Genomic DNA, 115,343 nt, shown 5'->3' with positions numbered 1-115,343 from the left:
TCCAGGTTGCGCCCGCGCAGGAACTCCGCGCGCACCACGTCCACCAGTGCCAGCCATGAAAACAGCGCCATGATTCCCAGCAGCCACCAGAAGCCGGGTTCCACAAAACCACTGAGAATGATCAGCAGGTACAGCACCGGCAGCCCCGACCACACTTCCAGCAGGCGCTGGCCGATCAGGTCCACCCAGCCGCCGTGGTAGCCCTGCAGGGCGCCGGCGGCCACGCCGATCACGGTGCTGATGGCGGTCAGCAGCAGGGCGAACAGTATCGACACACGGGTGCCGTACAGCACCCGCGCCAGCACGTCGCGCGCCTGGTCGTCGGTGCCCAGCCAGTTGGTGGCGGTGGGTGGGCTGGGGGTGGGTACCTGCAGGTCGTAGTTGGGGGTGTCGGCGCTGAAGGGGATCGGGGCAAACAGCATCCAGCCACCCTGGCCCTCGATCAGCTGGCGCACGTACTGGCTGCGGTAGTCGGGCTGGAACGGCAACTGGCCGCCGAACTGCTGTTCGGTGTAACGCTTGAAGACGGGGAAGTACAGGCTGCCCTGGTAGCCCAGCAGCAGCGGCTTGTCGTTGGCCACCAGCTCCGCCCCCAGGCTGAGCAGCAACAGCAGCCCGAACGCCCACAGCGAGAACCAGCCGCGGCGATTGCGCCGAAAATTCGCCAGCCGGCGCCTGGACAACGGCGACAGGCGCCGCATCAGTGCTGCCTCGTGGCAAAGTCGATACGCGGGTCGACCAGGGTGTAGCACAGGTCGCCCAGCAGGCGGATCAACAGGCCGAACAGGGTGAAGATGAACAGCGAACCGAACACCACCGGGTAATCCCGCGACACCGCCGCCTCGTAGCTCATGCGGCCCAGGCCGTCGAGCGAGAAGATCACTTCGATCAGCAGCGAGCCTGCGAAGAACACCGTGATCAGCGCCTGGGGAATGCCCGCCACCACCAGCAGCATCGCGTTGCGAAACACATGCCCGTACAGCACCCGACGCTCGCTCAGGCCCTTGGCCCGCGCGGTGACCACGTACTGGCGGGTGATCTCGTTGAGGAAGGCGTTCTTGGTCAGCAGGGTGAGGGTGGCGAAACCGCCGATCACCAGCGAGCCCACCGGCAGCACCAGGTGCCAGAAATAGTCGGCCAGCTTGCCGGCCAGGCTCAGCTCGGCAAAGTTCTCCGACACCAGCCCGCGCACCGGAAACCAGTTGAGCGAGGTGCCACCGGCAAACAGCACGATCAGCAACAGTGCGAACAGAAACGCTGGCAGCGCATAGCCGATCACGATCAGCGCACTGCTCCAGGCATCGAAAGCGCTGCCGTGGCGGATGGCCTTGCGGATGCCCAGCGGGATCGACACCAGGTAGGTGATCAGGGTGGCCCATAGGCCCAGTGAGAGGGTGACCGGCAACTTGTCCAGGATCAGGTCGGTGACCTTGGCACCGCGAAAGAAGCTGCTGCCGAAATCCAGCTGGGCGTAGCGAGTGAGCATCAGCCACAGCCGCTCGTGGGCCGGCTTGTCGAAGCCGTACTGGCGTCTGATGGTCTCCAGCAGTTTGGGGTCCAGCCCGCGGCTGGCCCGCGAGTCGCTGTGCAGCGTGTCGCTGCCGGCCCCCGGCGCACCGCCGCCGATACCCTGCAGGCGCGCCACGGCCTGTTCTACCGGGCCGCCCGGTGCCGCCTGGATGATCACGAAGTTCACCAGCAGAATGATCAGCAGGGTGGGCAGTATCAGCAGCAGCCGGCGCAGGATGTACGCGGTCATGGCGCAGCCTCCAGGCGCTCGGCCATCTGCGCCGTGGTCAGCGGGGTGGGGCTGACCTCCCACCAGGTGTCCAGCGCCGGGTCATTGCTGGCTTGCACCTTGGGGATGCCGAAGCGGTTCCACCACACCGTGGAGGCGCCGGGTGGGTAGTAATTGGGGATCCAGTAGTAGTTCCATTGCAGCACCCGGTCCAGCGCATGGGCATGGCGCAGCATGTCGGCCGGGCTCGCGGCCTTGACCAGGCCGTCGATCAGGCTGTCCACCGCCGGGTCCTGCAGGGCCATGTAGTTGTTCGAGCCAGGGTCGGTAGCCGCCGCCGAGCCGAAGTAGCTGTAAAGCTCCAGCCCCGGCGAGGGCGACACCGGGTAGCCAGTGACGATCATGTCGTAGTCACGGGCCATCAGCCGGTTGACGTACTGGGCCGCGTCGATGCGGCGTATGTCCAGGGTGATGCCGATCTGCGCCAGGTTGCGTTTCCACGGCAGCAGCAGGCGCTCCAGGCCCGACTGGCCATTGAGGAAGGTAAAGCTCAGCGGCTCGCCCCGGGCATTGACCAGCTGATCGCCCTGCGGGCGCCAGCCGGCCTGCTGCAGCAGAGCGAGGGCTTGCAGCTGCTTGTCACGGATCAGCCCCGAGCCGTCGGTGCGCGGCGCCTCGAACACCCGGTCGAATACCTCGGCCGGCACCTGGGCACGCAGGGGTTCGAGCAGGGCGAGCTCTGCGCGGTCGGGCAGGGCGCGGGCGGCCAGCGCACTGTTGGCGAAAAAGCTCTGCTGGCGGATGTACAGGTTGCGCATCATCTGCCGGTTGCTCCATTCGAAATCCCACAGCAGGCCCAGCGCCTGGCGCACGCGCCGGTCCTGGAACATCGGGCGCTGCAGGTTGAACACATAGCCCTGGGCGTTCTGCGGCGCCCCTCGGGCCAGGTGCGCACGTTGCAGGCGCCCGTCGTCCAGGGCCGGGCCGTTGTAGCCGGTCGAATACCCGGTGGCGGAGAACTCGCGGTTGTAATCGTAACCGCCACCGCGCAGCACCTGGCGCGCCACGTCGGTGTCGCCGAAATACTCGATCTTCAGCTGGTCGAAGTTGTAGCGCCCACGATTGACCGGCAGGTCCCGTGCCCACCAGTCGCGGTTGCGCTCGAAGGTGATGCTGCGCCCGTTGTCGACCCGTGCGATGCGGTACGGGCCGCTACCCACCAGCGCCTGGAAGCCGCCGCCGTTGGTGAATGCATCCTGGTCGAGCGCGTGCTCGGGCAATACCGGCAGCGACGCCAGGTCCAGGGCCAGGGTACGGTTCTGATTGTTCTTGAAGTCGAAGCGTACCTGCAGGGGCGTCTCGACCACCACAGCAGCCACGTCGGCAAACTGCGTGCGGTACTTGAGATTGCCTTCACGCAGCAGCAGTTGGTAGGTGAAGCGCACATCCTCGGCACGCACTGGCCGGCCATCGGCAAAACGCGCACGCGGATCGATGTAGAAGCGCAGCCACAGCCCATCGGCACTGCGCTCGAGCTTTTGCGCGATCAGGCCGTACACGGTATAGGGCTCGTCCAGTGACCGAATGGCCAGCGGTGCATACAGCCAGCCGTCCACCTCGCTGACCCCGGTGCCCTTGTCGATGTAGGGCAGCACATGGTCGAAGCCGCCGATTTCCAGCGCCGAGCGACGCAGGCTTCCACCTTTCGGGGCTTGCGGGTTGACGTAGTCGAAATGGCTGAACGAGGCGCGGTAGCGGGGGGCTTCACCATAGACGGTGAGGGCGTGGCTGGGGGCGGCGATCAGGGTTTGCCAGGGAGGCAGCAGAAACAGCAGCGGGGCAAGGGCGAACAGCACAATGCGGGTCAAGCCCGCTCTCACAGGAGCGGGCCGACCCTCGACACGGCCGGCAGATGCGGCCAAGGCCGATCAGTCCTGGCGGCTGGTCACTTCCAGCAGGTGATAGCCGAACTGGGTCTTCACCGGGCCTTGAACAGTGTTCACCGGTGCGCTGAACACCACGGTGTCGAACTCCTTGACCATCTGGCCGGGGCCGAACGAGCCCAGGTCACCGCCCTGGCGGCTGGAGGGGCAGGTGGAGTTGGCCTTGGCGATTTCGGCGAAGTCGGCGCCGGCTTCGATCTGTGCCTTGAGTTCGTTGCACTTGTCTTCGCTGGCGACAAGGATGTGACGGGCGGTGGCTTTTGCCATGGAGAATGCTCCTGGTGAGTAAAGGTGCAGCCTAGCGCAATCGGCGCGCGATTTCCTCCCCCTGTGCGCACGTGCCTTGGCCGGGCACCTGGTATTTGTGTCAGTTGTGCGCCTCGTACATTTTGCCTTTGAATCATTTCCAGCCCATTCCCCCGTTCATACCTTTCGGGCTTCCTGGATTGGAGAAAACTTCATGACGAACAACTTGATTGTCCCCGGGACCCAATCGGGCTTGCAAACGATGATCGACCTGTTCAATGCCATAGTGGGAGGGCCGCCGGCATTCGGAGGATTTGCAGCCGGCACCCTGGCCCTGCGACGCATCTACATTCCAGGTTACATCACCCCGGTATACACCGAAGGCGCCCAGGTTGGCGTGAACAAGGGGATGGTCAATTCGGTGCGCGGAATGCAGGTATTCGTGCAGCCGTATCCGAACATGCTGGCGGGGGATCTGATCGAGGTGTTCTATGGCACCAGCAACATCGCGGCGGTGAAGGTCAGTGTCCGCGAGGAGCAGCTCGGCCAGAACATCGAAACCTACATCCCGGCCAAAAAGGTGCTGGAGGGCGTGCACGACCTCTACTACGTGATCACGCGTGCAGGCTCCACCAACAAGGAGTCTTCGCTGGTGCTCAAGGTACTGGCACGCCTCAAGTACCCCGGCGGAAACGACCCTGAACCCGATCGCGCCGGGCACTACAAGTTGCTGCCACCGTTTCTGACCAGCCCTCCAATCGGTGGCGTGGTGGGTGAAGAAGACATCAAGGACTTCCTTGATGGCGAGCTGTATGGCGTGGAAGTCACCGTACCGGCGTACCCGAACATGCGCGAGTACGACACAATTCGCCTGAGTTGGGGCGGCTCGATCGTCGAGTACATCGTGCAACCTGACGAGGTGGGCAACGACCTCGTCATCGAGGTGGATGCCGAGCTCATCTACGAGGCCGGCGACAGCGAAAAGCTGGTGCTTGTGTACTGGATCTGGGACGAAGTGTTCAATCCCGCAAGCGACTGGTCATTGCGCGGTTACATCGAGGTATCGATCGACCCCAACAAACTGTTGCCGCCCATCATCGTCAACCCAGACTCGCAAGCCGTGGAGGGCGACCCGATCGATGTGGCGCTGGTGGCGCAAGATGGCCTGGAAGTACAAGTGGCGGCGCTGTCGGTGTTCGGCTTCAAGGCAAGGGATGAGATTACCCTGTACTGGGTAGGCACCACGGCGCAAGGCCAGATCATTGCCCTGAATTACTCGCAAAAGTTGAGCAGCCCCCGGATATTGGTATTCAAGATTCCCTATGCCCACGTGCAGATGCTGGCGCGGGGTTTTGGCAGAACCTGGTTCACCAGAAAGCCTGATAAAAGCAACGTAGTACAGACCTCCCGGCGTGTGGGCGCAAACTTTATCGGCGCTGCCGTCAAGCTGCCAAGCCCGCAAGTGACCGAAGCGGTCGACGGCGTGCTGGAGGCCACACTGGCAACGGCGACCGTGGTGGTACCGGCAGCGGCCCAGCTGGAGAAGGACGACTTCATCGAGATCACCTGGCGAGGCACCGGTTCCGATGGCAGCACGTTGCTCTACAAGGACGCCAAAACGGTCACCAGCGCCAGCGCAGGAAAAGACATCTCGTTTGCCGTGAACGGGCCGCAGAACATTCAGCCGCTCAGCGGCGGTTCGCTCGAAGTCAGCTACACCGTAAGCCGGCAGGGCCTGGGGCGCCCTCTGGAATCACAGGCTCTCACGCTGCAAGTGGGCGTGGCGCAGTTGGAACTGCCGGCACCCCGTTGCCCGCAGGCACAAGACGGTGAACTGGATCCTGATGTCCTCGCCAGCGTCGATGTGATCATCGAGCCGTACACCGGAATGAAACTCGACCAGACCATCAGGGTGGTGTGGTCCGACGCGGGCGGTACCTTCTTCGACGATCTGATGAAGGTGACCAAGAACAATCTCGACAAGCAAGTGACGTTCACCTTCGAGCACGCCGAGTGGAGCAACTACCTGACAGTGGCAGCCGATGTGTACTACCAGGTCATCGAAGACCGCCAGCCGACTCGCGTGTCTGCCATGCTTTCGTTGCGTCGCAAAGAGCGCCAGTTACTGCTACCCGACCCGGTGGTGGAGGGCGCGGTCAATGGCACGCTGCGCCCTGTGGGCGATGCAGTGGTCACGATCCCAGCCGAGGCCCAGCTCAAACTTGGCGATGAAGTGGAACTGCTCTGGGATGGCGATGCCCCCCAAGGCTCGACGAGCGTCACCCTGTACATACTGGAAGATCAGACACGTGAGCTTAAGCAGTCTATCGATGCACGGTTCGTACTGGCCAACATCGATGCCAATGTACGGGTCAAGTATGTGGTGTACCGCTTCGATGGCCGCGAGCAGACGTCCGGCACCGTCACGCTGCGGGTACAGCGTGCGGCGCTGCCGCTGCCGATATTCGTGCAGGCGACCGCCAACAACCAGCTGAACCCGGACGATGTACGCAATGGTGCAACGTATCGGATCGACACCGTGGCCAGATTGCTGCGCGGTGACAGGGTGACCGTACGGGTGTACAGCGAGCTGCCGGCAGGCAACTTCAACCGCACGATCGTGGTAACGGCGGGCGACGAGGGCAAGGCCCTCGACGTGTCGGTACCCTATGCCACGATCAACGCCAGCAATCGCACCACGATCAAGCTCGAATACACGCTGCAGCGTAGCAGCGGCGGCCCGGAGGAACGCTCGCCGTCCAACAGCTATTTCGTAAACCGTGTGATAGGCAGCGGCAACCTGCGTATTTTCGGCGCCCGCTACGGCGCGAGCACCTACCGCGCCTCCAGTACCTCGCGAATTCTGAGCGCATTCAATGCGCAAAGCCTGCAGCCGATCCTCGCCGAATGGCGTTACCTGGACGAGCCCACCTGGACCGCAGGCACTACCTGGATGGACAAGCAGCCCTGGAAGGCGCTGCGCGTGCGCACGCAAACCGATGAGGTGCAGCTCAACCCGGCCAACATCATCGGCAACGGAATCGACGCCGCGGTCAATGGCAGTGCAGCGTTTGTCGCCCTGCGCAACGAACGCTCAGGGGGGGAGCGCGATATCGTCGGCTGGGGCAGTATTGCCTACGGGGCAGCTATTCCGCCGACATTGCAGACCCGCGACGACATCGCTGAAGTCAGTTGCACGCGCAGCGCGTATGCCGCACGCATGACCAATGGCACTGTGCAGTGCTGGGGCCAGGCGGGCGAGGGCGGTTCCATGCCTAAAGGTGAAACCGGAAATTTCGTCGAAGTGCGCAGCAATGCCAGGGCGTTTGTCGGACGCAAAGCCGACGGCCGCCTCATTGCCTGGGGTGTGGGGCCCGAGGGCGCGACCATTCCGCCGGGGATCCTCAACCTGACGGATTTCACCGCTGTCTACGGTGCCGGCAGCGCTTTTGCAGCGCAGCGTGCCGACGGTTCGCTGGTAGCCTGGGGCAGTGCCGCCAACGGCGGCAGCTTGCCCAACGATATCGCCGACCTCAAGGACATCTACTACGTCAAGGGCAACTTTGCCGCCTTTGCCGCACGGCGCACCAACAATCGTGTCGTTGCCTGGGGCAATGCCGGATATGGCGGCACGGTACCGGATGCAATCGCCCAGTTGACCGATATCGTCACCCTTGAGGGGGCTACGGCCCAGGCATTCAGCGCCTTGCGTGCCACCGGCCAGGTAGTGGCCTGGGGGGCTGGCAGCCATGGCGGCTCGGTGCCGCAAGAAATTGCAGGTCTGACTGACATCGTGGAGGTCACCAGCACCTGGCATGCCTTCTGTGCCCGGCGCAGGAACGGTTCGGTGGTGGCCTGGGGCAACGCGAACAACGGCGGCAACGTGCCACAGCCTGTGGCCAACCTGCGCAATGTCATTCAAGTCACCGGCAGCGCATGGGCGTTCGCCGCCCTGTGCAGCGACGGCACCGTGGCGGTCTGGGGGCGTTCTGAAGCCGGCGGCGATATCAGCCGGGTGTCCGACCAACTGAAACATGTGCGTGCGGTGTACGCCAACTCCAACGGCTTCGCCGCATTGACGTCAGACGGGCGCGTGGTGACGTGGGGCCAACCGCAGGGCGGTGGCGACAGTGCGGCGGTGCAGGCGGCGCTGCGCAACAAGGTGACCACCGGCCACCGGGTAGATGTCAATGCCGAGGCCGACGGCGAATGGGCTGGCGCGCCAGGCGCCTGAGGCCTTTGAGCGATATGACCCTGCAATCGGCGCTGCCTGGCGCCGGTTGCCTACCTGCGGGAGTTTGACGACATGACCGACTACACCGTGCCAAATATGAACGACGTCAGCGAAGGGGCACTCGACCTCGGTACAGTGGGTGAATTCACCCGTGCAGAGGTACAAAGAAGTGCCAGCTGGCACAACAAAGTGCTGAAGCTGTTTGTGCTCGACGAGCAGAACAAGGTGCTCTACGACGAGGTAAGGCCCACCCCGAACAACGACCGACTGGCGGTGTGGGAAAATATTGCGAAAAGCATATTGCTTGGCCGTGAGGGCCAACAACTGCGCGTGTATTACGAGGTCGACGGGGTGAAGTCGCAGGTACTGACACTCACCATCAAGGCGAACTTCGCTGCGCCCCTGACAGTCGACCTCAGCGGCCGCAACTACATCGTGTTCCGCACCGCCGCCGAGGAGCCCAGCCCGCCGCCAGAAGTGCCTGACTACGCACAGTTCACCCGCACCACCGCACAGGCCGTCAACTACGAAAGCAGCGACACCAAGGTTGCCCGTGTCGACAGCAGCGGCAAGGTCAGCCTGCTGGGCAATGCAGAGGATCCGCCGGTCACCATTACCGCACTGGACGCTGCCGGTGCCTCGGTCGGCAGCTACACACTGACGGTCCGAGGGGTCAGGGGGTTGTACCTGTTGAGCTACGACCACGAGCTGCAGGCCCCAGGCGCCGCACTAGCCGCCACCAGCTATGGCCTGGACGTGCCGACAGCCGACGACTTCAGTCGCTTCAGCGCTGTGTACGCGGCGGCAAAAGACGACCTCGCGGGCTATCTGAACGCGCAGAACCTGGGCCTGCCGGACATGACGGAAAAAGGCTTTCTGGGTGTTGTTACTGATACGAGCGGCTCGCCCACCTACCTGGACCTGGCAACGCTGCAGGTAAGCAGCGCCAGCCCAAGCCAGAAAGGCTACGCAATAGGCATCAGCCAGCCCCACTGACTCCATGGCAGGAGCAACCGTTGATGGACGCAATCAGACGTACCTATGCGGCACTGGTGTTATGCGTTTGCGCGAGCATGTTCAATGCGCATGCAGACACTACCCAACCTTCGGACCCAACCCTTCGCCTGCCCGAAGTGGCAGCCTTGCAGGGCGCCGAGCTGGACCCTGAAAAGGTACCGGCCACGGGGCTGAACATCACCGTCCAGGGGGTTGATAACGATAACGCGGTAGTACTGGCGTTCCAGACCACCTTGACGATCTACCTTGCCGATGCGCAAGGCCAGGCGATCACCACGATCAGTTGGCCGATCTCGGCGCGCAATGCCGGCAAACCCGTCACCTTGCCGATCGAAAAGCGCTATGTCGAGGCCAATGTCGGCAAGACCCTGCAGGTCTACTACACCGCGCAGGCGCCGCGCTCGGCGCCGCGCAGATCGGGCGTGGTCACCCTGCTGATCAAGGAAGGCTTCACTGCTGCACAGGCACTCAACCTGGCCAGCCGACGCTATGTCGTGTTCTTCGATGAGCACAACCTGGCCAGGACGCCACCGACCATCCCCGACTATGCCCGCTACACCCGTGCACAGCCAGGGGCCACCGCCTATCGCGTGGACAACACGGGCATTGCCAGGGTCGATCCCGATGGACAGGTCTCGGTATGGGGCAATGGCGACATCACCGTCACTGCGCAGAACGCGGCAGGGGCCAGTTCCAGCTACGTGCTCAGTGTGCGCGGCGTGCGTGAGCTGCGCCTGCTCAGCTCGGCGTATCGATCCACCTGGGCACAGGCGCAGGCCAAGGCCCGCGACGAGGGCTACACCTTGCCGAGCGACGAGGATTTCGAGGCGCTGGCACGGCTCTACCCATCGCCGGCCAACAGCCTCGCCGAGGCACTGAACCTGGCTCCGTACCGGGTGTGGGGCAAAGGGTTGGGCGCACAGACGGCCGTGTACCTGGACCTCTACGACAACCTGGTCAGTTCCGAAGTCACGACAGAGTATGAGCTGGGCTACCCGGCCGGCATTCGTTGAACAGCGGCGCGCCATGGGAGGCGACCTGTATGAACGTTGCGAGCAAACTGATTTGTGGCATCGCATTGTGCGTTTTGCTGGGCAGCGCCCATGCCGTCGGGAGCCCGCAGGTAGCGATGCAGTTGAATGCGCGCTACAGCAGCACACCGGCACAGTGCGTAGGACGCGCACCGGCCTTTGCCTGCAGCGGCGTGTTGCTGCGCGCAGTGCCAGCCAGCGACGTCGAAACGTTCTGGAAGAAAGACGATGCCGCGCAATTGGTTTTTCTGCGCAAGGACCGCGCCCTTGACGGGCTGGCAGCACCTTCGGGGTTCGTGCTGTTCGACCGGCTGACGGCCGTGGGCCTGGGCAAGCCGTATCAGGCCGGCAGCAGTGCCGGTGGCGTGGTGGTCAGTACCTGGAATGCCCAGGTGCCCGCGCAATTGCCCATCCAGGCCATCTTCTACGACGTCACCCGGGCCGGTGCCCTGGCGACAGCCCAACGCAGCCAGCGCGCCTACTTCGACGCCACGGCCCAGTGGTTGCCGGTGGTGCGCCTGCACCTGGGCGATGGCAATGGTCTGGTGTTCGGTTTCAGCCAGCAGGACCAACTGGACAATGGCTACAGGGTCACCCGGCGCCTCAACCAGCGTTACGCCGACACCCGGCCTGCCTGTATCAGCGGCCGCTCCGGGTTCGATTGCAACGGGGTGCTGTTGCGCTCGACAGGCACGGGCAACTTCAAGGCCTGGAATCCGGCCCCCCGTGCGCTGAAGAACGGCGGCGTGTCCTTCAGCTACCTGCGCAGTGACATGGCCATCAAGGTGGTGGTGTGGCCGCAAGGCTATCTGATTCGCGAAACCGCCGCCCCTGTAATACACACCCTGCCTGCCGCATGCCTGTACGTCGCCGACGGCGCCACGCACGATGCGGTGTCAACCAACACCTGCACCTTTCGTGGCTGGTGCGACGAAAAACAACCGCCCGTGAACAGCGTCGCCACCTGGACCGCCTCCACTGCTGGGAATCGGTTCAGAAGCTGTGCGTTCCGCGCCGACGCCACGGCCTTGCAACTGATGGTCGAGATTCGCCAGAAAGTCCCGGGGCTAACCGGTTGGAATGAAATCATGGTCCCTACCTGGCCGCAGGACATTGCAGCGCAATTGCCGATCGAAGCGTTCTTCTTCAGCGCCACTGCGCATTACCTGGGGCAGGTGGGGGGTACCAACGGCCTGGCCGGGGGGCAGTCGTTCCAGCAGGACTACTTCAAGGAGACCAGCCGCTGGCTACCGCTGGTCAAACTGGACGTGCAGGCCGCCAATCGGCAGCCCTTCACCTATGACCCCGCTATGCAGCAGCTCAAGTGAGGCGCGCACACATGGGCATCTTGAGACTGTGCGGTGTGCTGGCGCTGTGCGCCTGCCTTGCGCCGGTGCACGCGCAGGAAGGCACCCGCACGGCGCAGTGGCTCAATGCACGCTTCACCAACACGCCGGAACAGTGCGTGGGCAGAAGTCCTGCCTTCGCCTGCAGCGGCGTACTGGTGCGCAGCGTACCGCAGAGTGCGAACGCAGATTTCTGGACGCTCAAGGACGTTGCCGGCAGCGACCTGCGCTTTGTCTTCCTGCGCAACGACCGTAGCATGGCGGGCCTGGCGCTCGGGTGCGGCTACCTGTTGTTCGATGGTCTGAGCGCAGCAGCGCTTGGCAAGGCTTTTCAGGCTGTGCAAGACCCGGTATCGCCCGGGGCAGTCCTGGTGTCTGGCTGGCAGGCACAGGCGCCGGCGCAGCTTGCCATCCAGGCACTGTTCCATGACAGCGCGCAGCGCAATCAGTTGGCTTATTACCAGGCCACCGGCCTCTGGCTGCCGATCCTGCGGATTGCGCCTGGCGATCCGCAGGCACAGGTGTTCGGCTTCGCGCAGCAAGAGCAGCTCTACAATGGCAGGCGCGTGGCCGAGCGCCTTGAGCGCCGCTATCGGGATGCATTGGGTGGATGCCGCGACGGGCAGGCAGCCGCCTACTGTCGCGGGGTGCTGATCCGCGCAGTGAATGGCGCCTCCGGTTTTCACGCATGGAACCCCAGCAGCAACTCCGTGACACGCAACGGCGTGTCGTTCTCCTACATACGTGCCGATGTCGGCACGCAGCGCCTGGCCGGTACCGAAGGGCTCATCTACCGCGAGCTTGCAGCACCCGCACGCCAGACACTGGTAATGCGCTGTGCCTACCCAGCCAATGCCAGTAGCAGCGCCATCCCCAACAGCTGCCAGGCCAGCTGCGCCTCGCAGAACATCAACAGTGTCAGCGCCTGGCGCAGCCGCTATGGCGCCAGCCCCGTCAGCAGTTGCGCCTTCGACCCCAGTGCTGCGGCCTTCGAGTTGAACATCGAAGTGCGTGCCCATGGCGGCGCCTGGAACGAAATCATCATCGCGCCCTGGCCGCAGAACATCGGCCCGCAGCTCACACTCGAGGCTGCATTCCTTATCCGTGGCAGTGGCGGGCTGAACGGTGCCCGGTACATCCAGCGCGATTACTACCAACAGGCCGGCAAGGTCATTCCTGTGCTACGGGTCGATCTGACGGCGGCCAACGGCCAGGTGTTCGCCTTCGACCCCCTGGACCAGAACCTGTGACAACGCAAGGCATAGGGCATGGAGGTAACCAGGGGGCTTCACTGCGACCGACAAGCGTGGCAGCACGGCGAGCTACGGAGTGAGGTGAGCAATCGTACCTGAAACCCTCTGCTGGCACTGCCTTCTCGGGGCGGGCGGGCGAGTACGAACCAGGCTATCCAAGCTGATATCCACTGATCGCAGCCACGCTGCCAAGGAGTCGACGATGAGGAACCTGATGCGTTCACTGTGCCTGGGCTGCACCTTGTGCCTTGTACAGAGTGCAGCGTATGCCCTTGGGGGTGCACAAACCGCCGCGCTGCTGAATGCGCGCTACGCCAGTACCGCGTCCCAGTGCGTGGGGCGCGCACCTGCCTTTGCCTGCAGCGGCATCGTGCTGCGCACGCTGATGCCCAACCAGGCCGAGAAGTTCTGGGTGCCTGACGCCGCCGAAGGCACCGACATGCGCTTCATCTTTGTGCGCAAAGACCATGTGCCGACGACATTGGGCTCGGGCGCGGGGTTCTTGCTGTTTGATCGCTTTACGGCGCTGGCCCACGGCAAGCCGTACCAGGCCACCCAGCCAGTGGCCAACCTGGGCGAGGTGGTGGTGAACGGCTGGAATGCGCAGGCGCCGGGGCAACTCGCGATCCAGGGCGTGTTCTATGACCCCGGGCAAGCCGGCAGTCTGTTGCGCGCCCAGAGCAGCCAACGCGATTACTTCCAGGCCACCGGTACATGGCTGCCGCTACTGCGCTTGCAGCTTGGCGAACCGCAGGGGCAGGTCTTCGGCTTCAGTCAGCAAGACCAACTGGACAATGGCTACCGGGTGGCGGCACGGCTCAACACACGCTACCTCGACACCGGCAATGGCGACGACACCTGCCGGGGCAATCGGGGCGCCTTCTACTGCCGTGGTGTACTGCTGCGCACGACCGATGTCGGCAGCTTCCGTGCGTGGGATCCGAGCCCCGGTTCGGTACGCGGCAATGGCGTGTCCTTCAGTTATTTTCGCGCCGACAGCAAGGTGCTGCGTACCTACAAGCCGCAGGGGCTGGTGATACGCGAAGAAGCGGCGCCAGCGACCATACCCTTGTCTCTACGGTGCGTGTTCCCCTTCGATGGTGGCACTAGCGGGCGGGCCGATATGTGCAACTTCCGGCCTTCCTGCGCCTCAGTGGGGGTCGATTCGGCAGCGGCATGGTTGGCGCGCTACCGTGGCAGCCCGTACACAAGTTGTTGGTTCTCCCCGACGGCGCAAGAATTTCGGGTTGCCAACGAGATCCGCCAACAGCTCACCGAATTTCATGGCTGGAATGAATTGATGGTCGCGGCCTGGCCCGCCGGTGCGCCGCTTGGATTGCCGCTTGAGGCGCTGCTCTACAGCACGGTCTCTTACGTGACGGGCAATGGCCTGGCAGGTGGCAAGCGGTTCCAGACCGACTACTTCGCCGATACGGGCCGTACCTTGCCGTTGCTTCAGTTGCGCCCGATGCCCACAGATGGACGCCTGTTCATCTACGACCCGAACGATCAGGCCCTTCGGTAATCGACGCGACAGCGGCCAACCCACTGCCCCTGGGCAAGCTGGGCCGGCAGGACCAGAACGTCTGACCTGCCTGCCCCTTAACATTCTGCCTATGTGAGGGGGGCCGAAGCGCCCTCGTCGGGGCGGCAGGTGTCTACCCGCGTTGGCTAATGGCCGCTTCGCTCAACAAGGCTTCTGTGGCCCCCCAGCCCAGGCAGCCATCGGTGATCGATACACCGTAGCGCAGGGGGGCCTTGCCCAGTGCCTGGCAACCCTCGAACAAATGGCTTTCGAGCATCATGCCGATGATCGAGCGGTCACCCTGCAAGCGTTGCTGCAGCACCTGATTGAACACTTGAGGTTGGCGCAGTGGGTCCTTGCCGCTGTTGGCATGGCTGCAGTCCACCATCAGACGTGGGCGGATGCCGGCCTTGTGCAGGCCCTGGCGTGCCTGCTCCAGGCTGGCGGCATCGTAGTTGGGGCCCTGGTGGCCGCCGCGCAGCACCAGGTGGGTATCAGGATTGCCGAGGGTCTCGACGATCGCTGGATGCCCCTGGGCATCCAGCCCGAAGTGGCGGTGGGCATGCGCGGCACTGCGGATGGCGTCGCAGGCGATACCCACGCCGCCGTCGGTGCCATTCTTGAATCCGACCGGCAGCCCCAGGCCGCTGACCATCTCGCGGTGAATCTGCGATTCGGTGGTGCGTGCACCGATGGCCGCCCAGCTCAGCAGGTCATCGAAGTAGCCTGCTGCCATCGGCTGCAGCAGTTCGGTGGCCACCGGCAGGCCCCGTTCGAGCATGCCCAGCATCAGCTGGCGAGACAGCGCAAGGCCACCCTGCATGTCATCGCTGCCATCCAGGTGCGGGTCGTATGCCAGGCCTTTCCAGCCCACCGTGGTGCGAGGCTTTTCGACATAGGCACGCATCACCAGCAACAACTGGTCATCAACCTGGCGGGAGAGGGCAGCCAGGCGTTCGGCGTATTCGAGGGAAGCGTGGGGGTCGTGCAGCGAGCAGGGGCCGACAATCACCAGCAGGCGATCATCCTCGCCGTCGAGAATCGCCTTCACCGCCTGGCGGTGGCGCTCGACCTGGCCGCCAAGGGCGCTGGACAAGGGCAGTTGCTGCTTGAGCTGAAACGGGCTGGGCAGGCGCAGGTTGAGGCTACTGTTGGCTGCGACAGCCTGGGGTTGGGACAGGTTCAGGGCTTGGGTGGACGCTTGCATGGTCGGGTTTCCTTGGGCGGAAGGCGGGTTCGGTCCCGCGCCTTCGGCCCTAGCGAGATGTTCGATTTCGTGTCGGTGTTTGCGTGCCACCTGTACTGGACCGGTCGGAGGCGGCTGGCTGGCCCGAACGGCAGTGGCTAAATCGCCAGGCAAGGCTTTGGTAACGGTAATAGGTGCTGTGGTTCATGCTGCAATCCTCATCGATGTCGGTGGTGTACGGCGCCCAAAACAAAACCCCCGGTGGGCAGGGCCGACCGGGGGTTGAGTATTCTCGTGTTCGGCGGCCCTGGGAGTGGGCGCCGGTGTGGGTATCAGCGGCGCCTGTGGCTAAACCAATACCCAAAATAAAAGCCGCTGGCAGACAGTGCCGCGCACGCAGGCACAGCCGCCAGGTGCGATACGCGACCTGTGTGCAGTGCTTGAGTGAGGGAAATAGACGACATGCTGTGCTCCAGTTGATTGCCCGAGCTTACTTCAGGCGCGCAACTGGATGCAACCGGCAAATGGCGTTAGGCTTGCGCCCGATTGCTGGCACCGGAGCGTTGTCAGCGCACGCCGCACAGACGTGCATACCACCACATGGAGTCTCCCGATGCATGTGAACGACTACACATCGGCCATTACCACTCGCACCACCGGTGCAAGCCCCCTCCCTACCAGCCTTGGCATCAACCATGGCAACAACAGCAGCGCCAGGGCCCTGAATGCCTACGCCGGCCAGGACACCAGCAGTGTCTCCAACCTGGCCCGTCAACTGGCCGCAAGTGCCACCCGTGCCAGCGAGCGCGATACCGGCCTGAGCCATTCGGCACTCGGTGCGTTGGCCAGGTCGCTGCTCGACAAGATTACCGGCGCTGCGTATTCGGCCAACAAGGCCGCCCACGACAAGGAAGTACCGGCCACCGATGACCCCGAGCTGCTGGCCCGGGCCGAACAGGCCACTGCGTTCGTGAACGCGACGCTGACCGTGGGCAGCAAGACCGTTGAAAACCCGTTCGCCGGCCTGTCGCGCGAGCAGCTGGCGCTGATCACCTACGATGACAGCGGCACCTTCACGGTCAACGAACGGCGCGCCGCGTTCGAGGAGTCCACCCGCCAGGAGCAGGCATGGCGTCGCGAGGTCAGCGACAAGGCGCAACAGGAATACAACACCACCGGCCGCATGACGGACTTCTTCAAGCAAGTGCAGGCTCACTACAACAGCCTGCCGGCAATCGAGAAGGCTCAGTATCCGGCTGACTATGCGGCGCAGGTGCAACAGCACATCGATGCCGACATCAACTACAAGGCGCAGAACGCCAAGGACATGATCGTTCCCATGACCCTGGCCGAAACCCTGTTGTCGATGGGGCCTGTGGGCAGCGGCAAGACCCTCGCGCTGCCCGGCGCCGGCTGATCAGCGCCGCAGATAGGCGGTAAAGTCGATATCGCCGGCACTGAGAATCGCCTGCACCCGGTTGTGCACGTTGAGCTTGCGCAGAATCGCCGAGACATGGGCCTTGACCGTGGTCTCGGCGATATCCAGGTTGTAGGCGATCTGCTTGTTCGACTCCCCCTTGGTCATGCGCTCGAGCACCAGCAACTGCTTGCGGGTGAGCGCCTGCAGCAGCTCCGGGGCAAAGCCTGCATGCTCGCTCTGGTTGCGCCGGCCGGTGCTTTTTTGCGTGCGGATGATGTCGGGCGGCAGGTACACGTTGCCGTTGAGGATCTGCTCGATGGCATCGGTCATCTGCGAGCGCGGCGACGACTTGGTGATGAACCCCACCGCGCCATAGGTGATTGCCTGCAGCACCACCTGCTTGTCCTGCTCGGCCGAGACGATCACCACCGGGATCGTCGGCGCCTCGTTGCGCAGGTTGATCAGCCCGCCAAGGCCATGCATGCCGGGCATGTTCAGGTCCAGCAGGATCAGGTCCAGGTCGTCATGCTGGCCGGTCAGGCTCAGGGCGCTGTCCAGGTCGGCGGTTTCCATGACCTCGCTGCCAGGGAAGCCGTCAGTGATGACGTTGTGGATCGCTTCGCGAAACAGCGGGTGGTCGTCGGCGATCAGAATCTTGTACATGGCTTTGCACCTTATTGTTGTGGTTGACCGCTAGGCAGACAGTAGTCAGGGGAACGCTTCGGGTGTCGCGGGGTGTACCGGCAGCCCGGCATTCTCCCAGGCATCCAGGCCATCACGGTACCAGTACAGCCGCGTGTAGCCCAGTGCATCGGCGCGCTTGACCGCATTCCAGCTCAGCCAGCAATCGGAGCGACAGTAGAAGACGATGGCGCGCTGCTTGTCGCCATGGCTCAGGCGTTGCAGGTGGCGGCTGAAATAGCGGGCCCAGGCGTCGTCCAGCTGGCCATCGCCGGTGTTGGCCAGCCAGTGGCTGTGGGGGAGGTTGGCATGCGGCTCGCTGTCGATGAACCGGCCATGCAGCCAGGGGCGCTTGTACACGTCGATCAGCAACGGCGGGGGCTGCTGTTGCAGCAGAGCCTGCAGCTGCGCGGTATCGAGGGTCTGCGCCGGCGGCGCCTTATCGGGGGTAGGGCTGCGGTACAGGGTGGCGCGGTAGCCGTCGGCAGTGAACAGCGCCGTGTCGGCGCTGGCGGGCAGCGCCAGGGTCAGGCAGGCAGAAGCGAACAAGGCACGCAGCAGCATGGTCGGCAGTCTCGTTTTTGTTATGCCTGGTATTACAGGCCAGTACTGGCGCTTTGTGAATGCGACCATCGACAGCGCGGGCAGTACCAAAGTAGTAGCGGCCGTGCTCGCCAGCGGCTCTAGCATGGGGTATAGCCACTACAGGAGTACTGCGCGATGGGCATCTTGCTGGTCGACGACCACCCGATGATCCGCCTGGGCCTGGCCCACTTTCTGGGCGAAGGGCTCAATGGCCTGCCAGTTCGCGAGGCCGGCAGCGGCGAAGAGGCCCTGCAGCAGGTGCAGGAGGAACTGCCCGGCCTGGTGATCATGGACTTCGACCTGCCCGGCATCAGCGGCCTGGAAACCACCCGGCGCCTGCGTCAGCGCCTGCCGCAACTGCGCGTGCTGTTTTTCAGCGAACACACCGAGCTGGGCCTGGTTCGCCAGGCACTGGACGCGGGGGCCTGCGGGTTTCTGTCCAAGGCGGCAGCGCCGGCGGTGGTGCTTGAAGCCGTGCGCCGGGTACTGGCGGGGCATGCCTACATCGAGCAACCGCTGGCCACCCAGCTGGCCTGCCAGCCGCACCCGGGGCAGGGTGGCGGCAATGCTCGGCTGCAGGGGCTGACCCAGCGCGAGATCGAAATCTTCCTGATGCTGGCCAAGGGCACCCCAACCCGGTTGATAGCCCAGCAGCTGTGCATCAGCGCCAAGACCGTCTCCAACTACCTGACCTTGCTCAAGAGCAAGCTGCAGGTCAGCTCCCATGCCGAACTGGTGCACCTGGCAATCGAAGCCGGCCTGCTGCGTATAGCGGCGTAGGCTGTGTACGCAGGCACCTAGTCCCAGGTGCTCGGGCAACCCTGGCAGCCTTCCATGTTGCTGTCCTGGAAGTTGGCGTAGTGCTGGCGAGTGCCGCGCAGGTCGGCTTTCTCCAGGTTGCTTTCACCGAACTTGGCTTCCTGCAGGTTGGCATCGGCCAGGTTCGCACCCACAAGGTCGGCCCTGCTCAGCCAGGTCATTTCCAGGTCGGCGGCTTGCAGGTTGGTATTGTGCAGCTTGGCGCCGGACAGGCGGGCAAACTCCAGGTAGGCGGCGCTGAGGTTGGCACCATTGAAGTTGGCGCCCTGGGCGTACATGCCCCAGGCCTGGACCGCGATCAGCGTGGCATCGGTGAAGTTGGCCACGCGCAGGTTGGTTTGCTGCAGGCTGGCACGGGTGAGGTTGGCGCCTTGCAGGTTGGCTTTCTCCAGGTTGGCCAGGTCGAGCTTGGCGTGACGCAGGTTGGCGCCACGCAGGTCGGCACCGGCCAGGTTCATCTTGCGCATGTCCTGGTTGTTCAGGTCGGCGTTCTGCAGGTTGGCGCCGGGGCACTGGCTTTCAGGCTGGATGATGCAGCCGTTGATCTTCAGCGGCTGTGGTTCCAGTTCGTCGTCGGCAGCAAAAGCCGGGGACAGGGCGACGGCGAGCACTAGGGGCAGATACTTCATGGGAATCTCCTTGGCAGTTTGAAAGCAGACGCGGGTCAAGCCCGCTCCCACAGGTTTGGTGATCCCTTGTGGTGGCGAACTTGACCCGCGAAAACGCTCAGATCAACGCTTGGCGGTCTTGGTATCCCAGGCCGGGATCTTGAACACCCAGAACGATCCACCCTGTGCCACCGGCTTGGTCAGCTCGGCCATGTCGCCACCCCACAGCGGTACTGCACCGCCGTAGCCGACGGTCACGCCGATGTACTGCTCGCCATCCTGTTCCCAGGTGATCGGTGGCGAAACGATGCCGCTGCCGGTCTGGAATTTCCACAGCTCTTCGCCGGTCTTGGCGTTGAAGGCCTTGAAGTAGCCGTCGCCGGTGCCGGTGAACACCAGGTTGCCCTTGGTGGCCAGCACGCCGGCCCACAGCGGCAGGCGCTCGTTGTGCTCCCACACCACCTTGCCGGTGGTCGGGTCCATCGCACGCAGCGAACCTACGTGGTCCTCGTACATGCGCTTGATGCGGAAGCCCATGCCCAGGTAGGCCGACCCTTTCTTGTAGTTGACCTCTTCGGTCCAGTATTCCTCTTTCCAGTGGTTGGCCGGTACGTAGAACAGGCCGGTGTCCTGGCTGTAGGCCATCGGGTTCCAGTTCTTGCCGCCCAGGAACGGTGGCGAGACTTCCACCGGCTTGCCCTTGGTTTCGCCTGGCAATGGCTTGGCCGGGCGCTGGCCTTCGTTTTCGACCGGGCGACCGGTCTTGAGATCGATGTGGCTGGCCCAGGTGATGTTGTCCACGAACGGGAAGGCGTTTTTCAGCTTGCCGTTGGTGCGGTCCACCACATAGAAGAAGCCGTTGCGGTCAGCGTGCGCGGTGGCCTTGTACTGCTTGCCGTCCTTGTCCTTGTAGTCGAACAGCACCAGTTCGTTGTTGCCCGAGAAGTCCCAGGCATCGTTCGGGGTGTGCTGGTAGAACCACTTGACCTCACCGGTGGTCGGGTCGACGCCGACCTGGCCCGAGGTGTACAGGCTGTCGAAGTCGTGCGGGTTGCCGTCCTTGGAGGTACGTGCCCAGGTGTTCCACGGGCCAGGGTTGCCGGCGCCGACGATGATGGTGTTGGTTTCGGGGTCGAAGCTTGCGCTTTGCCATGGGGCGCCGCCACCGTGGCTCCAGGATTCGACCTTGCCGGTCTCGGTGGTCGGATCGTCCGGCCAGGACGGGGCCTTGACGTCGCCGGTAGGGGTGCTGTCCTTGCCGTTCAGGCGGCCCATGTGGCCTTCGACGAACGGACGCATCCACACTTCTTCACCGGTTTCCGGGTCGCGGGCATACAGCTGGCCGACCACGCCGAATTCGTCACCGGAGCTGCCGTGAATCAGCAGCACCTTGCCGCTCTTCTGATCCTTGATCAGGGTCGGGGCGCCGGTCATGGTGTAGCCGGCGCTGTGATCGCCGAATTTCTTGTTCCATACCACCTTGCCGGTGTCTTTGTTCAGCGCGATCACGCGGGCATCGAGGGTCCCGAAGTAGATCTTGTCGCCGAAGATGGCAGCGCCACGGTTGACCACGTCACAGCACGGACGAATGTTGTCCGGCAGGCGATGGTTGTAGGTCCACAGACGCTTGCCGGTCTTGGCATCCAGGGCGAACACCCGCGAGTAGGAGCCGGTGACGTAGATCACGCCGTCGTTGATGATCGCCTGGGATTCCTGGCCGCGTTGCTTTTCGTCACCGAAGGAGTACGACCAGGCCGGGGTCAGCTTGAACACGTTCTTGTCGTTGACCATGGCCAGCGGGCTCCAGCGCTGGGCATTGGTGCCCATGCCGTACTGCAGCACGTTCTGGGTGTTGAGGTGGTCGTTGGCGATGTCTTCCCAGGTCACCGGCTTGGCGTTGGCCGCCGGTGCCAGGGCCAGGCTCGAGACCAGCAGGACGGCCTGCACAGCCATGGACAGTGGGGAAAGCGCGGCGGGTAACGATCTTATTGTCATAGTGGGTGTTCCCAATGGAGGTTTTGTGCCTGCCTAGACTGGATCGTCGCCGCCTGCGCAGATACGGAAAAACTCCCGCCCTGAGCGGGAAAATGTCCCAGTCGGCGCATGATTTGGCACTGCCCCACAAGCCCTACTACCAAGGGAGTAGCACGCGACCACCAAAGCAGCATGGGGGCGCTGGAGTGCGCTTTCTAAGATGCCCGGCAGCACCCCGGCATCGCGAGGTGCCTGCGTGCAAACCGTACAGACAAAGCAGTCGAGGGCAGAACAATGACAACAGTGAAAAACGCCTGGATGAGCGCCGTGCTGATGGCCGGCCTGATGAGTACCGGGGCGGTGTTCGCCCATGGCAACGTGACCCCGTCGGCGGTCAACACCGGCACCCTGGAAAAACTCGGTGACGAGTGGCGTGAAACCAACCCCTACCGCAACGGCCCCAACCATGACGAGGCAGTGTCCATCGGCGCCTCGGCCTACAACCAGAACTGCGCGGCCTGCCACGGCCTGGAAGCCAAGTCCGGTGGCATCGCCCCCGACCTGCGCCTGCTGGACGAGGGCGAGGCGGGCGATGAATGGTTCGTGGAGCGGGTACGCAACGGCGCGGTGCGTGACGGGCGCGTGTACATGCCCAAGATGGCCGACTACCTGAGCCAGGAAGCGTTGTGGGCGGTGCGTACCTACCTTGACAGCGTGCACATCGAGGAATAGGCCATGCGCCGGGTACCGTTGCTGTTGGCCGCGTTGCTGCTGGCCGGCCCGGCCTGTGCAATACAGCCGGGTGCCGATCCGGTGCCGTCGGTGATGTGGGAGTTCTATCGCAAACAGTGGCTCCAGGATGAGCCCTACGTCTTTGATGAGCGCGTGCGGGTGATTGCCCCGCCATTCGCCGAGGACGCCCGACAGGTGCCGTTGCAGGTCGATGCCCGGGCGTTGCCGGGCAAGGTGCAGCGCATACTCGTGTGGGCCGAACTCAACCCGATACCGCGGGTCGTCGATTTCCATCCCGGCCCGCAGGTTCTGCCGTGGCTGGCTGTGCGCATACGCATCGAGCAGGCCACCCCGCTGCGGGCGGCCGTGCTGACCGATGACGGTACCTGGCACATCGGTTCGAGCCTGATCGATGCCGCCGGCGGTGGCTGCACGGCGCCCAGCGTGGTACGCAGCCAGCCCGGCTGGGAAGAGCGTCTGGGCCAGGTACTGGGTGCACGCTACCCGCGCGAAGCCTTCAGCCGCGTGCGCCTGGACGTGTCGCATCCGATGGATAACGGCCTGACTGGCGGCATCCCCGAATTCTTCATCGAACACGCCGAGCTGTTCGATGCCCAGGGCCAGTCGCTGGCCACCCTCGAACTGTTTCCTGCCGTGAGCGAGAACCCCAGCCTGGGCTTCGACCTGCTCAACCAGGGGGCTACCCGCCTGGTGCTGCGTGACAACAACGGCAACCAGTTCGACGCTGCCATCGAGTGAGGACCGTGATGCGAGCACTGTTGCTGTTGCTGGCGTGTGTCAGCCTGCCGAGCCTGGCCGACCTAGACTATCACCTGGCGCCGCGCCAGATCGCGGCCGACACCTATGTGCTGGAGGGCAGCACCGAGCACTTCTCCCGAACCAACGGCGGCAACATCGTCAACACCGGTTTCATCGTCACCGAGGCTGGCGTGGTGGTGATCGACAGCGGTCCGTCGCTGCGCTATGGGCAGGCCTTGCGCAAAGCCATCGAAAGCGTCACCGACCAGCCGGTGGTGCAGGTGCTGCTGACCCATCACCACCCCGATCACGCACTGGGCAGCCAGGCCTTTGCCGGTGTGCCTGTCGGTGCACTGCCTGGTACCACGCAGTTGCTGGAGGAGCAGGGGGATGGCCTGGCCGAGAACATGTACCGCATGGTGGGTGACTGGATGCGTGGCACCCAGGTGCGCCTGCCCGACCAACCGGTGGCGGCGGGTGAGCGTGCGTTCGGTTCGCACCGGTTGCGGCTGCTGGCCTTGACCGGTCACAGCGGTGCCGACCTGGCGGTGTTCGATGAAAAGACCGGAGTGTTGTTTGCCGGCGATCTGTTGTTCTACCAGCGTGCGCTGACCACGCCCAACACCCCTGGCCTGGCGGTGTGGCTACAGGATCTGCAGCGGCTCGAGGCGCTGCCGTGGAAGGTGCTGGTGCCGGGGCACGGCCCGCTGGCCACGGACCGTGCGCCGTTTGCGCAGATGGTTGATTACCTGGGGTGGCTGGACAAGGTGATGCGTGAGAGTGCGGCGCAGGGGCTGGACATGACCGAGGTGATTGCCACGCCGATACCCCAGCGGTTTGCGGGCATAGCGTTGAGTCAGTACGAGCTCATTCGCAGCGTGAGCCATCTGTACCCGCAGTATGAGCGGCAGGTGCTCAAACGGGTGGATCGCTAGAAGGTCTGGGGCCGGGCCAACAAGGCTGACAGGCCATGGTGGCCCGGCTCACATCAAACCGCGCCTTTACAACGGATAGTGCTTCAACTCCCGCGCAATCAGCATGCGCTGAATCTCGCTCGAGCCCTCATAGATCTGCGTGATCCGCGCATCGCGGTAGTATCGCTCCACGGGGTAGTCTTCCAGGTAACCATACCCACCATGCACCTGGATGGCCTTGGAACACACCCGTTCGGCCATCTCCGAAGCAAACAGCTTGGCCTGCGAAGCCTCGCTCAAACACGGCTTGCCCGCACTGCGCAAACGCGCCGCATGCAGTATCAACAACCGCGCCGCATTGAGTTGCACCTGCATGTCGGCCAGCAGGTTGGCCACACTCTGGTGCTCGTTGATCGGCTTGCCGAACTGGATGCGGTCACGCGAATACACCAGCGCCGCCTCGAACGCCGCACGCGCAATGCCCAGCGCCTGAGCCGCAATCCCGATACGCCCACCCTCAAGGTTGGACAGCGCGATCGCCAGGCCCTTGCCACGCTCGCCCAGCAGGTTGGCTGCCGGCACACGGCAGTTGTTCAAGGTCACCGCACAGGTGTCGGAGGCGCGAATGCCCATCTTGTGTTCGCTGCGATCGACCACGAAACCTTCGTTGTCGGTCGGCACCAGAAACGCCGACAGCCCTTTCTTGCCCAGCTCCGGGTCGGTCACCGCAAACACGATCGCCAGGCCCGCGCGCCGCGCATTGCTGACGAACTGCTTGGACCCGTTGATCACCCACTCATCACCCACGCGCTCGGCACGGGTGCGCAGGTTGTGCGCCTCGGAGCCGGCCTGGGGTTCGGTAAGGCAGAAGCAGCCGATCACCTGGCCGGTGGCCAGACGCTCCAGCCAGGTCTGCTGCTGCAGCTCGCTACCATAGGCGAGCAGGGGGCCGCAGCCCACCGAGTTGTGGATGCTCATCAACGCCCCGGTGGCGCCATCGCCGGCGGCAATCTCTTCCACCGCCAGTGCATAGGCCACGTAGTCGGTGTAGCTGCCGCCCCATTGCTCGGGCACCACCATGCCCAGCAAGCCCAGCTCACCCATCCTGGCCACCACGCCATCGTCGATCCAGCCGGCCTTTTCCCAGGCCTGAGCATGCGGGGCGATCTCGTTACGGGCGAAGTCGCGCGCCATGTCGCGGATCATGATCTGTTCTTCAGTCAGTTCCAGGTCTTGCATGTGCGTACTCCGGCCCTCACAGGCCTTCGAAGAATTGATCCACCCGCGAGCGTGAAAGCTCGGCGACGGTGGCGGGGTTCCAGCGAGGCTGCTTGTCCTTGTCGATGATCAGCGCGCGTACACCTTCGATCAGGTCGCCGTGCTCGAACCATTGCCGGTCCAGGTGCAGCTCCATCGCAAAGCAGTCCTCCAGGCTCAGGTGGCGCCCGCGACGCAGCATCTCCAGGGTCACCGCCATCGCCAGGGGCGAGCGCGTGGCCAGCAGGTCGGCGGTCTTGAGTGCCCATTCGTGGCTGTCGCCGACGGTCACGGCACGCAGTTGCTCGATGATGCTGGCCACATCGGGCAACGCGAAGAAGTGGTCGATGGCCGGGCGCAGCGCAGCCAGGGGAGGGTTGTCCAGGGCCTGGGTGCCCAGCCTGGCCAGCACGCCCTGCAGGTCCTTGAGCGGGTGTTCGCTCCACTTGAGCGTGTTCAGGCGTTCATCCAGGGTGCTCAGGCTGGCGCTGTCGACGTGCCAGTCGGCCAGCCCGCAGTACAGCGCGTCGGCCGCCTGGATCTGCACGCCGCTCACCCCCAGGTAGGTGCCCAGTTCACCGGGGATGCGCGACAGGAAATAGCTGCCGCCCACGTCCGGAAAGTAGCCGATGCCGGTTTCGGGCATGGCCAGGCGGCTGCGCTCGGTGACCACACGCAGCTCCGCGCCCTGGGCCAGGCCCATGCCGCCGCCCAGGGTAAAGCCGTCCATCAGGGCAACGATGGGCTTGCGGTAGTGATGAATGCACAGGTCCAGCGCGTACTCCTCCACGAAGAAGTCGCGGTGCAGGCTGTCGCCTGCCTTGAAGCTGTCATGCAGCGAACGGATGTCGCCGCCGGCGCAGAAACCCTTGGGGCCTTCGCCACGCAGTACCACTGCGTGAACCTGCGGGTCGACGGCCCAGGCGTCGAGCTGCTGCTGCAGCTGACGCACCATCGGCAAGGTCAGGGCGTTGAGGCCGGCGGGGCGGTTGAGGGTCAGATGGCCTACATGGTTGCGTACAGTAGCCAGTACGTTGGTATCGACCGGGGAATGCGCTTGCGCGGTCATCGCTGTCTCCCTGCTTTGTTATTGATTTTCCACATGATTTGTCGCGCCGTGGAGATGAATTCAAGGATCGTCGGATCGTAACAGTGCAATTTTGCCCATTACAATCGACAAAACTGCAGTGCCTGTCTGCATTTTTGCATGGTGGCCTCGGCCATCCGGAGCGGGTGCTGGCACTTTAGCCTTGTGACACTGGCGGACACAGGATTAGTTCCCCGGTGCCTGGCACCTCGCGCCTCGCCAAAGCAGCAGCGCCTTGCCCCCAAGGCAGCGTAGGGCGCGCGGCGCCGCTTTTCGATAATCGCCTCCGACAACCGTCCACCCGTTTGCGGAGAGCGTCATGCACAACAATAAGAATGCCCATACACGTTTCCTGCCCTTGGTGGCGAGCCTTGCCGCGCTGGGCCTGACCCCGCTGGCCCAGGCCGAGATCATGCTGTACGACAAGGACGACACGACCTTTTCCACCGACGGCTACATCAACGCCTTCTACGTCAACAGCAAGGTCGACCGTGACGGCGAGCAGTTCGACCGTCGCCAGTCCCGGGTCAAGATGGGCTTTCTGCCCAACTACCTGGGTTTCAACATGACCCGTCAGATCGACGACCTCAAGCTGGGCGGGCGCGCTTCGTTCTGGGTCACCATCAACGACAGTGAAACCAACGGCACCGACACGGCCATCGACGTGCGTCAGTTCTACGGCACCGTGACCAATTCGGAGTGGGGCGAAGTACTGATCGGCAAGGACTTCGGCCTGTTCGCCCGTTCCAACATCCTGCTCGACGAGTTGCTGGCCGGCTATGGCCAGGTCAGTGACACCCTCGGACTGGTGGACGGTGGCGGCGTATCGTTCGGCAACATCGGCACCGGCTACCCGTACCCGTTCCCCACTGCGCAGATCACCTACCGCACCCCGGTGATGGATGGCCTGCGCATCGCCGTGGGCATCATGGACCCGGTCGATACCAACGATGACAGCGCGGTGGGCAAGGCCTACCAGAAGAATCCGCGCACCGAGAGCGAGATCACCTACCAGTTCGACCTGGGGGGCGCCAAGATCTACAGCTGGATCAACGGTGGCTACCAGACCTCGGACAACACCGACCACAACGTCGACTCGGTGACCTCCAAGGGCCTGGGCTATGGCGTACAGGCCAAGATGGGCGCCTTCTCGCTGACCGGTTCCGGCTTCACCGCCAAGGGCATCAACCCGTTCTTCACCAACAACGCCGGGGAAGCCACCTTGCGCGAGGTCGACAGCAAGGGCTACCTGATGCAGGGCTCGTACAAGTTCGGCAAGAACCGCCTGGCGTTGTCGTACGGCAAGACCAAGGACGACGGCAACGGCGCGGTCAACACCGGCGCCGACTACGAGACCCGCGGCATCGCGCTGTTCCGCGACATCAATGCCAACCTCACCCTGGTAGCCGAATACAACCAGTTCGAAATCCGCGGGCATGAGGGCAGCAGCCAGAACGAAGACACCGATACGCTGGCCCTGGGTGCCGTGCTGACCTGGTAAACCGCGTCGCCCCCTTCGCTGGCAAGCCGGCGCCCACAGCGATGCCTCTGTCCTTCACGTCAGTGGCAAACCTGTGGGCGCCGGCGTTCCAGCGAAAGGGCACCCCCCTTGCAAACCTACAACCAATGCCACCCCCACCCACTACCCAAGTAGCATTCGACCCCCTCCAGCCCCTTCGTACACTGGGCCCATCCGTTAAAGCCCCCGCCGGAGGCCGTCATGCACCAACCCCCCGCCGAGGGCATTGTCAGTGCCGTCTCGCGCGCCAGTGTCGCCGAAGAGGCCGCACAGGACCTGGCCCGTCAGCTGCTGCACCCGCACCTGGGCTTCGTGCTGTTCTTCTGCTCCGCCGAATACGACCTGCCAGCCCTGGCCCACTCGCTGCAACAGAGCCTGGGCGGCATCCGCCTGGCAGGCTGCACCAGCGCCGGCGAAATCACCCCCGAAGGCTACGGCCGCGGCTGCATCACCGCGCTGGGCTTCGATTACCGGATGTTCTCGATTGCCGCCGAACTCATCGCCCCCATGCAGTACTTCAGCCTGATCGACGCGCAGCAGATGGTCGAGCGCCTGGTGGGCGACTGTCGCAGCAACACCCTGGCCCCGATCAAGGGCCACAGCTTCGCCCTGACCCTGCTCGACGGGCTGTCCAGCCGTGAGGAAACCGTGCTTGCCGCCCTCAGTGCCGCCCTGGGCGACATCCCGCATTTCGGCGGCTCGGCCGGCGACGACAACTACCTGCACCACACCCATGTGTACTTCGACGGCGCCTTCCACAGCAGCGCTGCCGTGGTGCTGCTGGTCAATACCTGCCTGGATTTCGAGGTGTTCACCACCCACCACATCCAGCCGCGCCAGGAAAAGCTCGTGGTCACCCGCGCCGACAGTACCCTGCGCCGGGTCTACGAGCTCAATGCCGAACCCGCCGCGCAGGAATACGCCGCGCTGATCGGCGTGCCCCCCGAACAGCTCGACCATCGCACCTTCGCCGCCCACCCGCTGGCGGTGCGCATCAACGAGCGCTACTACGTGCGGGCCATCCAGCAGGTGCACGACGACGGCAGCCTGAGTTTCTACTGCGCGGTGGAGAACGGCATCGTGCTCACCGCCATGCGCCCCGGGCCCCTGCTGCCCAACCTGAGCGCGTTGTTCGACGGCTTGCGCGAACGCCTCGGGCCGTTGCTGCTGACCATCGGCTGCGACTGCTTCCTGCGCCGCCTGGAGCTGGAAGGCAGCGCAGAGTTCGAAGCCGTCGGCGCCTTTTTGCAGCAGCAGCCTGTGGTGGGGTTCAACTCCTATGGAGAACAGTTCAATGGCATGCACATCAACCAGACGTTCACCGGCGTCGCCATTGGCCAGCCCCGTGCACGCCGTGGACATTGACCAGGCCGCGCTGATCGCCCGCTTGCAGCATGAAAACCGCAAGCTCAGCCGTATCAACGCCGCCCTGATCGAACGCCAGGAATCGGGTGCCGCGCGCCCGGACGACTCCTATGCGGCGTTCCAGCACTCGGTGGTGCTGGCCGAGCAGGTGCGCGAGCGCACCGATGCGCTGAACCAGGCCATGGCCGAACTCAAGGCCAGCAACCACCTGCTCAGCGATGCGCGGCTGCGCGCCGAAACCGCGCACCAGTACCTGGTGGACGCCATCGAAAGCATTTCCGACGCCTTCGTGCTGTTCGACCCGCAGCAGCGCATCGTGCTGTTCAACCAGCGCTTCAAGGCGTTCTGGGCCAACAGCCGCATCCGCATCATCGGCGGCATGCGTCTGGCCGAGATCAAGCGGCTGATGCAGAGCACCGGGCTGTTCTGCGAAGAACAACGCGGCCCCAGCGCCGAGCACATGGTGTACCGCCTGCAGGGCGGGCGCTGGCTGCAGGTCAGCGAGCGGCCGACCCAGGGCGGCGGCTGCGTGATGCTGTTCACCGACATCACCCAGATCAAGCTCAGCGAAACCCAGCGCCGCGAACAGGCCGTGGCGCAGAAGTCGCACCTGCTGCAGCGTGCGGTCGACAACCTGTCCCAGGGCGTGGCCATGGTCAATGCCGACGGCGTGCTGGAGTTGTGGAACCGGCGCTTTCTGGAACTCAGCGGGCTGGCCCCGATTGCCGCCCATCGCGACTTTGCCGAGGTGATCGCCGACAGCGAGCTGGCCTTGCTCACCCCGGCCAGCACCGATGCCAACGGGCGCAGCATCCATGAACTGGAGCAGCGCCTGTTCGACGGGCGCATGCTCGAAATCCGTACCCATCCGCTGCCGGCCGGCGGTTTCGTCAACACCTTCACCGACATCACCGAGCGCTATCAGCATGCCGAGGCGCTGAGCGAGAGCGAGCGCTGGATCCGCCTGATCACCGACCACGTGCCGGCGCTGATCGCCTACCTCAACGCCGACCTGGTCTACGAGTTCACCAACAAGGTGTACGAGCAGTGGTACTGCTGGCCGCGCGGGGTAATGCTCGGCCAGAGCCTGCGCGAGGTGCACAGCGCCGAGCATTACCAGCGCCTGGAGAGCTACGTGGAGCGGGCACTGTCGGGCGAGAGCGTGACGTTCGAGTTCGCCGAAACCAACGCCCACGGCCAGGAGCGCTACATGCTGCGCTCCTATGTGCCCAACCAGCTGGCCAGCGGCGAGGTGGTGGGGATCTTCGTGCTGATCCGCGACATCACCGAACGCCGGCGTACCGCCGAAGCCCTGCACCAGGCCTACCAGAACCTGGAGTTGCGGGTGCGCGAGCGCACCGCCGAACTCACCCAGCTCAACCAGCAACTGCTGCGCGAAATCGAAGAGCGGCGCCGCGCCGAAGCGCGCCTGCGCGAGGCCAAGCAGGAGGCCGACCAGGCCAACCTGTCCAAGACCAAGTTCCTTGCCGCGGTCAGCCACGACCTGCTGCAACCGCTCAACGCCGCGCGCCTGTTCACCAGCGCGCTGCAGGAGCAGAACTGTGCAAGCCCGGCGCTGGTGCGCAACGTCAGCAATTCGCTGGATGACGTCGAAAGCCTGCTGGGCACCCTGGTCGACATCTCCAAGCTCGATGCCGGGGTGATCAAGGCCGATGTCGCGACCTTCGCCGTCAGCGACCTGCTCGACAACCTGGCCGCCGAGTACGCCCATGCCGCCGCCAGCGAAGGCTTGCGCATGAGCTACGTGCGCAGCAGCCTGCGGGTGCGCAGCGACATCCAGCTGCTGGCACGCATCCTGCGCAACCTGCTCAGCAATGCCATCCGCTACACCCCGCAGGGGCGCCTGATGCTCGGGTGCCGGCGGCGTGGGCAGCGGGTGTTCATCGAGGTATGGGACACCGGCATCGGCATCGCCCCCGACAAGTGCGCCGAGGTGTTCCAGGAGTTCAAGCGCGGCGACCTGCAGCGTCCCGACCAGGATCGCGGCCTGGGCCTGGGCCTGGCCATCGTCGACAAGATCGCCGGCATTCTCGGCCACCGCGTGCACCTGCGCTCCACGCCGGGCAAGGGCTCGGTGTTCTCCATCGAGGTGCCGCGCAGCAAGCGTGCGCCCCGGCGCGAGCCGCAACCGTCACAGGTCGAGCCGCTGACCGAACGCCTGGACGGCGCACGTATCTGGGTGGTGGACAACGATGCGGCGATCTGCGCGGGCATGCGCAGCCTGCTGGAGCAGTGGGGCTGCTCGGTGGTCACCGCCCTGAGCGAGCAGGACCTGGCCCGCCAGGTGGCGCTGGACAGCGAGTGGGCCGACCTGCTGATCGTCGACTATCACCTGGACAACGACCGCAACGGCCTGGAGGCGGTCGGGTCGATCAATACGCAGCGGCACACGCCGTTGCCGGCCCTGATGATCACTGCCAACTACAGCGTGGAGCTCAAGCAGCAGGTGCGCGACCTGGGCCACAGCCTGCTGCACAAACCGGTGCGGCCGATGAAGCTCAAGGCCGCCATCAGCCACCTGATCGGTTGCGAACTCAGCGTGGCTGGCGCCCGCTGACGAAGTGTGCCGCGTCGTTGTAGCCGTGGGTGGAGGCATGCCCGGGGGTAACCAGCGAATCGATGAAGGCTTCGTCTTCGGCGGTGATCTTCACCTGCAGCGCACCGCCATAGGTGTCCCACTGCGCTTCGGTGCGCGGGCCGACGATGGCGGAGCTGACGTGCTGGTTGTTGAGCACCCAGGCAATGGCGAACTCGACCATGCCCACGCCCTTGGCCTGGGTATAGGCGTGGATCTTCTGCGCGATGGCCAGTGACTCGCTGCGCCATTCGGTCTCGAGGATGCGCTTGTCCTGGCGCCCGGCGCGGCTGTTGGGGTCCGGGGTGGCGTCGGGGGCGTACTTGCCGCTGAGCACCCCACGCGCCAGCGGGCTGTAGGGCACCACGCCCAGGCCGTGAAAGGCTGCAGCGGTGAACTGCTCGGTTTCGGCCTGGCGGTTGACGATGTTGTACAGCGGCTGGCTGATCACAGGCTTGGGGATACCCAGGCGTTCGGCCAGGTTGCACACCTCGGCGATGCGCCAGCCGCGAAAGTTCGACACGCCCCAGTGACGGATCTTGCCCTGGCGCAGCAGGTCGCCGATGGCTGCCACGCTGACCTCCAGCGGGGTGGCGTGGTCTTCGCGGTGCAGGTAGTAGATGTCCAGGTAATCGGTGCCCAGGCGCGTGAGGCTGGTGTCGATGGCATTGAAGATATGCTTGCGGCTCAGGCCGCTGCGGTTGGGCAGGCCGTCGACCGGGCCGAAGCCGACCTTGGAGGCCAGCACCCAGTCGTGACGGTGGCGGGCGATGGCTTCGCCGACGATTTCTTCGGAGCGGCCGGCGTTGTACACGTCGGCGGTATCGATGAAATTGATGCCCTGGTCCCAGGCCTTGTCGATGATACGCAGCGAGTCTTCGGTGCTGGTCTGCTCGCCGAACATCATGCTGCCCAGGGTGAGGGCGGAAACCTGCAGGCCACTGCGGCCCAGGGGACGGTAGATCATGCTCGAGCATCCTTTTGCGGGAGGGGGTCGAGCTGTTTTACAGGGTTGAAAGCTTCGTCGGCAAGGCCGGCTCCCGCACAATCGTGTGAACGGCCCTCAGGCCCGTAGGAGCCGGCCTTGCCGGCGAAGCGGTCGTCAGCTGGAGCGCGACACCCGCAGCGCCACCAGGCTGCCCACCACGATCAACCCCGCCAGCGAATACAATGCCACGTCGGTCGAGCCGGTCTGGTCCTTGATCCAGCCCACCAGGTACGGGCTGAGGAACCCGGCCATCTGGCCCACCGAGTTGATGATCGCCAGGCCCGCCACCGCAGTGCCCGCGGTGAGCAGGGCAGTGGGCATCGGCCAGAACATCGGCAGGCCGGTGAGCGCGCCCATGGTCGCGATGCTCAGGCCCAGTATCGCGATCACCGGGCTGTGGGCGAAGTTGACCGCCATCAGCAGCCCCACCGCGCCCATCAGCATCGGCACCACAAGGTGCCAGCGCCGCTCGTTGCGCAGGTCTGCCGAACGCCCCACCAGCAGCATGAACAGCCCGGCCAGCAGGTACGGGATGGCGCTCAGCCAGCCGATCAGCAGGGCATCGTCGAAACCCATGTTCTTGATGATCGATGGCAGCCAGAAGTTGATCGCATACACGCCGCTCTGGATGCAGAAGTAGATGAAGCCGAAGGTCCAGATCAACGGGTTGGCCAGCACCGACAGCAGGCTGTCGCTGGCGGTTTTCGGCTTGGCCGCCGCGTCAGCGTTCAGGTCGGCCTCAACCGCCTGGCGCTGCGCCGGGGTCAGCCAGCCGGCCTTGGCGTAGCCATCGCTGAGCAGCACGATCGCCAGACAGCCGAGCACCACGGTAGGCACGCCCTGGATCAGGAACATCCATTGCCAGCCGGCCAGGCCGCCCTGGCCGGCGGCGAAGTGGTTGAGAATCCACCCCGAGAACGGCCCGCCCAGCAGCCCCGACACCGGGATCGCCGACATGAACAGCGCCATGATGCGCCCGCGCCGCTGCGCCGGGAACCAACGCGAGAGGTACAGCACGATACCCGGGAAGAACCCCGCTTCGGCGGCGCCGGTGAACAGGCGCAGCACGTAGAACTCCATGGGGGTGGTGACGAACAGCAGGCAGGTCGACAGCGTGCCCCAGGCGATCATCATCAGCGCGATCCAGCGCCGTGGCCCGAAGCGGTTGAGCGCCAGGTTGCTGGGCAGGCCGCACAGCACGTAGCCGATGAAGAAGATGCCGGCACCCAGGCCGTAGATGGTTTCGCTGAACTTCAGCGCGTCGAGCATCTGCAACTTGGCGAAGCCGACGTTGACGCGGTCCAGGTAGTTGAACAGGTAGCAGATGAAGATGAACGGGATCAGCCGCAGGGTGATGCGCCGGTACAGCGCGTTGCGGTCGATGTCGTGGCCTTGGTCAGGGGCAGGGCGGTATGACATGATTCTCTCTCTGTTTTTATGTTTATCGCCGCAACTGCGTCGAGGCAGTTGTCATGACGAGTCTGTTTGAGCCAGAGGACGCTGTCTTTGTGCTTTTGCACAGCCTTTGCGCTGCACCGCTGTGCCCTCGACCAACCATTGCGACCACAAGGATCCGCCCATGTTCGAGCTCGACCACGACCTGGCACAGGATATCGTCGACCGTGCGATGGCCATTCTGCCCTACAACGTCAATGTCATGGACAGCCAGGGGTTGATCCTGGGCAGTGGCGAGGCGCAGCGTATCAACACCCGCCACGAAGGCGCGCAACTGGTGCTGGCCAACGCGCGCATCGTCGAGCTCGACGAAGAGGCCGCCAGATGCCTCAAGGGCGTGCAGCCGGGTGTGAACCTGCCGCTGCTGCTGGACGGGCGCCTGATCGGCGTGCTCGGCATCACCGGCGACCCGCAGCAGGTGCGCACCTACGCCGAACTGGTGCGCATGACCGCCGAGATGCTGCTGGCCCAACGGCACCTGCAAGTGCAGCAGCAGTGGCGCAAGCAGCGCTGCGATGACCTGCTGGCCTTGCTGCTGGGCGGCAACGGCGACGCCACCCGGCTGGTGGACGAGGCTCGGCAACTGGGTCTCAAACCCCAGCTCACGCGTATCCCGTGCCTGTTCGAGCTGGAGGAGGGCCCGGCCGCCGAGCCGCTGGCGGCCTGGCTGATGCTGCGCTACCCCGACAGCTGGTGCGTGAGCCCGGCACGTCAGTCGTTGCTGTGGTGCCGCCCGGCGACGGTGGCGCTGGACGAACAGCGCCTGCTGGACAAGATGCAGGCCCAGGGCTGGACCGTGCAGCGCCTGGCAGTGGCTGGCCCGGCCGAAGGGCTGGACAACCTGCGCCGCGGTTATCGTCGGGTGCGCGACCTGCTTGCCTACGGGCGCGAGGTACTGCCCCGCCAGCGCCTGCTGACCCTGGCGCGCTATCGGCTGCCGGCGCTGTTGTGGCGTCATCGCAACGACGATGCGCTGGACGAACTGCTGCAACCGCTGCAACGGCTGCGTGCCAAGGACAGCAACGGGCAACTGTTGGCCACCCTGCGGGCCTGGTGCGCCCACGACGGGCAGAGCCAGGCGTGCGCCGAGGCGCTGGGCATTCACCGCAACAGCTTGCGTTACCGACTGGAACGGGTGGCCGAGTTGAGCGGGGTGGACCCGATGCGGCTGGCAGGGATGCTGAGCCTGTACCTGGGGTTGCAGTTGTTGCCCGTGAACAGTTGATTGCCTGTGCGGGCCGCTTGGTCGGTTCATTGTCCAACTGAACAAATAACCTTGCGCCCGCCTGTGCATCCGACCGACGCCCGCCGCCGGCGCAACTGTCAGCATGCAGCTCATCTGGATAAGGAGCACACCGCATGAAAATCGTCATCGCCCCCGACTCGTTCAAGGACAGCCTGAGCGCCGAAGACGTGGCCGCTGCCATCGCCCGGGGGCTGGCCGATGCCTTGCCACAGGCCGAGCTGGTCAGTTGCCCGATGGCCGATGGCGGCGAGGGCACCCTGCAGGCCCTGGTGGCGACCTGCAGCGGCGAACAGCGCAGCCTGCAGGTGCAGGGCCCGCTCGGCACACCGGTACTGGCCCACTGGGGCTGGCTGGCCGACAGCCACACCGCCATCATCGAAATGGCCCAGGCCAGCGGCCTGCAACTGCTCGGCCTCGCCCAGCGCGATGCTTGCCGCAGCAGCACCTATGGCACCGGGCAACTGATCGGCGCGGCGCTGGATGCCGGGGCACAGCGCATCATCCTGGCCATCGGCGGCAGTGCCACCAACGATGCCGGCAGTGGGATGCTGCGAGCGCTGGGGCTGCGGCTGTTCGATGCCCAGGGCGCTGAACTGGCACCGGGCGGCCTGGCCCTGGCGCACCTGGCCCGGCTGGACAGCAGCGGGCTGGACCCGCGCCTGCTCGACGTGCAGGTGGAAGTGGCCGCAGACGTCGACAACCCACTGTGCGGGGCCAATGGTGCCTCGGCGATCTTCGGCCCGCAAAAGGGGGCGAGCCCCGCCCAGGTCGCCTTGCTCGACCATGCACTGGGGCACTTTGCCGACCATTGCGCCGGCCTGCTGGAGGAAGACGTTCGGGCGTTTCCGGGCTGTGGCGCAGCGGGCGGCATGGGCTTTGCGGCCAAGGCCTTCATGGGCGCGCAGTTTCGTGCAGGGGTCGAAGTGGTGGCCGAGCTGGCCGGGCTGGAGGCGGCGGTACGCGGTGCCGACCTGGTGATCACCGGGGAGGGGCGCTTCGATGCGCAGACCCTGCGCGGCAAGACCCCGTTCGGTGTGGCGCGCATAGCCAGGCGTCACGGCGTGCCGGTGGTGGTGATTGCCGGCACCCTGGGCGAGGGCTACCAGGCGCTGTATGAGCATGGCATCGATGCGGCATTTGCGTTGACCAGCGGGCCGATGAGCCTGCAGCAGGCGTGCGAGCAGGCAGCGCCGCTGTTGCGCGACAGGGCGCGGGACATCGCTCGGCTGTGGGCCTTGCACCAGGGTCTGTAACAAGCCCACTACTGCTTCGCCGGCAAGGCCGGCGCCTACAGACAGCGGCCAACCTGTAGGCGCCGGCCTTGCCGGTTATATACATAGATCAGCAACTGGCAACTGTTCGCCTGGCAACACCCTCCCGACACTAGCCCTCGAATACAACACCCGATTACTTGCCGCTTTATAACTAAACCCCTTTAAACAAGGCACTTCGCCAGTTGGCACGCTCGCTGCAATAGTCCCTGTGAGATTGACTATACCAATAGAAACTCGCCTAATTTTAATCAGGTGGGGAGCAAGACCTTGAAACGCGTGCATTGGGCAACTTCGGCAGTACTGCGACATTCATCCCTGTTCGCTGTAAGCAGCGCACTATTAACCTTCATCCCGCTGGCCTCGGCCGCCGACACCGACACCAGCGGCGACAAGCGCCTGGGTACGGTCACCGTGCAGGCCGCCAAACAGAGCCCTGTGCAGGCGGCGCAGAGCAAACTCGACGAGGTCGCCGGCGGTACCAGCCTGGTCACCCAGGCTGAAGTCGAAAAGGGCCGCTCGGCCACCCTGGAAGACACCCTGGCGTACCAGCCCGGCGTCTACGCCCAAGCTGCCGGTGGCAACGATGCCATCAAGATTTCCATTCGCGGTTCCGGCGCCAATACCTCGCCCGGCTATTTCCGCGAAGGCACCAAGTTTCTCTTCGACGGCCTTGCACTGACCGGCGCCGGTGGCACGCCCTATGAACTACTGGATACCCAGGGCCTGAACTACACCGAAGTACTGCGCGGTGCCAACGCCTTCGAATACGGCGCACTTTCACTGGGGGGCGCGATCAACTTCGTGACCAACTCCGGGCTGACCGCACCGGGCAACCGCATCAAGCTCGAAGGCGGCAGTTTCGGCTGGCAGAAGCAGACCCTGAGCACCGGCGGCGTGGCCGGCAATGCCGACTACTACGTCAGCGTCGACAACGCTCGCCGCGACGGCTACCAGGACTTCACCTTCACCAAGGCCAAGGGGGTGGTCAGCAACTTCGGCTACCGCTTCAACCCCAAGCTCGAAACCCGTCTGTACATCCGCTACCGCGAGGAATACCACGAGAACTCGGGCACCCTGACCCTGGCGCAGCTCAAAAAGAACTCCAAACAGACCAACGCCGCCACCTACGCCACCCGTGGCGACTCCACCAAGCGCGGCTCGACCTGGGTCGGCAGCAAGACCACCTACACCTTCGATGACGATGCCACCCTCGAAGCCGGGCTGGTGTACCACAACTACCCGCAGATCCTCAGCCGCAAGAGCACCGTCAACCCCAACTACTGGGACTGGCGCGACATCAACTACTCGCTCAAGTACAGCCGCACCGACCAGCTGTTCGGCCTGCCCAGCACCACCACCGCGGGCTGGAGCAGCACCCAGCACATCCGTTCCGGCGCACGCACCTACAAGGGCGACAAGGACCTGGGCATTCTGCAGAAGCAGGTCGAGTACGACGGCTCGTTCGACCATGTGTTCACCCTGGGCAACGACCTGGGCCTGACCGACAACCTGTACCTGGCCACCGGCGTGTCGGCGATCGAGATCAAGCGTGACATCAACGTCACCTACAGCGACCGCCCCAACACCAGCGGCCTGCCCAGCCACTACAAGTACGACGAGTGGAAGCTGGCCCCGCGTATCGGCCTGCGCTACTACATCGCCCCGGACGTGCAGCTGTTCGCCAACGCCAGCCGCACTATCGACCCGCCAAGCTCCTGGTCCAGCTCCGGCTCCGGGGTCACCAGCAACTACGCCAAGCCACTGGTGCCGCAAGCGGCCAACACCGTGGAGTTCGGCATCAAGGGCAAGTCGGGGATCTTCGACGGCAGCCTGGCGTTCTACAAATCCTGGGTCAAGAACGAGCTGCTCAACGTCGAAGTGCTGCCGGCCACCGCCACCTCTGCTGCGGTGGTGTCCACCTCCAATGCCACGCCCACCATCCACCAGGGCATCGAGGCCGGCCTGAGCACCCGCCTGTGGGAAGGCGCCAACGGTGACAGCCTGACCTGGCGCCAGGCCTACACCCTCAACGACTTCCACTACGAGAACGACCCGCTGTTCAAGAAGAACGAACTGCCGGGCCTGCCCAAGCACGTGTATCAGGGCGAGCTGCAGTACCAGTGGGCCAGTGGTTTCTACGCCGGGGTCAACGTGCGCACCGCCTCCAAGACTTCGGTGGACTACGCCAACAGCTTCTACGCGCCGTCCTACACGCTGTGGGGCGCGCGCCTGGGTTACGACGACCCGGGCAAGACCTGGCAGGTGTACCTGGACCTGAAGAACATCACCGACCAGGACTACGTGACCGCCGTGCTGCCGACCTACAACTCCCAGGGCAGGGACGTCGCGTCGCTGTACCCGGGCGACGGCTTCGGCGCCTTCACCGGCGTGACCTACAACTTCTAAGCCAGCGCGGCCAGCGCCGACGTGCACCTGCACGCGGTGCTGGCGGAGGAAGCACATGACCCTGATCACAAGGCTCGCACGCCTGGCCGTACTCGCCAGCGTGGTGGCGCTGGGCGCCTGCAAGCCGGCCAGCGAAGCGTCGCGCAACAGCGTATCGAGCGCCGACGGCGTGCTGCGCGACGGCAGCCTGAGCTACGCCGCCGAGGACTACCGCGAAGCCGCGCCGGGCAAGCCGGGCGGCACGCTGCGCATTTCCACGGCGTCCGACACCACCACCCTGGACGTGCATTCGATTTCCCACGGCAACGTGCAGTGGCTGGGGCGCATCCTGTTCGACTGCCTGCTGTACCAGGACGAGCAGGGCAACATCTCGCCGTGGCTGGCCAAGTCGTGGGACATCTCGCCGGACGGCAAGACCTACACCTTCCACCTGCGCGATGACGTGACCTTCAGCGACGGCGAGAAATTCAACGCCCGCGCCGTACAGATCAACCTGGAGCACATGCGCGACCCGGCCACCAAGTCGCCGCTGGCCGCCGCGTACATCGCGCCCTACGTGAACGGGCGCATCGTCGACGAGTACACCTTCGAGGCGCACCTGCGCGAACCCTATTCGCCGTTCCTGGACGTGCTGGCGCAGTCCTGGCTGAGCATGATCTCGCCGCGCCAGATCCTCGAGGCGCCCAAGTCCATCGCCGAGCACGCCATCGGTTCGGGGCCCTTCGTGCTGGAAAGCTACACCCGCGACCAGGGCGCCACCTTTGTCAGGCGCAAGGGCTACAACTGGGCGCCGCCGGTGACCCGGCACAACGGCGAGGCGTACCTGGACCGCCTGGAGCTGAGCATCGTGCCCGAGCCGATGATCCGCTTCAGCGCGCTCGAGTCCGGCCAGTCGGACTTTACCGTGGACGCGCCGGCGCAGAACGCCAGGGCCATCCGCAGCAACCCCGACCTGCAGATGAGCAGCCGCATCCGCAAGGCCAACCCGTTTCGCAGCCTGACCTTCAACGTCGAGCAGTTCCCGTTCCAGGACGTGCAGGTGCGCCGCGCCGTGGCCAAGGCCATCGATCGCGACGGCCTGGCCTGGATCACCGGCTTTGGCGAGTACCAGCCCAAGGGCGATTTCCTGGCCGCCAACACCCGCTACTACGACCCCGCGTTCAAGGATGTGCTGGCTTATGACGTGGCCGAGGCCAACCGCATTCTCGACCAGGCCGGCTGGAGCGAACGTGACGCCAGGGGCTACCGGGTCAAGGACGGCCAGCGCCTGTCGGCGCGCCTGCTGATGTACGAGACCGGCGCCTTCCCCGGTAGCGTGGCAGTGGCCATTCAGGCCGACCTCAAGAAGGTCGGTTTCGAGCTGGCCATCGATCTGCTGCCCCTGGCCCAGGTCACCGAGCGTCGCTATGCCAGCAACTTTCAGGCAATCGCCGGCGGCTACTGGCACACCAACACCCCCGACGGGCTGTACATCCTCTACCACAGCAATGCGATCAGCACGCCCAAGCTCATCGGCCAGAACGCCGGGCGCTTTCGCGATGACGCCCTCGATGCGGCGCTGTCGGCGGCGCGCCGTTCCACCGACCCGGTGGAGCTCGCCGCGCTGTACCGCACCGCGCAGCAACGCCTGGTGGAAACCGTGCCGGCCGTACCGGTGTACGAGAGCCATGTACTGGTGGCCTACCGCAAGGCGGTCAAGGGCGTGATCTTCGATACCTCGCACAACACCCCGTTCTTCACCAGCATATGGCTCGACCAGGAGGCCCGATGAACACCCTGCGCCTGATACTCCGTCGGCTGCTGGCCGGCATCGGCGTGCTCTGGGGCGCGGCGACCCTGACCTTCCTGGCCTTGAACCTGAGCGCCGGCGACCCGGCACTGGCCATCCTCGGCGGGCCGGAGGCGATGCCCAGTGCCGAGCTGATCGCCCAGGTGCGCGCCGAATACGGCCTGGACCAGCCGTTGATCGTGCAGTACGGCCATTACCTGGGGCGCCTGGCCCAGGGCGACCTGGGCGAGTCGTACCGCCTGCGCATCCCGGTGGGGCAGATCATCGCCGGGCAACTGGGCGCCACCGTGCAACTGTCGCTGGCCGCGGCGGTACTGGCGGTGCTGCTGGCCGTGCTGGTCGCGGTGCTCACCGCCAACCGCGCGCCATGGCTGCGCTCGCTGGTGTCGGGCACGGAGCTGGTGCTGTCGTCGGCGCCCTCGTTCGTGATCGGCCTGGGCCTGCTGCTGGTGTTCGCGTTCGGCTGGCACCTGCTGCCGCCGTCCGGCTCCAGCGGCTGGCAGGCGCTGATACTGCCGAGCGTGGCGCTGGCCTTGCCGGTGGCGGCGGTGCTCAGCCAGGTACTGCGCCAGGAACTGGAAGACATTCTCGAACAACCCTTCATCGCCATGGCGCGCGCCCGCGGCATGTCCGAAACCGGCGTGCGCCTCAAACACGCGCTGCGCCATGCACTGGTGTCGCTGGTGACCCTGTCCGGCTTCGTGTTCGCCAGCCTGCTCGGCGGTGCGGTGGTGATCGAGCTGCTGTTCTCGCGCCAGGGCATCGGCCGGCTGATGCTCGACGCCGCAACATCCAAGGACGTGCCGCTGCTGCTGGGCATCACCCTGCTGGCGGCGGCGATCTACGTGGTCGTGAACTTTCTCGTCGACCTGATCAATCACTGGGTGGACCCGCGTGCCAAGGCCGTGTGATGCCACCCCCAAGCAAGGACCTGTCATGACCCAATCCAATTCCTACACTGCGCTGCAGGCGCGCTTCAAGCCGCTGTTCGCACAGATCGGCGAGGGTGCGGTGGCGCGTGAACAGCAGCGCGAACTGGCCTTCGAGGCCGTGGCGTTGCTGCGCGATGCCGGCTTCACGGCGCTGCGCGTGCCCCAGGCGCATGGGGGGGCCGGCATCAGCCTGCCGGTGCTGTTTGGCCTGCTGATCGACCTGGCCGAGGCCGACTCCAACCTGCCGCAGATCGTGCGCGCGCACTTCGGTTTCGTCGAAGGGCGGCTGTCGGCCCGCGAACCGGCGTCCCAGGACTACTGGTTCGCCAAGGTGGTGGCCGGGCAGCTGTGGGGCGCGGCAATGGCCGAGCGCAGCGACAGCAGCACCAACTCGGTCAGCCTGGAGGCCGCCGAGGAGGGCTGGCGCCTGAACGGCGAGAAGTACTACTGCACCGGCACTATCTACGCCGACTGGGTGGCGGCCGTGGCCATGCACGACAAGGATTTCGTCAGCGTGGTGGTGGCAGTGGACGCCCCCGGCGTGACCCGTGAAGACGACTGGGACGGTTTCGGCCAGCGCCTGAGCGGCAGCGGCACCACACGCTTCGAGCAGGTGGCGGTGCCCGAGCAGCATGTGCTGCGCCGCTTCAAGCCCGGCGAGCTGCGCGCCGAGTCGTACATCTCGGCGTTCTACCAGCTGTTCCACCTCGCCACCCTGGCCGGTATCGCCCGCGCCGCGCTGCGCGATGCCACCGCCTTCGTCCAGGGCCGCACCCGCGCCTTCGGCGTGCCGGGCCAGTCCAGCCCCAAGGACGACCCGCTGGTGCAGCGGGTGATCGGACGCCTGTCGAGCCTGGCCTATGCCAGCGAAACCCTGGTGCTGGCTGCCGCCGAGGTACTCGAGCGGGTACACCAGGCCGAGCTGAACGACAGCGCCCAGGAAGCCGACTACGTCGAGGCCGATATCCGCACCTTCCAGGCCCAGCAGATCGTGCTGGAGCAGGTGCTGGAAGTCACCACCCTGCTGTTCGAGGTGGGCGGCGCGTCGGCCACCAGCCAGGCCCGGCGCCTGGACCGGCACTGGCGCAATGCGCGCACTCTGGCCTCGCACAACCCGGCGATCTACCGCGAGCGCGCGCTGGGCAACTACTACCTCAACGGCGTCAGCCCCGGTGCTGCCTGGCGTGCGCTGCATGCCCAGGACGGCACCACCGTGCGCGACGAAGCCAGCGCGGTGTAACCGCCTTCATTCAGGAGCAGCAGCCATGAGCCAGACCGCAAGACAGATGAGCATCGGCATGAACATCCTCGGCTTCGGCGCGCATGCCAGCGCCTGGCGCAAGGCCGAAGTACCGGCCAACGCCTACCTCGACGTCGAGTACTACCGCAACATCGCGCGCATTTCCGAGCGGGGGTGCCTGGACGCGATCTTCCTCGCCGACGGCCCGGCGCTGGCGGGCGACATCGCCCAGCACCCGGCCGGGCGCCTGGAACCGACCGTGCTGCTGACGGCCGTGGCCCTGGCCACCCGGCACATCGGGGTGATCGCCACCGCGTCCAGCAGCTACAACGACCCGTTCAACCTGGCGCGGCGCTTCAGCTCGCTGGACCACATCAGTGGCGGCCGGGCGGCCTGGAACGTGGTGACCAACGCCGGCGACGCCGCCGCGCAGAACTTCGGCCTGGCCGGCGCGCCGCGCCATGTGGACCGCTATGCGCGGGCCGACGAGTTCATCGACGTGACCCTCAAGCTGTGGGACAGCTGGGAGGACGACGCGATCATCGGCAACGCCGCCAGCGGCCAGTTCGCCGACCCGCACAAGGTGCACAGCATCGATTTCGTGGGCGAGCATTTTTCGGTCAAGGGGCCGCTCAACCTGCCGCGCTCGCCGCAAGGCCGGCCGGTGCTGGTACAGGCCGGCTCGTCCGAGGGCGGCAAGGCCCTGGGCTCGCGCTATGCCGACGCGATCTTCACCACCCAGACCACCTTGCCCGACGGCCAGGCGTTCTATCAGGAGATGAAACAGCGCGCACGCCTGTGGGGCCGCAACCCCGATCACCTGAAGATCATGCCGGGGCTGTCCACCGTGATCGCCAGCACCGAGGCCGAAGCCCGTGCGCGCTTCGATGAACTGAACGCCTACAGCGGCGAGGCGGGGCTGGTGCAGCAACTGGCGTTTCGCATCGGCCTGCCCCCCGACGAACTGGACCTGGACGCGCCGCTGCCGTGGGAGCGTATTGGCCCGGTCAGCGAATTCGAGCGCGGCTCGCACGGTTTTCTCGAAGCCCAGTTGAACCTGGCACGGCGCGAGAACCTGACCATCCGCGAACTGTCGCGGCGCATCCTGGTGGGCCACCGCCTGCTGGTGGGCACCCCGGAACAGGTCGCCGACACCCTGGAGCACTGGTTCCGCGCCGGCGCCGCCGATGGCTTCAACATCATGCCCGACATGTTCCCCTCGGGGGTCGAGGTGTTCGTCGACCAGGTGGTGCCGCTGCTGCAGCAGCGCGGGGTGTTCCGCCGTGAATACACCGGCAGCACCCTGCGCGACCACCTCGGCCTGCCGTACCCGGCCAGCCAGTACCAACGTGCGGCAGAGGCCGTCTGAACCGATTAGCGAGGCACACCCCATGAACTACCGCACACTGGGCAACAGCGACATCAAGGTCAGCGTCATCGGCCTGGGCACCATGACCTGGGGCCACCAGAACAGCGAGCAGGACGCCCACCAGCAGCTGGACCTGGCGCTGGACCACGGTGTCAACCTGGTCGACACCGCCGAGATGTACCCGACCCCGACCCATGCCGACACCTGGGGCAGCACCGAGCGCTTCATCGGCACCTGGCTGGCCCGGACCGGCCGGCGCAGCGATATCGTGCTGGCCAGCAAGATCGTCGGCCCCTCGCGCAACCCCGGCAGCGGCACGCATATCCGCGATGGCCTCAGCCGCCACGACCGCGCCAACATCGTCGCCGCGCTGGACGGCAGCCTCAAGCGCCTGCAGACCGACCACCTGGACCTGTACCAGCTGCACTGGCCCGACCGCAGCACCAACTTCTTCGGCCAGCGCGAGTACCCGTATGTCGACGACCCGCAGGCCATTGCCATCGGCGAAACCCTGCAGGTGCTGGCCGAGCAGGTGCAGGCGGGCAAGGTCCGCCATATCGGCGTGTCCAACGAAACCCCGTGGGGGGTAGGGCAGTTCCTGCGCCAGGCCGAGGTGCTGGGGCTGCCGCGCATCGTCAGCATCCAGAACCCCTACAGCCTGCTCAACCGCCTGTACGAAGGCGGCCTGTCGGAATTCAGCCACCGCGAAGGGGTGGGCCTGCTGGCCTATTCGCCGCTGGCCTTCGGCGCGCTCACCGGCAAGTACCTGGGCGGCGCACGGCCTGAAGGTTCGCGCCTGTCGTCGGTGTACCGCACCTTCAACCGCTACGACAGTGCGTCGGCGCAGCAGGCCATTGCCGCCTACGTGGCACTGGCCCGCGAGCTGGACGTGAGCCCCGCGCAACTGGCCCTGGCTGCGGTGATCGGCAAGCCGTTCGTCAGCAGCGCCCTGACCGGGCAGACGAGCCTGGCGCAACTGCGCGAGAACATCGGCGCGCTTGAGCTGCAACTGAGCAGCGAGACCCTGGCGCGCATCGAGCAGATCCACGCGCACACCCCGAACCCGGCGCCCTGAGCCGCAACCCCTAGCCTGTGGAGGTGCCCATGGCGCCCATCAATCAAAGCGCGAGCGTCGGCCTGATTGCCGCCGAGCCGCTGTTCGTGGCCCGGCGGCGCAAGGTGCGGCGCTGGGCCATCCGCCCGGGCCTGGTGCTGGCCGGGCTGTTCGTGCTGCTGCTGGTGATTGCGGCCATCCAGCCGCACTGGCTGGTGGCGGGCGACCCGCTGGAGGCCAGTGCGCGCCAGGCGTTTCGTGCCCCCGACAGCCTGTACTGGCTGGGTACCGACGAAAACGGCCGCGACATCCTCACCCGGCTGGTGTACGCGGTGCGCCCGTCGCTGGTGCTGGGCCTGTCGGCCACCGCCATCGGCCTGCTGCTGGGCACCCTGTTCGGCCTGGCGGCGGGGCTCGGCCCGCGCTGGCTGGACGGTGCGGTGATGCGCGGGGTCGATGTGCTGCTGGCATTCCCCGACCTGCTGCTGGCCCTGGTGATCATCACCTTCTTCGGCCAGGGCCAGTTGAACACCATCATTGCCGTGGGCATCGCCAGCGTGCCGCGCTATGCACGCCTGGTGCGCGCACAGGCCCTGGTGGTGCGCGGTGCCGGCTACGTCGAGGCCGCCACCACCCTGGGCCTGGGCCGGCACGCGGTGATCCTGCGCCATGTACTGCCCAATGCGATCAAGCCGATCCTGATCCTGGCCACCATAGGCATCGGCGGCAACATCGTCTCGGGCGCGGCCCTGAGCTTTCTGGGCTTTGGCGCGCCGCCGCCGGAGCCGGAGTGGGGCGGCATGCTCGCCGTGGGCCGCAACTACCTGGCCAACGCCTGGTGGCTGGTGGCCTGGCCCGCCCTGGCAATCACATTGACCGTGGTCTCGATCAGTACGATCGGCCGCGAACTGCTGCGCCGCAGCGAAGGTAAACGCCCATGAGTCGCGCACCGCTTATCGATGTACAGGACCTGCACGTGCGCTTTGGCGCCCAGGCCGTGCCCACCCTCAAAGGCATCAGCTTCCAGCTGCACCAGGGCGAGTGCCTGGCGCTGGTGGGCGAGTCGGGCTCGGGCAAGAGTGTCACCTCACGCACGCTGGCCGGGCTGACCGGCGCCCATGCCCAGGTGCAGGCCAGCCGCCTGGACTTTGCCGGGCACGACCTGCGCGAGTTCGACGAGCGCACCTGGCGCCAGGTGCGCGGCGCGCAGATCGGCTTCGTGATGCAGGATGCCCTGGGCGCGCTGGACCCCTTGCGCCCGGTGGGCAAGGAGATCGCCGAGCCGCTGCAGCTGCATACCGGGCTTGACCGCGCGCAGCGCCAGGCCAGGGTGATCGAGCTGCTGCGCGCCGTCGGCGTGCCGCAGCCGGAACTGCGCGCCCGCCAGTACCCGTATCAACTGTCGGGCGGGCTGCGCCAGCGGGCGCTGATCGCCTCGGCCATCGCCTGCAACCCGCGCCTGTTGATTGCCGACGAGCCGACCACCGCGCTGGACGCCACGGTACAGGCGCAGGTGCTGAGCCTGCTCGAATCGCTGCGCGGCGAGAACACCGCGATGCTGATCGTGAGCCACGACCTGGCGGTGGTGTCGCGCCTGGCCAACCGCGTGGCGGTGATGCACAACGGCGTGATCGTCGAGCAGGGCAGCGTCGAGGCGGTGCTGCACGACCCGCAGCACCCCTACACGCAGTTTCTGCTGCGTGCCGGCCGGGCGGTGCACTTTCGGCGCACGCCGGGGGCAGCACGAACGCCGTTGGCCATCGTGGCGCCGACCCAGGAGCCACCGCTGTTGCAGGTGCGCCAGCTGAGCAAGGCGTTCAAGGGCCCGGACGGGCAGATGCGCACCGTGGTCAACCAGGTGTCGCTGCAACTGCGCCGCGGCAAGACCCTGGGCATCGTCGGCGAGTCGGGCTCGGGCAAGACCACCCTGACGCGCATGATCCTGGGCCTGGAAACCCCCGACAGCGGCGATATCCAGATCAAGGGCCAGCCCTGGCTGAAGCTTTCCGAGGCGCACAAGCGTCAGTTGCGGCGCAGCATCCAGGTGGTGTTCCAGGACCCGCTGAGCTCCTTCGACCCACGCTACAACGTGCAGCGCGTGCTGTTCGAGGCGCTGGAGGTGGCCGGGCACAAGCGCGCCGACTGGCGCAGGCGGGCCGAAGAACTGCTGGGCCTGGTACGCCTGGACGCGGCGCTGCTCGACCGGCGCCCCATCGAGCTGTCGGGCGGGCAGCGCCAGCGCATCGCGATTGCCCGCGCGCTGGCCGCCGGGCCGCAGATTCTGGTGTGCGACGAGCCGGTGTCGGCGCTGGACGTGTCGGTACAGGCGCAGATCCTCGAACTGCTCGACGACCTCAAGCAGCGCCTGGGCCTGGCGTGCCTGTTCATCTCCCACGACCTGGGGGTGATCAACCAGGTAAGCGACGAGGTGCTGGTGATGAAGGACGGCGTGGCGGTGGAGAGCGGGGCGGTACGCGACGTGTTCGACCACCCGCAGCATCCCTACACCCTGGCCTTGCTGGAGGCCATTCCGCACCTGGAAAGCGGCCGTCGTACCTCGTTCGAATTCCTCAAGTTGGCGATCTGAACCATGAGCCTGCATTTCTCGACCCGCCACACGCCGCGACGACGGCTGCACCACTGGAAGATCGACCACCTGCCGGACACGCCGCTGGCCTTCGTGCGCCTGTGCATCGGCAATTACAAGGTCTGGTACTCAAGCATCCTGCTGTTGCAGTGCATCGCAGTGGTCAGCGCGGTGCTGATCCCCTGGGCGCTGGGCCTGATCACCCGGCAGGTGACCGAGGCAGCCTCGGTGCACGCCGCGCTGCCGGGGCTGGTGGCGCCCCTGAGCCTGTTCGGCACGCTGCTGGTGCTGGAACTGCTGAGCGCCCGCAGCGCCGCCGCCTGCCACATCAAGGTGCTGCCGCTGCAGCGGCGCACCGTGACCCATGCCTTGTTCGCCTACCTGCAACGCCATTCCCAGCGCTTTGTCAGCAGCGAGTTCGCCGGGGCGCTGGCGCACCGCATCGCCGAGGTGGCGCTGGGGGTCAACCAGACCCTGGGCATCCTGCTGTTCGACATGCTCGGCCTGGCGCTGACCCTGAGCCTGGCCACCGCCTTGCTGTGGAGCGCCTCGGGCCTGCTGGCCGCGTTCATGCTCGGCTGGTCACTGCTGTTCATTGGCGTTTGCTATGTTCTGGCGCGGCGCAGCCACCCGCTGGCGCAGCAGTATTCGGCGGCGCGCAGCACCAGCAACGGCAAGGTGGTGGACGCGGTGAGCAACCTCACCAATATCCGCCTGTTCGCCCGCCAGCCGTTCGAGCACGGCTACCTGGGGCACTACCTTGACCGCGAGGTGGACGCGGCCTACCGCTCGTTCTGGTACATGGAGAAGATCCGCTGGTTCCAGTCGGCCGGCGGCGTGGCCCTCAAGCTGGGCATGCTGGGGCTTGCGCTGCAGCAGTGGTACGTGGGGCGCATCGACATCGCCACCTTCGTCATGGCCACCAGCCTGTCGCTGCTGATCATCAATGACGTGAGCAACCTGTCGCGGCGCTTTCTGGAGTTCTTCGAGGCCACCGGCAACATCGCCAACGGCGTGCGCACCCTGGTGCGGCCCCACGAGGTGGTGGACCACCCCGGCGCACGGGCGCTGCCGCCGGTGCGCGGCGACATCGAGTTTCGCGACGTGAGCTTCGGCTATGCGCCCGACAAGCCGATCTTCCAGCACCTGAACCTGGTGATCCCGGCGGGGCAGACCGTGGGCCTGGTGGGCACCTCGGGCTCGGGCAAGTCGAGCCTGCTCAACCTGCTGCTGCGCCTGTACGACGTCAACAGCGGCCAGGTGCTGGTGGATGGACGCGATGTGCGCGAAGTGACCCAGCATTCGCTGCACCAGCAGATCGGCCTGATCCCCCAGGAACCTGGCCTGTTCCACCGCAGCATCGGCGAGAACATCCACTACGGGCGCCTGGAGGCCAGCTTCGAGGACGTGGTGCATGCCAGCCGCCGCGCCGGCGCCGACGACTTCATCGACAGCATGGAACACGGCTACGACTCGCTGGTGGGCGAGCGCGGGGTCAAGTTGTCGGGTGGCCAGCGCCAGCGCATCGCGATTGCCCGGGTGTTGCTCAAGAACGCCCCGATCCTGGTGATGGACGAAGCCACCTCCAGCCTGGACTCGCTCACCGAGCGTTTCATCCAGGAAAAACTCGACGAAATCATGCACGGCAAGACCGTGCTGGTGGTCGCGCACCGCTTGTCCACGGTGGCGCACCTGGACCGCATCCTGGTGTTCGACAAGGGCCGCCTGATCGAGGACGGCAGCCATGCACAACTGCTGCGCCAGCGCGGCCAGTACCACCGGTTGTGGAGTCGCCAGGCCGCTGGCCAGTTCGACGAAACACCCGCTACCGAATCTGCCTGAGAGTTTTCAAACGCCCAAGGAGGCGCCCATGCCGCATTTGTCCGAAGTCCCCAAACACGCCCCCCAACACGCACTGACCAGCGTTGCGCACCTGCATCAACGCCTGGATGCCTTGCTTCCCGAGATTGCGGCCGGTGCAGCCGAGCGTGAACGTGAGCGCCAGCTGCCGTATGACGCCATACGCCAGCTGGCCGCCGCAGGGCTCTATACCGTGCGCATCCCGCTCGCCTACGGTGGCCCCGGCGGCTCGGTGAGCGACGTTATCGGCCTGCTGCTGCGGGTGGCCTCGGTGGACTCCAATGTGGCCCAGGCCCTGCGCCCGGGCTTTGCCTTCGTCGAAGGGCTGCTGGCCGCCGACCATAGCGGTGCAGAGCAGGAACGCCAGCGCTGGTTCGCGCGCTACCTGGACGGTGCCGTGCTGGGCAACGCAGGCTGGGAGGTGGGCGGCGCCAATGGCGCGATCAGCGCGCGCATCGTGCCCGATGGCGAGCACTTTCGCGTCAGCGGCAGCAAGTACTACAGCACGGGCGCGCTGTACGCCGACTGGGTCAGCGCCGTGGCGCTGGACGAACAGGACAGACCGGTGTCGTTCGTGCTGCCGCGCGATCGCCTGGGCCTGGAGCTGGTGGACGACTTCGACGCGATGGGCCAGCGCCTGACCGCCAGTGGCACCACGCGCCTGAACGATGTGCAGGTGCTGGCCAGCGAGATCCGTCCGCGCACCGTGGAAGAGGGCAAGCGCACCATCGTCACCCCGTTTCTGCAGTTGTTCCTCGCCACCGTGGAGGCCGGCATCGCGCGCAATGCCCAGGAGGATGCAGTGCGCTTTGCCCGCGAGCATGCGCGACCGATCAAGCACAGCAGCGCCAGCCAGTCGGTGGACGACCCCTATGTGCAACTGAGCGTGGGCGAAGTGGCCGCGCGCGCCTTCACCGCCGAAGCGGTGGTGCTCAAGGCCGCAGCGGTGATCGACCGCGCCTGGGCCCTGCAACTGGACCCGCAGGCGGTGGATCAGGCCGCCATCGACGTGGCCCAGGCCCAGTACATCGCCGCCGAATCGGCGCTGCGGGCCGCCGAGCTGCTGTTCGATGTGGGCGGTGCGTCCACCACCGGGCGCAGCCACAACCTCGACCGGCACTGGCGCAACGCGCGTACGGTGGCCAACCACAACCCGCGCCACTGGAAGGCCTCGGCGGTCGGCACCTGGTACCTCAAGGGCACGCCGCCGCCGACCTCGGGGCTGTTCTGAGTGACCATGGCCGAACCCCTGCCGGCCTTGCGGCCGGTTTCGCGCAAGGTGCCGATGATCATCGGCTGCGCGCTGTGCATGGAACTGATCGACTCCACCGTGGTGATGACGGCCTTGCCGCAGATGGCCAGCGACTTCGGCGCGCCGAGCGTGCGCATGAATCTGGTGGTGTCGCTGTACATGCTGGCCGCCGCGCTGTGCGTGCCGGTCAGTGGCTGGGCCGCCGACCGCTTCGGCCCACGACGGCTGTTCGTGGCGGCGATCGTGCTGTTCATCGTGTCGTCGCTGGCCTGCGCGGCATCCACCTCGCTGCTGCAGCTGTGCCTGGCGCGCATGCTGCAAGGCGCGGCGGGGGCGATGATGGTGCCGGTGGGGCAGGTGATCCTGCTGCGCTGGTCGCCGCGCGAAGACCTGATGCGCAACCTGTCGTACCTGACCATTCCGGCGCTGATCGGGCCCATGATCGGGCCGCCGCTGGGCGGGCTGATGGTGACGTTCGTGTCGTGGCACTGGATCTTCCTGATCAACCTGCCCATCGGCCTGGTGGGCATCGTGCTGGTGCTGCGCCATGTGCCGCATTATCCCGGGGTTCGTGCGCGGGCACTGGATGTGCGCGGGCTGCTGCTCAGCGGCACCGCGCTGGGGGCGCTGGTGTTCGGTTTCGAGGCGCTGGGCCACGGCCTGCTGCCACGAGCGTGGGTGGCAGTAATGATCGGGGCGGGGCTGCTGTGCGGCGCGTGGTACATCCGTCATGCACGGCGCTGCGCCGAACCGCTGCTGGACTTGTCGCTGCTGCGCATTCCCAGCTACCGCATCAGCTTCTGGGGCGGCAACCTGCTGCGCCTGGGCACCTCGTCTGGCCCGTTCCTGCTGGTGCTGATGTTTCAGCTGTGCTTTGGCCTGAGCCCGCTGCATGCGGGGCTGCTGACCCTGGCGGGTGGCGCGGGGGCGTTTCTGATGAAGCTGCTGGCAGTGCGCGTGGTGCGCCGCTTCGGCATCCGTCGCACGCTCACCGGCAATGCGCTGCTCACCGGGCTGACCCTGGGGGCCTGTGCCAGCTTTACCAGCGATACGCCGTACTGGGTGATCGTGCTGATGCTGTTCGCCAGCGCAGTGATCCGTTCGCTGCAGTTCAGCACCCTGGGCGCGCTGACCTATGCGGATGTACCGGCGGCGCTGAGCAGCCGGGCCAGCAGCCTGTCGGCGATGACGGTGCAGTTGAGCATGAGCCTGTCGGTGGGGCTGGCCGCCTCGCTGCTGGGGGTACTGATGAACCTGCGCGGGCACGCCACCCCCGTCACCAGCGACGTGGCCTGGGTGATGCTGCTGTGCGGGCTGGCGTGCATGGCCTCGGCACTGGTGTTCCGGCGCCTGGCAGCGGACGCCGGCAATGCGGTGTATGCCGCGCGTGGCTGATCAGATCGACAGGTTGAGCACCCGCTCGCCCTGGGTGGCGCCAGTGGGCCGGCGGCGATTGACCGCCAGTTCGCCGATCTTGATCAGGCGGGTACGCGTGACATTGCGGGTCAGGCCCAGCAGGTTGGCGGTGTGCACCTGGTTGTAGTGGCTGAAGCGGTAGGCCGCGCGCAACAGCGCGTCCTCGACCTGTTCGTGCAACGCGCCGGCCTGTTCCTCGAAGAGTTTCTGGAAGGCCCGCTCGAGCAGCGCCTGGGCCGAGTCGTCCTGGCTGGGGCTGTCGTCCTGGCGTTCGATGCGCATGTTCGACAGGCGCAGGTCGTCGTGCTCGATCAGGCCGTCGCGGCAGATCAGCAGGGTGTGGTGGATGACGTTTTCCAGCTCGCGGATGTTGCCCGGCCAGCCGTAGGTGCGCAGCTTGTGCTCGGCCTGGGCGCTCAGGCGCACCTGGCCGTAGCCCAGGCGCTGGCTGTAGGCATCGATGAAGTGGCGGGTCAGCGGCAGGATGTCGCCGGGGCGTTCGCGCAGCGGCACCAGCTCCAGACTGACCACGTCCAGACGGTAATAGAGGTCTTCGCGAAAGTGCCCGGCATTGATCGCCTTTTCCAGCTGCACGTTGGTGGCGGCCAGTACCCGCACATCGATGGGAATGCTCTTGCGCGAGCCCAGGCGCACCACTTCGCGCTCCTGCAGCACGCGCAGCAGCTTGACCTGGATCGGCATCGGCAGGTCGCCGATCTCGTCGAGGAACAGGGTGCCGCCGTTGGCCTCTTCGAACCAGCCGGCCTTGGCCGCCAGGGCGCCGGTGAAGGCGCCTTTCTCGTGGCCGAACAGCTCGGCCTCGACCAGCGATTCGGAAAACGCGCCGCAGTTGACGGCCACGAACGGCTTGTCACGTCGCCCGCTCAGGTTGTGAATGTGGCGCGCCACCAGCTCTTTGCCGGTACCGGTCTCGCCGATGATCAGCACGCTGGCTTCGCTGGGCGCCACCTGTTGCAGGTGCGCCAGCAGCGCACGTGACTTGGGGTCTTCGAACACCTGCGCGGTGGCGCGGATCGAGGTGGCCAACGCGGGCGAGGGCGGTAGGGTCAACAATTGCATGGCAGTCACACTATGAATAGAACGTCGGAATCGGCAGGCGCTGGTTCAAGGCCCAGTCGCCCAGTTCGTGGAGTTTGTAATCCAGCGGGTCGTGCAGGCTCTGGGTGCGCAGGTTGCGCCAGTGCCGGTCGAGCCCCACCGAGGCCTGCGTGGCGCGGGCGCCGGTGACCTCGAAGACCTTGCTGCACAGCTCCAGGCCGTCGCGGCTGGCCGCCACCTTGGCGGTGGCGATGGCCACCGCCACGCGGCCGCGCTGGTCTGCGCCAAGCGCGGCGCCCTTGGCCCAGGCCCGGTCGAGTTCGCCGGCGGCGTTGTCGAGCAGCAGCCGGGCGCCTTGCAGGCGTACCCAGAAGTCGCCGAAGTGGCCCAGTACATAAGGATCGTCGCGGCTATCAAGGGCTGTGGACTTGAACCAGGGCCGGGTCTCGTTGAGGGTGTACTGGCGCGCTTCTTCGAACGCGCCTTCGGCGATGCCCAGGCAGATGTTGGCGAAATGCAGCTGGGCGATCAGCGGCCGCAGGCAGGCGAACGGCGTGCTCAGCGGGCCGGGGTCGAGCAACAGGTCGCCTTCCTCCACGCGCACCCGTTCGAAGGTGGCGCTGCCGCTGTCGGTCTGGCGCTGGCCCATGTTGTGCCAGTCGTCATGCAGGGTGATGCCGGTGCGACCGCTGGGTATCGCGGCAATCAGCAGCTTGCCCCCGGCAGCCTCGTCCACGGCCGAGGCAATCAGCATTTGTGAATCGCTGGCGCCCGAGCAGAAGCTCTTCTTGCCGGAGAATTCACGCCAGCTGCCGTGGTGCTTGACGATGGTGCGGGTGTCGAGGGGGTTGAGGGCATTGCCCCAGAACCAGTTCTTGCGGGCCGTCAGCTCGTACCAGGGCTGCCATTGCGAAGGTGCGCCGAACAGACGCACGGTGGCCAGCATCAGGTGGTGAAAGCCGAACACATGGGCAATCGAGCTGTCGACCCGGGCGAACTCGCGCACCACATCGAAGGTCTGGCTCCAGGTGGCGTTCAGCCCGCCGAACTCGCGGGGGATGCTCAGGGCCAGCAGGCCGCTGGCACGCAGGGCATCGCGTTCGGCCTTGGGCGTGCCGCCCTTGCGGTCGCGCTCTACCACGCTGCGGCTGAACGTCTGGGCCAGGTCGCGGGCAATCTGCAGCGGGGTCGATCGAGGGGTATGCAACGTGGCGCTCACGCGGGTTACCTGTGCAAAAAGGTTCGGGCCTCAAGGCCGGGCCCTGTCGATGCTAAATGATCTAAAAAACCTTAAATAAATAACGTTTAGGAATGTTGATATACAGCTTTTCATATTCCAAACGGATCTATATTTGTCGTTATTTATTCTTTTTGATTTTTATCTTTGCGGTGCACTCTGCATTCACGCACTGCAACGACGGTGCTCCCAACTGCTAAGGAGCCACACCATGACCATCAAGGCGATCAACGTACGTAACCAGTTCAAGGGCACCATCAAGGAGATCATCGAGGGGCCGGTGGTCTCGGAAATCGACGTGCAGACCCAGGCCGGCATCGTCACCTCGGTGATCACCACGCGGTCGGTGCATGAGCTGGAACTGAGGATTGGCAGCGAGGTGATCGCGTTCGTGAAGTCGACCGAGGTGTCGATCGCGAAGCTGTGAGAGGGGTGTGACGGTGAGCGCCGGGTGGCCTCACCGCAATGCTCAGTCGGCTGTCAGCACGTCCCTTCTGGCCGGCAACACTTCCAGCTCCCCGAACGACACCGACGCATCCACGTAGCGCAGCGCCGATTTCACGTCGCGCCAGCCCACGTGGGCCATCAGCGCTTTCATGTCCCAGCCATTGCCACTGGCCCAGGTGGCAAAGCCACGACGCAGCGAGTGGCTGCTGTAGAGGCTGGCGGGTAGCCCGGCATCTGCAAAAATCCGCCTCAGCAGCACGATCAGGCTGCCACTGTTGAGCGCCTGCTCGCCCAGGTTGCCCCAGCGATCGAGCTTGCGAAACACCGGCCCGCGGGCGATGCCCGCCACGCTGATCCAGTCGATGTAGGCCTGTACCGGGCACAGGCTCTTCAGGGCAGGGGTGCGATGACTGACCCCGCGGCCCTGCCGGTCCCCTTTGCTTTGCGCCAGGTACAGCTGCATGCCCACGCCCGCCTGGGCCTGAATGTGTTCCACGCGCAGGCGCGCCAGTTCATCGCCCCTGAACCCTCGCCAGAACCCGATCAGCAGCAGGGCGACATCGCGCCGTGCGCGCAGCAGCTCGGGCAGGCAGTGCGCCTGTTGCGCCTGTGCGGCCTTGGTGTGCAGTGCGTCGACCGTGCGCTGCAGGTGTTCCAGGGTCAGGGCGGCTGCCTGGCGCTCCTGCGCCGGGTGCACCGCGCGTATGCCCTTGAGCATCTGGCGCACCAGCGGCGCCTTGGTGGGGTCGGGAAAGCCCTGGCTGGTATGCCACTGGCCCAGCGCGGCCAGGCGCTGGCGCAAGGTGTTGATCGAGTGCTGCTCGGCGTAATCGGCCAGGTAGCGCGCGATGCTGTCGGCCGTGGCCGGTAGAAAGCCACCCCAGCTCACCTCGAAATGCTCCACGGCCGCGCGGTAGCTGCGCCGCGTGTTGTCCCTTACGGCTGCGTCCAGGTAGCGATCGAGCTTGTTCATCGGCAGGTTCTCCATCGGTGTACGGCTGAGCGACTGCAACCGGGCGTTTTTTGCCTATCACATGTGATAAGCCGTGATTATTTCATCTTTTATTCTGATTTCTATAGGCATTTTTTCAATTTCATTTAGTATGTATCTACATAGTACGTACCACATTACGAAATAGTAGGAGCACCCATGGCCCGTGGCGGTATCAACAAGGCAATCGTGCAGAAGGCGCGTCAGGCGCTATTGGCCCGTGGCGAACACCCCAGTATCGATGCCGTACGTATCGAGCTGGGCAACACCGGGTCCAAGACCACGATTCACCGCTACCTCAAGGAGCTGGACGCGCAGCAACCGACACTGGCAGCGGACAAGCCGGGCATGAGCGAAGCCCTGGCCAACCTGGTCAGTCAGCTGGCCCAGCAACTGGTGGAGGAGGGCGACGCACGTATCGAAGCGGCGCAGAACGTGTTCGACCATGAAAAGGCGGCGTTGCAGGGCGAACTGCAGGCGATCCAGCAGGCGCTGGCGACCCTGCAGCAGCAACACCAGATTCAGGCCGAGGCGCTGGCGGGTGAGTCGGCGCAGTTGGCCACGACCCGCAGTACCCTGCAGACCGAGCAGACGCGCAATGCCACCTTGAATCAGGCGGTAGGTGAGTTGAACCTGCGCCTGAACGACAAGGACGAGCAGATCCAGTCGCTGGAAGACAAGCACCAGCATGCCCGCGATGCACTGGAGCATTACCGCACCGCCACCCGTGAGCAGCGCGAGCAGGATCAGCGCCGCCATGAGGCGCAGGTGCAACAGTTGCAGGTCGAGGTGCGTCAGTTGCAGCAGAGCCTGATCGTCAAGCAGGACGAACTGACGCGGCTCAACCGCGACAACGAGCGCTTGCTGGTGGAGGCGCGTCAGGTGCAGCGTGAGCGGCAGGCGCTGCAGGACCAGCAGGCGCAACAGGCACAGGAGATCAAGACCTTGATGGCCAGCCTGGCGCAGTCGTTGGGTGCGCGGGAGGAGCTGCTGCGGCAGAACCAGGTGCTGGGGCAGCAGGTGGAGCAGGGGGCGGGTGAACAACGCCAGCAACAGCAGGTGATCGAGCAATTGCAGGCGCAGGTCGAGCAGCGCGATGCAGAGCTGGAGGCCTTGAAGGCAAAGGAGCAAGCCTCAGACCGAGCTGAAGCCGAGCAGACAGGGCTGCCGACTCACCCCTGACAGGGCAGGGTGCGTTGCAGCGAATCTAGGAGCCGGCCTTGCCGGCGTCTTGGGGGGCGCCAGTTAGTCGCGCAATGACAAGCGCATCGCACACCGCCCCTGCAACCCTCGCGAAGCCTCGTACGCCATCTGCCGGCGCAACATACCGCTTAACGACGCCTCTTCCAGCCTCTCGAAACCCAACCGTGCATAAAACGGTGCATTCCACGGCACCGCCACAAAGGTGGTGAGGGTCAGGGCCGCGAAGCCCTGGGCCTCGGCATGCGCGCGCACGGCCGCAATCAATCGCCGACCCAGGCCCTGGCCTTGCTGCGCATGATCCACCGCCAGCTCTTCGATGTGCAGCGACTCATCGAACGCGCTGGCACACACGAACCCAATTGGGCGGTCCCGCCCATCCACCACCACCCACTCGAGCCCGGCAGCCACGAACTCCAGGTGCTCGACGCTGCTGAGCACCGTGTGCTCGGCAATCCACGCCAGTGCCGGCACTTGCACAAAGGCCTGGGCCGCAGAGCGCTCTATGGCAGGCAGCAGGGGAGCATCGGTAGGGGTCGCCAGGCGAATGGAAAAGGACATCGGGCACGCTCTGCAATGGGAACCCACGCAGTCTGTGCAAAGCACCAGGGTTGTGCAAGCGCCCCCGGCATGGGCAATACGGGGGCACGCTTTTTCCTTGCCAGTGGCGACATAAATCATAATTTCGCTAATACCCGGCGGCGCACAGAATGCGGGCAACCCCCTCATGCAGAAGCGCACAGCCATGACCGTTGAAAAAACCCGAATTGATACGCTTGTAGTAGGCGCCGGTCAGGCCGGCGTGGCCATGAGTGAGCACCTGGGCCGCCTCGGGGTGCAGCACCTGGTGCTGGAACGCAACCGCATCGCCGAAGCCTGGCGCACCGGTCGCTGGGACTCGCTGGTGGCCAACGGCCCGGCCTGGCACGACCGCTTCCCGGGCCTGGAATTCGAAGGCCTGGATGCCGACGCCTTCGCCGGCAAGGATCAGGTGGCGGCCTACTTCGAGACCTATGCCAAGAAGATCGACGCGCCCATTCGTACCGGTGTCGAAGTGCTCAAGGTCGAACGCAACGAAGGTCGCCCGGGCTTTACGGTGCAGACCTCCATGGGCCTGATCGAGGCCAACCAGGTGGTGGTGGCCACCGGGCCGTTCCAGCGCCCGGTGATCCCGCCTATCGCTCCGCAGCTTCCCGGCATTACCCAGCTGCATTCGGCCGACTACCACAACCCCCGGCAATTGCCCGAAGGCGCGGTACTGGTGGTGGGCGCGGGCTCCTCGGGTGTGCAGATCGCCGATGAACTGCAGCGCGCCGGCAAGCAGGTGTACCTGTCGGTGGGCGCGCACGATCGCCCGCCACGCGCCTACCGCAATCGCGACTTCTGCTGGTGGCTGGGGGTGCTCGGCCTGTGGGACGCCGAAGGCGTGCAGCCCGGCAAGGAGCACGTGACCATCGCGGTCAGCGGTGCCCGTGGCGGACATACCGTGGACTTTCGCAAGCTGGCCCACCAGGGCATCACGCTGGTGGGCCTGACCCGCGCATTCGATCAAGGTGTGGTCAGCTTCGAGGCCAACCTGGCCGAGAACATCGCCCGCGGCGACGAGAACTACCTGGCGCTGCTCGATGCCGCCGACGACTACATTGCACGCAACGGCCTGGACCTGCCCGAAGAACCCGAAGCACGCCACATGCTGCCCGACCCGCAGTGCCTGACCCAACCGATTCTTGAGCTGGACCTGGCCAAGGCCGGTGTCAGCTCGATCATCTGGGCCACCGGCTACTCGACCGACTACAACTGGCTGAAGGTCGATGCCTTCAAGCCCGACGGCAAGCCACAGCATCAGCGCGGTGTGTCCCGCGAACCGGGGATCTATTTCGTCGGCCTGCCGTGGCTGTCGCGCCGTGGCTCCGCCTTTATCTGGGGCGTGTGGCACGACGCCCGGCACATCGCCGAGCACATCGTGAAACAGCGCACCTATTTCGACTACCGCGACGCCGCGCAACGCGAGGCTGCCGCCCACTGTGATTCCAACGTCCAGAAACTGGGAGTACGTTGATGCCTACCCATACCCGCATCCGCATGTTCAACACCAAGGATACCTACCCCAACCAGACCCTGGACAACGACCTGTGCCAGGCCGTGCGTGCCGGCAACACGGTCTACGTGCGTGGCCAGGTGGGCACCGATTTCGACGGCCAACTGGTCGGCCTTGGCGACCCGCGGGCCCAGGCCGAGCAGGCCATGCGCAACGTCAAGCAACTGCTCGAAGAAGCCGGCAGCGACCTGAGCCACATCGTCAAGACCACCACCTACCTGATCGACCCGCGCTACCGCGAGCCGGTGTACCAGGAGGTCGGCAAATGGCTCAAGGGCGTGTTTCCGATTTCCACCGGGCTGGTGGTCAGTGCCCTGGGCCAACCGCAATGGCTGATGGAAATCGACGTGATCGCGGTGATCCCCGAATAAGGAGCGGCACATGACTTTTTCTATCGTCGGACGCTGCGCCGAAACCGGCCAGCTGGGTATCGCCATCAGCTCGTCGAGCATCGCCGTGGGGGCGCGTTGCCCCTGGCTGCGTGCCGGCGTGGGCGCGGTGTCGAGCCAGAACATCACGTTGCCGGCGCTGGGCCCGCAGATTCTCGATGGCCTGGCCGACGGGCTGGCACCTGCCACGGCCCTGGACCAGGCACTGTCGAGCAATGGCTATGGCCAGTACCGTCAGGTAGCGGTGGTGGATGCCCAGGGGCGCACCGCACTCTTCAGTGGCAGCCACGCACTGGGCACCCACAATGCAGTGGCAGGCGATCAATGCGTGGCCGCCGGCAACCTGCTGGCCAGCAGCGCGGTGATCGAACGCATGGTCGAGGCCTTCGAGCGCAGCGAGGGCTGCCTGGCCGCCCGGTTGCTCACGGCATTGCAGGCGGGGCAGGCCGCAGGCGGCGAGGCCGGGGCGGTGCACTCGGCGGCACTGTCGGTGGTCGGCGACCTGACCTGGCCGATCGTCGACCTACGGGTGGACTGGGCCGACGAGAATCCCATCGGCGAACTGCACAAACTGTGGACCGCCTATGAACCCCAGTTGCAGGACTACCTGACCCGCGCCCTGGACCCGACGCAGGCGCCAAGCTACGGAGTGCCCGGCGATGAGTGAATGGCGCAGCCGCACCCTGCTGGCGCAGCTGGTCGGCTTCGCCACGGTGAGCCGGGATTCGAACCTGGCGCTGATCGAGTTCGTGCGCGATTACCTGGACGATCTGGGGGTGGACTGCGAGCTGATCTACAACGCCGAACGCACCAAGGCCAACCTGCTGGCCAGCATCGGCCCGGGGGTGGAGGGCGGCGTGGTGCTGTCCGGACACACCGATGTGGTGCCGGTGGACGGCCAGGCCTGGACGGTGCCGCCGTTCGACCTGAGCGAGCAGGACGGCAAGCTGTACGGCCGGGGCACTGCCGACATGAAAGGCTACCTGGCCTCGGTGCTGGCGGCGGTGCCGCTGTTTCTGGCAAGCCCGTTGCGCCGCCCGGTACACCTGGCGTTTTCGTATGACGAAGAGGTGGGTTGCCTGGGGGTACGCAGCCTGCTCGAGGTGTTGCCACGGCGTATCCCGATGCCGGCGCTGTGCCTGATCGGCGAACCCACCGAACTCAAGCCGGTGCTCGGGCACAAGGGCAAGCTGGCCATGCGCTGCCATGTGCACGGCGCGGCCTGTCATTCGGCCTACGCGCCCTATGGCGTCAACGCCATCGAGCAGGCGGCGCGGCTGATCGGCCAGCTGGGGGCAATCGGTACGCGCCTGGCGGCGCCGGAGCTTCACGACGAACGATTTGACCCGGCATTTTCGACCGTGCAGGTGGGCACGATCCAGGGCGGCACGGCGCTGAACATCGTGCCGGCCGATTGCCGTTTCGATTTCGAGGTGCGGGCGCTGCCGGCGTTCGCCCCGCAAGCGGTGGCCGATGAATTGCAGGCGTTTGCCGCGCGCGAAGTAGTGCCGGCGATGCAGGCGGTGAATGCCGACAGCGGCATTCGTTTCGAAGCACTGTCGAGCTACCCGGGGCTTGCCACGCCACCGGACAGCGCGGCGGCGCAGCTGATTGCCCGGCTGTGCGGCAGCGATGCCTTCAGTACGGTGGCCTTTGGCACCGAAGGCGGGCTGTTCGACCAGGCCGGGATACCGGCGGTGGTCTGCGGGCCGGGCAGCATGGACCAGGGACACAAGCCGGACGAATACGTCAGCGTCGAACAGCTGGCTGGTTGTGACCGGTTGATGGAGCGTCTGGCGGCGTTTTTGAGCGAGACATAACACACAGATCGGCATACGAGCCGGCCAACGTTGCACCTTTTACTGCCGTAGAGCAGGACGACCGTACCCGCGGTCGCCTAACAAAACCCCGCCGGCGCGCACGAGCGTGCCGGCCTAGTCGAGGAAGTGAGCCATGACCCGATCCTTGCGTTGCAGCGTTCCGTTTGCCCTGGCCCTGTTGAGCAGTGCCGTGTTTGCCGCCCCGCAGAACCTGACCGTCATCTCGTTTGGCGGCGCCACCAAGCAGGCACAGGAAAAGGCCTACTTCCAGCCATTCAATGCCAGCGGTGCGGGCACCGTGGTGGCAGGCGAGTACAACGGCGAGCTGTCGAAAATCAAGGCCATGGTCGACGTCGGCCACACCAGCTGGGATGTGGTCGAGGTCGAAAGCCCCGAGCTGTTGCGCGGCTGTGATGAAGGCCTGTTCGAGAAACTCGACCCGCAACGTTTCGGTGACCAGGCCAATTTTGTGCCCGGCACCTTCACCGAGTGCGGCGTGGCCACCTATGTATGGTCGATGGTGATGGCCTACGACCATGCCAAGCTGGCCAAGGGGCCGACCTCATGGGCGGACTTCTGGAACGTGAAGGACTTCCCCGGCAAGCGCGGCCTGCGCAAGGGCGCCAAGTACACCCTGGAGATCGCCTTGCTCGCCGACGGCGTCAAGCCCGATGAGTTGTACAAGGTGCTCGGCACCCCTGAAGGGGTGAGCCGCGCGTTCGCCAAGCTGGACCAGATCAAGTCCAACATCCAGTGGTGGGAAGCCGGGGCGCAACCTGCGCAGTGGTTGATTGCCGGCGATGTGGTGATGAGCGCGGCGTACAACGGGCGCATCGCGGCTGCGCAGAAGGAGGGCATGAAGCTGAGCATCGTGTGGCCGCAGAGCCTGTTCGACCCTGAATACTGGGCGGTGGTGAAGGGTACGCCGAACAAGAAACTGGCCGAGGATTTCATTGCGTTCGCCAGCCAGCCACAGGCGCAGAAGGTGTTCTCGGAAAACATTCCGTATGGCCCGGTAAACAAGCAGACCCTGGGTTTGCTGCCAGCCGAAGTACAGAAGCAGTTGCCCACTGCCGAAGCCAACCTGGCCCAGGCGCGAGCAGTGGATGCGGCGTTCTGGGTTGACCATGGCGAGGAGCTGGAACAACGCTTCAATGCCTGGGCGGCGCGCTGATTCGAGCCAATATCCCACCCTGGCCTTAGCCCCCGCTACTGATACTTCTGTCAGTAGCGGGCTGGTGTTGCTCACCGTTACTGTTTGCCTTGCCGTTGGGCAGACAGTGGGAGAGCGACATGAACACCTTGCGACATACGCTGGCCCGGCCTGTCCGTACCGTACAAGCCCCCCTGGAACATCGAGACGCGCCGCCCGTATGCGCGTCACCAGCCCGCAATGGCAGCCAATGGCAACCCCTGAAGTGTGATCGACATGGGCAATCCTGCCAAAGGAGCCGGTGATGCCTATCCCTCTTGCCACCAGAGCTTGTTGTTTGCTGGCAGCAGTATTGCTGACTGGCTGCATCCATCCGAGCCAGCAGTCGACGCCTCATGCGCCAGGCACCCAGGCGTCGAGCAGCGAGCTTTCCTCCGTCGACGCTTCGCCTGGCGAAGCCGCTGCGCGCGCACGTTGCACGCGCTACTTCGAGTCGGGGCAGTGGAGCTACCGCTACGACCCAGGCATCCGCAAGAACGCCTGGACCCTGGAGCTCACGCCTACCTATTGCGGACGACGCATCCGCCAGGACGAAACCAACGCCGCCTACACGGAGCTGTACAAGCGCTACGGCAGTGACTGGCGCTGGCGCCTCGACAACGGGGGCGGCATGCGTCGTCAGTTGGTGTGCCACCTGGCCACCGCCCGCTACAAGAAAACCTGGAACCTGGAGCCTTTTCGACCCGATGTGTCTCATCGCGTATCGGTGGCTGCCGGTTGCAATCCGACGCCACGTTGACAGGCAGTTTCAGCACTGCAGCACAAGGAGTGGACCATGAACAGGTTAAAGGTTTTGATGTTTCTGGGGTGCGTCGCAGCCAGTGCGCCGGGGTTGGCACAGTGGGCGCCTGGCTCACCACGCAGCTCGCTGGAGGACGGCAACGCCACCGTAGCCGACCTCAGGTACAACTACAGCGCAGGCAACTCGCATTGCGGTGATTCAGGCAAACCGCCGTTTCTATGCAGCGGTGTCCTGATGCGCGTCACCCAGCGGCCGCAGAACCCCGGGGCATTTCGCATCTGGGACCCTAGCCCGACCTCGGCGAGAAGTGGCGGAACCTCGTTCTCCTACATACGTTACGACGCAAGGTTCAGGTCAGTGGCGTGGGGCTTCAACGACGGTCTGATCATGTATCCCCAGGACCGCAGGCCAGCGGGCAAGGACCTGCTGATGGTGCAGTGCGCCTACAGCATGGATGGCTGGAACTGGTTCAGGAACACACCCTGCGGCACCATGGTCTACGAGGGAGTTGTTTACCCACATAGTCGGCCATGCCAGAGCCAGGGCGTCACCACGCCTCAACAATGGCTCGGGATCTGGTACCAGCCCGCCAAGTACCGCCCGCTGAATCAATGCGGCTTCGACATGCGCAGGGGCGTTGCCAACAGTGCCGGTTACTTCATGCTCATGCTGCAGATGAAAAACATACTGGCCGCAGAAGGGTTCAGCGAGCAGAACGAACTTGTTGTTACGACATGGCCGGCGGGTCGTGCCAGAACCCTGCCCATCCAGGCATTCTTCTATATGCCAGTGGGTGTGCCTGCCCACTGGCCGGCAGGGGTACCGAACGGGCTGGCCGCTGCCAGGCTCAACCAGAAGGAGTTTCGGGCCGACACCGGCATCATCGTGCCCATTGTGCGGCTGACGCCACCTGCCAACATCAATGATCACTTTCGCTTCGACTTTATCGTTGCCGATCAAGCCGAAACAGGTTCGACCGGGGTCGTGCCTCCGAAACCGGTGCCAGGCCGCTGCCCGCGCTACATAGACTCGGTGAAATGGGGCGCGATCAATGGCAACCAGTGGAGCCTGGAAATCAAGCCTTCCGCCTGTACCCGCACTATCGCCGCAGACCAGACCGACCTGGCGTTCCAGGAGCTGCTGAACAAGGCCGGCAGTGACCGGCAGTGGAGCAACACCAACAGCATGCGTCGCCAGTTCGTCTGCCTGCTGACCACGTACCGAACCAAAGCATCCTGGTTCATCGAGCCGCATCGCCCTTATGTGTCCCACGAGGCGGCGGTCAAGGCCAACTGCAACCCCTAGGTTGTTGCAGGCCCGCACTTTATTGCGGCCGAGCACAGGTCGTGAGTTGTCGCTTTATTGATACCTGCTGAAACTAAGCACTTGGCAGGCAGACGCAGTTACAGCGTGCAGTGATCGGCCCGCTTTCACGCCAGCCACAGCCTGAACTGCTCCTTGCAGTAATCCACGAACAACTGCGCAGGCTTGGTCAGCTGCGCACGTTTGAGCCAGGCGGCCACCAGTGCCGAACCGGTCACGTCTTCGGCGATATCCACGCACACCAGTGGCTGGCCGTCATAGCTGATGGTGGAACGTGGCCGCGTCACCAGCAGTGCGAAACCGAAACCCTGGCCGACCATGCCGCGCACCATCTCGATAGAGGGCGAGCCGAACACGATGTTCGGGTTCAGGCCCAGTTCCTCGAAAATGCTCACGAAATAGGTACGGCTGGGTTGCACATCCAGCAGGATCATCGGCTCAAGTACCAGGTCGCGCAGCGAGACCTGGGCCTGACCGGCGAAGCGATGGCCGGCAGGCAGCAGGGCGTAGGGCCTTTGCGGCGCGGTCAGCGGCTCGGTTTCGATGGTGCTGTCCAGGTCATGCTGGTAGAAGATCGCCAGGTCGAAGCGGCCGGCCGTCAGCCCCTGTACCAGCTCTTGCTGCTCGCCATCGCGCAGGCGAATTTCCACGCCCGGAAAGCGTTGGCGAAACCCGGCGATCAGCCGCGGCAGATAGAGTGGGGCGACGGTTTCGAAACAGCCGATGTCGATCTGCCCACTCACCACGTCGTTGTCCGCCAGGGCGTTCTGCTCGAACTCATGGGCCATGCGCAGCAGTTCCTGAGCCTTGCGGTAGAACCGCGCACCGCCCGGGGTCAGTGAAACCCCCTGGGCATGATGCCGAATCAGCAACTGTACGCCGAACCCGTCTTCGAGCCCCTTGATGGCCGTGGATATCGATGGCTGTGCGATGTACAGCTTGCGCGAGGCTTCGGCCACGCTGCCGCATTCGACCGTGGTGACGAAATATCTAAGCTGACGCAGGGTATAGGACGCCACGCAAACACCTCAGGTTGTAGTTTTTGCCTACCTTACCGCGTGCTGGCCTTGCGTGCCCCGCAGGTTGCAGCGGATTTTGCGGGGCACAGAGCATATTTTTCCTTCGCTGGCGAGTACGCGGCCCCTGACCATTGATCGGCTGGCTGGCACCTACCACGTCCAGGGGCCTCGAAAAACTGCAGGGCCCGCATTTGTCGGACCACGACCTGAGGTGACCGCCATGGCTATCGATCCACGCCCGCAGGATGACCCCCTGTGGAAGGACCCGCTCAACGACCCGCGACGCGAACACGACCCGGTGACTGACCCGAACGTGCGTGGCGACGACGATCGCCGCGAACACCCTAACGACGTCGAGGGCATTCCCGACACCAACCCGTCAGTGCCCGAACCTGACGAGCCGACGCCACTGTCGGATGAACGACGCTGAACCTGTACTGGAGGACGCCAAGCATGATTCATGACCCGCGCAACCGCGAGCCCGTTGCTGAAGACCAGCCACAACCGCTGCCGCAAACCTGGAAACGCCCGGACGATGGCAAGAGCCTGCCTGAACGCGATGTGGAGGTGCCGTTGCAGGATGCCGGACGCCCGGACGAAGGAGGGCAGGAGCAGAGCAATACACCCGAACCTCACAAGGAAAACCCCTACAGCCCTGACTTCAAGCCACAACGTGAGCGCAAGCCGCGCACTGATGCCGATATCGATACCGATGGTGGCTAGCACGCGATTTTGTGCTGCGATGATTTTAACGAACCGTTGAAAATTAAACTTTATGTTGATATTTTCTCGGTTCGTTTTTTCTTGTGGTGCGCTCGATGGCCCTCGATACAACCCCTGAACGCCAGCTGGTGCTGGGCGTACTGCACGCAACGGTGCAGATGCTTGGCACTGTGCTGGGACGCACCACCGAGGTGGTCCTGCACGACCTGACCCGGCCGGAACATTCGGTGATTGCCATTGCCAACGGGCATGTCAGTGGGCGTCAGATCGGCAGCCCGGTACTGGCCGGGCCTCGTGAAGACCAGGGGTTCAATGCGGTGCTGCAGGCCCTGCGCGACAAGGGCAGCCATACCCCGGTGGTGGTGGGCAACTACCCGAGCCTGGGCCGCGACGGCAAGACCCTGCGCAGTGCCACTGCGGTGTTCCGCGACGCCTTGGGCGAGCCCTATGCCAGCCTGTGCGTGAACACCGACTTCAGTGGCATCGCCGCCGCCCAGGCGTGCCTTGAACAGCTGCTGCCCGGCACCGGGGCAGCCCCCGGCGAGCCCACCGAGAACCAACCCGACCTCGAGCAGTTGATGGCGCAGATCATTGATGCGGCCCTGCACGACGCACGCAGCCAGGGCCGGCGTATCGCCAAGGCGCAGAAGCTCGAGGCGGTGCGCCAGATGCACGATGGCGGACTGTTCATCGTCAAGGGCGCCGTCGAGAAAGCTGCCGCCGCACTCGGGGTGACACGCTACACCATCTACAACTACCTCGATGAAATCCGCAACCGCTGAGCAAGCGTTGAAATTCAACCGATCGTCGAACTGGCCTGACCTGGAGCCTGGTATGTCCCTGCATCTCGAAACCCCTTTGGTGCCTTCGCGCCCGCTCAGCCTGGCCAGCGGCCAGGACGTGTGGCTCAAGCTCGACGCCCTGCAGCCCTGTGGCTCGTTCAAGCTGCGTGGCGTGGGCCTGGCTTGCCAGGCCTATGCCAGGCAAGGCAAGCGCCGCTTCGTGTCCTCTTCGGGGGGCAACGCCGGTATTGCGGTGGCCTATGCGGGCCGCTGCCTGGGCCTGCCGGTGACCGTGGTGGTGCCGCAAACCACCACCGAGCGCGCCAGGCAGCTGATTCGCCAGGAGGACGCCGAGGTCATCGTGCACGGCAGCGCCTGGCACGAGGCCAATGCCTATGCGCAATCGCTGCTCACCGACGACGCGGCCTTCATCCACCCCTTCGACGATCCGCTGCTATGGCAAGGCCATGCCAGCCTGATCGACGAGGTGGTCATCAGTGGGTTCAAGCCCGATGCGATCGTGCTCTCGGTGGGCGGGGGCGGCCTGTTGGCCGGGGTGTGCGAGGGGTTGGCACGTAACGACTGGGCTGACGTGCCGGTATTTGCCGTGGAGACCGACGGCGCCGCCTCGCTGGCTGCCGCGATGGCCAGCAAGGCCCCGACGGCCCTGCCCGCAGTGACCAGCGTGGCGACCTCGCTGGGGGCCAAGCAGGTATGCCAGCAGGCCTTCGAACTCAGCCAGCAACGGCCGATTCACAGCCATGTGGTGACTGACGCTCAGGCGCTGGATGCCTGCGAACGTTTTCTGCTCGACCACCGTATCCTGGTGGAGCCGGCCTGTGGTGCAGCGCTGGCGCTGGCCTATGCACCGAGTGAGGCATTCAAGGCATATCAGTCGGTGCTGGTGGTGGTGTGCGGCGGGGTGACGGCCACCCACGAACAGATCCGCGAGTGGCGCGCCAGTTGCTGAAGCGGGTCAGTCCGACGCCAGCTCGAATACCTGCCAGCGTACCGAACTGACGCCTTTCTCAAGGCTCACCCGGCTGGCCAGGTGCTCGAGCTGCGAGGGCGCCTGCGGGTCGCCCATCAACTCGGCCCGCACCTCCAGCTTGGCCGGGTTGGGCAGGTCTTCACTGTGCAGTGATTGCAGGCGCAGGCCGCTGCTACCAAAGCTGTGCAGCATCAGGCTGCGTACCTGGATCTCGTCTTCGGCGCGGCATACGATGCGCACCTCGTAACGCTGCTCGGCCTCGCTGGCCGGTAACACATCCTGCTGGTTCAGCCGCTGGGCGATGTCACGCAGCAGGATGTTGGCGCATAGAACCATCAGGCTGCCCAGGCTCGCCTCAAGCAGTAACCCCAGGCTGCACAGCACACCGACGGCGGCGGTACACCACAGCGTGGCAGCGGTGTTCAGGCCGCGCACGTTCATGCCGTCGCGCATGATTACGCCGCCGCCCAGAAAACCGATGCCCGACACCACATAGGCCGCCACCCGCGAAGCGTCGGCCGGGAGCATGCCCGGTACGGCCTGGGTCACCAGCACGAACAGGCAGGCGCCGGTGCTCACCAGCGCATTGGTGCGCAGCCCGGTGAGGCGCTGACGCAGTTGACGTTCAGCGCCGATCAGCGCCCCCAGTACCAGCGCGACAGCCACGCGCAGCAAGAATACTTTCCAATCCATGAACCACCTCAAGGCACCGGCAGACAGCCGGCGTCAGCGCACTTGTGCGCGTAAAGATTTCGGGGATGGCAACGGGTACGAGCAGCCGACACACCTCGTCACGATGAGGGGCGTCAAGCGGGGAGGGGAAATGAAGATGCGTCATCCCGCCAGGGATGCGGATCGCCACTGACCACCGTGTTCGGCGAGCAGTGGCAGAAGGGTCTGCTGGACTAGCTCGCCGGCTGTACCTGTCGCAATCGACTAGGGCAACTGTCCAATGCAGGACTCCTGTGCAGGCTTGCAAAAATGCGGGCGAGAACGTAACGCCATGGTGCGAGCCGGTCAAGGCTTTTGTTGCAAGTGAATGAGTGTGCCAGCCTGGGCAGAGGGTTCAGCACGCGTAACTTTCACTCGATGTGCCCAGTGTTGCCATACACGTTTCATGCCTTGCAACTGGCAATATTACCAGTCTGAAAACACAGGTGCTCAGCATGAACTTGTTTAACTAGCAACTTGACCGGGAGGGCAGTGATCTTACACTCTGAATGCCACGCTGCCAGATAAAGGGCATCCTCATGAACCTCCATTTTTCGCGCACCCTTATTGCTTTCACGCTTTTCGTGATAATGATTGTGCTCTCGCTGGTCATCATCCTTTTCATGAATAAGTCCACAACGCCTCCTCCTGCACCACAGGGTATTTCAGTGTTGCATTTGTACAAGAAAAACAGCGGGGGATGCACTATCCAGATGACCGTCGGCATGCATCGCTTTGCCAACAATGATTGCGACAATGACGAGATGTATAACTTCGCCGTTGAAAACCCTCGGGATGGCGTAAGGTTCGGCATTTACAATGCCGGGCACTGCAATTCGGATGAGTCCTATTCGCACTATAAAATCGTCAATCCGATCTATGGTCAGATGACTGCAAAAATAAGTGTTTCAAAGGCCCATTATGTCGCTATTGGCCAGGAGGTAACCCGGGGCATCATCTCCGAGGGCTTCAAGGATGGGAAGCTGGAGGGCAAGGTGTCCTGCGTCTATGTATCAGCCGATGGATAAAGCACACTCCCGGCAACCCGTTCCACTCAACCGCAGGAAGCGACATCATGGCCCACGTTACAGACACTGCAGTTGCAACCTTGAGTTATTTTCTGATCGAGGCAGATGCGTTCAGAGGACAACAGAATGCCAAAGCACATCTGTTCGCGAATGGTCGTCAAAAATCAAAAGTGATCATAACCTTACAAGCCCGTAACTCGTATGGCGAAGTGGTACTGTTACCAGTTGGCGGCCTCGAGATAATTCCGTATACCACCGCGCCCGGGGGGTGGGTTTCTGGGACGCAGCCGCCCGAAACCGGGATACTGCCTTATGATGAAGGCACCGTCAGAAGTGGCAAGACTTCAAAAAAAAAACATACTGACAGCAATGACTATCAGACCTTTGTACGCTACCTGCATTTGGACCCCAGTGTTGATGCGCACACGGTGTTCAAGTTTGCAGCCAGGATCAGAGTGCAAAGCAGAGTCTGGACGACCAACAATCTTGATGTCCCGTATGGTGGCCAAGGCGAAGGAGGGCGTTTCAATAGCAGCGTTCAGATAGAGGCTGTAGAACCAACGCAATACAGGGTAGGGCACGGGTTGGTCGTATCCAGGCCTGTGGTGGTGTTCCAGGGCGCCTCCTCAGAGGCCGGAGGGCGTGCGGCACGTGTCGAAAATACCTACGTTACATTGCAGAACCCACGAACCGCCAATGTCGTGAAGATCCACAGCATGCAACAACCCGCCTATGGATCGTCGCTCCACTTGAACAAGGCAACCTGCATCGGAGCCCCCAACAGCACGGCATCGACCCCCACGATCGTGGGCTCAACCGAAATGATGATGGCCTACTACGACCTTCTCAGCCCCCTGAGATCACCGCGTGACGCAATCTGTATTGCGGTGGGCATGATCGCCTACTTCAACGTCGTTCTGAAGAGACTCCAGCAAAGCTACACCTACGGCATGGATGTCTATGGCAACCGCTTCGATCTGTCGGTGCACCTGCATTCCGAAGACCCGAATGCAAGCAACCAGGCACCGTGGGGGTATACCTTGACCGTTGAAGGGGTGCCTCCCCGATCATTCGAGGCGCTTGCATCTTCGCGAGCTGCGCCACCATTGGGGAGTTGGCTGTCGCAGATACGTATGAGACTAGGCTCGCCAACGGGACACCTTTACCCGAATCTGCGCCAGCAGGTGGAAGTTGTAGTGGAAATACAGCCACGCACCAATCAGGACGTCTCCCAGCAAGAGCTCGACAGCGTGTGCCTGCTGCTACGCAACGATGACGGTACCTACACTGCGCTGCAGTGCGAGGATAACGGGCAAGCCCAATGGTTCTACAGGACGGTACGCAACGCCTACGACTACTACCCAGCCACGTCAGCACAGGCCAGCGCGCATGCAGTTTCAGAGGGCGAAGCACTTGCCGTCTACACCCGCCGGTTCTACGTGCATTCCCGTGCCCTTGCGGGCACCAATGTCACCCTTTGGGCGGGCATCACCCGCATACAGGGCGCTGAAGAGTACTTCTACGTCACGGACGGCAGCGAAACCAGTTTCGACGAGCACGTCGATATCAGCACAAAGCCCATCCCTGTGTTCGGCCTTGACGACTACAGCTTTGAGCGGGAACTGATAGGCGGTGAGGGAAATTCCGATCTTTTCATCTGGGAATATGTGCTGAGCACCTGGGTGGCCTTGCGTGCCGTGGAACCTACGGGTTTCGGGATGATCCAGTGGGCCGTGCGTTCGCCCAGTGACACCCGGGCCTCCCACGTCGGCTACGCCGCCCCGGGCCACAGCGAGGTGTCCTACAACCCTCTGATCGAGCTGGGCGACGACTTCAGGCCAGCGCCCAGCGTGTCAAGGATACGCCCGCAGAGCGTCGTTGTGGTACTTCAGGGGGGCAACAACATACCGTTTCATAGCCAGTCCTCCCGAGAGCAAGGTGGCCCGCGCCCGCTGTTGTTCGTTGACGCGTATGGCAACGACCACACCTTGATGATCCATTACGCCGATACCTCTGCGTCCGGCTCACGCAGCCTGCGGCTGTCGCTGGCAACGGGTGCCGAAAGCCGGAGCGCCACGGATGACGAGGCCTGACGACGTTACCCGGCGCCTGCGCGCCGGCGCGCTCTACACCCAGGCGAGTAATTTTCTGAGCCATGTAAGCACCGGCGTGGACCCCAGAACCAGCCAGTTCACGCTGGCTTGCGAGCTGCCGGCACTGCACGCCAACCACCTTGCCGGGCCGGTCATTCAACCTGCGCTGCATTTCAGCCCACTGGGCTCGCACACCGACAGCGGGTATGGCCTCGGCTGGACGCTCGGGTTGTCCATGCTTGATTTCAATACCGGTCAGCTACGGATCAATTCGGGCGACACGTTCAAGTTCGATAGCGACCGTTCGGATTTGAGCAAGGGCGGGCAACTGGTGTTCGAAGACCAGAAGCTGTGTTCGTTCAAGGTGTTCACCGTTGACGACAGGGCTCGCTGCTTTCGCATCGACTACAAGGATGGCGTCTGCGAGTACCTCGAGGTCCAGGACAACAGCGGCATGGCCATGCTCAAGCAGATCGTTTCTGCCCAGGGGCGCCGCGCGTACCTTGAATGGCTTGCAGGCAGTGGCCCCTACCTGCTGTGGACCATCCGCGACGAGCAGCGTCTGTTGCTGGACGTCCAGCATGATAGGGATGAAACCCGCTTCGTGATGTTTCCGGGTTCTGACAGCACCACAGTCGTCACGCTGCTGCGAAGTGACCGGCTCAATGAGCTGATCCTGCCTGATGGCGGCAACCGCTGGGCCTTCACCTATTGGCAGGATCCGCAAAGCCGATTGCTGTTCCCGAGCAAGGTGCTGGGGCCGCTGGGCAGCACGGACGAAGTCGATTACGCCACGGGGAACAATGGGCTTCGGCTGCCACAGGGCGCGCCGCTGACCGCTTTGCCCAGGGTGTCCACGCATCGGCACGACCCCGGTGCGGCCCAGCCGGTGGCCTACACCACCTACGCCCTGATCGGCTCCAACAACTGCTTTGGCTACGGGGGTGTCTCGGCAGGTGAATGGGCAGACGGCAAGGACAACCTCTATCTTCTGCCACGTTATGACTATGGATGCCTGCAAACCCTGCACGACGAACAGGGGCGCAAGGTGCAAAGTGTCGAATACACCTGGAATCACTATCACCTGCAGACGCAGAAGTTGACCGTGCGCGGCGAGTGCAGGGTTTGCCAGCAGAGCGTGTACGCAGACGACCCTGCAGTGGGTTGGGACGACCAGCCGGCCTGGTGTCAGCTGCCGATTGCCCGCATTACCCGCTATGAAACCGGCAACCGGTTCAGGGAGGAACGCGACACGTGCGAATACGATGCCTATGGCAATGTACTGAACCAGCGATTCGCCGATGGGCGCAGCGAAAGCCGCGAATACTATCCGCTGGGTGGCGCGCAGGGCTGCCCGGATGACGGGGGAAGGTTCGTGCGCTGGCTCAAGCGCTTCACCACTACTGCCCCGGCACCCGATGCACGGTCAGCGGGTCATGTGGCGCACACCGACTATGCCTACGTCAGGCTGCACAAGCGCCAGGCAGAGGATCGACAGCACCTGGTGCTGGACAGCGAAGTGGCTCGGGAAGCGATTGATAGCGGGGAAGTTGAAACGGCCAGAATCCTGCAGCGTGTCGAGCAGGCAGCCGACAGCCCGTTCCATGGCCTACCGATATCCAGTGTCACGCTCTACAACGGCTACGCCGCCACCACGAATTTCCTGCGCACCTTCGAAGGCCCGTTGCTGTGCGAAACCCAGCAACGGATCAGCCATGACCACCTGGTAATCAGCTCATCGACCCTGCGCCACGTGCTGACGGGCCTGACCATCGAAGAACGCAACGAACACGGTACCGTGACCCGTTTTGACCACGACGCACTGGGCCGCACCATACGCCGCATAGAAAGCGCGAACACGCCGTATGCGACCAGCACCCGCTGTACCTACCAGCTGGTTGGCCTGCAGCGTGATCGAACGGTGTACGTCGAGCAGACCGACAGCAACGGCCAGCGCCTGCGTGTGGAGCTGGATGGTCAGGGACGCCCGGTGCGCGAACTGCTCGAGTTTCTGGACAGCCCCGGTGCCCCCCTGCGTGAAGTGCGCCGAGTGACCTACGACGTACAGGGCAATGTCACCAGTGAGACCTCGCAGGACTGGGCTGCCGCCCAGAACACCCCGTTTTGTAGCAGTACGGTGCTCACCGCCTACGATGACTGGGGCTCCGCATGCCGGGTGCAGCATGCAGACGGCACGGTGGACCATACAAAGCACGACCCCATCCAGCGTACCCAAGTGTCCTGGCAACAGAGCGCCACCGGGGAGCAAGGGCCTCGCACCACGCTGTACCTGAATGCAAGCGGCAGTGTCGAACGTGTGGAGCTGCATGAGCCTGGGGGTGGCCCGTTGTTGCGCCGGGAGCGCTGGACACTCGATGCGCTTCAGCGTCCGGTAGCCCATACGATAGAGACGCCCGATGGCGAGCAGCGCACCACGTCCACCGTCTACGACCGTGACGGCCGGGTCGCGCAGCGTACCCTGCAAGACCACAGCCGAGTGAAATGGCGCTTCGCACCCCACAGCGATGGCGATGCCATAGCAACCCTTTCACTATGCACCGCAACCCGCGAGACGTTGCTGCTCAAGCAGGCCTTCGATGGCCTGGATCGCCCCCTGACGCGTGATTGCGGCGGGCAGCAGGAAACCCTGGCGTATGTGCCGGGGCAGATTCCTCCCGAAGCACTCACACGCTCCAACGGCAGTGTCACGCACTTCGGCTATGAACCCGAGCTGGATTATCAGCTCAAGCGCATCGCACGGCCGAGCGAAAACAGTGAAAGTACCTTCACCTACAGCCCGCCCCACGGTCGCCTTACCCGGGCCACCGGCGGGCTGGGGCAGATAGATTGGGATTTCACCGCCTCGGGTGTGACCAGTGCCGAGCACTGGCACCATGCAGGCCAGCCCCATACCTGCGGCTGGCAGTATTCGTTGAACGGTCGCGTGCTGTCGTTTGCCGATGTACACGGCCAGATGACTTACTGCACCTACGATGCCGTGGGGCGTATCAGTGGCCAGCACTGCGGCCCGCTGGCCTTGCAACTGGGCTACGACGCATTCGGTCGGTTGGCGCAGACCCTCACCACCGACGGCCAGCACGGCCAGTCCCAGCAGCAGACCCTGACCTACGACCTCCTGGGCCGTGAGTGCACCCGGACATGGGTGTGCCATGGTATCTCGGGTATGCAGCGCTTTCGCCAGCGCTTGAGCTGGACCCAGCAGGATCAGGTGGCGACACGCACGTGGGAATCGCTGGAGGCGGAGCAGGCTACCTTGTTGAGCGAAGAGCACTACCGCTACGACGTGCGCAATCGCCTGGTCGAAGCCACCACGCAAGGGCCTCATCTGGTCACCGACCCCCGCACCGGGCAGCGCATTCGTCGCCAGACGTTCTGTTTCAATGCGCTCGACGGTTATGAACAGATCGACACCGAGTACGAGAATGGTCAATGCAACCACATGAGGTTCGCCTACGACAGCGATGTGGCTGCAGATCGTCCGGTTCAGATCACCCACAGCTGGCCGCAGGCTCTGATCATCGACCTTGAATACGACGCCGCTGGTCAACTGACAAGGGAGCGGCATGACGGACAACTGTGGCGGGCATTGTCCTGGGACAGCCAGGGGCACCTGACGCGCCGGGAGGACGGCACCAGTACCTGCGACTATGCGTATGACCCGCTGGGCCGTCTGATCGAGACCCGCGTCAATGGCACCACGAGCCACCGTTTTTATGACGGCCAGCGTATGGTCAACGAGCAGAGCGACCAGGGCTGGTTGACCTTGATGCGTGCCGGCAGCACCGTGTTCGCCCAGACCCTGCTGAGCCAGGCGGTACGCACGGTTATGATCAGCGCCAGCGATGGGCAAGGCAGCGTGCAGATTGAAACCGGCGAGAGCAATTGCTTTGTGGGTTACAGCGCACATGGCCTGGACAACGGCACCGCGCAAAGCCGGGTGGGCTACGCCGGTGAAGTGCGCGAAACCGACAGTCTGTTGTACATGCCCGGCAGCAACCGCCCTTACGACCCGTGCCTGTTCATGTTCCTCAGCCCCGACAGTGCAAGCCCCGATGGTGCGGGCGGCTTGAACCGCTATGCGTATTGCAGCGGCGACCCGGTCAACCGCGTTGACCCAGACGGGCATGCGTGGTGGAACTGGGTCGTGGCTGGTATCGGGCTGGTGATGGGGGCGATTGCAGTGGTCGTGACTGCCGGCACCGCAGCGCCTGCGGTAGGTGCGGCGTACACAGCTTTGCTCGGTGCCGGTGCGAGTACTGCAGGTGCTGCGGCAGGCGCTGTCGCGGCGGTGGCCACCACATCCATTGCAGGAGCCGTATCGGTGGCAGCGGTAGCGGTGGAAGCCATTGCCCTGGGTAGCGGAGCTGCGTCGATGGCGCTTGAGGCCAGTGGCAACGAAAAGGCTGCGGGCATTCTGGGCTGGATATCGTTCGGAACAGGCCTGGCTTCGTTAGGTATGTCGATTGGGTCGTCTGCGCCAAAAGTTGCCGCGAAGGCCAATCGCCTAGTGGGTGGCCTGCGCAATGGTCAACTGCTGAAAAGAAGCGCTTCGAAGTTTTCCAGCCTGCCGACTGTGACCACGCAACCCCTGAGTTCGGCACCGAAGGGGGCCTGGAAAAGCTTTTCGACGGGGCAGGATAAAATCATCTTCGGTAGCAACCGCCCCGTTGCAGGAAAAAACTTCAATACGCCCCTGAATTATTTCCGCCGTAGAACGAGTGTGAATGCCGTTCCACGGGAGATCTTGATTTTTTCGGGCTCTCACGGCGCACCCGATGGAGCCAACTGGGCCAGTAATGGCATCCGCAGATCAACCTTGATCAATTCAGATTTTTTCCTATCGGATACGGCGACCCATGGTGGCGCAGTGGGAGGAAGAGTGAGGGTAGTCGACCTCAAGGGAATGACGGAGGTGGAGTTTGGCCGCTACCTGAACAATAACGATAGCCATGTGATTCTCGGCTTTTGCTTTGGAATAAATGATCAGGCATTGAGGTTCTACAAGAACCTGGCACCGGTGACGAGTTACGTACCGTAGGGTATTGGGTATGGAAAACTAGGTACGTAACGGCAAATAGGGCAACAGGCGTTGGGTTTCACTGCGCACCACCGCATAGCATTCACAACTCAGTCGTTCCAGCTGCGGCCGATCGAGCACCTTGATGTGCCCGCGGCTGTACTCGATCACCCCCAGGCGCTGCAACTTGCCGGCCGCATCGGTGACGCCTTCGCGGCGCACGCCCAGCATGTTGGCGATCAGCTCCTGGGTCATGTTCAGCTCGTTACCGGTCAGGCGGTCCAGCGACAGCAGCAGCCAGCGGCACAACTGCTGATCGATCGAGTGGTGGCGATTGCACACGGCGGTCTGTGCCATCTGGGTGATCAGCGACTGGGTGTAGCGCAACATCAGCAGCAACAGGTCGCCATGGCGGTCGAACTCGTCCTTGAGCCGCTGGCCCGGCAAGCGCCAGGCAAGCCCGGCACTTTGCACCACGGCACGGTTGGAGGTGCTTTCGCCGCCCATGAACACCGCAATGCCCACCAGCCCCTCATTGCCCACCACGCAGATCTCCGCCGAGGCGCCGTTTTCCATGACGTACAGCAGCGAAACGATGGCATCGGTGGGAAAGTACACATGCGTCAGCCTGTCGCCCGGCTCGTAGATCACCTTGCCCAGCGGCAAGGCAACCTGCTCAAGGTGCGGCAGCAGCCGCTCGCGTACCGGGTCGGGCAGGGCGGCGAGCAGATGGTTCTGCCCGCTGGCTGGATCATGGGACATGGGGCCGGCATCCATAGGGTAAGGCCCTAGGGTACTCCCTTTAGCAAGGGTAACGTCGCGGTTGCCGATGCAGCGCACAGCAAGGTGACCTGATGCTCGGCGCCATCATCGACCAGCGACAGGCTTGTGCCGTCGATCACCCCGCCATCCAGGCTCAGCACCTGTACGGCCTGTGTGCCGTGGTGCACATCGATGTGATAAACGCTGGCGCCATACCGGTACTGCAGGCTGAAGCCCGACCATTCTGGCGGCAGCAGCGGTTGCAGCAGCAGGGTGTTGCCCTGGCGCTCCACCCCCAGCAGCGATTCGACGATCAGCCGGTACATCCATCCGGCCGCACCGGTGTACCAGCTCCAGCCGCCGCGCCCGGCGTGGGGCGCCACACCGTAGACATCCGCCGCCATCACGTAGGGCTCCACCTTGTAGGTGTCGATGCGGGTGGCATGGCCCTGGCTCTGGGGGCTGATCATGCGCATCAGTTCCCAGGCGCGGGCGCCGTCGCCCAGGCGGGCGAACGCCATGCTCGCCCACACGGCGGCGTGGGTGTACTGGCCACCGTTTTCACGAACCCCCGGTACATAGCCCTTGATGTAGCCGGGGTCGAGCGTGCCCTTGTCGAACGGCGGGTCCAGCAGCAGCACGATGCCGATATCACGCCGCACCAGGTGGCGGTCCAGCGACGCCATGGCACTGCGGCAGTGATCCAGGGGCGCGGCGCCCGACAGCACCGACCAGCTCTGGGCGATGGAATCGATGCGGCACTCCTGGTTGCTGGCCGACCCCAGGGGCTGGCCATTGTCGAAATACGCACGCCGGTACCAGGCGCCGTCCCAGGCATGGGCCTGCAGGTTGCTGCGCAGCCGCAGCGCCTGCTCGCCGCAGCGCTGGGCAAAGCGGGCGTCGCCATGCAACTGCGCCGTTTCGGCGAACCGACGCAGCACCTCGTGGGCGAAAAAGCCCAGCCATACGCTTTCGCCGATGCCGTGCTCGCCCACCTTGTTCATGCCGTCGTTCCAGTCGCCGCTGCCCATCAACGGCAAGCCGTGGGCCCCGACGCAAAGGCCGTGCTCCAGCGCGCGCTGGCAATGCTGGTAGAGGGGCTCTTGCAGGGGCGAATGACCGGGCAGGTCGTAGTAGGACTCCTCGCCGTTGTTGAGTGCGCGACCGTCCAGATAGCCGACGGGCTCGTTCAGCACCGCAGTGTCACCAGTGATCTGCACATAGCGGCTGGTGGCCAGGGCCAGCCAGAGCATGTCGTCGCTGCAACGGGTTCGCACGCCGCGATCCATCGGCGGGTGCCACCAGTGCTGCACGTCGCCCTGCACGTACTGGTGGCGGGCACACAGCAGCAGGTGGGCGCGGCTGCTGGCAGGGTCGGCGTGCACCATGGCCATGCTGTCCTGCAACTGGTCCCTGAAGCCAAATGCACCGCCGGACTGGTAATAGCCGCTGCGGGCATGGAAGCGACAGGCAATCACCTGGTACATCAGCCAGCCGTTGACCAGCACGTCCAGCGCAGGCTCCGGGGTGTGGATGCGCAGGCTGCCCAGGATGGTGCGCCAGTGCTGCGTGACCCGCGCCAGTTCGACGTTGGCGGCGCGTACGCCGCGGTACTGCTGCACCCGCCGGGTGGCGGCCTTGGCGTCCTGCTCGGCGCCCAGGCGGAACACCACTTCGCGGCTTTCACCAGGCGCCAGCTCGACGCTTACCTGCAGCGCACCACAGGGGTCCATGCCGCCGCCGAGGCGCCCCGAAAGGCGCGCCCGGCGCAGGGCTGCCGGGTCGGCCAGGGTACCGTTGCGCCCCAGAAACTCGACCCGGTCGCCACTGAGGCCGGCCTGGGGCCAGTCGCAGTCCAGAAACCCCACGCGACCCGAGAATTCGATGGAGTAGGCGTTGCGCGCAAACAGTGCGCCACTGAACGGGTCGGCTTCGGTGACGACGTGCATGGCCGACTTGCTGCGCAAGTCCCCCAGCACCCATTCCACGTAGCAGGTCGCTGACAGGCGTCGCGCACGATCGCCGGTGTTGCGCAGCACCAGGCGCGAGAATTTGACCGGCGCATCCAGCGCCACGAACACCCACAGCTCACTGTGTATGGCGTCCTGCACATGCTCGAACACGCTGTAGCCAAAGCCGTGGCGGGTTCGGTAGGCGCCGCTGCCCGGGCAGGGCGCCGGGGTCGGCGACCAGACCTGCCCGGAATCTTCGTCGCGCAGGTACAGCACTTCGCCGCCGGGGTCGCTGACCGGGTCATTGTGCCAGGGGCTCAAACGGTACTCGTGGGCATTTTCGTACCAGCTGTAGGCACCGCCGGTTTCCGAGACGATGCTGCCGAACCCGGGGTTGGCCAGCACGTTGACCCAGGGCGCCGGGGTCGGCTGGCCCGGGCGATGATTGATGATGTATTCACTGCCGTCGGCGCTGAAGCCGCCGTAGGCGTTGCCCAGCGTGGGCGCCATGGCCAGCGGCTGCAGCGTGTAGCCGGCACTCTGCGGCCCTTGCAGCAGGCTGGGGGTGAACGGCGCCAGGGCCGGCTCGATGCGCCGCCGGTGGACCTGCTCGGCCAGGCTGCCATGGCTGTCGTTGAGTATCAGGCGTGCCACCGAGCGCATCAGCGTGCGGTCTTCGCTGGACAGCTGCTGCGCAGGACGCACGAAGATGCCGCCGGGGCGGTCCAGCAGGGCCGCTTCGACCCCGGAGGTCACCAGGCCCATGATCAGGTCCTGCAGTTGCTGGCGGTAGCCGGCCTGGTCTTCGTTCCAGATCACCAGGTCCACCACCAGGCCTTTCTGGCGCCAGTAGGCATGGGCCTGGACCATCTGCTGTACCAGCTCGATGTTGGCCGGGTCGGCGATCTGCACCAGCACGATGGGCAGGTCCCCGGAGATCGCCTGGCCCCACAGCCCCGACTGGCTGCGCCGATTGCTGGCCAGCACGGCGCTTTCGGCGCGCAATGCAGGGTTGGCATACAGCACCGAGGCCGCCATCTGCTCGAACAGCCGGGCATCGGCCATCGAGGTGTTGAGCTGGCGCAGCAGCACCTGGCTGTGGGTCCAGGCCAGGTCGAACACCCGGTCGGCCAGGTGCCGGTCGCGGTATTTGTCGATCAGGTGCAGGCAGGCCTCGCGGCTGTCGGCCACCCCGGTGACCAGGTCGATGGTGGCGCTCTGGCCAGGCTCCAGGCTGATACGGCAGCGGATGGCCACGACCGGGTCGAGCACCGCACCGGCAGTGCCGGACAGCTGCTCGCAGGTGTCAGTCAGCGCGGCCGGCGCCTGCAGGGTGCGGCCGCGGCCGATGAAGCGGGCACGGTCGGTTTCGTAGGAGATCTGCTCGATGTCCGCCCCGTGGGCTGCCAGCAGGTGGCACATCCACGGCACGGCTTCGTCACTGGCACGCGGACGCCGGCTGCACAGAATCGCCTGCAGCGGTCGCACCAGCTCGGTTTGCACGAACAGCTTGCTGAACGCCGGGTGCAGCGCATCGCTGATGGCCGAGGCCAGCACCACTTCGGCGTAGCTGGTCAGCTCCAGGGTGCGACGGGTACGGGCGCGGTTGGTCAGGTGCAGGCGACGCAGCTCGATATCGTCCTCGGGGGACACCACGATCTCGGTGTGGCAGTCGAAGTTGAACTCGCGCACGCGAAACTCGGCGCGGGCATCGGTGAACACGGTTTCCTGGCTGTGCGCGCGATGCTGGGTGGGCTGGTAGGTCGTGGACCAGAAATGCCCGCTGGCCACGTCGCGCAGGTAACAGAAGGTGCCAAGGCTGTCGCTGGCGATGTCTTCGCGCCAGCGCGTCACCGCCATGTCGTTGCAGCGGCTGTAGCCGCCACCGGCATTGCTGACCATGACGTGGTAGCGCCCGTTGGACAGCAGTTGCACGGCCGGCCGACGACGGTCCGGGTCGGTGAACACGCGCAGCTTGGTTTCATTGCCCTGGCTGGCATCGTCGACGGTAGGCGCCTGGGCTGCATGCAGGTATTGCGTGGCGCGTTTGGGCACGCGCTCCTGCAGCAGCAGGGCACAGGCCTGGAAGGCCGGCTCGGCGGCAAAGCGCCGCTGCATGGGCTGGCCCAGCAGCAGCGAGGTCAGGGCCAGCAGGCTCATGCCCTGGTGGTGTGCCATGAACGAGCGCACCACGGCGGCATCCGTTCCAGGGGGCAGGCGTGCCGGGGTGTAGTCGACCGCCTCGTACAGCCCGAACCGCCCGGCCACCCCCTGCCTGGCCAGGCGCCGCAGGTTGTGGCAGGCGGCCGCGGGCGCGACCATCAGTGCCAGGGCACTGGCGTAGGGCGCGACCACGTTGTCCTCGCCCAGGCCACGCTTGAGGCCCAGCCCCGGCACGCCGAAGGCGCGGTACTGGTAGTTCAAGTGCGCATCGACGGTGTTGTAGCCGGACTCCGAAACGCCCCAGGGCGTGCCCAGCTGGCTGGCATGCTCGATCTGGCGGGTGACGGCCGCGTGGCAGGTCTGGTCGAGCAGTGTGCCTTCGTAGCTGGGCATCACCAGCATCGGCATCAGGTACTCGAACATCGAGCCGGACCACGACAGCAGCACCGGCACCCCGGCATTGCTGGTCAGCAGGCGCCCCAGGGCAAACCAGCTTTCCTGCGGCACCTGGCCCTGGGCGACGACCACGAAACTGGTCAGGCGAACTTCGGACGCCAGCAGGTCGTAGAAGGCGCTGTCCAGGCGTCGCTCATCGACGTTGTAGCCGATTACGAACAACTCGCGGCGGGCATCGTAGAGAAAGCCGAAGTCCATGTCGGCCATGGCCTCGAGGCGCTGGGCAAGCTGCGCCGCCTGCTGCATGCGCTGGCGGGCCAGGGCCTGTACCTGCAGCACCTGCGGGCGATCGGCAGCGCACCACTGCTCGGCGTCCAGCCGCGCCAGGTCGCGCCAGCAACCGGTCGGCGGCCGCGTGCCCGGTTCGTTGGTGGCAGGCAGGGCAAAACGCAGCAGTTCGTCGCGCTGCTCGGTGCACTGACGTTGCAGGCTGTCGAACCAGAAGCGCGCGTCCGGATCGTCGGCGGGCGCCGGCAGGTCGAGTGCGTCCTGCAGCAGCTGCGCCAGATCGTGTGGCTGAGGTGCCAGCAGACGCCGGCATAACGCCTGTACCTCGGTGGCGGGCAGGCCGGCATTGGTCAGGGCCTGGCCGAAGACTTCCAGGGTATCGAGCAACCCCTGGGCCTGGCGCGGGTCATCCAGCGGTGTGTCGGCCAGGCCCAGCAGGCCGGGCTTCAAGGTCAGCAGCAGACCGGCGAGATTGCCGCTGTCCACCGTGGAGACGTACAGCGGTGGCAGGGGTTTCAGGGTGAGGGTGTCGTACCAGTTGTAGAAGTGGCGCTGGTGACGCTCCAGCCCGTCCATGCTGTCGAGCATGGACTGCAGGCGCTCGAGCAGCCGCCCGCCGCCCAGGTAGCCAAAATCGTGGGCGGCCAGGTGGGCCAGCAAGGCCATGCCCATGTTGGTGGGCGAGGTGCGGTGGGCAATGCGGGCAACCGGCAGTTCCTGCACGTTGTCGGGGGGCAGCCAGTGGTCGTCGGGGCCGACGTATTGCTCGAAAAACGCCCATGTCTGGCGCGCAAGGTTGCGCAGAAAGCGCAGGTCTTCGGCAGTGGGGTCGAAGTGCGCGCGCGGGGAGGGGCGGCTGATCCACCAGGCCAGTGCCGGGCTGGCCAGCCACGCCAGCAGCAAGGGCGCCGCCAGGGCCAGGGTCATGGGGCTGGGCAGCAGGCACAGGCCCACGACCAGGGCCAGTAGCGGGGCGCTGCACATGCTGCGGTACAGAGCCCCCAGGCGATTGACACTGGTGCGTTCGACTTCCCGTGACGGGCTCCATTGCAACAGGCGCTGCTTGCTGACCAGCATGCGCCACAGCGTGCGCACGATGGCGTCAAGGCTGTAGTAGACCTCGTACGGCAGCCAGGCCAGGTGCAGGCCGGCGCGCGCGAAATGCAGGGCGCAGCCGCGCAGCGCTGCCCACAGGTGCTGCGCAAGGGGTACGTCGACAGGCTTGCGCAGCATCTCCAGCAGGGTGCCGAGCACCGCGTGGGTCAATACCAGCAACAGCGCGGCAAGGGTCCACAGCCCGGGCCGGCCCGAGGCCAGCCAGCCCCACAGCAACAGGCACAGCAATGCACCGGGCTCCAGGCTGCGGCGCAGGTTGTCGAACAGCTTCCAGCGGGCCAGGGCGTCCAGCCGGTTGCGCGCATAGGTGCCGCCAGCGGTGGGCGCCCAGGGCAACACCCACGGCAGCAGTTGCCAGTCCCCGCGAATCCAGCGGTGGCGGCGCTTGACGTCGGCGCTGTAGCGGGCCGGGTACTCTTCGAACACCTGAACATCGCTGAGCAACCCGCTGCGGGCGTAGCAGCCCTCGATCAGGTCGTGGCTGAGGATGCGGTTGTCCGGCAGGCAGCCTTGCAGCGCCTGCTCGAACGCATCCACGTCGTAGATACCCTTGCCGATGAACGAGCCTTGTTCGAACAGGTCCTGGTACACGTCCGACACTGCGCGGGTGTACGGGTCGACGCCGGCGTCGCTGCCGAACAGTCGCGCATACAGCGAGCGCGCCGCGCTGGGCAGGCTGATGCCGACCCGCGGTTGCAGGATGGCGTAGCCGCTGCCGGCCTGGGCGCGGTTGAGCGGGTGCTGCATGGCCCCGACGAACTGGCGGGCCGCATTGCGCGGCAGCTGGGTGTCGGTGTCCAGGGTGATGACGTAACGTACCGCCTCCAGCACCTGGACATCCCCCACCTGCAACATGAAGCGCCCCTCACCGTGCCCGCGCAGCAGTGCATTGAGATCGGCCAGCTTGCCACGCTTGCGTTCCACGCCCATCCACACCTGCTCGGCGGGGTTCCAGCGCCGCGGACGGTGCAGCAGCACGAAGCGCGCATCGTTCGGGTACTTGTGGTTCAGGCCCTCGATCAGGCTGGCGGCCAGGGCCATCAGCGCGGCGTCTTCAGGCAGGGTTTCGCTGGGCGCATCGAGAAAATCGGTCAGCAGGGCAAAGTGCAGGTAATCGTCACGATTGGCCAGAAAGCGCACTTCCAGCCCCTCTGCCAACTCCTCGATATCGGCGGCATTGGCCATCAGCGTGGGCACTACCACCAAAGTACGCGCCTCAGCGGGCAGGCCCTCGCTGAAATCCAGGCGCGGCAGCAGGCGGGGCGTCACGCTCAGGGTCACCAGCCAGTTGACCAGGTCGATGGCCAGGCGGCTGGTCATCACCAGCGTGGGCAGGGCCAGCGCAAGCAGCACTGCCAGTGGCCAGCCATCGCGCAGCGTGGTGTACAGCAGCGGTGCGCTCAGGCCCAGCGTGAGCAGCGCCACCGGGCCGAGGAAGAACGTGAGTGGCGCGCGATGCAGCAGGCGCCGCCAACGCTCGCCCAGCGCCACGCCGGCGTGCACGCGGCGCTCGAGCTGCGCTCGCCCGGCGCCGACCAGGTAGAACCCCACATGGGTGGTGGCGCTGGCGTGTGGCAGCGGGCTGGGCGCACCGGCGGCCAGTTCGACGGCGGCGCGGGCGATTGCCGCCTGCGACTGTGCGCTGTGCCGGGACAGGCGCTCGATGACATGCCGGTAATGATCGCGGCTGGCGAAGTCCATGGCTGGGTAGATGCCGGCAGGATCGCTGCGCAGCACCCGTTCGACGTGGCTCATGTGCTCGACGAATTCGCGCCAGTCGCTGGTGGCGAGCAGGCGCAGGCTGGCAATGCTGTTGCTGACCGAGACCTGGTCGGCTGCCTGCTGCTGGGCATCGAGCTGCACCTGACGCTCGATGCTCAGGCCGGATTCGGCGAGCATCTGCTCCACCCAGGTCAGCGGCTGGATCAGCGCGGCGCTCTGGCCTTGCAGGCGGCGTGCGAGCTCGGCGACGAAGGCGGCGGTCATCGGCGGCTGCGAGCGCGCCATGTCGGCCAGCACCAGCACCACGCTCTTGGCGTCGCGCCCGGCGGTCTCGCGCAGGCGGTCGGCCCAGTCGTTGGCCAGGTTGCGGTCGGCCCAGCTGGCCATGACCCGCGAGGCGACCCGGCGCAGGTTTTCGATCAGCGCCAGGCGCAGCATGATCGGAATGGCCCACAGCTCGCCCAGCGCCAGGGAGGTGACGCTCTGGTAGGCCTCGACGAAGTGGCTCAGGCTGTCCACGTCGACGCGCCCATCGCCATGGGCGATGGTTTCCAGGGCGATGTCATAGACCCGTGGCAGCCCGCTGGACACGCCGTTGGCCAGGCGTGGCAGCTCGCGGCTGTAGCCTTTGGGCAGGTGGGTCTTGGCGATGCGGATGTGTTCTTCGACCAGGTAGTAGTTGTCCAGCAGCCATTCGGCCGCCGGCGTGACCCGTCGCGCGGTGGGCTGTTCGGCGATCAGCACCGCGCAGCTGCTGGCCAGGGTCCGTTCGTTGTCGGCCAGCCGTGCCAGCAGGGTGTCCTTGCCGCTGCGGGGGCTGAGGGCGTGGTGCTGGGCCAGAAAGGTGCCGTGGGCGGCCATCTGCTCGGCGCTGAACAGTTCGGAGCGCAGAATGGCTTCGTATTCGAACTTGCGGGGTGTGGTGCGCCAAAGGCCTGCGTTGCGCAGGCTGGCGCGTGCACGGCTCCAGTAATTATCCATAAAGGCCTGTAGGTGCTCGCGTCGCGGGGTCTGGCCCCCAGTGTGGCGACACATGGCGCAGGCGTCTGTTCGCTAGCGAACACAGTGGGCTTTGTGCCCTGCAACCCGGTAGGCGCTGGCCTGCCAGCGAAGAGGGCAGCGCGCACCTTGTGGCAACGGCGTCGGTGCCTTCGCCGGTAAGGCCGGCTCCTACATGGCGCCGGTAACGTCGCTCAGCTGTCGGGAAACTCGACCGACAGCAGCCACTGGGTGAACGCCTGCAGCGCTGGCAACTGCTGATAGCGCGTGGCGTAGGTGAGGTAGTAGCCACGCCCGCTGTCCACCGGCTCGAACAAGGCCACCAACTCGCCGCTGGCGATCTCGTCCTGCACCAGGATGCGTGGCACCAGCCCGATGCCGATACCGGCCACCGCCGCCTGGATCAGGTGGGCAGTCAGCTCGAAGCCCGGCCCCATGCGCATGGCCCGGTGCTGCAGGCCGTTCTGTTCGAACCAGTCGGCCCAGGCATGGGGGCGTGACACCACGCTGAGCAGGGCCTGCTGCGAGATGTCCGCCGGCGTCAGGCTGGCGTAGCCGGGCAGGGCGCCAGGGCTGGCCACCACCACCAGCGTCTCGGACAGCAGCCGATGCGCCACATGGCCGGGCCAATGCCCGGTGCCGACACTGATGAAGGCGTGCATCTGATCCTTGTCCTGCTCGGCCGGGGCAATGCGCGAATGCATGTGCACCAGCACGCCGGGGTGGCGGCGGTAGAAGTCATTCATGCGCGGCAGCAGCCACTTGGAGCCGAACGTGGGCAGCACCGCCAGGTGCAGCGGCCCGTCGCCGGCCTTGTGGGCGATGGTCTGCAGCGTGGCGTTGCGAATGCGGGCCAGGGCCGCGGCCAGCTCGTGGTGATACAGGGCGCCGGCGGCGGTGAGCTCGATATGCCGGCCCACGCGGCTGAACAACGCCACCTCCAGTTGCGCCTCCAGCGCCTGCACCTGGCGACTGACCGCACTTTGGGTCAGCGCCAGTTCTTCGGCCGCCTTGGTGAAGCTGCCATGGCGCGCCGAGGCCTCAAACGCGATAAGCACCGACATGGAAGGGGTGAGTCGTCTTGGATTCATTCATAAAGCTCATGCAAAAGTCACACGAAATTCAGTTGTAGGCCCGCGCCGCACACGGGAACATAGCCACATAAAGCATGCGGCAGACCTTGCCTGGCTGCCAAGCATACGTGTTTTGAATGTGACGCTGCGTCATATATCGCCTCAGGATCCCTTGTCATGATTGCTCTGCTTGCCCCCGACCGTGTCCCCGCCAGCCATTACCAGCGTTTTCTCGATGCACTGCAGAGCGAGGGCTTCAGGGGCGAGGTCGCGCGCGACATGGGCCTGCGTACCGTGCTGGCCACCGACAACTCCATCTACCAGCGCCTGCCCCAGGCGGCCGTGTTCCCCCGTGACGCGCAGGATGTCGAGTTGCTGGCACGCCTGGTCGCCCAGCCGCAGCATCGCTCGGTGGTGCTCACGCCGCGTGGCGGCGGTACCGGTACCAATGGCCAGTCGTTGACCGACGGGATCATCGTCGACCTGTCGCGGCACATGAACAACATCCTCGAGATCAACGTCGAGCAGCGCTGGGTGCGGGTGCAGAGCGGGGTGGTCAAGGACCAGTTGAACGCCGCGCTCAAGCCCCACGGCCTGTTCTTCGCGCCGGAACTGTCCACCTCCAACCGTGCCACCGTGGGCGGCATGATCAACACCGATGCCAGCGGGCAGGGCAGTTGCACCTATGGCAAGACCCGCGACCACGTGCTCGAACTGAGCACCGTGCTGCTGGGCGGCGCTCGCCTGGACACCGCACCGATCGACAACCCGCAGTTGCAGGCCTGTACCGCCCGTACCGACAAGGTCGGCGAAGTCTATCGCTGCGCCCAGGCCATTGCCGACGACAAGGCGGCGTTGATCGAGGCGATCTTTCCCAAGCTTAACCGCTGCCTGACCGGCTACGACCTGGCACACCTGCGCGAAACCCCGGACAGCTTCAACCTCAACAGCGTGCTGTGCGGTTCGGAAGGCTCGCTGGGCTTCATCGTCGAAGCCAGGCTCAATGTGCTGCCGATTCCCAAACACTCGATCCTGGTCAACGTGCAGTACGCCGCGTTCATGGATGCACTGCGCGACGCCAAGGCGCTGATGGCGCACAGCCCGCTGTCGATCGAGACGGTGGACTCCAAGGTATTGATGCTGGCGATGAAGGACATCGTGTGGCACGGCGTGGCCCAGTACTTCCCGCCGCACCCCGACACCCAGACCCTGGGCATCAACCTGATCGAGTTCAGCGGCGACGACCTGGATGCCCTTGAACAGACCGTCGACGCCTTTATCCAGCACCTGCAGCGCGACACCTCGGTGGTGCGCCTGGGCCATACCCTGGCGGTGGGTGCCCAGGCGGTGAACCAGGTGTACACCATGCGCAAGCGCTCGGTCGGTCTGCTGGGCAACGTGCAGGGCGAGGCACGCCCGCAGCCCTTTGTGGAAGACACCGCCGTGCCGCCGGAGAACCTTGCCGACTACATCTTCGAGTTTCGCGCCTTGCTCGACAGCCACGGCCTGCAGTACGGCATGTTCGGCCATGTGGATGCTGGCGTGCTGCACGTGCGGCCGATCCTGGACATGAAGGACCCGGCCCAGGCCCAGCTGATCCGGCCGATTTCCGACGCGGTCGCGGCGCTTACGCACAAGTACGGGGGCCTGCTGTGGGGCGAGCACGGCAAGGGCCTGCGCTCGCAGTACGTGCCGGACTTCTTCGGTGAGCTGTACCCGGCGCTGCAGGACCTCAAGGCCGCGTTCGACCCGTTCAACCAGCTCAACCCCGGCAAGATCGCCACCCCGTCGAGCGTGCCGGCGGCGCGCCTGACCGAGGTGGACGCGGTTACCCTGCGCGGCGACCTCGACCGCACCATCGACGAGCGCGTGTGGCAACACTATGAAAGCGCCGTGCACTGCAACGGCAACGGCGCGTGCTACAACTTCGACCCCAACGACGCCATGTGCCCGTCGTGGAAGGCCACGCGCAACCGCATCCACTCGCCCAAGGGCCGTGCCTCGCTGATTCGCGAATGGCTGCGCCGCCAGGGCGAGGCGGGGGTGGACGTGCTGAACCTGGCGGGAGCGGGCAGGGTAACCGGTGTAGCGCAGCGCACCTGGAACTCCCTGGCGCGCCTGGTTGGGCGCAAGGACTTCTCACATGAGGTGTACGAGGCGATGTCCGGTTGCCTGGCGTGCAAGTCGTGCGCAGGACAATGCCCGATCAAGGTCAACGTACCGGAGTTTCGCTCGCGCTTTCTGGAGCTGTACCACAGTCGTTACCTGCGCCCGATGAAGGACTACCTGATCGGCTCGCTGGAGTTCAGCATCCCGCACCTGGCGCGCTTGCCGCGACTGTACAACGCGATCATGGCCGCCACACCGGTGCGCTACGCGCTGCAGCACATGGCCGGCATGGTCGACAGCCCGCTGCTGAGCACCCATGACTTCGAAGCCGAGTGCAAGCGCTGGAACGTCAAGCAGGCAAGTGTGGGCGCCCTGGCCGCGTTGTCCGACGAACAGCGCAAGCGCAGCGTGATCCTGGTGCAGGACGCCTTCACCCGCTTCTTCGAAACGCCTCTGGCAGCCCAGTGGCTGGAGCTGATCAGCCGCCTAGGCTACCAGGTGTACCTGGCACCGTTTGCACCCAATGGCAAGCCGTTGCAGGTGCAGGGCTTTCTGGGGGCGTTCGCCAAGGCTGCGCAGTTCAACGCCAAGTCGCTGCTGATGTTGCAGGCCTCGGGCGTACCCCTGGTGGGCCTGGACCCGGCGATGACCCTGGTGTATCGCCAGGAATACCGCAAGACCCTGGGCAACGACGGTGCCCCGACCGTGGCCTTGCCGCAGGAGTGGCTGGTGTCGGTGCTGCCAGAATCGGCAGCGGTGGTCGACGAAGAGGTCTACCAGTTCCTGCCGCACTGCACCGAAAAGACCAACGAGCCGGCGGCGATCGCGCTGTGGCAGAAGGTGTTCGAGCGCATGGGGCTCAAGCTTCAGGTGCTTGCGAGCGGTTGCTGCGGGATGTCCGGTACCTATGGTCACGAGACCCGCAACGTGGCCACCTCCGCGATCATCTACCAGCAGTCCTGGCAACCGATCGTGGCCCGGCATGGGCAGGGTGGCCGGCTGCTGGCCGATGGTTATTCGTGCCGCAGCCAGGTCAAGCGCCAGCAGGGGCAGGGGTTGCAGCACCCGCTTGAGGTGTTGCTGGCGCGGGTAGCCCGGCAAGTGTGATGATGGCCTGGCCTTCCATTGACCCAAACGAGGAGCCATGACTGTAGCGACACGGCGCGATATCCCGCTGGACCTGATCAAGTGGCTGGCCATGCTGACCATGCTGTTGGATCATCTGCGCCTGTTGTGGCCCGACGCCCACGCCCTGTTCATACCCGGACGGCTGGCGTTCCCGCTGTTCTGCCTGGCGATCGCCGCCAACGTCGCGCGTTCGCGCCCTGGCCAGTTGCTCAGCCAAAGCAACACGCGCTACCTGGGCTGGATGCTGGTGTTCAGCGTGATATCCGAAGGGGTTTACCGCCCCATCAGTGCGCTGGGCGCCCTCAATGTGATGTTCACCCTGACCCTAGGGCTGCTGATTGCCTGGGGCTTTCAGCATCGCAACACGCTCAGTGCTGCCTTGGCCGTGGGCGCCGCTGTCGCGGCCGCCTGGCTGGACGAGCGGCTGATGTACGGATTTCTCGGCTGCCTGCTGCCGGCGGCCCTGCTGTTGGCCATCAAGCGGCCGGGGCCGGTATGGCTGGTGCCGGCCTTGCTCAGCGTGGCGGTCAATACCCGCAGCAGTTTGTGGGCGAGGGCGATGGAAGTGGACGCCTACTCACTGGCGGTACTCGGCACCGCGTTCCTTGCACCGCTGTTCGGCCTGTGGCTGTTACGCATGCCTCTCACCACCGGCATCTGGCCGGTACGCCATTGGGCGTACTGGTTCTACCCGGTGCATCTTGGCGCGCTGCAGGTCATACGCAAACTTATGTGAGTGCCGGGCCTTGCGAGCACTACGCAAGGCTAGGCATCATTCGCGCCTTCTTTTTATTCGGTGACAAGGACCGTTCGCATGCCCATCTACCTCGCAGCAGAGCAGGAACTCATCGTAGGCCAAGCCACTGTAGTCGAGGCGCCCGCACAGGAGGGGGCCTTTGTTGTGGTGTTCGAGGACGACGAGGAGACCGGCTACTTCTATGCACTTGACACCACCGCTACCGATAACCCGATTCAGGATGCGTTGCACATCTACAACGTGGACGAGGTAACTGATCGGCAAAAGCCTTCGACAGTGAAGGTCGGCTGGTCCATGGACCATAGCAAGGCGGTATTGCTGATCAACGATCGCCCTCATGCCGTGTTTGATTTCACGGGCAAGCAGGGCTATTGCCATACTGCATTTCCACCACCTGTGGGTAACGGCTGGTCGGAGCAGGGCCATGAGTGGAATGACGATGCGCTGAAATTGTTTGCCTGATGAGGCAGCAAATTGACCAGGAGGGGGCAGGGTACAGGTAGGCGTGACCAGCTGCTTTCCACATTTCAATATAACTCAACTAAATAGTCCTTTAGTTGAGTTATAAGAAAAGGCTAGTTTAGCGGGGAGCAGGGGCATCCTTGATCCGCTGCGAATCCAACCTCACCAACGCAACTAGAAGAGCCGCATTTTTGCAGCAACTTCGACGGTTTTACTGAGGTTGTAGCCGACAACGCGCCACTGTTCGTTTTCTTCAGCCAGCAGCACAGCCTCGGTGACGGTGAGGTTCGAAAAGGCCGATTGGGTCTGAACTGCAGCGTAATGCCCAGGCGGCGCATCAGGCAGCTGTTTGGTGAAGGTGATCTGTGCTCGATCACGTTGCTTCAACTCGCCCAGGCCCATGCGCAACGTCCCGATGCCTTTTACCCAGTTCGACTCGGTCGTGGTTGCCTTGAGCGCGGAGCCCGCTGTGGCCCAGGTCATGTCGGTTCTTCCGGCATCGAGCAACATCAGGAACTGCACAGCGGTATCGACCACCAGGCGTTGCTGTTGCGCAGAGCCTGGATCGGAGACTACGACTGCGGACGCCTGTGTACCGCTGGCGTTTGTGTTGAATGAAACATCGCAACCGGCAATCAGTAACAGGCTGCTTAGAACGGCGAAACATTGCTTCATGCAAAAACCTCGAAGGTTGAGGGGTCCAACGGACGAATGTGGCGTCCAGACGTTTAAAGGTGGCTCTTGTAGCTCATCAGGTATTCGGCATGGCCTGTCTGCGGATCGATCTGCTCTTTGGTCACTGTAAAACCCTGGGACTGGTAAAAAGCGATGCTGCGTGAATTCTCCTTGTAAACCGCCAGGCTCAATTCGGTGCGCAACGATTTGACGTGTTCGAGCAATTGACGACCCAGTCCGCGGCCTTGCTGGTCAGGGTCCACGAACAGTGCCGCCAGTTGGTTGTCCAGCAACGAGCAAAATCCCTGAACCGCCGATTTGTCTTCGATGACAATTGTCTGTGATGCAGGGATGTAGAGTTCGCGCATTGCCACGACATTGGATTGCCAATACGACGCGTCGATAAAGTCATGGGCCTTGATCGAAGCGCGCAACCAGATGTCGAGGACGCGTTCCATGTCTTGCGGTTCAAATGTTCTTACCATGTCGTCCCTTGAAGTGCGTGCAAGCGGTACAAAGCTTGTGAGTATGCCGCAAAGCGATTCGTGGTGGGAAAGCACGGGGGGCTCAGGGTTGAAATCTGGCCTGGCGTAGTCTTGAGCGGATGATACTGTAGTACGCATAATGTATATTATGTTAAATCGTGTGTAGCGTTGGTAAGTTCATGTATGTGATGTCTCGTGATGTTTCGTACTGCCGGCATACTGCTTCATGACCTGGACATGCTCATCATTCGGCCTGGCGATTGCCTTGGAGCTCAACACGGTCGCTCAGCCGGTCCTGCATCGATGCACTGCACCGATGTAGGCTCCTTGCTCCTTCCCCACACCATGCCGGTCGCCGGCGCCTTCTCATGGGGAGATTTCATCTGAATCAACAGTCAGGTGCACACGATCCAAACCTGATCATCACTCCGGGTGGAACTCGATAGCCAGCCAGATGCAGTCCGAATCGGAGTAGTAACGATGCCATGGGTACGTCGGAAGGCCGTTCTCTTCAACATGAGAGAACGGGTCATGGGTGTAGCCAGGCGCCATGACGATCTGCTCGTAGAGCGTGCTCTCGTCACGGTCCACAAACTTCTGGATGCGCCCTACCCCATGGATCTGAGTATGGATTTCCAGAAAGGGGTGCTCGTTATGCATGTAGCAATCAGTACCTGTCGGCGCCCACCACAGGTTAATGCGAACGTTGTAATCCCGGACATCAGCTGCCTCTTCACGCTGATTGGCGAAGACGAACGGATCAAGCTTCACCGACCCTACGTGGTCATAACGAGAGATGTACAGCGGAGTCGTACGAGGGAATTTGGCAAAGCGGTTGCCGAACCAATCCCATTCTCCAAAAACCAGCCCGCCCAGATTGGTTTCGGATTGAACACGCAAGACCGCGACGCGCTTGGCGCTGGTAATGATGCCGTTGAACAAGGTGGCCGACTTCCACCCTGGGATTACACTCGGTACCGGGCCGCCGATGTGCATGGGCTCATGGTCGAGGTTCACCACGACACCCCCTGCCACGGTAAAATTCCTGACGTTCTCAACAAGATAACTTTCTACAAACTCGTCCGAGAACTGCAATGGGCGCTGAATGTTAGTTTCCATGTGGTCATCCTCAATCTTCAAAAGCAAATGGGTTATAAACATGCAGTCTGCTCGCGGCCGTTTACCAACTAGCCAGCGGCCACACCATCATCATTCCCACCAATATTCTACTTGCGCACCAAAGTTACTACCATGATTAGCACCTCCAAACGGCCCCGTGGTAGACAAGGCTGATCCTTCTGCAATGGCATCAGCTGCACGCTGGGCAACATCGTTCCACCAGGCGTAGGTGTAATAGAATCTGATTTCAGGTCGATCCCAGAAGCCTGGGCCTTTAGGCGACCAGGTCGGCGCGACAGTGAATTTCGTCAGCTTGCGAGTGCCATCCGAAGCCTCTATCTGATCTCGCCCGATTTCTGTAACAATTTTGAATTGGTTCGTGATTGCATAGATGGGGCGCACACCCACGGATGTCCACTCCTGGCTTCCACCATCGTCCCGGATATCTTTCTGATATACCGCCTGAACCTGCCCGCTCCACTTTTCTGACATTTTCCAGTCAAAGTACTCGACCGCCCGCCAACTGCGATTAGTACGATCCAGGGTGACGTCACCGGTGTTGCCCAAGCCGGTTCCTGGCCCTTCACCGTATTGCAACGCGACGGTATTGACCCCACCCAGAAACGCATCCTGCTTGTGCTGCGCGGTCACGGCCCAACCACTGTTGCTGTCGTCTCGGCTCGGCTTGTCAAGAAAGCTGACGCCGAACTCAAGGTGACCATTGGGGTTGGAGCGAAAGCCACTTACGTTGAAGTCGTGCCGACTGACATCGTTCTTCTGGAACACGCTGTCTTTTCGCGAGAATGCGTAGCTGTATTTCAAGCCGTCGTATTCGAAGTTTTCGAGACCTGCGCCGGTAGCGCTTTGATCCCAATAATAGAAGTCCGAGATATGGATATCATTGCGTTTATAGAAACGACGACCCGCCCAGAGCGAACCACCGTTCAAGAAGCTGACATTGCTCCACTCGGTGTACATCTGGTTCATCCTGGCATAGCCGTAGTCGCCGGTAAAATCCAGTGAATGTCCATACGCATTGTATAACTGAGCCATCCCCTCAAGACTGACAACAGAACCGTCATCGAGCGTCAGGACATCTTGCCGCAAATCAAGTTCTATATACTGTTCACATTCGTTACCCAAACGATACTTTGAAGGTGCGCCGGGCAATTGAAAACAGGATTGCGTGCCCCCCGACGTTGCCCCACCTACCCCACTACGCATATAGCCGCTAAACTGCACTGCTTCTGACGCCGCAGACACACTGAATAAGACCGGAACGGCCAAGCAAATACGCTTACCGAGATTCATACCATTTCCTTTTTTCTTGTCATTAATTCGGATTGGCAGCACGTGACACGCATTGCGCGCGTCATAAAAGCGAAGTTCTAATCTTTATGGATTCTGACGGTGATAAGACACAGGCCGCCGAAGCGGCCCGGCCCGTATTACAAGACGGCTTAGAAGCCGCGGTTCTTGACGTACTCGTCGCGCAGGTCACCCAGGTAGGCGGGAACAGTAATGTCCCACCAGCCAGTCGGGTGCATGTTGCTGTACGGACGCTCGATGGAACAAATGGCCTCAACCAGGTACGGCTGACCGGATGCCATGGCGCGCTTGAGCGCAGCGCCGATTTGTGCAGGATCTTCAACGCGTTCGGCTTGTGCACCGAGCGACTTGGCGAAATCTGCGATGTTGGCCATGTAGCTGGTGCCGTCTGGCTTGCTGAAGTTGGTGATGATTTCGCGGTCCTCACCGAACATGTTCAGCTGCAGGTTGCGAATAGCACCCCAACCGCCGTTGTTGATGATGAGGAAGATCGCCGGAACCCCCATCATCACTGCAGTCGCCAGCTCCTGCCCGGTCTGCAGGAAGGCACCATCACCGCACACCGCTACAACGTGCTGGTTTGGCAGGCCCATCTGGGCGCCGATCGCGGCTGGTACAGCGAAGCCGATACCGGAGAAACCACCCGGGGTGATGTGCTGCTTAGGCCCATATACCGGAAACTCGTTGAAGACCTGGTTTTGCGGGTTGCTGGAGTCGGTAACGACCACAGTATCGCGTGGCAGTACCTTGCGTGCCTCGAAAAGCACCTGGGATACGCTCATCGGCGAGTGGTTGCAGGTACGCAGCGGATGCAGGTGCTCTTCCCACTTCGCCTTCAGCTCCTGCAGGCGCAGGAACTGAGGATCGCTGGTGTAGTCCTTGGCCGGTGCAGCCTCACGCAGGCCTGCCAGCAAGGCGTTCAGGATGGCACCGGCATCGCCCACGATACCGATTTCAGCTGGGTAGTTCTTGCCGATCTCGAAGCCATCGATGTCGATCTGAATCAACTTGGTCTTCGGAATATCGAAGGTCACACCTGGACGATACGACGAGGTGATACGGTCGCTGAAGCGGCAGCCAACGGCCAGAATGACGTCCGCTTCACGGGTCATGGCATTACCCGGGATCGAACCCAGGTCACCACACGGCCACGCGTACAGCGGGTGGTCTTCAGGGATGGAGCCTTTACCCATGAAGGAAGTGGTTACAGCGGCGCCGACGTGTTCTGCAATGGCAACCAGGTCAGGGCTGGCATTGGCAGCAATTACCCCCCCACCGGCGACAATCACCGGGCGCTGGGCGCAAAGCAACAGCTTGACCGCGTTTGCGATGTCGACGGGGTCGCCATGCAGACGACCGTGAGAACGGTGAGTCTGGGGTGCTGGCAGATCAATTGCGGCCTCTTCGGCTTGCAGATCCTGCGGCATGTTGATCAGCGCCGGGCCACGACGACCTTCCAGCATGACGTTGAAGGCCTGGGTCATTACACCAGGGATCTGATCAACATGGCTTGGCTGCCACCAGCGCTTGACCACCGGCTCGGCCATACGTGGGAAGTTGTCCGGATGCGGACGATCCAGCTCCTGTAGAACGCCTTTACCCATCATGTAGGTGTGCACACCGCCGCTGATGACCAATTGCGGCAGGGAGTCGGCGAACGCTGTGGCGATGCCGGTCAGTGTGTTGGTTGCACCTGGGCCGATCGATGCGCAGACTGCGGCGATCTGGCCGGTCGCACGGTAGTAGCCGTCGGCCATGTGCGAAGCGCCTTGCTCGTGCATAGCAGGAACAAGTGTGATTTCGTCTTTGCGATCAACAAAAGCGTCGAGCAGCGCAGTATTACCATGACCAGGAATGCCGAATACGTAAGGCACTTTTTCGCGGATCAAGTATTCGACAATGATTTCGCCGCCGGTCATTTTCTTTTTTGTATCAGCCATTTGCTGTTCCTCATTATTAAATAAAAGCTACTGCGAGCTGGTCGCACACATCAGTTCTGCATTCACGCCAGAGCGGCGCTGGCGGAACGCTTAACGCCTCACGGCGGCTCCATAGATCAAGGCCTTGGCCTTGGCTTCTGCGGGTTGTTTGGTGACATCGATGCCGAAATCTTTTTTCAGCATGTGATCGGCAGCCCGGAAGGCATTCGCTGCGATGGTCAACGCCGGGTTGACAGCGGCAGACGACGGCATGAACGAAGCATCAATCACGAAAAGATTGTCTTGATCGTGGCTGCGGCAATATTGGTCCAGCGCCGACGTCGCCGGGTCATTGCCAAACTTCACAGTTCCGCACTGGTGCGAAGTGGAGTGCTTCAACAACGGCTTGGTCAGTACAACCGGATAGCCACTCAACCTAATCAGCGACGCCAACTTCTTAACCAGGACTTTATGCGGCTTGAGATTGTTACGACGGATGTCGAGCTGGACCTTTCCATCCTTCCACAGCACCCGGTTGTTTGGATCAGGCAGATCTTCAGTAAATGCAATCCAGTCGATACTGTGCTTCGCCATTGTCACGCCCACGATCTTCGGCAGGTATGGCACATTGGCGGAGAGCATCCCACCTTGAAGCTTGCCCAGCATCTGGGCGTGTCCCAACGGGAACGAGTAATCATCAGCGCCAAAGTAGAACTCGTTCATCTGAAGCGTCTTTTGGAACACCGTGTCGTTCTCTTTCAACGAGAGGCCCATGAGCGCCGTCTGGTTGTGCGCCATGTAGTTGCGGCCTACCACCCCAGAGCTGTTCGCCACACCGTCTGGCGCCTGGGCACAGGCAGACCTGAGCAAAAGCGCAGCACTGTTGATCGCACCGCATGCCACGACGATCAGTTTCGCAGTCAGCACCTCGACCTTGCCGCTACGCATGACCTCAACGCCTGTCACCTGCTTGCCGTCCTCGGAAAGCAGCAGGCGTTGAACAAGCGTATTGGTCGACAGTGTCACTCGCCCGGTGGCCAAAGCTGGCTGAATCAAGGCCGTCTCAGCTTCGCTCTTGGCACCTACGCGGCAAGGAAAGCCGTCACAGGTCTTGCAGCGTATGCAATTGCCACCTTCAAAGTGATTCAGGCCCAACGGAAGTGCCGAAGTGCGTGCGCCGTAATCGCGCATCGATTTCGCCATCTGGGCGACGACGGGCTCGGTGGCCATCGCAGGGTACGGGTAGGCCTGGCTACGCCAGGGCGCGCTTGGATCGTCCGTGTCGTCGCCGTGAACGTTGAAGATCTCCTCGGCTTCCTGGTAATAAGGCTCGATGTCCTTGTAGCGATAGGGCCAGGCTGGCGACAGGCCTTCAACGTGAAGCAGGTCGTCGAAATCTTTCTCACGGAAACGGATCAGCGATGCACCATAGAACTTGGTGCAACCCCCTACGTTGTAATAGATGCTCGGGCGAAACGCTTCGCCCTTGGCGTCCAGCCAGGTGTCGTGCGCGGTGTACTTCTTTTCGAAGAACACCGAAGACACACTCCAGTTGTCCTGCTCGCGAGGAACCCAGTCGCCGCGCTCAAGGATGAGCACATTCACACCATTCTCAGCCAGACGACGGGCAGTGGCCCCGCCACCGACCCCGCTGCCTATTACAATGACATCAGGTTTTGTTTCCATCTTGTTCTTAGCCTCACTAATCACGTAACAGGCAGCTAACTGATGCGTCACAGGGCTGAACCTCCAACCTCTACCCACAGGCTCATCTCGGGCCCATGAAGCAACGCTAGTGGTGCCAGTATTTGCACTACGGCTTTCGAGCTCAATTTCGCAGCCCCCTCCAAAGGCGACGCACACTGACGCACTAAGTGAGCCCCCCAGCACGGCACGCCGCAGCCCCCCGAACTAGAGGGGTTGCGTGTGATTTAGCAACGTTGCTGGAGCCGCCCATGACGTGATTGGCACACGCCTAACTGTGCTTTAACGCTGGAACGCGTCGACTACGGAGCACAAGCCCCAGTCAGTGATTGGCATGTTCATCGCAGGTGACGCACTGGTGTACGGATTTCGAGGCATCCGGTCTGCCAGATGGGCCAGTCAAGCGTCTATCACCGCATGCTTCATGGCTGCGGCCAGCTGCAGCGGGTATAGCAGCCATCTGCTCGCTCGCCTCGACTAATCGCCTGAACAGTTGCACGCTCGCTCAACCCCCGCCGATGGCGTGCACCACCTCAAGCCTGTCGCCTTCGCAAATCTCGGTAATCGAATAAAGGCTTCGAGGAACGATATCCTGATTGAGCTCGACAGCTATGCGCAGATTGGAAAGCCCAAGAAGCTCGATCAGTCTCTCAACCGTCGCATCCAAGGGGAGATTGAAGTTTTCTCCATTCAGACTTACACGCACTTTTGCACCTCAACAAACCGGATGACACCGAACACTATGTACGGCTGCGGGAACGAACCGCTGGAACCAGGAAGAACACGATCGTCAACATCGCAAGAACCGGAGTCATCGCCATTCGCAACCCGAAGTGCTCTCCCAAAAAACCAAGCATGGGGGGACCGACCAGGAACGCGAAGTAGGCCGCCGTTGAGGCAATTGACACGCGAGCCTCCGGATCATTGGGCGTATCACCCGCGGCAGAAATACCAATCGGGAATCCGATGGAGACGCCAAGCCCCCAGAGCAACGCTGCAAGCCCGGCGAGTATCGGGTGGTTGATGAAGATCACACCTGCCAGGCCCGCCACGCCTAGCCCCAGGCAGGCCCGCAACACGCGATCACGACCAAAACGCTCGATGAAGTAGCTTCCAGCAAATCGCCCTATGGTCATCACGGCGGTAAAACCGGCATAGACGATCGAGCTGGCAGCGCCGCTGTAGCCATGGCCATCCACCATCAACAGCGGCAGCCAGTCGCTCGCCGCCCCTTCAGCCAGTGCAATTGCGAGCACAAGGATGCAGATCAACAGCAGCCGAACATCTTTCAAGTGCAAAGCCAGGCTGGGTGATTCAGCCGTCGAGTTCCCCTGCCCCGCCACCGGTCGCCTGCCAAGTCCCGGTCGGATGTGTCCCAAGGCAGTAGCCGCGATCACCATGCCCACTCCCACCGCGCAAAGCAGATGCAGGGCCACGGGAAACTTCATTGCAGTGAGCGCTATTCCGCATACAGCCCCTAGAAACGTCCCGAAGCTGAAAAAGCCGTGCAGTTGCGTCAGCACTGATCGTCGAATGATCTGCTCGACATTCGCTCCCTCTATGTTGAGAGCAATTTCGGCGGTTGCCATGCCGAGCCCGAAGGCAAACAAGCCTGCCGCCACAACCAGGGCAATGGAAAGTGACGCACCCACTGCCATGATCGATAAACTCAAAGCAACTGATGACACCCCAAACGATACGATGGGTTTGGTTCCGAAGTGCCGAACCAGTACCGCAGCGCTTAACACGCCAATGATCGAGCCCAAGGAAAGCCCGAACAGCACCATCCCCATTTCTGCGGTTGTGGCAGAGAGGCTGTCCCGAATATCTGGTGTGCGGGACACCCATGTCGCCATGCAAAGACCAATGATGAAAAACAGCGAAAAAAGCGCTCGACGGCGCTTGTAAATCGTGGCGTCAATTAGCCCCTCTGGAGCTTTCTCAACCGCAATATCAATGGAACTCACACCATCCTCCGTAAACTCCGCTGACAGCGGCCATTGCAGTGCTCACCACGCCTTGAAGAGTATTGATCAGCCCACCCGATGCGAACCATTTCGCAGCCCGGCCCACATCGACGCGAAGTGAAGCACTTTGGTTGGGGCAAAAAAAACCACCGCACCAGGCGGTGGTTATTCTGCGACTCGATCACTACTTCATGGTTGGCATCGAGAACTCTGCGCCCTCACGAACACTTGCCGACGGCCAGCGCTGCGTGATGGTTTTACGACGGGTGTAGAACCGGACGCCATCCGGGCCATAGGCGTGCAGGTCGCCAAACAGAGAGCGCTTCCAACCGCCGAAGCTGTGTGAAGCCACCGGTACCGGCAGCGGCACGTTGATTCCAACCATGCCCACCTGGATGTTGTCGCTGAAGTAACGGGCGGCTTCGCCATCGCGGGTGTAGATGCAGGTGCCATTGCCGTACTCATGAGCGTTGATCAGTTGCATGGCTTCTTGCATGGTGTTCACACGGATGACCTGCAGAACAGGGCCGAAAATTTCGGCCTTGTAGCTAGACATGTCGGCGGTGACCTTGTCGATCAAAGTTGCACCAACAAAGAAGCCATCTTCAAAGCCAGGGACGATGACGTCACGACCATCAACGACCACGCTGGCCCCCTGAGCTTCGGCGCTGGAGATGAAGCCGACAACCTTTTCCTGGTGCTGGCGAGTGATAACCGGCCCGAAGTCATTGCTACGCTCGGTGTGATTACCGACCTTCAGAGGCTTCATTGCCACCTGCAGCTTTTCGACCAGCGCGTCTGCTACTGCATCACCAACGGCGACAGCGACCGACAATGCCATGCAGCGCTCACCGGACGAGCCAAAGGCCGCACCAAGCAGGGAGTTCACCGCGTTATCAAGGTCTGCATCGGGCATCACGATCGCATGATTCTTCGCACCGCCAAGGGCCTGGCAGCGCTTGCCATACGCAGTGGCGGTGGAGTAGATGTACTCCGCGATCGGGGTCGAGCCCACGAAGCTGACGGCCTGGATACGAGGATCATGCAGCAGGGTATCAACTGCCTCCTTGTCACCGTTAACCACGTTCAGCACACCCTTTGGCAGGCCAGCTTCATGCAGCAGCTGAGCGATCAGCAGGGTTGAGCTAGGATCGCGTTCGGAAGGCTTGAGGATGAAACAGTTGCCGCAGACCAGGGCCATGGGCAACATCCACAACGGTACCATCACGGGGAAGTTGAACGGGGTAATGCCCGCCACAACACCCAGAGGCTGGAACTCGCTCCAGGAATCGATGTTCGGGCCTACGTTCTTGCTGTGCTCACCTTTGAGCAGTTCAGGAGCACCACACGCATACTCGACGTTCTCAATACCGCGCTGCAGTTCGCCAGCGGCGTCGTGGGAGATTTTGCCGTGCTCCTCACCAATGAGAGTGCAGATACGCTCAGCATGCTGCTCCAGCAATTCCTTGAAGCGGTACATGACGCGGGCCCGTTTCATCGGCGGGGTATCCCGCCAGGCGGGGAATGCAGCCTCTGCCGCGGCAATCGCCTCCTCAACAGTGGCCTTGCTGGCCAGGGCGACCCATTTCTCTACCTTGCCGGTAGCCGGGTTGAAGACATCCTGAATACGGTTGTCATCCAGGCGAACTTCGCCGTTGATCAAATGCCCGATCGTGTTCATCTAATAATCTCCTACTTCGAATTCAAAAAATGCGCTAGCTACGGTTAGTCGCGACACCAGCGTTAAGCACAAACGGGACAGTTCACCGCCAGAGAGCCTGGTACAGCTCCACCATCTCTTCTACGCTCGGTACTCGCGGATTGTTGCCTGGAGAGCCCGAAGCCAGTGCCTGTTCAGCCATGGTCGTCACCACTTCATCAAAGCGCTCGCGGGTCACACCAAACTCTTGGAGAGTTGGCACCGACAGGTCGCGATTGATCGCTTCCAGGAAGCTGACAAGCCGTGCATTGGCAACCGCATCCGGATCGCTTGGGCTTGCCACCCCAATGGAACGCGAGCATTGGGCATAGCGCTCCGGCGCAGACGAGATTGAGTACGCCGTCACGGACGGCAGGAGCATGGCGTTCGACAGACCGTGAGGCACATGGAAGAAAGCGCCGATGGGACGACTCATGCCATGCACCAGGGCAACGGAAGCGTTGGAGAACGCGATACCGGCCAGCGTTGAGCCGATCATCATGGCTTCGCGCGCCTCCTCATCAGATCCGTTTTCGTAAACCCGGCGAAGGTTCGGCCCGATCAAGCGCATTGCTGCCAGTGCTTGCGTATCGCTGTAAGGGTTGGCCTTACGACTGACGTATGCCTCGATGGCATGAGTCAGCGCATCGATGCCGGTATCGGCCGTTGTTCGAACAGGCAGAGTCAGCGTGAGCTTGTAGTCGATCAACGCGGCAACAGGCATGAAGCCCACACCTGCGCAGAGCAACTTCTCGTCAGTCTTTTCATTGGTGATGATCGTAAAGCGCGTCACTTCCGACCCGGTGCCTGCCGTTGTAGGAACAGCGACGATCGGCAGGCCTGCCTCGTTGACCTGGCGGGGGAAACGATAGTCCTGAATCTCGCCGCCGAACTTGCCCAGGATGGCAATCGCCTTGGCGCTATCGATTGGGCTACCGCCTCCAAGCGCGACAATCGAGTCGAAGCTCCCCTCTCGCACCCGGGCAACGCCGGCAGCGATGGAAGCAGCAGTGGGCTCGGGCACGGTGTCGTCGAACACCTCGGAAGGGATATCCCGCTCCGACAGCAACGAGGTCAGGCGCTCGGCATAGCCCAGCTTGACCATCACCTTGTCCGTGATGATCAAAGGTCGCCGGCAGCCCAGCGAGTTGAGCACATCTGGCAATTTGAGGCTGGCATCGCCTCCGATTTCCATGATTCGCGGCAGGATGGCTTGTACCGACATGGATCACACCTCCAGGCTTTTCAGAAGCCAATATTTTTATATAACGAGACAAAACGTATCGCTATTGGCTTTTTATGTCGAGGGTGTCTTGGTGATTTTTTTCGTGCCTGCAAGGCCGGCACTCTCGATTGCGAAGGGCAAAAAAGCTGCAAACCCATCTGCTACAGGGCTCTCAGGATTTGATGCACGGCTCAGATGTTCGGCGATGCGGCGATTCACACCGAACCATGCGCTGCGACTGTGCTGCGGGATTGTTCGCGGAGTGCGTCGAGGTTGCTTCAGAGTGCGTCTATCAGGATCGCGATGCGAAATTGTGAGGCAGTGACTCCGTCAGTTAAAAATCGAGTCACCGGTTCTTGCAGGGATGCGTAGAGCGCACGGAGAACCCGGGAAGCTGGAGCTGCCTGGTCACTCGACCAGCAGATCGAGCCTGAGGAATCAACCAGGTGCAAGATAGAGCGAGCAGCACCGTTGCGAATCAAGCGCGCAAGCTAACAGTGGCGATAACAGCCAAAACAACAAGCAGTAGACGTCAAGATTCATCACTGTCTAAAAGCCTTAGGCAATAACAATCCAATCAAGGAAGAGCAATCCCAAGCTACTTCCGGGCAGGTGATAAAATGCAATCCAACAATCAAAACAGTTCTCTCGTGACACCCAAAATCCGCAATGCGCGCATGGCAACCTTCTCTGGCTTCATGCTTCTGGGCGCCCTCTTCTACACGTGGTCTGTCGGCGTCACTGCATTTCGCAATCACCTTGGCCTCTCCGGGAGCCTGGGCGACATGGACTTCGGCATGCTGGCACTGGGTATCGCCGTGGGTGCTGCGTTCGGCGCTTTCCTGGTCGGCTACGCGGTCGACTACTTCAGTCCGCGAGCTGTATTGCGAGTACTCCTCTGCGCCTATCCGGTCTCGTTCATTTGCTTGGCGGTGGCCCCTGAATACTGGTTCGCCATGGTGTTCGCCTGCATGCTCGGTTTCTTGCGCGGCGCCACAGACACAGCCCTGAACGCGCATGGTGTGGAGGTCGAGAGGTACTATCAACGCCCCATCATGTCCTCTTTCCACGCCTTCTTCTCACTGGGTGGCTTCCTGTTCGGCTTCATCGCCAGCTACCTGGCCGGCTTCTCCACCGACAGTGCCATTATTCCTTTCACAACCGCAGGCGTGTCACTTGCCATCCTGGGTCTGATTACCAGCAAATTCATGCTCGGCAAAGATGACCTTCTGCCTGTACCAACACCAACCGGTGCTGCTGCCTCGACCAGCCAGATGGATTGGCGCGTACTGTCTCTGATGGTCGTATTCGGCCTCATCCTGATCGCCGGCATGATTGGTGAGAGCTCTGTCAGCGACTGGGGACAGGAATTCATGCACCGCGAGCGCGGCATGAGCATCACCACCGCAGGCATGGCCATCAGCCTTTACACTGGTGCCGGCTTCATTGCTCGCCTGACCGGTGACTGGCTGGCGGCGCGAATTGGCCGCGCAAGCATGCTGTTCCTGAGCTGCGTCGTATCGATCGTCGGCATGCTCTGTGCCACCCTTAGCAAAGAGCCGCTCATGAGCGTCGTCGGCTGTGCGCTACTGGGTGCAGGTCTGGCTTGCATCGCTCCTCTGATGCTGGGTGCGGCCGGCCAGAAGGATCCTGCGAACGCAGGCCGAAACGTGGGCATCGTCAACGGCATCGGTTTCTTCGGCATGCTCGGCGGCCCAGCTATCTACTCGCTGATCATTACCACCTACGGAATCGAAGCACTCTTCTACCTGCCGCTGGTACTCATGGCGATCGTCACCGTCATCGCCCCGCTGAGCGTACGCGCCAAGCCAGCTAACCAGGCGTGCACCACCCCCGGAAATCTCGCCGTGCGTTAAGCGCCGGCTCGCCAGGTCTCAGCACCACCCGCATAAACCAGGGGCTCCCTGGTTTATGCGTTATCAGGACGCCCTACTCCTCCCCCAAGGGTTCCTCCACCAGGCTCGACAGTTCCGCCGCCGCCTGCTGAAGGTTTGGCTGGAATCGGAGCAGATCCGCCAGGCTCTTCCTCACCGTCGGTGCATGCGCGTAGAGGCACGCCATGAGGCGCCCACTTGCATCCTTGATAGGCACCGCGCAAGCCACCATGCCCTCTACAAACTCCTCGTTATCGATACCGATCTCTGTCGACCTGATCTTCAACAGCTCAAGCTCCAGTTGCTCAGCACTGGTAATAGTATTTTTCGAGAGCCGCTTGAGGGCGAGATTTTGAAGTATTTGCTGGCGGCGAGACTTAGAGAATGTGCTCAAGTACAACTTCCCACTGGCCGTGCACCACATGGGAACATGCGCCCCCTCAGGAAGGTGCAACTGCAATGGCCAGTCACTTTGAACACGGTCGTAATACACCATATCAATACCGTCGGGCATCGCGATGCCACAAGTCTCATCCAACTCACTTGACAGTCGACGCAAAATTGATTGCCGGAGCGCCTTGTAGCGACTGGCGTAAATGACGCCCATGGCTATTTTATGAAGCCGCGCTGTTGGCACAACCAGCCCACGCATATTGGTTTGGAGATAACCATCAGCCTGAATCTGTTGAAGCAAGCGATGAATACTTGGCTTCGGAATATCCAACATAAATGCCAGGTCTGCCGGGGACAGGGCCGCCTTGGCCAGCGCGACAGCCTCGATAATCTCCATGACGCGCGAGATGGAGGATCCCTTAATCCTACCAGTGTTACTTTCACTCATTCAAAACACCATTTTGTCATAAGTCAGTTACGGAACATGCAGCGGCGTGCCCACCCTCAAAGACCTGAAACAGAGCGGATACATTGCTCGACACAGTAGACCGAACGTCGATTCTGACGCAGAATGTACAGGATTGAGACAGCAAAACTCAAAAATCGGAGAATGCCATTGAAAACCCTGCCTTGCTTCAGATGGCACAAAGCATGCTTGAGTTTTCAATCACCGTGTAGCTCGATGAAGTGTGTGCCCCCAGTTTCCTCCAGTATTGGGAGTGATACTGCCGAAGCTTACAGCTTGGGCGGGCCGCTATTCGTAGTGGAGGATTATAAGAAATGCCTGTAACGATTACGCCCAATCTAGTTGAACGCAGTCAAAACCGGTACGACTTGCAGCTCAATCTTCAGAAAAACTTAATGACGCTTGTAGAGTCCTGCCGTTCTGTTGCAGACCTGTGTCGAAAAGTTGATGTCAATCGGCAACAGTTCAACAAGTATCTCGCGGGACAGCACCTGCCTTCTCAGAAAATCCTGCAGAAAATCTCCAGGTATTTCATGATGGAGGTTGACGACTTATTCCGATCGCCCCTTGAGTTTAAAAGCTTCTACGAAGGATTTGAAAACGAACTGCCGATGGGGCTCCGCTCATCAAAAGAGTTCACGCACTTCTTGCCACTGGCCAAAAACTCGCCTGAGCAATTGAACGATTATCTGGGTGTTTATTACCGCTATCACAACTCGTCAATTTACAAGGGTCGCATTCTTCGCTCGGTCACCTGCCTGTACCGCGCTGAGTCGATGGTGCAGTACGTCACCGTGGAACGCTTCCCGCTGCTGGATGGCAGTGGAAAAATCGGCTGCTCGTTCACCTATCACGGGTTCTGCTTGTTGCTGGGCGACCGAATCTTCATGATCGACTTTGAGAGCAAGCAGCGCAACGAGATTACCTGCTCGATCCTTACGCCACAGCACCGACGCCCCATTCGCTTCCTCTACGGCCTGATAACCGGTGTAGCGTCCACGTCCTACCGGCAGCCGTTCTCTACGCGCATGGCGCTTGGATACGTGGACAAAGGGCTGATCCGCCGCGAGCACCTCAGGAACGCGACTGTGATACTGCCCAGCGACCTGTCCGTGCCGCTGGAAGTGCGCGAGTACATGACAGGGGATAGCTCGACCATCCTGTGGGGTGGTGAGGGCTGAGTCAGCACGCGCGCCACTCGCAAACCGGGCAAACGAAAAAAGGCTGGTCATCACTGACCAGCCTTTTTCATGAGCGCACGGTGTTACTCAGCAGCCGCACCGAACGGAACATCCTTACCGCCGTAGCGGCGAACACGAATGTTGGCCTGCTCGGCGTGGCCAGTGAATTTCTCCAGGATACACAGACGGGAGCAGTATTCACCGATCATGGCCGAGGCCTCGTCTGTGAGGATGCGCTGATACGTACAGGTCTTCAGGAACTTGCCAACCCACAGACCGCCGGTGTAACGAGCAGCACGCGAAGTAGGCAGCGTGTGGTTGGTACCGATCACCTTGTCGCCATACGCAACGTTGGTGCGGGCGCCCAGGAACAGCGCGCCGTAATTCTGCAGGTTGTTCAGGAAGTAGTCCGGATCACGAGTCATCACCTGGACGTGCTCGGAAGCCAGACGGTTCGCTTCCACGATCATCTCTTCCTGGCTTTGGCAGATGATAACCTCACCGTAGTTGTCCCAAGCCTTGCGCGCGATCTCAGCAGTGTCCAACAGCCCCAGCAGACGCTCGATCTCAGCCAGGGTGTCTTCACCCAGCTTGCGCGAGGTCGTAATCAGCACTGCCGGCGAGGTCGGGCCATGCTCAGCCTGACCTAGCAGGTCGGTTGCCACCAGCTCGCCGTCAACCGAGTCATCCGCAACAACCAGGGTCTCGGTAGGGCCAGCGATCAGGTCGATACCGATCTTGCCGAACAGCTGACGCTTGGCTTCTGCAACGTAGGCGTTACCTGGGCCAACGATCATGTCGACCTCAGGGAATTCACCGATACCCAAGGCCATCGAAGCAACGGCTTGCACACCACCGATACAGTAGATCTCATCGGCGCCGGCCAAGTGAATTGCAGCGATCACCGGAGCGCTTGGACGGCCTTCGAAGGGCGGGGAAGTCGCGATAACCTTCTTCGCACCGGCGACCTTGGCAGTAATGATGCCCATGTGAGCCGAGGCCAACAGCGGGTACTTGCCACTCGGGATGTAACAGCCAACCGTCTCAACCGGGATGTTCTTGTGACCCAGAATCACGCCAGGCAGCGTCTCGACCTCGATGTCTTTCATCGAGTTGCGCTGATGCTGAGCGAAGTTACGAACCTGCGCCTGAGCAAACTTGATGTCATCAATCTGCTGCGGGGTCAGCTCGGCCAGGCATTCGTCGATTTGCGCTTGAGTCAGGCGGAAGCTGGCGGGGTCCCATTTATCAAACGTTGCCGAGTATTGGTGAACTGCCACTTCGCCGCGGTTGCTGATGTCGGAAATCATCTCCTCGACGATTCGGCGTACTTGTACGCTGTCCGCCTCTCCAGCTGGCTGAGTGGTTGAAGATTTCAGATAGTACGCCATGGGTTGTTCCCTTTTGTTGATTTGCTTCGCCTAGGACGGATGCGCTCAAAATGAGCTTGGTTCTCCCATCCGATGAGCGAAGTATTCCCAAGAGTCCATAGCGCGCTCAATTTCGCAGCTCCAACCTGATTGACGCACAGTGACGCATTTGCAGGCGTAGTTTGAGAAAAAACCCAGCAGTCCCCGTACGGCAGGCTCAAGTCCCGGCGTAGCAGCCACAGAGATCAGGCAAGACCAACGGCAGAAAATCGAGATAGGCCACATAGACCTTGCATCGTGCGTCAGGTGTGACGTGCGACGCAGGTAAGAGCGCTTCAGCGTGCGTACTGCGGGGCCGGGAAAGAAAGGTCATTCTGTAACACCGGCCCTGCCCCCTCACGCGCAACGATCACCTCAACAAGTGACGGCCCATTGCTTTTCAGCGCCTTCTGATACACCGACTTCAATTGCGAAGCGTGCTCCACACGCCAGGCATCGAGCCCGAAATTCCTCGCAACCTCTGCGTAGTGTGGAGAATATGGTTTGCCATCTGGAAAGTTGAACTCGCAACCATAATGGCGCCCGAACACCCCGTTCTGCCCGTCGCGCAGCGACATGTATCCGCTGTTGTTGAACACGACGAACAGGACAGGAATGGTATGCATCACGCAGACCGCCAGTTCCTGGAGCGAGTGGAGGAAATCGCCATCACCGACCAGGCAGATGACTTGGCGAGCGGGCATGGCGAGCCTGGCGCCGATTGCAGCAGGAACTGCCCAACCGAGCGATGACGAGTCACCACACGTGAGGTGAGTGCGCGGGTGGTAGATGGGAAACATCTGGTGCACCGCCCCTTTGACGCCGCCTGAGCCTACAACGATGATTGCGTCGCTTTCGATCCAGTTGCGAAGCTCCAGCAGCGGTCGCTGCAGGTTGAAAGGAGCACAGTCACTGTTACTCAGCAACTCGACCTGCTCATCCCACTGCTGTCTCAGGGCAATAATTTCCTTCAGATAGGGCGCCCGCCTGGTGGCCAACTGCGTGCGTTGAGCCGCGGTGATTGCCGATCCAATTGCATCCAAGGCCAGCTTCGCATCTGCAACGATTGCCAGGTCGACGTCATGGCGCTTGCCAATCTGCTTTGCATCGATATCGATGTGCACCAGACACGCATGAGCAAGGGCAGAATCTCGTCCCCCGCCCCACCCCAGGTCCAACACATTCTCCAGCCGGCTGCCAACAGCCAGGATCAGGTCTGCACTACTCAAAAGACAGTTGCCACAAGTACTGCCTAGACGGCCGATAGCGCCGCCATTGAGGGCATGATCATCAGGGAATGCGCCCTTGCCACCGGATGTACTGACGACCGGAGCGTGCAGGTACTCGGCCAGTTTCACCAATTCATCAGTGACGTCAGCATTGATGACGCCACCCCCCACCAGAATCACCGGGCGCTGGGCATCACAAAGCAGCGCAGCAGCATTCGACACTACCTGCGCATCCGGACATGACTTGAGATTGGCCTGCCGCTGAACCGAGAAATCGAGTTTGGCTTCTGACGTGCCGATCTGCGCACTGACCGACAATGCAAGGCTGGCCGGCCCGGGCCGACCCGATAGCATGCTAACGAATGCCTGCCTCAGAACCTCCGGAATTGCGTCGACCTCGTTCACGTAGCAATCGACCTTGCAAAGTGTTGCTCTATCGCCTCGAGACGCGGTTTTCGCAGCGTCAACCAACGACCTTTCCTTATCCCCGCTCAGAACCAGTACGGCAGAAGAATTCGCTGACGCCGTAGCCAACGCACAGACAGCTTTAGACGTTTCCAGACCGGCTGGCAGTAACGCTGCCATCGGCCGTCCGCAGGCTCGAAAGAAACCATCGGCCAGATGAACGGCGCTCTGTTCCTGCATGACCTGGATGAAGGGAATCTCGGATCCAGGCTCAAGGAAGGCATCCACCATGGCCCAAGAACCGTAGCCGGGAATGCCAGCAACGTACTGTACCCCGTGGGCTTTTAGCGCTTTTGCCAGAATCTGGCCCCCAGTGAGCTTCATTGGAATACCTTCTTGTTGAACGCCGATGACGAGGTGCGAGCCTGCTGCAGGGAACACTTCCAGGACCGAAGATTATTTTTCCCATCAGGCGAGATCTCCATTTCGCACCCCTTGAAAAATCGACGCAATGAGACGCACACGTTCGGGCTCACCCACGCTTGAGCCCAAGCTCCACAAGATGAAGCCCGATGAAAAACATCGGAACTCAGTCTGTCAGGCGTAAGGGGGTTCGAAGAACTGCATCGCAGATTGGTAAGCGAGTTCAGCCATCTGATCCACCGCAAGCCCACGATGAATGCCCGATATGATCTCGACGCCCCAGGGCCCGTCAAAGCCCGTCTGCCTCACATTGTGAATGAACCCGCAGATATCGATCTCTCCGTCACCGATGAGCAACCTCTGGTGGTTGGACTGCTCTATCAGGTTGTCCGACATCACGAACATGGCGTCACTCAGCTCCACGCCCTTGATCAAAGGTGCTGGGATCTTGGCAATCTCGGACATCTCCATGCCACCATAAGCTACGTGCCAACTGTCGATGACCATGCCTGCGTTATCGTGCAAGCCTTGGGTGACTGCCATGACCTTGTCGATAGTCGATACTTTGGAAAACGGCATGAACTCGATAGCTACATCGATGGAGAATTCAGCTGCGACTTCGCACAAGGCCAGGAAAGAGGCCCGCATGCCCGCTACATCAAGGTCGCCCTGCTCCAACACACCAGCCCCACATTTGAGTCGCTGGGCCCCGATAGCCGCCGCGAACTCCAGAAGCTGCTTTCGCTTGTAGTCGGACGCTTGCTTTTTGCTTCCTTGCAAGTGCCAATCGGTCAGGAACTCGACTTCAGCGTACTCCAGGCCATGCTCTTTGAGCAGATTGGCGACTTCTCGAATACCAATGGTCTGCTCCAAGTGAAGCAAATCAGCATAGGTGAACCCCAGCCCACTCCAACCGGCCTTACTTGCTGCAGATACACGATCCTGAAGGCTAAAAGTGGCGACCTCACTGGGCGCGCCAGGAAACGTGTTCCCAGCCAGTGTCCAGTACGAAGCGATCAATTGAGTTTTCTTGTTTTTCATGCAGAGCACCTGAACTCAAGAACATGGCAGTGAGCAACCTGATCAAGCAGGCAATATGGGCAATTGCGGCAGTTGGCCGAAACTTCGCAGCCCATGAAATCGCGACGCAGATCGACGCACAGCGTTGTGCTCCCAGATTTTTCCAGAAGGATTGAATCGCCACGGATGCTGCAGACACCTTCTTTACCTGCGTGGCCGCCCTCGGTAGCCCACGAGCGAAGGAATGCCGCGCCCGCAACGCACCTGCAGCGAGGCAAGAAAAGATCGTGGCCATTTGCTATATCGCCGAGTGCCTACTACTTTTCCAAGCGCCACCGTCGCGTCACCAGGAAGGTGGCCACCTCCCCCCCCCAGTCCATGCAGCAAGGAGCTCTCAGAATGGGTATCAGTGCCAAAGTAAATGCTGAGTTTTTGATCGACAACAAGACCTACAAAGCTTCGCTCAACATCCCCAACTCCGCACCGACTGCCGATAAGCCGTTCATCTTCACTGTCACCTCCAAAGGCGAAGCCGCAGACGCGGTACTGCAGACACTTCTCGAAGTCGCTGTCGGCGCCACCGACCAGGTATACGTTGCGGTTGCACCCCCCATGGACCTGATCTCCGACGCCATTGGTGGTGACGCCAAGGTCGTCCAGGCGCTCAACGTTGAAGTCTCCGAAGGCAAATACAAAGACGGGAAATTCGAAGTCTAGGCCTGACTCCTCCACGGTGGGGCATGTCACTATGCCCCACCGCATTGATGTACCTGCCTGCGGGAGGGCCCCTCGCCCATGGATATCCGCGTTACGGCGCACTTTGCCTGGTCGGAGATTTTTGGTCGCAAGATCGCCGCCCGAAGCAAGTGCCAGCTGGACCTGTCACGCCAGTACAGCCTGATCTATGCAGACCTGGGAGCAGAGGATGCACAGGGGTGGAATGTTCTCGCTGAACTCAACAAAGCCTTCGATATCGAGCTTCCGGCCGAATATCTGAGGGTGATGGATGCCGGGTTCTTCACATTCAGTCATTTCGGCAACGGGGCGGTCCCCCCGAACACCTCTTTGGACAAGATTTTCCCGCAATCGCCGGTTCCACTCAGTGTCTCCAGTGCCACCGAGCCGATGACCAATACAGCGGGGTTTTGGCTGACGGTAAGCCTCGACGATATCAAGCTGTTCGGCAGCCTGATCGAAATAGGGTACGCCTCGCCCTCTGGCGACGGTGACAAGCTCTCACTCTCCGCGGTGCTGGCTAGAGGGACTGTCGCCGGCAAGGCGGTGAGTGACGCGATCTACTTGGCCAGCTTGCCGAACATCCGCTTGTTCAAGCTGTTCGGCTTTGAAGAGGTCGAGGTTCGATATCGCTTCAAGGAAGCCAGACAGCTCAATGTCAAAGGCAAGCTGCGTGTGTCCCTTTTTGATGAGAAGCAGTATCTGTTCGAAGGGGTACTGAACTCGGACGAGGTCAACAGAACCTTCTCAGCCTGCTTGAAAAGTGCCGAACCCGATCAAAGCGTTACCAGGCTCTTCGGCGACCAGATGCGTGGCATTACCTTCCAGCGCCTGGTGTTCGGGATATTCGCTCGCTATGGCGACAACGATGATCAACGAACATTCCAGGTCCAGGGTACGGTCAGAGTCGGCTCAGCCCAGCTGACCGGGTACATCTACCTGCACAACGGCAAACCCCAGGTGGCCAGCATAAAAGTCGACAAGGCACTGTCGATCGGTGATGTGTTCAACCAATGCATCCCGGGGGCCCTGTGGCCGACCTCGCTCATCGACATCACCTTCAAGGCAGGCAGCGAGCTGTATTACCGCTCGGCCGCAGGAAGCCAACTCGCAAGCCTGGAGACATTCTCATGCCCTGCCGAGGGGGACCTGCCCGATCGTCAACTTAGCGCCAGCATCGACTACCAGAATGGGTTCAACATAAGGGCGCTGTTCGACCTGACACTCGTCAAGACCCTGGAAGTGGTCGGCACGATCCAGATTGCCGAGGATGGCGTCACTGCCGATATCAGCCTGGGCAAGCCCATCGACCTCTTCATCGTGACCATCGCGGCATCACGCGCCTCACAGCCCATCGGCGGGCCTGCGTTCGAGCTGTCTACCGTCGAGAAGAAATCCTCTATGGGTTTCGTTGGCAGCCTATGGTTCATGCAGGAACAATTTGGCGTCGACGTCCGCGTGAAAGCCACCAGAAACGCGAAGGGAAACACCCAGGTCGACGGTACGCTCACGGCGCTATCGAACTACCCAC

Annotated in this window: 87 protein-coding genes (2 of these 87 running past the window's edge); 51 read left to right on the top strand and 36 right to left on the bottom strand. The window is 63.3% G+C overall.

The annotated features are described in order from the left end of the window. The 4 genes from NJH59_RS09270 to NJH59_RS09255 form a co-directional block, all read right to left on the bottom strand. On the bottom strand, nt 1–701 hold the 5' portion of the coding sequence (locus tag NJH59_RS09270) for an ABC transporter permease (RefSeq protein WP_088514939.1). It extends 322 nt beyond the left edge of the window; the window shows 701 of its 1,023 coding nt (coding positions 1–701); its start codon is at nt 699–701; its stop codon lies off the left edge, out of view. Continuing rightward, nucleotides 701–1,759 (bottom strand): microcin C ABC transporter permease YejB, encoded by a 1,059-nt coding sequence (gene yejB / locus NJH59_RS09265; protein ID WP_043860172.1) that lies wholly within the window; start codon nt 1,757–1,759, stop codon nt 701–703. The genes NJH59_RS09270 and yejB overlap by 1 nt, the downstream gene beginning before the upstream one ends. Next, entirely contained in the window at nt 1,756–3,597 is a 1,842-nt protein-coding gene (locus NJH59_RS09260; RefSeq protein WP_253086710.1) for an extracellular solute-binding protein, read from the bottom strand. Before NJH59_RS09260 ends, yejB begins: the two co-directional genes overlap by 4 nt. A 69-nt stretch (nt 3,598–3,666) precedes the next feature. After that, nucleotides 3,667–3,948 carry a peptidylprolyl isomerase gene (locus NJH59_RS09255; RefSeq protein ID WP_043860171.1) on the bottom strand — a complete coding sequence of 94 codons (282 nt, stop codon included), beginning with the start codon at nt 3,946–3,948 and terminating at the stop codon, nt 3,667–3,669. 106 nt (nt 3,949–4,054) lie between these two features. On the opposite strand from NJH59_RS09255, the gene NJH59_RS09250 reads away from it, so the two are divergent. The 6 genes from NJH59_RS09250 (at nt 4,055) to NJH59_RS09225 (ending at nt 14,333) form a co-directional block, all read left to right on the top strand. Then, the gene (locus NJH59_RS09250; RefSeq protein ID WP_253086693.1) at nt 4,055–8,161 is read left to right on the top strand and encodes a hypothetical protein; all 4,107 of its coding nucleotides are present in this window, start codon (nt 4,055–4,057) and stop codon (nt 8,159–8,161) included. A 72-nt stretch (nt 8,162–8,233) separates the two neighbouring features. Then, a complete protein-coding gene (locus NJH59_RS09245; RefSeq protein WP_253086692.1) occupies nt 8,234–9,157 on the top strand; it encodes a hypothetical protein in 924 nt (307 codons plus the stop codon). 23 nt (nt 9,158–9,180) lie between these two features. After that, entirely contained in the window at nt 9,181–10,191 is a 1,011-nt protein-coding gene (locus NJH59_RS09240; protein WP_078480423.1) for a hypothetical protein, read from the top strand. A 116-nt stretch (nt 10,192–10,307) separates the two neighbouring features. Next, a complete protein-coding gene (locus NJH59_RS09235) occupies nt 10,308–11,537 on the top strand; it encodes a hypothetical protein (RefSeq protein ID WP_253086691.1) in 1,230 nt (409 codons plus the stop codon). Nucleotides 11,538–11,548: 11 nt separating this feature from the next. Then, the gene (locus tag NJH59_RS09230) at nt 11,549–12,805 is read left to right on the top strand and encodes a hypothetical protein (protein ID WP_253086690.1); all 1,257 of its coding nucleotides are present in this window, start codon (nt 11,549–11,551) and stop codon (nt 12,803–12,805) included. Nucleotides 12,806–13,010: 205 nt separating this feature from the next. Then, the gene (locus NJH59_RS09225; protein WP_043860166.1) at nt 13,011–14,333 is read left to right on the top strand and encodes a hypothetical protein; all 1,323 of its coding nucleotides are present in this window, start codon (nt 13,011–13,013) and stop codon (nt 14,331–14,333) included. Nucleotides 14,334–14,466: 133 nt separating this feature from the next. Here NJH59_RS09225 and NJH59_RS09220 read toward each other — a convergent pair whose 3' ends face one another. Beyond that, the gene (locus NJH59_RS09220) at nt 14,467–15,540 is read right to left on the bottom strand and encodes a 3-deoxy-7-phosphoheptulonate synthase (protein ID WP_253086689.1); all 1,074 of its coding nucleotides are present in this window, start codon (nt 15,538–15,540) and stop codon (nt 14,467–14,469) included. 592 nt (nt 15,541–16,132) lie between these two features. Here NJH59_RS09220 and NJH59_RS09215 point away from each other — a divergent pair. Further along, nucleotides 16,133–16,936, top strand: a complete 804-nt coding sequence (locus NJH59_RS09215; RefSeq protein ID WP_253086688.1) for a hypothetical protein — start codon at nt 16,133–16,135, stop codon at nt 16,934–16,936. Here NJH59_RS09215 and NJH59_RS09210 read toward each other — a convergent pair whose 3' ends face one another. Further along, a complete protein-coding gene (locus tag NJH59_RS09210; RefSeq protein ID WP_043860164.1) occupies nt 16,937–17,602 on the bottom strand; it encodes a response regulator transcription factor in 666 nt (221 codons plus the stop codon). Nucleotides 17,603–17,647: 45 nt separating this feature from the next. After that, entirely contained in the window at nt 17,648–18,184 is a 537-nt protein-coding gene (locus tag NJH59_RS09205) for a PQQ-dependent catabolism-associated CXXCW motif protein (protein WP_253086687.1), read from the bottom strand. A 156-nt stretch (nt 18,185–18,340) separates the two neighbouring features. Between NJH59_RS09205 and NJH59_RS09200 the strand changes: the two genes are divergently transcribed. Continuing rightward, on the top strand, nt 18,341–18,985 hold the full coding sequence (locus NJH59_RS09200) for a response regulator transcription factor (protein ID WP_043860162.1): 645 nt from the start codon (nt 18,341–18,343) through the stop codon (nt 18,983–18,985). Between the two features lie 17 nt (nt 18,986–19,002). Here NJH59_RS09200 and NJH59_RS09195 read toward each other — a convergent pair whose 3' ends face one another. Both NJH59_RS09195 and exaA read right to left on the bottom strand, forming a co-directional pair. Further along, nucleotides 19,003–19,653: a pentapeptide repeat-containing protein gene (locus tag NJH59_RS09195; protein ID WP_043860161.1), complete on the bottom strand. Its 651-nt coding sequence runs from the start codon at nt 19,651–19,653 to the stop codon at nt 19,003–19,005. A 102-nt stretch (nt 19,654–19,755) separates the two neighbouring features. Continuing rightward, on the bottom strand, nt 19,756–21,585 hold the full coding sequence (gene exaA / locus NJH59_RS09190; RefSeq protein WP_231390602.1) for a quinoprotein ethanol dehydrogenase: 1,830 nt from the start codon (nt 21,583–21,585) through the stop codon (nt 19,756–19,758). 315 nt (nt 21,586–21,900) lie between these two features. On the opposite strand from exaA, the gene pedF reads away from it, so the two are divergent. From pedF to NJH59_RS09175, 3 genes are read left to right on the top strand one after another with little or no spacing between them, the layout of a single operon-like run. Beyond that, entirely contained in the window at nt 21,901–22,338 is a 438-nt protein-coding gene (gene pedF / locus NJH59_RS09185) for a cytochrome c-550 PedF (RefSeq protein ID WP_043860159.1), read from the top strand. 3 nt (nt 22,339–22,341) lie between these two features. Next, entirely contained in the window at nt 22,342–23,097 is a 756-nt protein-coding gene (locus tag NJH59_RS09180) for a quinoprotein dehydrogenase-associated SoxYZ-like carrier (RefSeq protein ID WP_043860158.1), read from the top strand. Between the two features lie 8 nt (nt 23,098–23,105). After that, nucleotides 23,106–24,032: a quinoprotein relay system zinc metallohydrolase 1 gene (locus NJH59_RS09175; protein ID WP_253086686.1), complete on the top strand. Its 927-nt coding sequence runs from the start codon at nt 23,106–23,108 to the stop codon at nt 24,030–24,032. Between the two features lie 66 nt (nt 24,033–24,098). On the opposite strand, the gene NJH59_RS09170 is transcribed toward NJH59_RS09175, so the two are convergent. Both NJH59_RS09170 and NJH59_RS09165 read right to left on the bottom strand, forming a co-directional pair. Continuing rightward, complete coding sequence (locus NJH59_RS09170; protein ID WP_116054022.1) at nt 24,099–25,250, bottom strand: acyl-CoA dehydrogenase family protein; 1,152 nt, start codon at nt 25,248–25,250, stop codon at nt 24,099–24,101. Nucleotides 25,251–25,266: 16 nt separating this feature from the next. After that, on the bottom strand, nt 25,267–26,337 hold the full coding sequence (locus NJH59_RS09165) for an enoyl-CoA hydratase/isomerase family protein (protein WP_196932242.1): 1,071 nt from the start codon (nt 26,335–26,337) through the stop codon (nt 25,267–25,269). 337 nt (nt 26,338–26,674) lie between these two features. On the opposite strand from NJH59_RS09165, the gene NJH59_RS09160 reads away from it, so the two are divergent. From NJH59_RS09160 to nahK, 3 genes are all read left to right on the top strand, one after another. Further along, the gene (locus tag NJH59_RS09160; protein ID WP_043860154.1) at nt 26,675–27,856 is read left to right on the top strand and encodes a porin; all 1,182 of its coding nucleotides are present in this window, start codon (nt 26,675–26,677) and stop codon (nt 27,854–27,856) included. A 219-nt stretch (nt 27,857–28,075) separates the two neighbouring features. Beyond that, nucleotides 28,076–29,239, top strand: coding sequence for a nitric oxide-sensing protein NosP (nosP, locus tag NJH59_RS09155; protein ID WP_058540175.1), 1,164 nt, complete (start codon nt 28,076–28,078; stop codon nt 29,237–29,239). Beyond that, entirely contained in the window at nt 29,169–31,817 is a 2,649-nt protein-coding gene (nahK, locus tag NJH59_RS09150) for a hybrid sensor histidine kinase/response regulator NahK/ErcS' (protein WP_078481000.1), read from the top strand. Before nosP ends, nahK begins: the two co-directional genes overlap by 71 nt. On the opposite strand, the gene NJH59_RS09145 is transcribed toward nahK, so the two are convergent. Together NJH59_RS09145 and NJH59_RS09140 are read right to left on the bottom strand one after the other, a co-directional pair. Then, the gene (locus NJH59_RS09145) at nt 31,795–32,802 is read right to left on the bottom strand and encodes an aldo/keto reductase (protein ID WP_253086685.1); all 1,008 of its coding nucleotides are present in this window, start codon (nt 32,800–32,802) and stop codon (nt 31,795–31,797) included. The genes nahK and NJH59_RS09145 overlap by 23 nt on opposite strands. Before the next feature lie 135 nt (nt 32,803–32,937). After that, nucleotides 32,938–34,242: an MFS transporter gene (locus NJH59_RS09140; protein ID WP_078480999.1), complete on the bottom strand. Its 1,305-nt coding sequence runs from the start codon at nt 34,240–34,242 to the stop codon at nt 32,938–32,940. Nucleotides 34,243–34,402: 160 nt separating this feature from the next. Here NJH59_RS09140 and NJH59_RS09135 point away from each other — a divergent pair, with 160 nt between their 5' ends. The 13 genes from NJH59_RS09135 to NJH59_RS09075 all read left to right on the top strand — a co-directional run bounded on the left by NJH59_RS09135 (nt 34,403) and on the right by NJH59_RS09075 (nt 52,682). Beyond that, nucleotides 34,403–35,503, top strand: coding sequence for a sugar diacid recognition domain-containing protein (locus tag NJH59_RS09135; protein WP_253086684.1), 1,101 nt, complete (start codon nt 34,403–34,405; stop codon nt 35,501–35,503). 134 nt (nt 35,504–35,637) lie between these two features. Next, entirely contained in the window at nt 35,638–36,777 is a 1,140-nt protein-coding gene (locus tag NJH59_RS09130; RefSeq protein ID WP_054914526.1) for a glycerate kinase, read from the top strand. Between the two features lie 297 nt (nt 36,778–37,074). Beyond that, complete coding sequence (locus tag NJH59_RS09125; RefSeq protein ID WP_229590261.1) at nt 37,075–39,204, top strand: TonB-dependent receptor; 2,130 nt, start codon at nt 37,075–37,077, stop codon at nt 39,202–39,204. A gap of 55 nt (nt 39,205–39,259) precedes the next feature. Beyond that, entirely contained in the window at nt 39,260–40,975 is a 1,716-nt protein-coding gene (locus NJH59_RS09120) for an ABC transporter substrate-binding protein (RefSeq protein WP_253086683.1), read from the top strand. Continuing rightward, nucleotides 40,972–41,904 (top strand): ABC transporter permease, encoded by a 933-nt coding sequence (locus tag NJH59_RS09115; protein WP_054914524.1) that lies wholly within the window; start codon nt 40,972–40,974, stop codon nt 41,902–41,904. Before NJH59_RS09120 ends, NJH59_RS09115 begins: the two co-directional genes overlap by 4 nt. 25 nt (nt 41,905–41,929) lie before the next feature. Continuing rightward, the gene (locus tag NJH59_RS09110; protein WP_058540179.1) at nt 41,930–43,165 is read left to right on the top strand and encodes an acyl-CoA dehydrogenase family protein; all 1,236 of its coding nucleotides are present in this window, start codon (nt 41,930–41,932) and stop codon (nt 43,163–43,165) included. Between the two features lie 25 nt (nt 43,166–43,190). After that, nucleotides 43,191–44,534, top strand: a complete 1,344-nt coding sequence (locus NJH59_RS09105) for an LLM class flavin-dependent oxidoreductase (RefSeq protein WP_104572450.1) — start codon at nt 43,191–43,193, stop codon at nt 44,532–44,534. A gap of 22 nt (nt 44,535–44,556) precedes the next feature. After that, the gene (locus tag NJH59_RS09100) at nt 44,557–45,609 is read left to right on the top strand and encodes an NADP(H)-dependent aldo-keto reductase (protein ID WP_104572451.1); all 1,053 of its coding nucleotides are present in this window, start codon (nt 44,557–44,559) and stop codon (nt 45,607–45,609) included. Nucleotides 45,610–45,638: 29 nt separating this feature from the next. Continuing rightward, nucleotides 45,639–46,529 (top strand): ABC transporter permease, encoded by an 891-nt coding sequence (locus tag NJH59_RS09095; RefSeq protein WP_063611979.1) that lies wholly within the window; start codon nt 45,639–45,641, stop codon nt 46,527–46,529. Continuing rightward, nucleotides 46,526–48,175 (top strand): ABC transporter ATP-binding protein, encoded by a 1,650-nt coding sequence (locus NJH59_RS09090; protein ID WP_058540182.1) that lies wholly within the window; start codon nt 46,526–46,528, stop codon nt 48,173–48,175. Before NJH59_RS09095 ends, NJH59_RS09090 begins: the two co-directional genes overlap by 4 nt. Before the next feature lie 3 nt (nt 48,176–48,178). Continuing rightward, nucleotides 48,179–50,017 (top strand): ABC transporter ATP-binding protein, encoded by a 1,839-nt coding sequence (locus tag NJH59_RS09085; RefSeq protein ID WP_104572452.1) that lies wholly within the window; start codon nt 48,179–48,181, stop codon nt 50,015–50,017. A gap of 28 nt (nt 50,018–50,045) precedes the next feature. Next, complete coding sequence (locus tag NJH59_RS09080) at nt 50,046–51,266, top strand: acyl-CoA dehydrogenase family protein (protein ID WP_043862769.1); 1,221 nt, start codon at nt 50,046–50,048, stop codon at nt 51,264–51,266. Between the two features lie 6 nt (nt 51,267–51,272). Next, the gene (locus NJH59_RS09075) at nt 51,273–52,682 is read left to right on the top strand and encodes an MFS transporter (RefSeq protein WP_231390590.1); all 1,410 of its coding nucleotides are present in this window, start codon (nt 51,273–51,275) and stop codon (nt 52,680–52,682) included. Here NJH59_RS09075 and NJH59_RS09070 read toward each other — a convergent pair whose 3' ends face one another. Together NJH59_RS09070 and NJH59_RS09065 are read right to left on the bottom strand one after the other, a co-directional pair. Continuing rightward, nucleotides 52,683–53,783, bottom strand: coding sequence for a sigma-54-dependent Fis family transcriptional regulator (locus NJH59_RS09070; protein ID WP_043862771.1), 1,101 nt, complete (start codon nt 53,781–53,783; stop codon nt 52,683–52,685). Between the two features lie 10 nt (nt 53,784–53,793). After that, nucleotides 53,794–54,981 carry an acyl-CoA dehydrogenase family protein gene (locus NJH59_RS09065; protein WP_043862772.1) on the bottom strand — a complete coding sequence of 396 codons (1,188 nt, stop codon included), beginning with the start codon at nt 54,979–54,981 and terminating at the stop codon, nt 53,794–53,796. A gap of 229 nt (nt 54,982–55,210) precedes the next feature. Between NJH59_RS09065 and NJH59_RS09060 the strand changes: the two genes are divergently transcribed. Further along, nucleotides 55,211–55,426, top strand: a complete 216-nt coding sequence (locus NJH59_RS09060; protein ID WP_043862773.1) for a molybdopterin-binding protein — start codon at nt 55,211–55,213, stop codon at nt 55,424–55,426. A gap of 42 nt (nt 55,427–55,468) precedes the next feature. On the opposite strand, the gene NJH59_RS09055 is transcribed toward NJH59_RS09060, so the two are convergent. Then, on the bottom strand, nt 55,469–56,419 hold the full coding sequence (locus NJH59_RS09055; RefSeq protein ID WP_116054006.1) for a site-specific integrase: 951 nt from the start codon (nt 56,417–56,419) through the stop codon (nt 55,469–55,471). Between the two features lie 177 nt (nt 56,420–56,596). Between NJH59_RS09055 and NJH59_RS09050 the strand changes: the two genes are divergently transcribed. Next, a complete protein-coding gene (locus NJH59_RS09050) occupies nt 56,597–57,619 on the top strand; it encodes a DNA-binding protein (RefSeq protein ID WP_043862775.1) in 1,023 nt (340 codons plus the stop codon). A gap of 63 nt (nt 57,620–57,682) precedes the next feature. On the opposite strand, the gene NJH59_RS09045 is transcribed toward NJH59_RS09050, so the two are convergent. Beyond that, on the bottom strand, nt 57,683–58,198 hold the full coding sequence (locus NJH59_RS09045; RefSeq protein ID WP_088514917.1) for a GNAT family N-acetyltransferase: 516 nt from the start codon (nt 58,196–58,198) through the stop codon (nt 57,683–57,685). A gap of 166 nt (nt 58,199–58,364) precedes the next feature. Between NJH59_RS09045 and NJH59_RS09040 the strand changes: the two genes are divergently transcribed. From NJH59_RS09040 to NJH59_RS09010, 7 genes are all read left to right on the top strand, one after another. Beyond that, a complete protein-coding gene (locus tag NJH59_RS09040; protein ID WP_253086682.1) occupies nt 58,365–59,696 on the top strand; it encodes an NAD(P)/FAD-dependent oxidoreductase in 1,332 nt (443 codons plus the stop codon). Beyond that, entirely contained in the window at nt 59,696–60,106 is a 411-nt protein-coding gene (locus NJH59_RS09035; protein ID WP_003182257.1) for a RidA family protein, read from the top strand. The genes NJH59_RS09040 and NJH59_RS09035 overlap by 1 nt, the downstream gene beginning before the upstream one ends. 10 nt (nt 60,107–60,116) lie before the next feature. After that, nucleotides 60,117–60,791 (top strand): DUF1028 domain-containing protein, encoded by a 675-nt coding sequence (locus NJH59_RS09030; RefSeq protein ID WP_043862778.1) that lies wholly within the window; start codon nt 60,117–60,119, stop codon nt 60,789–60,791. Further along, nucleotides 60,784–61,944, top strand: coding sequence for an acetylornithine deacetylase (argE, locus tag NJH59_RS09025; RefSeq protein WP_043862779.1), 1,161 nt, complete (start codon nt 60,784–60,786; stop codon nt 61,942–61,944). Before NJH59_RS09030 ends, argE begins: the two co-directional genes overlap by 8 nt. A 133-nt stretch (nt 61,945–62,077) precedes the next feature. Beyond that, nucleotides 62,078–63,118 carry an ABC transporter substrate-binding protein gene (locus NJH59_RS09020; protein WP_043862780.1) on the top strand — a complete coding sequence of 347 codons (1,041 nt, stop codon included), beginning with the start codon at nt 62,078–62,080 and terminating at the stop codon, nt 63,116–63,118. Between the two features lie 283 nt (nt 63,119–63,401). Then, entirely contained in the window at nt 63,402–63,896 is a 495-nt protein-coding gene (locus NJH59_RS09015; RefSeq protein ID WP_116054000.1) for a DUF2599 domain-containing protein, read from the top strand. 36 nt (nt 63,897–63,932) lie between these two features. After that, a complete protein-coding gene (locus NJH59_RS09010; protein ID WP_123752679.1) occupies nt 63,933–65,204 on the top strand; it encodes a DUF2599 domain-containing protein in 1,272 nt (423 codons plus the stop codon). 125 nt (nt 65,205–65,329) lie between these two features. Here NJH59_RS09010 and NJH59_RS09005 read toward each other — a convergent pair whose 3' ends face one another. Then, nucleotides 65,330–66,241, bottom strand: a complete 912-nt coding sequence (locus NJH59_RS09005; protein ID WP_043862783.1) for a LysR substrate-binding domain-containing protein — start codon at nt 66,239–66,241, stop codon at nt 65,330–65,332. Nucleotides 66,242–66,461: 220 nt separating this feature from the next. Between NJH59_RS09005 and NJH59_RS09000 the strand changes: the two genes are divergently transcribed. The 4 genes from NJH59_RS09000 to NJH59_RS08985 all read left to right on the top strand — a co-directional run bounded on the left by NJH59_RS09000 (nt 66,462) and on the right by NJH59_RS08985 (nt 68,716). Further along, the gene (locus NJH59_RS09000; RefSeq protein ID WP_043862784.1) at nt 66,462–66,671 is read left to right on the top strand and encodes a hypothetical protein; all 210 of its coding nucleotides are present in this window, start codon (nt 66,462–66,464) and stop codon (nt 66,669–66,671) included. A gap of 23 nt (nt 66,672–66,694) precedes the next feature. Further along, nucleotides 66,695–66,964 (top strand): hypothetical protein, encoded by a 270-nt coding sequence (locus tag NJH59_RS08995; RefSeq protein WP_043862785.1) that lies wholly within the window; start codon nt 66,695–66,697, stop codon nt 66,962–66,964. Between the two features lie 95 nt (nt 66,965–67,059). Beyond that, entirely contained in the window at nt 67,060–67,746 is a 687-nt protein-coding gene (locus tag NJH59_RS08990; RefSeq protein WP_054914513.1) for a PAS domain-containing protein, read from the top strand. Nucleotides 67,747–67,798: 52 nt separating this feature from the next. Beyond that, the gene (locus tag NJH59_RS08985) at nt 67,799–68,716 is read left to right on the top strand and encodes a pyridoxal-phosphate dependent enzyme (protein ID WP_253086681.1); all 918 of its coding nucleotides are present in this window, start codon (nt 67,799–67,801) and stop codon (nt 68,714–68,716) included. 6 nt (nt 68,717–68,722) lie between these two features. Here NJH59_RS08985 and NJH59_RS08980 read toward each other — a convergent pair whose 3' ends face one another. Next, nucleotides 68,723–69,430, bottom strand: a complete 708-nt coding sequence (locus NJH59_RS08980; protein ID WP_043862787.1) for an MgtC/SapB family protein — start codon at nt 69,428–69,430, stop codon at nt 68,723–68,725. 557 nt (nt 69,431–69,987) lie between these two features. Here NJH59_RS08980 and NJH59_RS08975 point away from each other — a divergent pair. From NJH59_RS08975 to NJH59_RS08965, 3 genes are read left to right on the top strand one after another with little or no spacing between them, the layout of a single operon-like run. Further along, nucleotides 69,988–70,476, top strand: coding sequence for a hypothetical protein (locus tag NJH59_RS08975; RefSeq protein WP_146095014.1), 489 nt, complete (start codon nt 69,988–69,990; stop codon nt 70,474–70,476). Between the two features lie 47 nt (nt 70,477–70,523). After that, the gene (locus tag NJH59_RS08970; protein ID WP_253086680.1) at nt 70,524–72,569 is read left to right on the top strand and encodes a hypothetical protein; all 2,046 of its coding nucleotides are present in this window, start codon (nt 70,524–70,526) and stop codon (nt 72,567–72,569) included. Continuing rightward, the gene (locus NJH59_RS08965; protein ID WP_253086679.1) at nt 72,556–77,628 is read left to right on the top strand and encodes an RHS repeat-associated core domain-containing protein; all 5,073 of its coding nucleotides are present in this window, start codon (nt 72,556–72,558) and stop codon (nt 77,626–77,628) included. Before NJH59_RS08970 ends, NJH59_RS08965 begins: the two co-directional genes overlap by 14 nt. 18 nt (nt 77,629–77,646) lie before the next feature. Here the strand turns inward: NJH59_RS08965 and NJH59_RS08960 are convergent, their stop codons facing one another. The 3 genes from NJH59_RS08960 to NJH59_RS08950 form a co-directional block, all read right to left on the bottom strand. Continuing rightward, the gene (locus NJH59_RS08960; RefSeq protein ID WP_253086678.1) at nt 77,647–78,369 is read right to left on the bottom strand and encodes a Crp/Fnr family transcriptional regulator; all 723 of its coding nucleotides are present in this window, start codon (nt 78,367–78,369) and stop codon (nt 77,647–77,649) included. 26 nt (nt 78,370–78,395) lie between these two features. Next, nucleotides 78,396–86,987, bottom strand: coding sequence for a glycoside hydrolase family 94 protein (locus tag NJH59_RS08955; protein WP_253086677.1), 8,592 nt, complete (start codon nt 86,985–86,987; stop codon nt 78,396–78,398). A gap of 212 nt (nt 86,988–87,199) precedes the next feature. Further along, on the bottom strand, nt 87,200–88,096 hold the full coding sequence (locus NJH59_RS08950; RefSeq protein WP_078480977.1) for a LysR substrate-binding domain-containing protein: 897 nt from the start codon (nt 88,094–88,096) through the stop codon (nt 87,200–87,202). Between the two features lie 159 nt (nt 88,097–88,255). Here NJH59_RS08950 and NJH59_RS08945 point away from each other — a divergent pair, with 159 nt between their 5' ends. From NJH59_RS08945 to NJH59_RS08935, 3 genes are all read left to right on the top strand, one after another. Next, nucleotides 88,256–91,294 (top strand): FAD-binding and (Fe-S)-binding domain-containing protein, encoded by a 3,039-nt coding sequence (locus tag NJH59_RS08945; RefSeq protein ID WP_253086676.1) that lies wholly within the window; start codon nt 88,256–88,258, stop codon nt 91,292–91,294. A gap of 37 nt (nt 91,295–91,331) precedes the next feature. After that, entirely contained in the window at nt 91,332–92,051 is a 720-nt protein-coding gene (locus NJH59_RS08940; protein ID WP_054914505.1) for a TraX family protein, read from the top strand. A 78-nt stretch (nt 92,052–92,129) separates the two neighbouring features. Then, a complete protein-coding gene (locus tag NJH59_RS08935; protein ID WP_123752687.1) occupies nt 92,130–92,534 on the top strand; it encodes a DUF2251 domain-containing protein in 405 nt (134 codons plus the stop codon). A gap of 174 nt (nt 92,535–92,708) precedes the next feature. On the opposite strand, the gene NJH59_RS08930 is transcribed toward NJH59_RS08935, so the two are convergent. The 10 genes from NJH59_RS08930 to NJH59_RS08885 form a co-directional block, all read right to left on the bottom strand. Next, on the bottom strand, nt 92,709–93,209 hold the full coding sequence (locus NJH59_RS08930) for a DUF4019 domain-containing protein (protein WP_058540192.1): 501 nt from the start codon (nt 93,207–93,209) through the stop codon (nt 92,709–92,711). Between the two features lie 53 nt (nt 93,210–93,262). Beyond that, nucleotides 93,263–93,694 carry an N-acetyltransferase gene (locus tag NJH59_RS08925; RefSeq protein ID WP_253086709.1) on the bottom strand — a complete coding sequence of 144 codons (432 nt, stop codon included), beginning with the start codon at nt 93,692–93,694 and terminating at the stop codon, nt 93,263–93,265. Between the two features lie 423 nt (nt 93,695–94,117). Next, complete coding sequence (locus NJH59_RS08920) at nt 94,118–94,813, bottom strand: hypothetical protein (RefSeq protein ID WP_253086675.1); 696 nt, start codon at nt 94,811–94,813, stop codon at nt 94,118–94,120. 90 nt (nt 94,814–94,903) lie between these two features. After that, nucleotides 94,904–96,037 (bottom strand): carbohydrate porin, encoded by a 1,134-nt coding sequence (locus NJH59_RS08915; RefSeq protein ID WP_253086708.1) that lies wholly within the window; start codon nt 96,035–96,037, stop codon nt 94,904–94,906. 236 nt (nt 96,038–96,273) lie between these two features. Next, nucleotides 96,274–98,082, bottom strand: a complete 1,809-nt coding sequence (locus NJH59_RS08910) for a thiamine pyrophosphate-binding protein (protein WP_253086674.1) — start codon at nt 98,080–98,082, stop codon at nt 96,274–96,276. 90 nt (nt 98,083–98,172) lie between these two features. Further along, the gene (locus NJH59_RS08905) at nt 98,173–99,747 is read right to left on the bottom strand and encodes a GMC family oxidoreductase (protein ID WP_253086673.1); all 1,575 of its coding nucleotides are present in this window, start codon (nt 99,745–99,747) and stop codon (nt 98,173–98,175) included. Nucleotides 99,748–100,270: 523 nt separating this feature from the next. After that, nucleotides 100,271–100,471 (bottom strand): sulfur carrier protein ThiS, encoded by a 201-nt coding sequence (thiS, locus tag NJH59_RS08900; protein WP_253086672.1) that lies wholly within the window; start codon nt 100,469–100,471, stop codon nt 100,271–100,273. A gap of 34 nt (nt 100,472–100,505) precedes the next feature. Further along, the gene (locus tag NJH59_RS08895; protein ID WP_253086671.1) at nt 100,506–101,732 is read right to left on the bottom strand and encodes an MFS transporter; all 1,227 of its coding nucleotides are present in this window, start codon (nt 101,730–101,732) and stop codon (nt 100,506–100,508) included. 184 nt (nt 101,733–101,916) lie between these two features. Next, nucleotides 101,917–103,413 carry a CoA-acylating methylmalonate-semialdehyde dehydrogenase gene (locus tag NJH59_RS08890; protein WP_253086670.1) on the bottom strand — a complete coding sequence of 499 codons (1,497 nt, stop codon included), beginning with the start codon at nt 103,411–103,413 and terminating at the stop codon, nt 101,917–101,919. 82 nt (nt 103,414–103,495) lie between these two features. Beyond that, entirely contained in the window at nt 103,496–104,656 is a 1,161-nt protein-coding gene (locus NJH59_RS08885; protein WP_253086669.1) for an iron-containing alcohol dehydrogenase, read from the bottom strand. Between the two features lie 620 nt (nt 104,657–105,276). Here NJH59_RS08885 and NJH59_RS08880 point away from each other — a divergent pair. Continuing rightward, nucleotides 105,277–106,533: an MFS transporter gene (locus NJH59_RS08880; RefSeq protein ID WP_116053979.1), complete on the top strand. Its 1,257-nt coding sequence runs from the start codon at nt 105,277–105,279 to the stop codon at nt 106,531–106,533. A 73-nt stretch (nt 106,534–106,606) separates the two neighbouring features. On the opposite strand, the gene NJH59_RS08875 is transcribed toward NJH59_RS08880, so the two are convergent. Further along, the gene (locus NJH59_RS08875; RefSeq protein WP_043859787.1) at nt 106,607–107,392 is read right to left on the bottom strand and encodes an IclR family transcriptional regulator; all 786 of its coding nucleotides are present in this window, start codon (nt 107,390–107,392) and stop codon (nt 106,607–106,609) included. A gap of 332 nt (nt 107,393–107,724) precedes the next feature. Here NJH59_RS08875 and NJH59_RS08870 point away from each other — a divergent pair, with 332 nt between their 5' ends. Next, nucleotides 107,725–108,591, top strand: a complete 867-nt coding sequence (locus NJH59_RS08870; RefSeq protein WP_043859788.1) for a helix-turn-helix transcriptional regulator — start codon at nt 107,725–107,727, stop codon at nt 108,589–108,591. A gap of 83 nt (nt 108,592–108,674) precedes the next feature. Here the strand turns inward: NJH59_RS08870 and hisD are convergent, their stop codons facing one another. From hisD to NJH59_RS08855, 3 genes are all read right to left on the bottom strand, one after another. After that, nucleotides 108,675–109,982 (bottom strand): histidinol dehydrogenase, encoded by a 1,308-nt coding sequence (gene hisD / locus NJH59_RS08865; RefSeq protein WP_088515025.1) that lies wholly within the window; start codon nt 109,980–109,982, stop codon nt 108,675–108,677. Nucleotides 109,983–110,296: 314 nt separating this feature from the next. Continuing rightward, nucleotides 110,297–112,018 (bottom strand): thiamine pyrophosphate-binding protein, encoded by a 1,722-nt coding sequence (locus NJH59_RS08860; RefSeq protein WP_052504248.1) that lies wholly within the window; start codon nt 112,016–112,018, stop codon nt 110,297–110,299. A gap of 213 nt (nt 112,019–112,231) precedes the next feature. After that, nucleotides 112,232–113,098, bottom strand: coding sequence for a sugar phosphate isomerase/epimerase (locus NJH59_RS08855; RefSeq protein ID WP_253086668.1), 867 nt, complete (start codon nt 113,096–113,098; stop codon nt 112,232–112,234). Between the two features lie 29 nt (nt 113,099–113,127). Between NJH59_RS08855 and NJH59_RS25490 the strand changes: the two genes are divergently transcribed. The 3 genes from NJH59_RS25490 to NJH59_RS08845 form a co-directional block, all read left to right on the top strand. Beyond that, on the top strand, nt 113,128–113,253 hold the full coding sequence (locus NJH59_RS25490) for a hypothetical protein (RefSeq protein ID WP_263010523.1): 126 nt from the start codon (nt 113,128–113,130) through the stop codon (nt 113,251–113,253). Between the two features lie 223 nt (nt 113,254–113,476). After that, complete coding sequence (locus tag NJH59_RS08850) at nt 113,477–113,794, top strand: hypothetical protein (RefSeq protein ID WP_054914501.1); 318 nt, start codon at nt 113,477–113,479, stop codon at nt 113,792–113,794. A gap of 78 nt (nt 113,795–113,872) precedes the next feature. Then, nucleotides 113,873–115,343 carry the 5' portion of a hypothetical protein gene (locus NJH59_RS08845; protein ID WP_253086667.1) on the top strand. It continues 2,045 nt past the right edge of the window, so the window shows 1,471 of its 3,516 coding nt (coding positions 1–1,471); its start codon is at nt 113,873–113,875; its stop codon lies off the right edge, out of view.

It is taken from the genome of Pseudomonas sp. VE 267-6A, assembly GCF_024126555.1.
GTDB lineage: Bacteria > Pseudomonadota > Gammaproteobacteria > Pseudomonadales > Pseudomonadaceae > Aquipseudomonas > Aquipseudomonas palmensis.
The sequence above is the reverse complement of the archived record's forward strand: the minus strand, read 5'-3'. Positions and strand labels throughout refer to the sequence as shown.

Coding starts and splice junctions, on each gene's coding strand:
- yejB (WP_043860172.1), bottom strand. CDS start 1,759: ATGACCGCGTACATCCTGCGCCGGCTGCTGCTGATACTGCCCACCCTG.
- NJH59_RS09255 (WP_043860171.1), bottom strand. CDS start 3,948: ATGGCAAAAGCCACCGCCCGTCACATCCTTGTCGCCAGCGAAGACAAG.
- NJH59_RS09245 (WP_253086692.1), top strand. CDS start 8,234: ATGACCGACTACACCGTGCCAAATATGAACGACGTCAGCGAAGGGGCA.
- NJH59_RS09240 (WP_078480423.1), top strand. CDS start 9,181: ATGGACGCAATCAGACGTACCTATGCGGCACTGGTGTTATGCGTTTGC.
- NJH59_RS09235 (WP_253086691.1), top strand. CDS start 10,308: ATGCAGTTGAATGCGCGCTACAGCAGCACACCGGCACAGTGCGTAGGA.
- NJH59_RS09230 (WP_253086690.1), top strand. CDS start 11,549: ATGGGCATCTTGAGACTGTGCGGTGTGCTGGCGCTGTGCGCCTGCCTT.
- NJH59_RS09225 (WP_043860166.1), top strand. CDS start 13,011: ATGAGGAACCTGATGCGTTCACTGTGCCTGGGCTGCACCTTGTGCCTT.
- NJH59_RS09220 (WP_253086689.1), bottom strand. CDS start 15,540: ATGCAAGCGTCCACCCAAGCCCTGAACCTGTCCCAACCCCAGGCTGTC.
- NJH59_RS09215 (WP_253086688.1), top strand. CDS start 16,133: ATGCATGTGAACGACTACACATCGGCCATTACCACTCGCACCACCGGT.
- NJH59_RS09210 (WP_043860164.1), bottom strand. CDS start 17,602: ATGTACAAGATTCTGATCGCCGACGACCACCCGCTGTTTCGCGAAGCG.
- NJH59_RS09205 (WP_253086687.1), bottom strand. CDS start 18,184: ATGCTGCTGCGTGCCTTGTTCGCTTCTGCCTGCCTGACCCTGGCGCTG.
- NJH59_RS09200 (WP_043860162.1), top strand. CDS start 18,341: ATGGGCATCTTGCTGGTCGACGACCACCCGATGATCCGCCTGGGCCTG.
- NJH59_RS09195 (WP_043860161.1), bottom strand. CDS start 19,653: ATGAAGTATCTGCCCCTAGTGCTCGCCGTCGCCCTGTCCCCGGCTTTT.
- exaA (WP_231390602.1), bottom strand. CDS start 21,585: ATGGCTGTGCAGGCCGTCCTGCTGGTCTCGAGCCTGGCCCTGGCACCG.
- pedF (WP_043860159.1), top strand. CDS start 21,901: ATGACAACAGTGAAAAACGCCTGGATGAGCGCCGTGCTGATGGCCGGC.
- NJH59_RS09180 (WP_043860158.1), top strand. CDS start 22,342: ATGCGCCGGGTACCGTTGCTGTTGGCCGCGTTGCTGCTGGCCGGCCCG.
- NJH59_RS09175 (WP_253086686.1), top strand. CDS start 23,106: ATGCGAGCACTGTTGCTGTTGCTGGCGTGTGTCAGCCTGCCGAGCCTG.
- NJH59_RS09170 (WP_116054022.1), bottom strand. CDS start 25,250: ATGCAAGACCTGGAACTGACTGAAGAACAGATCATGATCCGCGACATG.
- NJH59_RS09165 (WP_196932242.1), bottom strand. CDS start 26,337: ATGACCGCGCAAGCGCATTCCCCGGTCGATACCAACGTACTGGCTACT.
- NJH59_RS09160 (WP_043860154.1), top strand. CDS start 26,675: ATGCACAACAATAAGAATGCCCATACACGTTTCCTGCCCTTGGTGGCG.
- nosP (WP_058540175.1), top strand. CDS start 28,076: ATGCACCAACCCCCCGCCGAGGGCATTGTCAGTGCCGTCTCGCGCGCC.
- nahK (WP_078481000.1), top strand. CDS start 29,169: ATGGCATGCACATCAACCAGACGTTCACCGGCGTCGCCATTGGCCAGC.
- NJH59_RS09145 (WP_253086685.1), bottom strand. CDS start 32,802: ATGATCTACCGTCCCCTGGGCCGCAGTGGCCTGCAGGTTTCCGCCCTC.
- NJH59_RS09140 (WP_078480999.1), bottom strand. CDS start 34,242: ATGTCATACCGCCCTGCCCCTGACCAAGGCCACGACATCGACCGCAAC.
- NJH59_RS09135 (WP_253086684.1), top strand. CDS start 34,403: ATGTTCGAGCTCGACCACGACCTGGCACAGGATATCGTCGACCGTGCG.
- NJH59_RS09130 (WP_054914526.1), top strand. CDS start 35,638: ATGAAAATCGTCATCGCCCCCGACTCGTTCAAGGACAGCCTGAGCGCC.
- NJH59_RS09120 (WP_253086683.1), top strand. CDS start 39,260: ATGACCCTGATCACAAGGCTCGCACGCCTGGCCGTACTCGCCAGCGTG.
- NJH59_RS09115 (WP_054914524.1), top strand. CDS start 40,972: ATGAACACCCTGCGCCTGATACTCCGTCGGCTGCTGGCCGGCATCGGC.
- NJH59_RS09110 (WP_058540179.1), top strand. CDS start 41,930: ATGACCCAATCCAATTCCTACACTGCGCTGCAGGCGCGCTTCAAGCCG.
- NJH59_RS09105 (WP_104572450.1), top strand. CDS start 43,191: ATGAGCCAGACCGCAAGACAGATGAGCATCGGCATGAACATCCTCGGC.
- NJH59_RS09100 (WP_104572451.1), top strand. CDS start 44,557: ATGAACTACCGCACACTGGGCAACAGCGACATCAAGGTCAGCGTCATC.
- NJH59_RS09095 (WP_063611979.1), top strand. CDS start 45,639: ATGGCGCCCATCAATCAAAGCGCGAGCGTCGGCCTGATTGCCGCCGAG.
- NJH59_RS09090 (WP_058540182.1), top strand. CDS start 46,526: ATGAGTCGCGCACCGCTTATCGATGTACAGGACCTGCACGTGCGCTTT.
- NJH59_RS09085 (WP_104572452.1), top strand. CDS start 48,179: ATGAGCCTGCATTTCTCGACCCGCCACACGCCGCGACGACGGCTGCAC.
- NJH59_RS09080 (WP_043862769.1), top strand. CDS start 50,046: ATGCCGCATTTGTCCGAAGTCCCCAAACACGCCCCCCAACACGCACTG.
- NJH59_RS09075 (WP_231390590.1), top strand. CDS start 51,273: ATGGCCGAACCCCTGCCGGCCTTGCGGCCGGTTTCGCGCAAGGTGCCG.
- NJH59_RS09070 (WP_043862771.1), bottom strand. CDS start 53,783: ATGCAATTGTTGACCCTACCGCCCTCGCCCGCGTTGGCCACCTCGATC.
- NJH59_RS09060 (WP_043862773.1), top strand. CDS start 55,211: ATGACCATCAAGGCGATCAACGTACGTAACCAGTTCAAGGGCACCATC.
- NJH59_RS09055 (WP_116054006.1), bottom strand. CDS start 56,419: ATGAACAAGCTCGATCGCTACCTGGACGCAGCCGTAAGGGACAACACG.
- NJH59_RS09050 (WP_043862775.1), top strand. CDS start 56,597: ATGGCCCGTGGCGGTATCAACAAGGCAATCGTGCAGAAGGCGCGTCAG.
- NJH59_RS09045 (WP_088514917.1), bottom strand. CDS start 58,198: ATGTCCTTTTCCATTCGCCTGGCGACCCCTACCGATGCTCCCCTGCTG.
- NJH59_RS09040 (WP_253086682.1), top strand. CDS start 58,365: ATGCAGAAGCGCACAGCCATGACCGTTGAAAAAACCCGAATTGATACG.
- NJH59_RS09035 (WP_003182257.1), top strand. CDS start 59,696: ATGCCTACCCATACCCGCATCCGCATGTTCAACACCAAGGATACCTAC.
- NJH59_RS09030 (WP_043862778.1), top strand. CDS start 60,117: ATGACTTTTTCTATCGTCGGACGCTGCGCCGAAACCGGCCAGCTGGGT.
- argE (WP_043862779.1), top strand. CDS start 60,784: ATGAGTGAATGGCGCAGCCGCACCCTGCTGGCGCAGCTGGTCGGCTTC.
- NJH59_RS09020 (WP_043862780.1), top strand. CDS start 62,078: ATGACCCGATCCTTGCGTTGCAGCGTTCCGTTTGCCCTGGCCCTGTTG.
- NJH59_RS09015 (WP_116054000.1), top strand. CDS start 63,402: ATGCCTATCCCTCTTGCCACCAGAGCTTGTTGTTTGCTGGCAGCAGTA.
- NJH59_RS09010 (WP_123752679.1), top strand. CDS start 63,933: ATGAACAGGTTAAAGGTTTTGATGTTTCTGGGGTGCGTCGCAGCCAGT.
- NJH59_RS09000 (WP_043862784.1), top strand. CDS start 66,462: ATGGCTATCGATCCACGCCCGCAGGATGACCCCCTGTGGAAGGACCCG.
- NJH59_RS08995 (WP_043862785.1), top strand. CDS start 66,695: ATGATTCATGACCCGCGCAACCGCGAGCCCGTTGCTGAAGACCAGCCA.
- NJH59_RS08990 (WP_054914513.1), top strand. CDS start 67,060: ATGGCCCTCGATACAACCCCTGAACGCCAGCTGGTGCTGGGCGTACTG.
- NJH59_RS08985 (WP_253086681.1), top strand. CDS start 67,799: ATGTCCCTGCATCTCGAAACCCCTTTGGTGCCTTCGCGCCCGCTCAGC.
- NJH59_RS08980 (WP_043862787.1), bottom strand. CDS start 69,430: ATGGATTGGAAAGTATTCTTGCTGCGCGTGGCTGTCGCGCTGGTACTG.
- NJH59_RS08975 (WP_146095014.1), top strand. CDS start 69,988: ATGAACCTCCATTTTTCGCGCACCCTTATTGCTTTCACGCTTTTCGTG.
- NJH59_RS08970 (WP_253086680.1), top strand. CDS start 70,524: ATGGCCCACGTTACAGACACTGCAGTTGCAACCTTGAGTTATTTTCTG.
- NJH59_RS08965 (WP_253086679.1), top strand. CDS start 72,556: ATGACGAGGCCTGACGACGTTACCCGGCGCCTGCGCGCCGGCGCGCTC.
- NJH59_RS08960 (WP_253086678.1), bottom strand. CDS start 78,369: ATGTCCCATGATCCAGCCAGCGGGCAGAACCATCTGCTCGCCGCCCTG.
- NJH59_RS08955 (WP_253086677.1), bottom strand. CDS start 86,987: ATGGATAATTACTGGAGCCGTGCACGCGCCAGCCTGCGCAACGCAGGC.
- NJH59_RS08950 (WP_078480977.1), bottom strand. CDS start 88,096: ATGAATCCAAGACGACTCACCCCTTCCATGTCGGTGCTTATCGCGTTT.
- NJH59_RS08945 (WP_253086676.1), top strand. CDS start 88,256: ATGATTGCTCTGCTTGCCCCCGACCGTGTCCCCGCCAGCCATTACCAG.
- NJH59_RS08940 (WP_054914505.1), top strand. CDS start 91,332: ATGACTGTAGCGACACGGCGCGATATCCCGCTGGACCTGATCAAGTGG.
- NJH59_RS08935 (WP_123752687.1), top strand. CDS start 92,130: ATGCCCATCTACCTCGCAGCAGAGCAGGAACTCATCGTAGGCCAAGCC.
- NJH59_RS08930 (WP_058540192.1), bottom strand. CDS start 93,209: ATGAAGCAATGTTTCGCCGTTCTAAGCAGCCTGTTACTGATTGCCGGT.
- NJH59_RS08925 (WP_253086709.1), bottom strand. CDS start 93,694: ATGGTAAGAACATTTGAACCGCAAGACATGGAACGCGTCCTCGACATC.
- NJH59_RS08920 (WP_253086675.1), bottom strand. CDS start 94,813: ATGGAAACTAACATTCAGCGCCCATTGCAGTTCTCGGACGAGTTTGTA.
- NJH59_RS08915 (WP_253086708.1), bottom strand. CDS start 96,037: ATGCGTAGTGGGGTAGGTGGGGCAACGTCGGGGGGCACGCAATCCTGT.
- NJH59_RS08910 (WP_253086674.1), bottom strand. CDS start 98,082: ATGGCTGATACAAAAAAGAAAATGACCGGCGGCGAAATCATTGTCGAA.
- NJH59_RS08905 (WP_253086673.1), bottom strand. CDS start 99,747: ATGGAAACAAAACCTGATGTCATTGTAATAGGCAGCGGGGTCGGTGGC.
- NJH59_RS08890 (WP_253086670.1), bottom strand. CDS start 103,413: ATGAACACGATCGGGCATTTGATCAACGGCGAAGTTCGCCTGGATGAC.
- NJH59_RS08885 (WP_253086669.1), bottom strand. CDS start 104,656: ATGTCGGTACAAGCCATCCTGCCGCGAATCATGGAAATCGGAGGCGAT.
- NJH59_RS08880 (WP_116053979.1), top strand. CDS start 105,277: ATGCAATCCAACAATCAAAACAGTTCTCTCGTGACACCCAAAATCCGC.
- NJH59_RS08875 (WP_043859787.1), bottom strand. CDS start 107,392: ATGAGTGAAAGTAACACTGGTAGGATTAAGGGATCCTCCATCTCGCGC.
- NJH59_RS08870 (WP_043859788.1), top strand. CDS start 107,725: ATGCCTGTAACGATTACGCCCAATCTAGTTGAACGCAGTCAAAACCGG.
- hisD (WP_088515025.1), bottom strand. CDS start 109,982: ATGGCGTACTATCTGAAATCTTCAACCACTCAGCCAGCTGGAGAGGCG.
- NJH59_RS08860 (WP_052504248.1), bottom strand. CDS start 112,018: ATGAAGCTCACTGGGGGCCAGATTCTGGCAAAAGCGCTAAAAGCCCAC.
- NJH59_RS08855 (WP_253086668.1), bottom strand. CDS start 113,098: ATGAAAAACAAGAAAACTCAATTGATCGCTTCGTACTGGACACTGGCT.
- NJH59_RS08850 (WP_054914501.1), top strand. CDS start 113,477: ATGGGTATCAGTGCCAAAGTAAATGCTGAGTTTTTGATCGACAACAAG.